The 115,343-nt window shown below is 45.2% G+C and carries 96 protein-coding genes and 2 pseudogenes (1 of these 98 running past the window's edge); 64 read left to right on the forward strand and 34 right to left on the reverse strand.

The window, feature by feature from the left end; translation table 11 throughout:
* Nucleotides 1–379 precede the first annotated feature (379 nt).
* The 6 genes from abiEi (at nucleotide 380) to VRK_RS16370 (ending at nucleotide 5,956) form a co-directional block, all read left to right on the forward strand.
* Nucleotides 380–919: a type IV toxin-antitoxin system AbiEi family antitoxin gene (gene abiEi, locus VRK_RS16345; RefSeq protein ID WP_059122813.1), complete on the forward strand. Its 540-nt coding sequence runs from the start codon at nucleotides 380–382 to the stop codon at nucleotides 917–919.
* Entirely contained in the window at nucleotides 912–1,835 is a 924-nt protein-coding gene (locus tag VRK_RS16350; protein WP_059122354.1) for a nucleotidyl transferase AbiEii/AbiGii toxin family protein, read from the forward strand. Before abiEi ends, VRK_RS16350 begins: the two co-directional genes overlap by 8 nt.
* A 277-nt stretch (nucleotides 1,836–2,112) precedes the next feature.
* A complete protein-coding gene (locus VRK_RS16355) occupies nucleotides 2,113–2,766 on the forward strand; it encodes a P-loop NTPase fold protein (protein ID WP_197413133.1) in 654 nt (217 codons plus the stop codon).
* A 59-nt stretch (nucleotides 2,767–2,825) separates the two neighbouring features.
* Nucleotides 2,826–3,938 (forward strand): hypothetical protein, encoded by a 1,113-nt coding sequence (locus VRK_RS16360; RefSeq protein WP_059122356.1) that lies wholly within the window; start codon nucleotides 2,826–2,828, stop codon nucleotides 3,936–3,938.
* 308 nt (nucleotides 3,939–4,246) lie between these two features.
* The gene (locus VRK_RS16365) at nucleotides 4,247–4,741 is read left to right on the forward strand and encodes a GNAT family N-acetyltransferase (protein WP_059122357.1); all 495 of its coding nucleotides are present in this window, start codon (nucleotides 4,247–4,249) and stop codon (nucleotides 4,739–4,741) included.
* A gap of 645 nt (nucleotides 4,742–5,386) precedes the next feature.
* A complete protein-coding gene (locus tag VRK_RS16370) occupies nucleotides 5,387–5,956 on the forward strand; it encodes a flavodoxin family protein (RefSeq protein WP_059122358.1) in 570 nt (189 codons plus the stop codon).
* A 535-nt stretch (nucleotides 5,957–6,491) separates the two neighbouring features.
* Here the strand turns inward: VRK_RS16370 and VRK_RS16375 are convergent.
* Together VRK_RS16375 and VRK_RS16380 are read right to left on the reverse strand one after the other, a co-directional pair.
* Nucleotides 6,492–7,448 (reverse strand): ABC transporter substrate-binding protein, encoded by a 957-nt coding sequence (locus VRK_RS16375; protein ID WP_059122359.1) that lies wholly within the window; start codon nucleotides 7,446–7,448, stop codon nucleotides 6,492–6,494.
* Between the two features lie 169 nt (nucleotides 7,449–7,617).
* On the reverse strand, nucleotides 7,618–9,240 hold the full coding sequence (locus VRK_RS16380) for a methyl-accepting chemotaxis protein (RefSeq protein ID WP_059122360.1): 1,623 nt from the start codon (nucleotides 9,238–9,240) through the stop codon (nucleotides 7,618–7,620).
* Between the two features lie 712 nt (nucleotides 9,241–9,952).
* Between VRK_RS16380 and VRK_RS16385 the strand changes: the two genes are divergently transcribed.
* From VRK_RS16385 to VRK_RS16475, 19 genes are all read left to right on the forward strand, one after another.
* Nucleotides 9,953–10,486, forward strand: coding sequence for a cysteine hydrolase family protein (locus VRK_RS16385; protein ID WP_059122361.1), 534 nt, complete (start codon nucleotides 9,953–9,955; stop codon nucleotides 10,484–10,486).
* Between the two features lie 325 nt (nucleotides 10,487–10,811).
* Nucleotides 10,812–11,162, forward strand: a complete 351-nt coding sequence (locus VRK_RS16390) for a DMT family protein (RefSeq protein WP_059122362.1) — start codon at nucleotides 10,812–10,814, stop codon at nucleotides 11,160–11,162.
* A gap of 192 nt (nucleotides 11,163–11,354) precedes the next feature.
* Nucleotides 11,355–11,858, forward strand: coding sequence for a GNAT family N-acetyltransferase (locus VRK_RS16395; RefSeq protein ID WP_059122363.1), 504 nt, complete (start codon nucleotides 11,355–11,357; stop codon nucleotides 11,856–11,858).
* A gap of 62 nt (nucleotides 11,859–11,920) precedes the next feature.
* Entirely contained in the window at nucleotides 11,921–12,328 is a 408-nt protein-coding gene (locus VRK_RS16400; protein ID WP_059122364.1) for a GFA family protein, read from the forward strand.
* Between the two features lie 145 nt (nucleotides 12,329–12,473).
* A complete protein-coding gene (locus tag VRK_RS16405) occupies nucleotides 12,474–12,962 on the forward strand; it encodes an ATP-binding protein (RefSeq protein ID WP_059122365.1) in 489 nt (162 codons plus the stop codon).
* Nucleotides 12,963–13,011: 49 nt separating this feature from the next.
* Nucleotides 13,012–13,278 carry a GNAT family N-acetyltransferase gene (locus tag VRK_RS16410; RefSeq protein ID WP_059122366.1) on the forward strand — a complete coding sequence of 89 codons (267 nt, stop codon included), beginning with the start codon at nucleotides 13,012–13,014 and terminating at the stop codon, nucleotides 13,276–13,278.
* Nucleotides 13,279–13,440: 162 nt separating this feature from the next.
* Nucleotides 13,441–13,761 carry a hypothetical protein gene (locus VRK_RS16415; RefSeq protein ID WP_059122367.1) on the forward strand — a complete coding sequence of 107 codons (321 nt, stop codon included), beginning with the start codon at nucleotides 13,441–13,443 and terminating at the stop codon, nucleotides 13,759–13,761.
* Nucleotides 13,762–14,004: 243 nt separating this feature from the next.
* On the forward strand, nucleotides 14,005–14,841 hold the full coding sequence (gene lepB / locus VRK_RS16420; protein WP_059122368.1) for a signal peptidase I: 837 nt from the start codon (nucleotides 14,005–14,007) through the stop codon (nucleotides 14,839–14,841).
* A gap of 118 nt (nucleotides 14,842–14,959) precedes the next feature.
* Complete coding sequence (locus VRK_RS16425; RefSeq protein WP_059122369.1) at nucleotides 14,960–15,769, forward strand: helix-turn-helix transcriptional regulator; 810 nt, start codon at nucleotides 14,960–14,962, stop codon at nucleotides 15,767–15,769.
* Between the two features lie 84 nt (nucleotides 15,770–15,853).
* Nucleotides 15,854–17,098: a Zn-dependent hydrolase gene (locus VRK_RS16430; protein WP_059122370.1), complete on the forward strand. Its 1,245-nt coding sequence runs from the start codon at nucleotides 15,854–15,856 to the stop codon at nucleotides 17,096–17,098.
* A 15-nt stretch (nucleotides 17,099–17,113) separates the two neighbouring features.
* Complete coding sequence (locus VRK_RS16435) at nucleotides 17,114–18,022, forward strand: dimethylarginine dimethylaminohydrolase family protein (RefSeq protein ID WP_059122371.1); 909 nt, start codon at nucleotides 17,114–17,116, stop codon at nucleotides 18,020–18,022.
* Nucleotides 18,023–18,089: 67 nt separating this feature from the next.
* A complete protein-coding gene (locus tag VRK_RS16440; RefSeq protein ID WP_059122372.1) occupies nucleotides 18,090–18,932 on the forward strand; it encodes a sugar phosphate isomerase/epimerase family protein in 843 nt (280 codons plus the stop codon).
* A gap of 62 nt (nucleotides 18,933–18,994) precedes the next feature.
* Nucleotides 18,995–20,065 carry an isopenicillin N synthase family dioxygenase gene (locus VRK_RS16445; protein WP_059122373.1) on the forward strand — a complete coding sequence of 357 codons (1,071 nt, stop codon included), beginning with the start codon at nucleotides 18,995–18,997 and terminating at the stop codon, nucleotides 20,063–20,065.
* Nucleotides 20,066–20,174: 109 nt separating this feature from the next.
* A complete protein-coding gene (locus tag VRK_RS16450) occupies nucleotides 20,175–20,969 on the forward strand; it encodes a transporter substrate-binding domain-containing protein (RefSeq protein WP_059122374.1) in 795 nt (264 codons plus the stop codon).
* 122 nt (nucleotides 20,970–21,091) lie between these two features.
* Nucleotides 21,092–22,621, forward strand: a complete 1,530-nt coding sequence (locus VRK_RS21595; RefSeq protein ID WP_059122375.1) for an amino acid ABC transporter permease/ATP-binding protein — start codon at nucleotides 21,092–21,094, stop codon at nucleotides 22,619–22,621.
* Entirely contained in the window at nucleotides 22,621–23,352 is a 732-nt protein-coding gene (locus tag VRK_RS16460) for a class II aldolase/adducin family protein (RefSeq protein ID WP_059122376.1), read from the forward strand. The genes VRK_RS21595 and VRK_RS16460 overlap by 1 nt, the downstream gene beginning before the upstream one ends.
* 2 nt (nucleotides 23,353–23,354) lie before the next feature.
* Nucleotides 23,355–24,245: a 2-hydroxyacid dehydrogenase gene (locus VRK_RS16465; protein ID WP_059122377.1), complete on the forward strand. Its 891-nt coding sequence runs from the start codon at nucleotides 23,355–23,357 to the stop codon at nucleotides 24,243–24,245.
* 87 nt (nucleotides 24,246–24,332) lie between these two features.
* Complete coding sequence (locus VRK_RS16470) at nucleotides 24,333–25,184, forward strand: aminoglycoside phosphotransferase family protein (protein WP_059122378.1); 852 nt, start codon at nucleotides 24,333–24,335, stop codon at nucleotides 25,182–25,184.
* Between the two features lie 259 nt (nucleotides 25,185–25,443).
* Entirely contained in the window at nucleotides 25,444–25,761 is a 318-nt protein-coding gene (locus VRK_RS16475; protein WP_059122379.1) for a hypothetical protein, read from the forward strand.
* Between the two features lie 173 nt (nucleotides 25,762–25,934).
* On the opposite strand, the gene VRK_RS16480 is transcribed toward VRK_RS16475, so the two are convergent.
* From VRK_RS16480 to ugpB, 5 genes are all read right to left on the reverse strand, one after another.
* A complete protein-coding gene (locus tag VRK_RS16480) occupies nucleotides 25,935–26,744 on the reverse strand; it encodes an HAD-IIB family hydrolase (RefSeq protein ID WP_059122380.1) in 810 nt (269 codons plus the stop codon).
* Nucleotides 26,737–27,843: a sn-glycerol-3-phosphate import ATP-binding protein UgpC gene (locus VRK_RS16485; protein WP_059122381.1), complete on the reverse strand. Its 1,107-nt coding sequence runs from the start codon at nucleotides 27,841–27,843 to the stop codon at nucleotides 26,737–26,739. The genes VRK_RS16480 and VRK_RS16485 overlap by 8 nt, the downstream gene beginning before the upstream one ends.
* A 7-nt stretch (nucleotides 27,844–27,850) precedes the next feature.
* On the reverse strand, nucleotides 27,851–28,699 hold the full coding sequence (ugpE, locus tag VRK_RS16490) for a sn-glycerol-3-phosphate ABC transporter permease UgpE (RefSeq protein WP_059122382.1): 849 nt from the start codon (nucleotides 28,697–28,699) through the stop codon (nucleotides 27,851–27,853).
* Nucleotides 28,699–29,580, reverse strand: a complete 882-nt coding sequence (gene ugpA / locus VRK_RS16495; protein WP_059122383.1) for a sn-glycerol-3-phosphate ABC transporter permease UgpA — start codon at nucleotides 29,578–29,580, stop codon at nucleotides 28,699–28,701. The genes ugpE and ugpA overlap by 1 nt, the downstream gene beginning before the upstream one ends.
* A 70-nt stretch (nucleotides 29,581–29,650) precedes the next feature.
* Complete coding sequence (ugpB, locus tag VRK_RS16500) at nucleotides 29,651–30,958, reverse strand: sn-glycerol-3-phosphate ABC transporter substrate-binding protein UgpB (protein WP_059122384.1); 1,308 nt, start codon at nucleotides 30,956–30,958, stop codon at nucleotides 29,651–29,653.
* Nucleotides 30,959–31,191: 233 nt separating this feature from the next.
* On the opposite strand from ugpB, the gene VRK_RS16505 reads away from it, so the two are divergent.
* Together VRK_RS16505 and VRK_RS16510 are read left to right on the forward strand one after the other, a co-directional pair.
* On the forward strand, nucleotides 31,192–31,935 hold the full coding sequence (locus VRK_RS16505) for a glycerophosphoryl diester phosphodiesterase (protein WP_059122385.1): 744 nt from the start codon (nucleotides 31,192–31,194) through the stop codon (nucleotides 31,933–31,935).
* Between the two features lie 10 nt (nucleotides 31,936–31,945).
* The gene (locus tag VRK_RS16510; RefSeq protein ID WP_059122386.1) at nucleotides 31,946–32,701 is read left to right on the forward strand and encodes a DeoR/GlpR family DNA-binding transcription regulator; all 756 of its coding nucleotides are present in this window, start codon (nucleotides 31,946–31,948) and stop codon (nucleotides 32,699–32,701) included.
* A gap of 56 nt (nucleotides 32,702–32,757) precedes the next feature.
* On the opposite strand, the gene VRK_RS16515 is transcribed toward VRK_RS16510, so the two are convergent.
* A complete protein-coding gene (locus VRK_RS16515) occupies nucleotides 32,758–33,684 on the reverse strand; it encodes a LysR family transcriptional regulator (protein ID WP_059122387.1) in 927 nt (308 codons plus the stop codon).
* 147 nt (nucleotides 33,685–33,831) lie between these two features.
* Between VRK_RS16515 and VRK_RS16520 the strand changes: the two genes are divergently transcribed.
* Nucleotides 33,832–34,704: a prephenate dehydratase gene (locus VRK_RS16520; protein ID WP_059122388.1), complete on the forward strand. Its 873-nt coding sequence runs from the start codon at nucleotides 33,832–33,834 to the stop codon at nucleotides 34,702–34,704.
* Nucleotides 34,705–34,717: 13 nt separating this feature from the next.
* Here the strand turns inward: VRK_RS16520 and VRK_RS16525 are convergent, their stop codons facing one another.
* On the reverse strand, nucleotides 34,718–36,532 hold the full coding sequence (locus tag VRK_RS16525) for a sigma-54-dependent Fis family transcriptional regulator (RefSeq protein WP_059122814.1): 1,815 nt from the start codon (nucleotides 36,530–36,532) through the stop codon (nucleotides 34,718–34,720).
* A 267-nt stretch (nucleotides 36,533–36,799) separates the two neighbouring features.
* On the opposite strand from VRK_RS16525, the gene exaC reads away from it, so the two are divergent.
* From exaC to VRK_RS16540, 3 genes are all read left to right on the forward strand, one after another.
* Entirely contained in the window at nucleotides 36,800–38,320 is a 1,521-nt protein-coding gene (gene exaC, locus VRK_RS16530) for an acetaldehyde dehydrogenase ExaC (protein WP_059122389.1), read from the forward strand.
* A gap of 449 nt (nucleotides 38,321–38,769) precedes the next feature.
* Nucleotides 38,770–39,744 (forward strand): amidoligase family protein, encoded by a 975-nt coding sequence (locus VRK_RS16535; protein ID WP_059122390.1) that lies wholly within the window; start codon nucleotides 38,770–38,772, stop codon nucleotides 39,742–39,744.
* Complete coding sequence (locus tag VRK_RS16540; protein WP_059122391.1) at nucleotides 39,717–40,403, forward strand: gamma-glutamyl-gamma-aminobutyrate hydrolase family protein; 687 nt, start codon at nucleotides 39,717–39,719, stop codon at nucleotides 40,401–40,403. Before VRK_RS16535 ends, VRK_RS16540 begins: the two co-directional genes overlap by 28 nt.
* A gap of 175 nt (nucleotides 40,404–40,578) precedes the next feature.
* Here the strand turns inward: VRK_RS16540 and VRK_RS16545 are convergent, their stop codons facing one another.
* Complete coding sequence (locus VRK_RS16545) at nucleotides 40,579–41,985, reverse strand: glycoside-pentoside-hexuronide (GPH):cation symporter (protein ID WP_059122392.1); 1,407 nt, start codon at nucleotides 41,983–41,985, stop codon at nucleotides 40,579–40,581.
* Nucleotides 41,986–42,778: 793 nt separating this feature from the next.
* On the opposite strand from VRK_RS16545, the gene VRK_RS16550 reads away from it, so the two are divergent.
* The 3 genes from VRK_RS16550 (at nucleotide 42,779) to VRK_RS16560 (ending at nucleotide 46,652) form a co-directional block, all read left to right on the forward strand.
* Nucleotides 42,779–43,033, forward strand: a complete 255-nt coding sequence (locus VRK_RS16550; protein WP_059122393.1) for a hypothetical protein — start codon at nucleotides 42,779–42,781, stop codon at nucleotides 43,031–43,033.
* A gap of 99 nt (nucleotides 43,034–43,132) precedes the next feature.
* Nucleotides 43,133–45,895, forward strand: coding sequence for an immune inhibitor A domain-containing protein (locus VRK_RS16555; protein WP_059122394.1), 2,763 nt, complete (start codon nucleotides 43,133–43,135; stop codon nucleotides 45,893–45,895).
* A 220-nt stretch (nucleotides 45,896–46,115) separates the two neighbouring features.
* Nucleotides 46,116–46,652: a thioesterase family protein gene (locus VRK_RS16560; RefSeq protein WP_059122395.1), complete on the forward strand. Its 537-nt coding sequence runs from the start codon at nucleotides 46,116–46,118 to the stop codon at nucleotides 46,650–46,652.
* 25 nt (nucleotides 46,653–46,677) lie between these two features.
* On the opposite strand, the gene VRK_RS16565 is transcribed toward VRK_RS16560, so the two are convergent.
* The 3 genes from VRK_RS16565 to VRK_RS16575 are packed head-to-tail and all read right to left on the reverse strand — an operon-like array spanning nucleotide 46,678 to nucleotide 49,785.
* Entirely contained in the window at nucleotides 46,678–48,729 is a 2,052-nt protein-coding gene (locus VRK_RS16565; RefSeq protein ID WP_059122396.1) for an FUSC family protein, read from the reverse strand.
* On the reverse strand, nucleotides 48,726–49,580 hold the full coding sequence (locus VRK_RS16570; RefSeq protein WP_059122397.1) for an efflux RND transporter periplasmic adaptor subunit: 855 nt from the start codon (nucleotides 49,578–49,580) through the stop codon (nucleotides 48,726–48,728). The genes VRK_RS16565 and VRK_RS16570 overlap by 4 nt, the downstream gene beginning before the upstream one ends.
* A 4-nt stretch (nucleotides 49,581–49,584) precedes the next feature.
* On the reverse strand, nucleotides 49,585–49,785 hold the full coding sequence (locus VRK_RS16575; RefSeq protein WP_059122398.1) for a DUF1656 domain-containing protein: 201 nt from the start codon (nucleotides 49,783–49,785) through the stop codon (nucleotides 49,585–49,587).
* 479 nt (nucleotides 49,786–50,264) lie between these two features.
* Here VRK_RS16575 and VRK_RS16580 point away from each other — a divergent pair, with 479 nt between their 5' ends.
* The 4 genes from VRK_RS16580 to VRK_RS16595 all read left to right on the forward strand — a co-directional run bounded on the left by VRK_RS16580 (nucleotide 50,265) and on the right by VRK_RS16595 (nucleotide 54,615).
* Complete coding sequence (locus tag VRK_RS16580; protein ID WP_059122399.1) at nucleotides 50,265–51,317, forward strand: UDP-glucose--hexose-1-phosphate uridylyltransferase; 1,053 nt, start codon at nucleotides 50,265–50,267, stop codon at nucleotides 51,315–51,317.
* 11 nt (nucleotides 51,318–51,328) lie between these two features.
* Entirely contained in the window at nucleotides 51,329–52,489 is a 1,161-nt protein-coding gene (galK, locus tag VRK_RS16585; RefSeq protein WP_059122400.1) for a galactokinase, read from the forward strand.
* An 11-nt stretch (nucleotides 52,490–52,500) separates the two neighbouring features.
* Nucleotides 52,501–53,553 carry a galactose-1-epimerase gene (gene galM / locus VRK_RS16590; protein ID WP_059122401.1) on the forward strand — a complete coding sequence of 351 codons (1,053 nt, stop codon included), beginning with the start codon at nucleotides 52,501–52,503 and terminating at the stop codon, nucleotides 53,551–53,553.
* A 348-nt stretch (nucleotides 53,554–53,901) separates the two neighbouring features.
* The gene (locus VRK_RS16595) at nucleotides 53,902–54,615 is read left to right on the forward strand and encodes a substrate-binding periplasmic protein (RefSeq protein WP_082671421.1); all 714 of its coding nucleotides are present in this window, start codon (nucleotides 53,902–53,904) and stop codon (nucleotides 54,613–54,615) included.
* A gap of 126 nt (nucleotides 54,616–54,741) precedes the next feature.
* On the opposite strand, the gene VRK_RS16600 is transcribed toward VRK_RS16595, so the two are convergent.
* Nucleotides 54,742–55,167 carry a VOC family protein gene (locus tag VRK_RS16600; protein WP_059122403.1) on the reverse strand — a complete coding sequence of 142 codons (426 nt, stop codon included), beginning with the start codon at nucleotides 55,165–55,167 and terminating at the stop codon, nucleotides 54,742–54,744.
* A 332-nt stretch (nucleotides 55,168–55,499) separates the two neighbouring features.
* Here VRK_RS16600 and VRK_RS16605 point away from each other — a divergent pair, with 332 nt between their 5' ends.
* Nucleotides 55,500–55,913 (forward strand): GFA family protein, encoded by a 414-nt coding sequence (locus VRK_RS16605; protein ID WP_059122404.1) that lies wholly within the window; start codon nucleotides 55,500–55,502, stop codon nucleotides 55,911–55,913.
* 193 nt (nucleotides 55,914–56,106) lie between these two features.
* Here VRK_RS16605 and VRK_RS16610 read toward each other — a convergent pair whose 3' ends face one another.
* The gene (locus tag VRK_RS16610; RefSeq protein ID WP_059122405.1) at nucleotides 56,107–56,733 is read right to left on the reverse strand and encodes a helix-turn-helix domain-containing protein; all 627 of its coding nucleotides are present in this window, start codon (nucleotides 56,731–56,733) and stop codon (nucleotides 56,107–56,109) included.
* Between the two features lie 315 nt (nucleotides 56,734–57,048).
* On the opposite strand from VRK_RS16610, the gene VRK_RS16615 reads away from it, so the two are divergent.
* A complete protein-coding gene (locus tag VRK_RS16615; protein WP_059122406.1) occupies nucleotides 57,049–57,477 on the forward strand; it encodes a GNAT family N-acetyltransferase in 429 nt (142 codons plus the stop codon).
* Nucleotide 57,478: 1 nt separating this feature from the next.
* On the opposite strand, the gene VRK_RS16620 is transcribed toward VRK_RS16615, so the two are convergent.
* Nucleotides 57,479–58,144: a phage repressor protein CI gene (locus VRK_RS16620; RefSeq protein WP_059122407.1), complete on the reverse strand. Its 666-nt coding sequence runs from the start codon at nucleotides 58,142–58,144 to the stop codon at nucleotides 57,479–57,481.
* Nucleotides 58,145–58,498: 354 nt separating this feature from the next.
* Here VRK_RS16620 and VRK_RS16625 point away from each other — a divergent pair, with 354 nt between their 5' ends.
* The 3 genes from VRK_RS16625 to VRK_RS16635 all read left to right on the forward strand — a co-directional run bounded on the left by VRK_RS16625 (nucleotide 58,499) and on the right by VRK_RS16635 (nucleotide 61,937).
* A complete protein-coding gene (locus VRK_RS16625; protein WP_157371940.1) occupies nucleotides 58,499–59,287 on the forward strand; it encodes a hypothetical protein in 789 nt (262 codons plus the stop codon).
* Between the two features lie 170 nt (nucleotides 59,288–59,457).
* A complete protein-coding gene (locus tag VRK_RS16630) occupies nucleotides 59,458–61,404 on the forward strand; it encodes a sensor domain-containing diguanylate cyclase (RefSeq protein WP_197413134.1) in 1,947 nt (648 codons plus the stop codon).
* Nucleotides 61,405–61,727: 323 nt separating this feature from the next.
* On the forward strand, nucleotides 61,728–61,937 hold the full coding sequence (locus tag VRK_RS16635; RefSeq protein WP_059122410.1) for a hypothetical protein: 210 nt from the start codon (nucleotides 61,728–61,730) through the stop codon (nucleotides 61,935–61,937).
* 73 nt (nucleotides 61,938–62,010) lie between these two features.
* Here VRK_RS16635 and VRK_RS16640 read toward each other — a convergent pair whose 3' ends face one another.
* A complete protein-coding gene (locus tag VRK_RS16640) occupies nucleotides 62,011–63,684 on the reverse strand; it encodes a SulP family inorganic anion transporter (RefSeq protein WP_059122815.1) in 1,674 nt (557 codons plus the stop codon).
* Nucleotides 63,685–63,869: 185 nt separating this feature from the next.
* Between VRK_RS16640 and VRK_RS16645 the strand changes: the two genes are divergently transcribed.
* The gene (locus VRK_RS16645) at nucleotides 63,870–64,859 is read left to right on the forward strand and encodes a 2-hydroxyacid dehydrogenase (protein ID WP_059122411.1); all 990 of its coding nucleotides are present in this window, start codon (nucleotides 63,870–63,872) and stop codon (nucleotides 64,857–64,859) included.
* A 334-nt stretch (nucleotides 64,860–65,193) separates the two neighbouring features.
* Here the strand turns inward: VRK_RS16645 and betA are convergent, their stop codons facing one another.
* Entirely contained in the window at nucleotides 65,194–66,849 is a 1,656-nt protein-coding gene (betA, locus tag VRK_RS16650) for a choline dehydrogenase (protein WP_059122412.1), read from the reverse strand.
* A gap of 95 nt (nucleotides 66,850–66,944) precedes the next feature.
* Entirely contained in the window at nucleotides 66,945–67,685 is a 741-nt protein-coding gene (locus tag VRK_RS16655) for a FadR/GntR family transcriptional regulator (RefSeq protein ID WP_059122413.1), read from the reverse strand.
* Nucleotides 67,686–68,475: 790 nt separating this feature from the next.
* On the opposite strand from VRK_RS16655, the gene VRK_RS16660 reads away from it, so the two are divergent.
* The 3 genes from VRK_RS16660 (at nucleotide 68,476) to VRK_RS16670 (ending at nucleotide 74,803) form a co-directional block, all read left to right on the forward strand.
* Nucleotides 68,476–70,767 (forward strand): two-partner secretion domain-containing protein, encoded by a 2,292-nt coding sequence (locus tag VRK_RS16660; protein ID WP_197413135.1) that lies wholly within the window; start codon nucleotides 68,476–68,478, stop codon nucleotides 70,765–70,767.
* A 69-nt stretch (nucleotides 70,768–70,836) separates the two neighbouring features.
* The gene (locus VRK_RS16665) at nucleotides 70,837–74,430 is read left to right on the forward strand and encodes a DUF637 domain-containing protein (protein WP_059122415.1); all 3,594 of its coding nucleotides are present in this window, start codon (nucleotides 70,837–70,839) and stop codon (nucleotides 74,428–74,430) included.
* 10 nt (nucleotides 74,431–74,440) lie between these two features.
* Nucleotides 74,441–74,803, forward strand: coding sequence for a hypothetical protein (locus VRK_RS16670; RefSeq protein ID WP_059122416.1), 363 nt, complete (start codon nucleotides 74,441–74,443; stop codon nucleotides 74,801–74,803).
* Nucleotides 74,804–74,882: 79 nt separating this feature from the next.
* On the opposite strand, the gene VRK_RS16675 is transcribed toward VRK_RS16670, so the two are convergent.
* The 3 genes from VRK_RS16675 to VRK_RS16685 all read right to left on the reverse strand — a co-directional run bounded on the left by VRK_RS16675 (nucleotide 74,883) and on the right by VRK_RS16685 (nucleotide 77,245).
* The gene (locus tag VRK_RS16675; protein WP_059122417.1) at nucleotides 74,883–76,091 is read right to left on the reverse strand and encodes an IS256 family transposase; all 1,209 of its coding nucleotides are present in this window, start codon (nucleotides 76,089–76,091) and stop codon (nucleotides 74,883–74,885) included.
* Nucleotides 76,092–76,146: 55 nt separating this feature from the next.
* A complete protein-coding gene (locus VRK_RS16680; RefSeq protein ID WP_059122418.1) occupies nucleotides 76,147–76,620 on the reverse strand; it encodes a GNAT family N-acetyltransferase in 474 nt (157 codons plus the stop codon).
* Between the two features lie 196 nt (nucleotides 76,621–76,816).
* Nucleotides 76,817–77,245, reverse strand: a complete 429-nt coding sequence (locus VRK_RS16685) for a GNAT family N-acetyltransferase (protein ID WP_059122419.1) — start codon at nucleotides 77,243–77,245, stop codon at nucleotides 76,817–76,819.
* Nucleotides 77,246–77,477: 232 nt separating this feature from the next.
* On the opposite strand from VRK_RS16685, the gene VRK_RS21600 reads away from it, so the two are divergent.
* Nucleotides 77,478–77,612, forward strand: a complete 135-nt coding sequence (locus VRK_RS21600) for a hypothetical protein (RefSeq protein ID WP_269431947.1) — start codon at nucleotides 77,478–77,480, stop codon at nucleotides 77,610–77,612.
* Between the two features lie 57 nt (nucleotides 77,613–77,669).
* Here the strand turns inward: VRK_RS21600 and VRK_RS16690 are convergent, their stop codons facing one another.
* A complete protein-coding gene (locus tag VRK_RS16690) occupies nucleotides 77,670–78,614 on the reverse strand; it encodes a D-2-hydroxyacid dehydrogenase family protein (RefSeq protein WP_059122420.1) in 945 nt (314 codons plus the stop codon).
* Between the two features lie 332 nt (nucleotides 78,615–78,946).
* Here VRK_RS16690 and VRK_RS16695 point away from each other — a divergent pair, with 332 nt between their 5' ends.
* The 4 genes from VRK_RS16695 (at nucleotide 78,947) to VRK_RS16710 (ending at nucleotide 80,554) form a co-directional block, all read left to right on the forward strand.
* The gene (locus VRK_RS16695) at nucleotides 78,947–79,306 is read left to right on the forward strand and encodes a hypothetical protein (protein ID WP_059122421.1); all 360 of its coding nucleotides are present in this window, start codon (nucleotides 78,947–78,949) and stop codon (nucleotides 79,304–79,306) included.
* Nucleotides 79,296–79,808, forward strand: a complete 513-nt coding sequence (locus VRK_RS16700; protein ID WP_059122422.1) for a hypothetical protein — start codon at nucleotides 79,296–79,298, stop codon at nucleotides 79,806–79,808. The genes VRK_RS16695 and VRK_RS16700 overlap by 11 nt, the downstream gene beginning before the upstream one ends.
* Before the next feature lie 94 nt (nucleotides 79,809–79,902).
* Nucleotides 79,903–80,145 (forward strand): hypothetical protein, encoded by a 243-nt coding sequence (locus VRK_RS16705; protein ID WP_157371942.1) that lies wholly within the window; start codon nucleotides 79,903–79,905, stop codon nucleotides 80,143–80,145.
* Nucleotides 80,135–80,554, forward strand: coding sequence for a hypothetical protein (locus VRK_RS16710; protein ID WP_059122424.1), 420 nt, complete (start codon nucleotides 80,135–80,137; stop codon nucleotides 80,552–80,554). The genes VRK_RS16705 and VRK_RS16710 overlap by 11 nt, the downstream gene beginning before the upstream one ends.
* A 117-nt stretch (nucleotides 80,555–80,671) precedes the next feature.
* Here the strand turns inward: VRK_RS16710 and VRK_RS16715 are convergent, their stop codons facing one another.
* Both VRK_RS16715 and VRK_RS16720 read right to left on the reverse strand, forming a co-directional pair.
* On the reverse strand, nucleotides 80,672–83,716 hold the full coding sequence (locus VRK_RS16715) for an AAA family ATPase (RefSeq protein WP_059122425.1): 3,045 nt from the start codon (nucleotides 83,714–83,716) through the stop codon (nucleotides 80,672–80,674).
* 9 nt (nucleotides 83,717–83,725) lie between these two features.
* Nucleotides 83,726–84,859 carry an exonuclease SbcCD subunit D gene (locus VRK_RS16720; RefSeq protein WP_059122426.1) on the reverse strand — a complete coding sequence of 378 codons (1,134 nt, stop codon included), beginning with the start codon at nucleotides 84,857–84,859 and terminating at the stop codon, nucleotides 83,726–83,728.
* Nucleotides 84,860–85,376: 517 nt separating this feature from the next.
* Here VRK_RS16720 and VRK_RS16725 point away from each other — a divergent pair.
* The 8 genes from VRK_RS16725 (at nucleotide 85,377) to alsE (ending at nucleotide 96,672) form a co-directional block, all read left to right on the forward strand.
* Nucleotides 85,377–87,635 carry a two-partner secretion domain-containing protein gene (locus VRK_RS16725; RefSeq protein ID WP_059122427.1) on the forward strand — a complete coding sequence of 753 codons (2,259 nt, stop codon included), beginning with the start codon at nucleotides 85,377–85,379 and terminating at the stop codon, nucleotides 87,633–87,635.
* Nucleotides 87,636–87,705: 70 nt separating this feature from the next.
* Nucleotides 87,706–90,540, forward strand: coding sequence for a DUF637 domain-containing protein (locus VRK_RS16730; RefSeq protein WP_197413136.1), 2,835 nt, complete (start codon nucleotides 87,706–87,708; stop codon nucleotides 90,538–90,540).
* Between the two features lie 781 nt (nucleotides 90,541–91,321).
* The gene (locus tag VRK_RS16735; protein ID WP_197413137.1) at nucleotides 91,322–92,956 is read left to right on the forward strand and encodes a BglG family transcription antiterminator; all 1,635 of its coding nucleotides are present in this window, start codon (nucleotides 91,322–91,324) and stop codon (nucleotides 92,954–92,956) included.
* A gap of 23 nt (nucleotides 92,957–92,979) precedes the next feature.
* A complete protein-coding gene (locus VRK_RS16740) occupies nucleotides 92,980–93,435 on the forward strand; it encodes a PTS sugar transporter subunit IIA (RefSeq protein WP_059122430.1) in 456 nt (151 codons plus the stop codon).
* A 341-nt stretch (nucleotides 93,436–93,776) separates the two neighbouring features.
* The gene (locus tag VRK_RS16745) at nucleotides 93,777–94,244 is read left to right on the forward strand and encodes a PTS sugar transporter subunit IIA (RefSeq protein WP_059122431.1); all 468 of its coding nucleotides are present in this window, start codon (nucleotides 93,777–93,779) and stop codon (nucleotides 94,242–94,244) included.
* Between the two features lie 68 nt (nucleotides 94,245–94,312).
* Nucleotides 94,313–94,642, forward strand: coding sequence for a PTS fructose transporter subunit IIB (locus VRK_RS16750; RefSeq protein WP_059122432.1), 330 nt, complete (start codon nucleotides 94,313–94,315; stop codon nucleotides 94,640–94,642).
* Between the two features lie 50 nt (nucleotides 94,643–94,692).
* Nucleotides 94,693–95,793, forward strand: a complete 1,101-nt coding sequence (locus tag VRK_RS16755; protein WP_059122433.1) for a PTS fructose transporter subunit IIC — start codon at nucleotides 94,693–94,695, stop codon at nucleotides 95,791–95,793.
* Between the two features lie 186 nt (nucleotides 95,794–95,979).
* Nucleotides 95,980–96,672 carry a D-allulose 6-phosphate 3-epimerase gene (alsE, locus tag VRK_RS16760; RefSeq protein WP_059122434.1) on the forward strand — a complete coding sequence of 231 codons (693 nt, stop codon included), beginning with the start codon at nucleotides 95,980–95,982 and terminating at the stop codon, nucleotides 96,670–96,672.
* A gap of 137 nt (nucleotides 96,673–96,809) precedes the next feature.
* On the opposite strand, the gene VRK_RS16765 is transcribed toward alsE, so the two are convergent.
* The 4 genes from VRK_RS16765 to VRK_RS16785 all read right to left on the reverse strand — a co-directional run bounded on the left by VRK_RS16765 (nucleotide 96,810) and on the right by VRK_RS16785 (nucleotide 101,553).
* Nucleotides 96,810–97,688 carry a HEPN domain-containing protein gene (locus VRK_RS16765; RefSeq protein ID WP_059122435.1) on the reverse strand — a complete coding sequence of 293 codons (879 nt, stop codon included), beginning with the start codon at nucleotides 97,686–97,688 and terminating at the stop codon, nucleotides 96,810–96,812.
* A 563-nt stretch (nucleotides 97,689–98,251) separates the two neighbouring features.
* A complete protein-coding gene (locus VRK_RS16775; RefSeq protein ID WP_059122437.1) occupies nucleotides 98,252–98,590 on the reverse strand; it encodes a hypothetical protein in 339 nt (112 codons plus the stop codon).
* Nucleotides 98,583–98,918 (reverse strand): hypothetical protein, encoded by a 336-nt coding sequence (locus VRK_RS16780; RefSeq protein ID WP_059122438.1) that lies wholly within the window; start codon nucleotides 98,916–98,918, stop codon nucleotides 98,583–98,585. The genes VRK_RS16775 and VRK_RS16780 overlap by 8 nt, the downstream gene beginning before the upstream one ends.
* Before the next feature lie 16 nt (nucleotides 98,919–98,934).
* Nucleotides 98,935–101,553, reverse strand: coding sequence for an MIX and LysM peptidoglycan-binding domain-containing protein (locus tag VRK_RS16785; RefSeq protein ID WP_157371943.1), 2,619 nt, complete (start codon nucleotides 101,551–101,553; stop codon nucleotides 98,935–98,937).
* Nucleotides 101,554–101,833: 280 nt separating this feature from the next.
* Here VRK_RS16785 and VRK_RS16790 point away from each other — a divergent pair, with 280 nt between their 5' ends.
* The 3 genes from VRK_RS16790 (at nucleotide 101,834) to VRK_RS16800 (ending at nucleotide 108,306) form a co-directional block, all read left to right on the forward strand.
* Nucleotides 101,834–103,462: a type I restriction-modification system subunit M gene (locus VRK_RS16790; RefSeq protein WP_059122440.1), complete on the forward strand. Its 1,629-nt coding sequence runs from the start codon at nucleotides 101,834–101,836 to the stop codon at nucleotides 103,460–103,462.
* Nucleotides 103,452–104,942, forward strand: coding sequence for a restriction endonuclease subunit S (locus VRK_RS16795; protein WP_059122441.1), 1,491 nt, complete (start codon nucleotides 103,452–103,454; stop codon nucleotides 104,940–104,942). The genes VRK_RS16790 and VRK_RS16795 overlap by 11 nt, the downstream gene beginning before the upstream one ends.
* Nucleotides 104,943–105,012: 70 nt before the next feature.
* Nucleotides 105,013–108,306, forward strand: coding sequence for a type I restriction endonuclease subunit R (locus tag VRK_RS16800; protein WP_059122442.1), 3,294 nt, complete (start codon nucleotides 105,013–105,015; stop codon nucleotides 108,304–108,306).
* 133 nt (nucleotides 108,307–108,439) lie between these two features.
* Here VRK_RS16800 and VRK_RS16805 read toward each other — a convergent pair whose 3' ends face one another.
* The 5 genes and pseudogenes from VRK_RS16805 to VRK_RS16820 all read right to left on the reverse strand — a co-directional run bounded on the left by VRK_RS16805 (nucleotide 108,440) and on the right by VRK_RS16820 (nucleotide 114,353).
* A complete protein-coding gene (locus VRK_RS16805) occupies nucleotides 108,440–109,318 on the reverse strand; it encodes a HEPN domain-containing protein (RefSeq protein WP_059122443.1) in 879 nt (292 codons plus the stop codon).
* 277 nt (nucleotides 109,319–109,595) lie between these two features.
* Nucleotides 109,596–110,078, reverse strand: coding sequence for a helix-turn-helix transcriptional regulator (locus tag VRK_RS16810; protein WP_059122444.1), 483 nt, complete (start codon nucleotides 110,076–110,078; stop codon nucleotides 109,596–109,598).
* Nucleotides 110,063–111,428: pseudogene (locus VRK_RS16815) on the reverse strand (type II toxin-antitoxin system HipA family toxin). Before VRK_RS16815 ends, VRK_RS16810 begins: the two are co-directional and overlap by 16 nt.
* 273 nt (nucleotides 111,429–111,701) lie before the next feature.
* A pseudogene (locus tag VRK_RS20730) lies at nucleotides 111,702–111,832 on the reverse strand (DDE-type integrase/transposase/recombinase); the annotation flags it as partial.
* A gap of 163 nt (nucleotides 111,833–111,995) precedes the next feature.
* Complete coding sequence (locus VRK_RS16820; RefSeq protein WP_059122445.1) at nucleotides 111,996–114,353, reverse strand: glycoside hydrolase family 3 N-terminal domain-containing protein; 2,358 nt, start codon at nucleotides 114,351–114,353, stop codon at nucleotides 111,996–111,998.
* Nucleotides 114,354–115,221: 868 nt separating this feature from the next.
* On the opposite strand from VRK_RS16820, the gene VRK_RS16825 reads away from it, so the two are divergent.
* Nucleotides 115,222–115,343: the 5' portion of a carbohydrate-binding protein gene (locus VRK_RS16825; protein ID WP_082671423.1), read on the forward strand. 1,054 nt of this gene lie beyond the right edge of the window; 122 of the gene's 1,176 nt are visible here — the first part of the coding sequence; it begins with the start codon at nucleotides 115,222–115,224; the stop codon falls past the right edge of the window.

Consider the following 115,343-nt stretch of genomic DNA (forward strand, 5'->3'; position numbering starts at 1 on the left):
TGCGCAATGTGCTGTTGTATCTGAATAACCTGATTACCACCCATTACGTGCGCTACCATCAAGAGATTGACGGAGAACATTTGGTGTAGTTATTGGTGATTTAGATTTCGAGCCGCAATTGCGGCTCGTTTTAGAAGGGGGTTTGTGGTATTCCGATAATAGACTGGAACTAACTAGGGGTACTCTTCTTAGCTTGATCGCAAAAACAAAGTATATACTTATACTGCCTATAACTGTAATAAGTATTTACTTAAGTATCATTTATAGAAATAAGTCATGGGTTATACTGCCTTTACCTGTAATAACTAACCACTTGTTGATTTTCTGATAAGTAGTGACTTATACTGCCTATAACAGTAATAACTATAGACTTAAAACTATGAGACAAGAATTAGCGATTAGCAGACTTAACGAGCTAGATTCAAAGGGTCGTTATGTCTTTTTGCACCGAGATTTAGCCAAAATTTTTCACGAAGATTCCCCCCGTTCATTGAACGATAGCCTTGCTCGCCTAGTAAAAACAGGATTACTAGAGCGACCAGCGAGAGGGGTCTACGTATACGGCTTATCAAAAAACAAAAACACCTCAAAGACCATTGAGCTTATTGCTACCGCTTTAAGAAGAGGCGAGTACAACTACGTAAGCCTTGAGTCGGCATTGTCTTCTTATGGGGTTATTTCTCAAATCCCAGTAGACAGACTTACCTTGATGACAACAGGGGCCAAGGGAACGTACAAGACAGATTACGGAGTAATCGAGTTCACACATACAAAACGCTCAGTTTCAGATATTTTAAGTCAGGTGATCAACACCGATAGGCCGCTTAGGGTTGCATCAAAGGTTGCCGCATTAAGAGATTTGAAGCGTGTGGGTCGTAATACGCATTTGATTAATATGGATGCAATGACACATGACTAAGACGAAAGAAGATTTTGATGCGCTAGTGGAGATGGCGCTCGCTCAGGGTGGCACAAAGGATATGCGCCCTGTAATTGAGAAGGAACTCCTTCATTACGACATCTTGTTTGCACTAGATGAATCGAAGTTGCTAGATCGGCTAGTTTTTCAAGGCGGTACTTCTTTACGCCTATGTAGAGGCTCCAACCGATATAGTGAAGACTTGGATTTCGCTGGCGGGAAAGATTTCAGTAGCAAAATGTTAATTGAAATGAAGGAGGTAATTGAAAAATACATCGGTGAACGTTACGGGCTTGAGGTTACAGTCAAGGAGCCAAGCTCGCTTAAGAAAGATCCGAAGTATGCTGAGCTGAATATTGATAAATGGCAAATTGCGGTAGTGACTTCACCGGGGCAAAAACACTTAGCTAAACAGAGAATTAAACTAGAGATAGCAAATATCCCTGCCTACACCAAGGAGCCATTACCTCTAGGTAAGAACTATGATTTTCTTCCGGATGGTTACTCATCAACGTTAATTTACACGGAAACCCTTGATGAAGTTATGGCTGATAAAATTATTTCCCTCCCTGCTACACAGAAATATATCAGGTATAGAGATGTTTGGGATCTGGTGTTTTTGAAGCGAAATGGTGCCGCGCTGAATATTGATTTGGTGCGCCAGAAAATCGAAGACTACAAGCTCGAAGGCTTTAAGGACATGCTAGATGCTCGCATCTCTTCACTTAAAGAGATTGTGTACGGTGAAGAGTTTTCAAAAGAGATGGAGCGATTCTTGGCTAGAGAGACCTTTGACAGAACTTTGGCTACTGATAAATTCAAAGATTACATGTTGGCAACTCTGACGAAAATCCTTACCGACACAAGAAAGGAGTTGGAAGGATCTGGCTCAGAAGAGCCAGATTTTCCGATGTAACTGAAATTAAGTGGATAGTAAATACAGTGATACACCATATAACTATCCACTTACCTTATCGACAATTTGAGAGTTTTGCAGTTCGTAACAAGGTTTTGTCCATCAATGTGTCAGCTTGATCTCGGCTTGCAAGAAACTGTCCCCAAAGTTGTTTAGGTTGATGTTGTATGGCCTTTGCCTAATACATCGTTTAAATATAAAAAATAATGAATTCTTCCATTCTTTTAAAGAAGATGTAGTATGAATCTTATTTACTATGTGGTTAAGGGTTAATCTGGTGAAAAAATATACCTCAAGTCAGCAAGTTATAGATTTTCTAAATGATGGAAGTTTCCCCACTATTGTAATACTTACAGGACCATGGGGAAGTGGCAAAACATACTTAACAAAAAATCAATTAATTCCAGAATTAAAAAAAGAAAATAATAATGATGTTCACTATATCTCTGTATATGGTTTAACTAGTTTAGATGATTTTAGAGATAAAATATTATCGCTAAATTATACGCATAATTCTCATAGTTCGGGGTGGGTATCTTCTGTAAAGAATTTAGTAGGTGGTACTACTCGAGCTTTGGGTGATGGTGGTACCATCAATGGGGTCATAAGTGCTCTGGCTAAACCAATAAAGCATAAACTTTTGAGTAAAATTAAAAATGTGAATATTGTTATTGATGATCTCGAAAGAGCATCAAGTCAAAAATTGATATCTGAAGTACTTGGTGAAATTTTAAATCTTGTAGAAAATAATATAAATGTTTGGGTTGTTGTTGTAGCAAATATTGATCAAGTTGGAAGTTTTCAACTATTAGAAAAAACATTTCTAAATAGAGTCTCAATCAATCCTGCCCCTGATGATATCATGATTTTTATTGATAAAAAATATCCAAATCTATTATGTGATGTCTTAAAAAAAGATTTACTAATATAATTGAAGAACTAAAATTAAACAATTTTCGCGTTATTCAACGTATTTTACAAAGATATGCTATGGTACAAAGTGCTGTTAAAAAAATCGATTTAGTAGACCATACGAAAGCTCTTGTAAATTTAATAGATAATATCTCTCGTATTTGTCATGCTCATTATGAGCATGGTTTTTCTGCAAAAATACTGCAAAATCATGTCGAAAATGCTCCAAGTTTAATTGAAAAACAAGTTGTTGAACAAATTCGTAAAAATCAAAATATTGAAACTGAAGAATTGGTTGATGAACGTCAGAAACTACTTGAAAGGATAATGATCACTCCTAATGGACGTATTCCTAAACCCCTCGTGTCTTATGCTCTTGGACTGATTAGATTACCTGAACGTTTTATTGAAGAGTTTAGTATACCTCTTTCCTCAACACCATTAGCACGTATTATTTCTTTTAATTTTAGAGACATGGATGAAAATGATTTTAATGACGCAGTCAAAGATACGGAGAAATTTATTCTTAGTAGTGAGTCGAAGTCATATTTTGATTGGATTAAGGCTCTTGATGCATACCATTACTTGATTGAACACCATTATATAGATAAAGATATTGAACAATTAATCATTCAAGCTAAAAATATCATATCGGAATATGATTTTTTTGAACGTTGGGATAGTTCTGTAGAAAATAGATACTTTGAACGTACAATTAATGAACGATTGTGGAGTGATAAAATTATAAAGTTACATCAAGAGTTGTTTCCTGCTTTTAAACAAAAAGATGAAATATATAAATCATCAATATTTCAAGAGTCGTTCGTTCGCTCATGGTATGAAGTTAGTAATAAAATCTATCAGACATATGATACAAAACCATTTTTAAATAAATTTAATTTAGACGAAGTAGTGTCTGGAATTATAGATAATTGGACTATAAATGAATCTATTATTTTTGGTCAGTATTTATCTTCAAGGTATAATATAAGTAACATTTACCAATTTTTAGAACCTGAATTTGAAATTGTCAAGGATTTACAAAAAAAGATAAAAAAGGAAATTGATGAAATCGATAGTTCAATGAATAAAGGGAAATTAACAGAATTATTAGGTTATATAGACAAAACTGTTATAGACATAATTAATGCAGAAACCAGATCAAAGCTAGCTAGTCAAAATGAAAAGTAGACGAAGAAAAGGATTACTTAGAGTAACGTTGCTACTATTGTAATAACTCAGCTAATAAAAAATTTTACATTTGGCGACCAATTCTAAATGAGTTCTGTCCAAAAGTGTGTTAGTACTGTTACTCACAACATACAATTTATATCTAGGTTGATTTGAATCGCGTTCTCATAACTCTGAAGTGCCCCTTTTGTTTCAGCCCGTTAGAGCGATTCAATGTTCACCTTTTAAGTCTCCATTGTTCATCTATTAAGGTGTTTCACTAGAGCAAAAAAATGAAAGTCTGATAAAAATTCGTTGGTAATGGTCGTATGGAAATTGTTTTCAAGAAAATAGACATTAGTGTTGATTTTGATGCATGCATTGAGGCTAGAAGGGATGCCTATTTCTGCAGTTTTGGTCATTATGACGGGCTCGAAACCTTCCTTAGAGGCTATCGTGAGCGAATGGCTGAAAGATTGAACAATCCAGAATGGTTTTATATACATGTCATTGTAAACGACCAGCTTGTTGGACAGTTGGAGTTTCACACCCATTCTTCTGAGCATAATGCTGGCTATATCAATCTAATTTACTTGAAACCAGGTTTTCGTGGTTGCGGGTTAGCGCCTGAACTTCACAAGTACATCGTTAATAAGCTTACGAAGTCAGGATGTGAGTACGTGATGCTTTCAGTGAGCCGAACTAATTTGCGAGCGATCAATTTTTACAAGAAATATGGTTGGAAGTTTGTGCGTAAAAACCCAAAACACCGTGAAACTGATTTTTATGGACTTCGGCTTAATTCAATTAATGTCCAAAGATGAATTGCCAGTCATATAGAAGTTATTTTAATTACTCGCTATACAGATATTACTCTTGTTACATACTTTGCCTATGGTAATCTTTATGAATTTTGCTAGCATAGCATCGAAAACAATTATTGATTCGATTTTATCTCATACAGCACTAAAGGGGACTTTTATCCCTGCTCATAGACTTCCTGAAGCATAACCAAATAATCAAACGCGTTAAACTCAGCGGTTTTGGTATCAACTATATGGTCGGAAATCCATTTCATGTTGTCTTGGTGCAAAATGGTTTTGAATGGCTGGTTTGGTTGCTGATGTCATTCTGTGTCGTTTTTGGATTTGAGTTTGTTATTAAAATCACCAGCGCTAATAAATCAACCCAGCTAGCCGCTAACGCGCTGACTGATCGAGGCTATGCCTCCTAAGTTCGATAATACAATGAACTCAAAATGTCGTGTGCAGGTTGGTCTCAAGAAGAATATCGTCTAAAAATCAGTTTTTTTAGGGCACGTTTTAGTGCAAAATTAAATTCGGAGTAAATCTGAGAAATAGATTTATTGCTTATCGGCTAGTGCGTTTACGGTAGTTATTTAGGGTATAGCGGGATGTTTGCAGTCACTTGGCTTCGTTATATTTTTTTCGGATAAAAGGAACAAATCTGTGAAAATAGCAGTTATTTATTTCACAAAAACGGATGTTACAGGAAAATTAGCACAAGCGGTTATTAATGGCATTTATGACGAAGATCCGGATGCAACTGTGCTTGAGTATCGAATTGTGGGAAAAGAAATCATCGAAGGTCGATTCATCAATCCGACACTTTTCGAAAGATTACTTGAGTGTGATGCGATCATCATGGGGTCGCCGACATATATGGGTGGCGTTTCAGCTCAGTTTAAAGCGTTTGCTGATGCAAGTAGTGATTATTGGAGTGACCAAATGTGGTCAAATAAAGTTGCCGCTGGTTTTACAAGTGGCAGCGCTCCGAATGGAGATCAAGCGAGTACGTTGAATTATCTGTTTACTTTGGCCAGTCAACACGGCATGTACTGGGTTGGTCTGGATTTAGCGCATGGCTATAGAGATCAAGGTTTAAATCGTTTAGGTTGCCAGCTTGGTGTCGTTGCTCTATCGGTTGATGGTGTCGCAGATGAGGTTGACTTGTTGTCAGCGAAGTATTTAGGTCAGAGAGTTGTGGGCTTGGTTTCTAAGCTTAGCCCCAAAACATAACAAATGATTATGGCGACAAATCATGATGCCTTTTTCTGTTCTGACGTCTCAATCGCACCATTACCATCGATGTTACAGCATAAAAGATGAATTGATGTGAAGTTACTGATGTTTGCAGTGTACGAGATGTTGGCTCCGAGACGGACATACGAATAAGACGGATTATAATACATATATAGCCGGAGATTGTTTTGATTATGCCTTTTGAGGAATATTTTTTGCAAAATGAGAAAATATTTTCATTTTGAAAATTTATTATGAGTCAATATGCTATAAATTGATTTCTTAATAAAAAATAGTCAATAAAAACAATTGCTTAAACTTTATTAAAGAGTTGGCACGTATAGTGCAATACTAAGATTGATCCTTTTTAAGCCGAAGGATCACCTAGCCAACTGACGTTGTTAGTGAACCAAATTTGTTCATATTGATAGCCAATCACGACTTTGTGATTGGCTTTTTTTATGGGGCCGGTTTTACAAGGGGCGATGCAATTGGATTGTTCATCCCCCCCCTGCCAGCAGCCTATGATGAATTATGGCTGTTGTGATGTAGTCGTTGATTCTGTCGAGGTGGGCTGCGGACGAGAGATAAACTCAATTGGTGTGTGTAATTGGCCTTGAACCGTTTTTCCCTGAAGCGCTTCATGAATCAGCCAGACTCCCTGATAGCCCATTTTAAACGGGAGCTGAATCATATAGCCGTACAGTTCTCCCTTCTTGAGGCTTTCAATAATCATTTCTTGTTCATCAAAGCCAATGTGAATGACATGAGATTGATTGGGATAGTTTTCTCGTGCAATCAACACGCCAATCGTTGTGGTATCGTTCGGGGTAAAAATGCCATCGACATGAGAAAATTGTTTCAGTAGTGCGGCTGCCTTTGAACGCGCATCACCCACTTGCGTGCCCAAATAAGCATCGGCAATGATTGTCAGCCCGATCTTTTGGGCTTCATCCGCAAAGCCACGTTCCCTTGCATCTGTCGATGCAACACCTTTCTTGAGGCGGAAAAGCACGACATTTCCCTGATAGCCTAATGCTTCCCCCATTTTTTGAGCGGCCAGCTGTCCCGCAGCGTAGTTATCCGTGGTGACAGAAGCAAGCCGCTCGCCTCCGGTATCCCGATCAATATAAATCACCGGAATGCCTTCTGCTTTTAAGCGAGCCATGTCCTGATTGCGACTGACATCTGATGGTGCTATCACGAGACCGCGACAGTGGAACAGCTTCATCGTATTCTCTAAGACGAATTTTTGCCCGGTAGAATCGGAATCTTCAACAGTTCCTCTGGCGTAGACTTTCAATCCCAATTCTTTGCCTGCTTGGGTCGCGCCCTCTATGACTTTTGACCAAAACGGCCGACTGGTACTACCGGATGTGATCACCGTGACACAATTTTGTCTCTCTTCCGGGGCGGATTGTGCACTCGGGGGAACGACCAGCGTGAGGATAAAACCAGTGATAAAAGCCGACACAATCCTGAAATTCATAGTTTTCCCTCTTCGTTATCGTGACACCATCCCGATTATTATAAGTCTGATTTCATAGCTGTGAGGAAATAAATTCAAACTTGTTGCCAATATCACGCAGCAAACTTTATTCGTGTGCAAGCTAAGGCATTCGTTCATTTCGAGGCCTGTTCATTACGCATGTTAGACGTCAGTTTGTTTTAAACTGATGACTCAGACTCAGCAGTTGCCTTGCACTGTTTTCCAGTTCTGCCGCAGCCCCGGAGACTCGTTCGGTATCATCATAGGCTTGCGTAATTTGAGTGACGGTCAGCTCCATTTCTTGCTGAATATCATTCGCTTGCTGCTGTGTCTGTTGACTGTCTTGCACCCAATGGGTGATTTTTTCCTGCTGATTGAGAATCGTTTTAGCGCAATGTTTTAACTGCGTATAGCCTGACTGGGATGCTTCAGTCAGAGCCGTCATTTCATTCACGGAGTTATCCATCTGATGACATGCATCGCTGATGCTGGTGGTGATCCGGGAAAGGGTTTCCTGAATCAGTCCCAGATTTTTCTCGGTATGTACAGAGAGCGAGCGGACCTCATCTGCGACCACGGCGAACCCGCGTCCCGCTTCTCCGGCCCGGGCTGCTTCGATGGCAGCATTCAGCGCTAACAGATTGGTTTGATCGGCCAATGAATGGATCATATCGAGAATAGAATTAATCTCTTTGGTGTCTTTACTGAGCGCGGTCAACTGTTCTGACAGGGTCAGTTCATTTTTGAGATTACGATTCACGGCTTGATCGAGATTGGAGAAGGTTGCTTCAATATTATTGAGTTCCGCGACAGCGTTACTCAGCTCTGTTGAAAGCTGAGTGCTCTGATCGGCATTGGCTGCCAGTTGATCATACATGGCGTGACTACGATGGTTGGTACTGCCGACTTGTTCCTGACTATGGGTCAAATTACGCCGGATACTTTGTGCATTTTCAGACACTTGGTCAGAGAGCCGCACGTTATGGTTCGCGGCTTCACTGACCTGATTGATACCGGCAGCAAAACGAGTGAATAGCCGATTCATATCCTCACTGATCGCACCGAGTTCATTCTTGATTTTGCTATCAAATTGGTGTGTTAAATCGAGATTTTCTGCAGCCGCAGCCAGTTGAGCGCGAATTCTTTGCAGATGGCGTAGTAAGGGAGTACAGAAAAACCAGAAAGCCATGGTAGATAATACGAAGCCCAGTAAGGCAATTTCAGCGTTGGTAATCAAATAACCATTGAGGGTTTTGTTAATGTGGTCAATCGGTACATCAGCACCCGCGATATATAATTTTCCATTCGGGGAGTGAAAGGGAATAAACACTGACCGGAAATTGCCTTGGTCATCGGCATAGTCTTCGTAGGTAACGCGTGGGGTTTGAAAGACGCTTTGCAGCAGATCGCTCGCATCTTCATATTCGCTCATATAACGCTCGTATGTGCCATCGACAATCGTGGCATCCGGTGCGCTGGTAAAACTCTGAAATATTTTGCCGTTTTTTTCGACCATGGTGTACACGTAAGTCATGTGGGCTCGTTTGGCAAACGCAGAAATCTCTTTCACACGTTGCAGGTATTCATCATCACTGACACTGGTTCTGTCTTGGTAACCGTCCCCGAGAATGGTCGGTAATGCGGTTGCACTGATTGTGAGTTGAGCGTCAATGCTTTTCAGTAAAAGTTCTTTCTCATTGTTGTAAGAGAAGTAAGTAAAAAAACAGCTGATGAGTAAATTGATAAGTACAGCCAATATCAGTAGTTGTGAGCGTAAACTCCGAATATTCATACAAGCTCCATGTGATGCGTGGTCATATTGGCCACTGTCCGTGTAAAATGCGTTGTTATCATGCAGAAATTTGAAATGAATTGGGTATATTTCATTTTATATCAGTATCTTACGATAGTATCTCTGCCAGAGAAAAGTATTTCATTATAATAAGTAATAAAAAACTTAAAAATAATCACAAATGAACATATATAATTATGATTAATCACTATCGAATTATTATAGTTGTTGTTTTGCAACTGGTGGCATTCGGGGGCTAATATGTGTCTCGAAGCGGTGTCGCACGTTCAGTATATGTATTTTGCAAAATGGGAATTAGTTCGTATTTTGCAATTCAGTTATGTCGGTATATGCAATAAAACCCGATACATTGAAATAAAATCCAATTATATCAACAATTTAAAAAATAAATGTAAGTTGGCACGTATTGTGCTTTATATACATCGACCCTTATTAAGCCGAGGGTCACCTAGCCAACTGACGTTGTTAGTGAACCAAATTTGTTCATATTGATAGCCAATCACGACCTTGTGATTGGCTTTTTTTATGCCTGTCAATTCATCGATTGGACATACCGTATTTTTATGGTCGATAAGCGATTGAAAGTAGGAATTACTGTCGCAGTTTGCTATAAATAAATGCCAATTTTATTGGTGTGGATAGTGACGTTTCGGATGCGGAAAGGCGTTAGCCCGCTTACAAAGGAAATTTTATGAAATCGGCAGTACTTGTGATTGATGTGCAGCATGTTTTATTTGACCCAGAGCCTCAACCATTTGAAAGGAATGAGGTTTTAACTCGAATTAATCAAGTCACAGATTGGGCGCGTCAAAAGCATATTCCAGTGATCTTTATCCAACATGAACAAGCGGAAACGCCAATCGAATTTGGCAGTGAAGGCTGGCAATTACAGTCATCATTATGTGTTGCAAACAGTGATCATTTTGTACGCAAAACAACGCCGGATTCGTTTTTACGCACAAACTTGGAGCCGTTGCTACAAGAGCTTTGTGTTGAGCATCTTTATATCTGCGGCTACGCAACAGAATTTTGTGTAGACACAACCGCTCGGCGAGCAGCTGGTCTGGGTTATCCAGTCACTTTGGTTACCAACGCACATACCACTCATGACAAAGCGCACGCGACCAGTGAACAAATTCGGGCTCATCATAATGCGACATTGCCTAGTATATCGAGCTTCGGTGTCAAATTAGAGGCCATAACCGCTGAAATTCTGGTGTCATAGACATGACGTATGAATAAGAAAATCAGCAATCTGTATCATGGATTAACCATCAGACAAAGGTACATACAGTTGGACGCCCTGTTTTCTCTTGTGGGAATAAAAGAGGGGACCCATATGGATTTTACTGAGCCATATAGTCAGTCAACTCAGAAGGTAATTAATTTTTTACTGTGTATATCAGATGTTGAATAGAGAGGATGTATAACCGGACAACAATTAAATGTCATTGATATTTGCTTTGGCACACAAATTTTTCCACAAATTGTTTGTTAATTGTTTAGATAAAAACGCACTCATTTAGGCGTTATGGAAAATAAGAGAAACTATGCATCCAATATTAATCTCAATCGGTTTACTGGTTTGTAGCAATGTATTTATGACATTTGCTTGGTATGCACATCTGAAAGAGCTGAGTAATAAGCCTTGGATAATTGCAGCATTAGTAAGCTGGGGAATTGCACTTTTAGAGTATTTATTTCAGGTGCCTGCAAACCGTATCGGATATAGTGTATTAACCGTCGGTCAACTTAAAATTATTCAAGAGGTCATTACGTTATCAGTGTTTGTTCCTTTTTCAGTTATGTACCTCAAAGAACCGCTCAAACTCGATTATTTATGGGCGGGTCTTTGTCTTGTCGGGGCGGTATATTTTATGTTTCGGAGTAAGTTTGCATAACAAGCCAATGATGCGGTTAACCGTTGACAGTTGCTGCTCAACCAAGAAGTTTTTGGTAAACAAGAAGTCTTGGGTAATAAATCAGCCATACACACAATGTCTCAGGAGGCGTTTGCAGCAGGCAAAACGTTACGCTTATTTGTCGGCCCCTGTACCACTGTGTGTGGCGTTATCTCTCAGAGTGAAAATTAAATGTTGAAATTTGTACCGGCCCAAGATGCTGACTCGAAATTGATCTTGAAATACATTAGAGATTTGGCTATTAGCGAAAAATTTCCTTTTCCAATTTCTGTTACTCTATCGGACATAGAGACGAATCTACTCGGCAAAGATGCTGTCGCAAAAGCCGTTATTTTTTATCTGGATGAGAAACCATGCGGATTTGCTGTTTACTACTTTACATTTTCAACTACAACCGGAAAACGAGGTCTGCATCTGGATGATTTATATGTTGAACCAAAGTACCAAGGACGGGGAATTGGCAAGAAAGCACTCATGTATCTGGCTCAAATAGCTAAAGAAAAAGATTGTGCCCGGTTTGAGTGGTGGGCACTTAAAACAAATGATGCTGCAATTAAGTTTTATTTGAATGTAGGAGCTCAAAAATTAGATGAAATTTCAGTATTTCGGTTAAATCAACCTCAAATTGATAAGTTAGTAGAAGATAACAAACCAATGCACGCGACAGACGTGTGATTGAAGTATTATGTGGCTTCAGAGCTTTGGGCTACCCACGAAAACAAACATGAAGGTTTGAGATGAATAGAGAAATTACGGGCAGTTGCTGCTGCGAAAGTGTTGCTTTTAAAGTTAAAGATGACTTCGGTAAGTTTTTCTTCTGTCACTGTGAGCAGTGTAGAAAACTGACAGGATCGGCTCATGCTTCGAACTTGTTTACGTCTCCGTTGAACATTGAGTGGACGAAAGGTGAAGACAAAATAAAACGTTATGACCACCCTACACGCTCATTTTCGAAGGCATTTTGCACGGAATGTGGTTCTGGTTTACCATTTCTGACTCAAAGTGGGAAGTTCCTAATTGTCCCGGCCGGCTCTTTAAATGAAGAACCATCAAAGGCTCTTGATGCTCAAATCTTCTGTTCAGAGCAGACTGAGTGGCACAAGGCTGGTATACAAGCAGCTAAGGTCGAAGGCTTCCCTAAATAAACATTACAGGCAACTCAAAGGGACAGTAATCTCCGGCACTTTTGGTTCGGCTTGTTTTTGGGGGTCCGGCGGATTAAGTCGAGTAAATGGTCTTGTTTTTACTCCTTAGTCGGGCATGATTTTTATTCATTGACAAGGTGCTTTAATGAGTAGTTTAAATAAAGCTAAAGTTATATTTTTGGTCGGGAAAGTGGCTTGTGGTAAAACAAGTTATGCTAGGAAAATGCAAGATGATGGTATGGGGGTCTTTCTGTCGTTAGATGAACTTCAACTTGATATTTTCGGCAGTGAACCAACGAGACAACAGCTCGATGATTCATATCAAGGGTGTGAAAATTACCTAAAACGAATGGCTTTACAATTTTTGAAAAAGGGCATTACCGTTTACTTAGATTGGGGATTCTGGAAACGCTCAGAACGTCAAAAACATAGACAGTTCTTTGAAAGTGAAGGTTTCTTCGTTGAACAAATTTATTTTAATATTCCTCTGAACATTCGTTTACAGAGAAACCTGTCACGTAATTCAGGTAATGACATTCATTCTTTCAAAATTGAAGAGAAGGATATTTCATTATTTGATGGTTTCTTTGAAGAGCCGGATTTAACTGAGCAATACATTGAAATTACTGACTAAATAAAATTAACAACTCAGATTTAGGTGTTATTAAAGCTTGAGAGGAAAAATGATTGCAGTAGAAAAATATCGTTTCAGTGATTTCAAAGCTTTAGGTATCAGAGCACTTTTAGTCGATCATCATTGCCAAAGTCAGGGCGTCGGAACCAAAGCAATAAACTTATTCTCTGCTTATGTGGCTAAAAATTATCCAGATTTTGAAGTCCTTCAATTAACGGTGAATTGTCGCAATAAAGCGGCTTATCACTGTTACTGTAAATGTGGCTTTGAAGATACTGGGAAGCTGTATCTCAGCGTCCCGCAACATATCATGTAACGTAAAGTCGCTATATAAATTATTTAAGTATGATTTGCTACGCATAATATTTTAGGTTTAAAGTGGGTTTTTGTATTTACAGAGTCATGGGTGAGGTTTGGTGGGCTGTTCTTAGCTGAACTGAGCTCTTTGTTTAATCTAAGTTCTAAGTATGGATAAAAAATGAAAAGTATACTATTTATTATGGCAGCATTGACTTCTTTTTCAGCATGGTCAGATGAATGGGTTGGTCCGTTTAATACGGGAACAATTGAAGTTCATGAATCAGGTGTCTATTTCGTGCAAAAAACACCAATTGTTACAAATGTTTCTTGTAAAAGTTACACTTATGTTAAATTCTCTTCTGAAAATGTAAAACTAGCTGACAGAGCTATGTCAGTTGGTCTTGCAGCATCAATGGCTGGCAAAAAAGTGCAGTTTAAAATTAGTCACTGTGATGGCGCATATTTAGTCGCGAATGCCATTATGCTACCACAAGAATAATAATCGCAGTACAGGCGGAATATAATTGTCTCCTAACCTAGGTTTTCCGACTGTCGAATATTGCATATTCACTCGCCAATCTCAGGGACCAACTTCAACGGTTGTTCAAATAAGAGTTGTTACCAATTGAGGTCAAATTGAATCGAAATAGCTCATCCATCATCGCTTGCGCTATTTCCGTTGAGATCATCGGATAGATATATCACTGCGAGAGGGATTCATTCTCGTATCGAGGAGAACATTTTGGATATTGATTGGAGGCCTAAAACATGGGTTGCAATTCTTTTAGGTGTATTTTTACAGGCGTTTACATTTCTATATTTAAATCGGCCTAAACTCTTTTGGGTTTATTTTCTGCTTTCTGTTCTCGTGTCCATATTAGATTGGCGATATCAAACATCATATGTCGCCATTTTTTCCCTGATCTGCCCGATTCATGCTTATCTGGTGGTAAGACATTTTAATCTCTCTCGTGAACGGGCGTGGTATTCAAAGTGGTGGGGGATTCCGACCATTTATGGCGTGTTTTTCACAAGCGTGTTCCTCGTTCGCGCTTTCTTGTATGAGCCGTTTGTCGTTCCCTCTGTTTCAATGGCGCCGACAATCAATGCGGGAGATTTTGTGCTGGTCAAAAAGTTTGGCTATGGCACATACGGAACCTATGGCATCAAACTCAGCAATGATGACGTTTCGTCTGCTGATTTAATGCAACGAGGGAAGTTATATGCCTTTTATCTACCGGGGAAAGATGTCATTTATGTGAAACGATTAATTGCACTGCCGGGGGATACTCTGGCGATTACCGGTAACCAAGTCATACTCAATGGCTCCGTATTAACAACTGAAAAACTCTCTCAGCAAGAGGGGCATACAGTCTATCAACAAGTGTTAGATGGGGTGACATACACGATCCGACACCTCCGGATGAGAGCATCTGGAGATATGCAAAAAGTCGTCGTGCCGGCAAAGAGTTATTTCTTCATGGGCGATAACCGTGACAACTCAGTGGATAGCCGACATTTGGGTTATATCACCAGTGATAACATCGTCGGTGAGGTGAGCTATATTTTTAAGCCGTGATCTGACAGGCAGTTTAACTGAGTAAATCATACATCTCACTTATAAATCCTAAGACAGCATGTATGATATCTGATACCTTGAACAACATAAAACCAGCAACACAACAGCCGATTGATTCATGTTTTATCATCACTCTGATGCCAATAATGCCACCATTCACGGAATTGCCGATCTGATCCTTGCAATTGGTGAGCCGGAGTTTTTCGACAAACTCACCTATTTGCTGCGTACAGCGGCAAGTTTTGATGATTACGTGATGCTGATTTATCACCCGTCGAAAGCGCCGACCGTGTTGTGCTCTTCATTTGCGGTGGATGAAATTGCGGTGTGGGATAAATACCTGCAAGGGGCATATCTGCTCAGTCCGTTTTACGATTATTGTGCCAACCAAGGCAATGAAGGGTTAGTGACGTTAGATGAGATCGCACCGGACGATTTTTACCACAGTGCCTACTATGAAGAGTATTTTCGCCCTTCACAGCTGATTGATGAAACCTGTTTTTGCGTGCAGGGACGAAACAACAACGTCTATTTGTTATCGCTTGGCCGTACCGAGACGTTAGCCAAGTTTAATCAGCGGGTGTTAACCCGGCTGCGGGCGCTGTATCCGATTTTAAGTTCAACGGTAAAAATGCATGATAATCAGAAAATGCCGCCGGAACGTGACTCGAACATGCAGGTCAAAGAGTACATCTACAATTTTGGCGCCGGGGTGCTGACACCGCGCGAAAACCAAGTGATGCAACTGTTGATTCGCGGCTATTCCAGCAAAGAGGCCGCCCGGCTGCTGGAAATTTCATACGAAACCGAGCGGGTGCACCGCAAAAATATCTACAGCAAGCTCGAAGTCAGCTCTCAACATGAATTGCTGGCCAAGATCTTTGATGACTTAGTCAACCTCGAACCAGCTTCGCACTTCTCTCGTTAAGCGTCTATACCTCAATCGGGTAATAGCATTGCCAAGTCACTTGTCGCTAATCTGTAGTGAATCGATCACAACAGCGACACGCCTATGAATACCTTGTCTCCCAATTCACTGCGTATTAACGCATCCCGATTACTCCAGTTTATCAGTGAGATGGCGCAAATCGGCGCAAGCCCAAATGGCGGTTGTAACCGTCAGGCGCTGACCGACTTAGATCGCCAAGGCCGTGCGCTATTTCTTGATTGGTGTGAAGCCATCGGCGGGCAGCCGCGCCTTGATAGCATGGGTAACCTGTTTGTGCGTTTTCGCGGCGACAATGATGCGCTTGAACCGATTTTGATGGGTTCGCATTTAGACACACAACCTACCGGCGGCAAGTATGACGGTGTTTATGGTGTACTCGCCGCGCTGGAAGTGATGACCACGCTGGCTGACAGCAATATGACCTTGCCGCACCCGGTCGAGATTGTGGTCTGGAGCAATGAAGAGGGTGCACGATTCAGTCCGGCCATGTCTGGATCTGGCGTGTTTGCCGGCAAACTCAAGCAAGCCGATGTCTATCGCTCGTCAGATGACAATGGTGTGAGTTATTTGGATGCGCTTACCCGAAGTCAGCAGCTTGGCGCCATTCCTTGTCAGGCATTTCCATTTAAAGCCGCGCTTGAACTGCATATTGAGCAAGGGCCAATTCTTGAAGCAGAACGAAAAACCATCGGTGTGGTGTCTGGCGTGCAGGGCATGAACTGGTATCAGGTCACGCTTAGCGGTGAGTCGGTTCATGCCGGTCCGACACCGATGCAGATGCGTAAAGACCCCGTGCAAGGTATGACAAGAGTGCTGAGCAAACTGTTTAGCAAAACCGCTGAGTATGGTGAAGCGGCGCGGTTAACCGTGGGCAAAATCGCCACTTATCCGTCATCGCCCAACACAGTGCCGGAACGCGTCACATTTACCTTAGATGTCCGCCATCCGAATCAGGCTGAGTTGGACGCTTTATCTCGAGAAATCTTGGCGCTGTGCCAGAGTGCGGCAAGACCACTTCGTCTGAGCTGTGACATTGAGGTGTTATGGCAATCGCCGGCGGTGGCATTTGATGCTCAGTGTATTGATGCGATTCAGACTGCGGCGGATCAGTTGGCACTCGATTCGATGCCGATTGTTTCCGGTGCCGGGCACGACTCTGTGTATTTATCAGGCATCGGGCCGACCGCAATGATTTTCGTACCGTGCAAAGACGGTATTTCTCACAATGAAAAAGAGCACACCGAGCCTGCGCAATTGGTCGCCGGTGCCAATGTTCTGCTTCATAGTTTAATTCAACTTTCAGCCTAAAAGGATTTATTGAATATGACTTTTCCATTGCGTCGGCGCCAGCTTGAAGGGGGTACGGAGCCGTTATCGGATTGGGGCATTTATTCCGAAACCGGTCGTTTACAAGAGGTGTTGGTAGGGCCGATTGATTTCTATGAGTGGCGCACCGGTAACTCAACGTCACGTCGCCACGTGAATGCGGGCGCACGCTATGACTTAGCGGTTGCTAAAGCCCAATACAATGAGATGCTCGATGTTTATCGTCAGGCTGATGTGAATGTCCATTTTTTGAGTGCCAAAGCGGAGCAACCTTACAGCCTTTTTGCCCGTGACTCTTCGGTGATGACGCCGTGGGGACCGATTATCAGCCAGATGTACAGCCCGTGGCGTCGTAGTGAATGGGTTACAGCGTTGGCGTTTTACCAGCAAGCGGGGATCCCGATTTATGATGTAGTGACTGCCGGTTGTTTTGAAGGTGGCGACTTTATGCTGATTGAACCCGGCGTGGTGCTGTGTGGTTACTCCGGTGAGCGCACCAGTGAAGCAGGACTCGCTCAGGTGAAAAGTTGGTTTGAAAAAGAGGGCTGGGAGTTTTTCGCTGTTCCATTCGATTCTCATTTTTTACATATGGATGTGCAGTGCGTGATGGTTGCCGAAAAACTGGCTGCGGTATGCACCGCTGTGGTACCCGATGAACTACTCGCATGGCTGAAAAGCAAACAGATTGACATCATTGATATTCCGTATAAACAGGCCATGGAGCTTGGCTGCAACATTGTTTCGCTGGGTAATGAGCGGGTGTTGATTCCTGAAGAGAGTCTCACCCTCAAACAGCAGTGTCATGCGCGTGGTCTGACCGTGTTTGACCCGGATATCGCGATGATCACCAAAGGTGGCGGCGGTGTGCACTGTATGTGTCAGGCACTCAAACGCAGCGAAAAATAGTCGCCGTCGTTAAGCAACATTTTTAAGAAAAGGGATAAGCTGAGCAGCAAGCTACAGGGAAATCGAGATGGAACTTGAGTTGTACCGAACATTGTGGGGGGTGAGCGAGCCGTTAAGTGATATTGCCCCCCGACTCAAACAAGCCGGTTTTGATGGCGTCGAAGGGCGAGTGATCCTCGATGACCACAAGCGCGCTGCATTTAAACATCAGCTTGCGCAAACCGGCCTGAGCTACATTGCGATCATCTTTACCGGCGGCGATGTAATTCCGGATCAGAGTAAAACACCCGATGAGCATTTAAACACACTTGAAACTCAGCTTGAGTATGCCAAAGCGCTCAATGCCAGGTTTGTCAATGTGTTGGCCGGTAATGACCGTTGGCCGATGGAGACACAAGTACGATTTTTCAGTCGTGCCATCGACATCGCCAGTCAGGCCGGGATTGTGTGCAGCTTTGAGACCCATCGTGGCTCATCCCTGTATAGCCCTTGGGTGACGCTTGAGCTGATGGCACGCGTGCCGGAGCTGGTTTTTACCATGGATATCAGCCACTGGTTTTTAGTCTGTGAACGTTTGCTGGACCGCCCGGAAGATGACTTAAGCGAGTATTTGCAACGTGTGTTTCACGTACAAGCGCGCGTTGGCTATGACCAAGGCGCACAAGTGCCACACCCCGGTGCACCTGAATATCAAGCTTCTCTGACCTTTCACCAAATCCTGTGGCAGCAAGTTTGGCAACACCATCTGGACAGCGGACGCTCTGTGACCACCATGACTGCTGAATTTGGCCCGGATGGCTATCTTCACCATTTGCCGTTTACCGATGTGCCGGTCGCGGATCTGTGGTCACTCAATGACTGGATTGCTAAGGAAGAACGCGAGCATTTTCAACGTTTTGCAGAACATTAATATTTGATATGACAACCATGTTCTGCACTATGAGAATAAGCGGATTAACAAAGGATTGAATCATGATCGACACAGCCAAATCGTTTACCGAAATTCCTGTGGTTAACGTGCGAGGATTATTTAGCGATGCACTGAGCGAGCGCCGGCGCGTCGCTGCTGAAATGGGCAAAGCTGCGCGCGAAGTGGGTTTTTTATACGTTACCGGGCACGGCATTCCTGCTGAAACCATCACCGGGCTACGCCGGGCGGCAAAACGTTTTTTTGCACAGTCGTTTGAAGACAAAATGCGTTACTACATTGGTCATTCGAAAACTCATAAGGGGTTTGTGCCGGAAGGCGAAGAGATCTACGGCAGTGGTAAACCGGATCACAAAGAAGCTTACGATGTTGGTTTTCCCGCGCCGAAAGACAACCCGTATGTCCTGAATCAGACGCCATTGATTGGTGAAAATGAATGGCCGGAACTAAGCGAATTTCGCGAACCGGTTCTTGATTATTACACCACAGTATTTGCGCTGGGACGCAAACTGTTTTCAGGGTTTGCGCTGGCGCTTGGCCTTCGTGAAGACTACTTCGATGCGATGGTGACTTGCCCGCCCGCCAAACTGCGCCTGATTCATTATCCCTACAATGGTGAAGCTGAGGATCGCCCGGGTATTGGTGCGCACACCGATTACGAGTGCTTCACGATGCTGCTCTCCGATCAACCCGGTTTGGAAGTGATGAACGATCACGGCGACTGGATCGATGCGCCACCCATTCAGGCGGGTGATGAAGAAGCGCTGGTGATCAACATTGGCGATATGTTAGAAGTATTCACTTCAGGCCAGTTTGTTGCGACGTCGCACCGAGTGCGTAAAGTGGCGCATGAACGTTACTCGTTCCCACTGTTTTTTGCCTGTGATTACGACACGTTAGTCAAGCCTTTGCCTCAGTTTGATGATGGCCAAAGCGAGTACAAGGAACTCAGTATCGGTGAGCATATGTATAGTCAGGCGCTGCAAACCTATCGTTATTTGCGCGAAAAAGTCGCCAAAGGCGAACTGAGTTTGCCGCCGCGTGCCACAGGCGTTGCGACGTTTGGCCATCTTAAAAAGCATAAAAGCTCACCGCTTGAAACTCAGCAAGCCTGACGCATAAGCGATAGGCTTTGGGCAGGCCGGGTTATTTGACCGGTCCGGACACCGTTACTAAGCAACACATAAAGCCAGTTTTACATTACAGTCACAAGGAAGATAAATCATGGAAAGAATTAAATCACTGTTGGTTGGCGCTATGTTGGCGACCGCGTTGAGTTCAACAGCGGCGATGGCGGCCAATACCCTGAATGATGGCAAATTTGTCGTCGGAATGGAAATTAGCTACCCACCGTTCGAGTCTTACGATGGCAACAAAGTGGTCGGTTTTGACCCGGAATTAACCGCGCTGTTAGCGGGCAAAATGGGCCTCGGTTACAGTTTTAGCGATAATAAGTTTACCGGGCTCATTTTAGGCCTTAACTCAGATAAATTTGATGCGGTCATTTCAGGTATGTACATCATTCCTGACCGCTTGAAAAAAGCCGATGCAATTCCTTATGCGCGCACTGGTGCGTCAATCATGGTGGTCAAAGGCAGCGATATCTCACCAAAAACAGAAAATGATTTGTGCGGCGTGAAAGTCGGTTTGCAGCAAGGGACAACTTGGGTTAAAGCGCTGAATGAGTTATCCGAATCTTACTGCGAGCCAAAAGGTCTGGAACCGATTCACGTTCAAGAGTTCCCAACGGCGCCGGAAGTCACCCAAGCGCTGATGTCGCGTAACGTTCAGGCACAGCTTGAAATCGCCGGTGCGGCGCAGATGTTTGTTGAACGCACCAAAGGCCGCGTGCAAATCAGTTCAGACGACTTAGTGTTTCCACAAACGCTCGGTATCTATGTCAAGAAAGACAATGCACCGCTGAAAGCGCAGCTTGAGACGGCAATGGCAGAAATTAAGGCCGACGGGTCGTATGGCGATTTGATCAAGAAATACGATCTTACCCCAGTTGAGAATTGAGAAGTAATCCTGTGCGCCTTGGTCGGCTTGCATTATCGTGGTAACGGTAAGCGTCAGGGCGTGAGTATTGCTGATTCATATTCAAGCTTGGCTTGAGAAGCCTGAAAGTCGCCGGAGTTACAATGAGTTTAGATTGGGAATATTTCTTTTCGCTATTTACCATGGCCGCGTTTTACCATGCATGCGTGACCGTCATCGTGTTAAGTACGTTGTCGTGGGCGCTGGGTGCCGTATTGGGGTTTGTGGTTGCGTGCGGTAAATTATCAAATAAAAAATGGTTATCTTTGCCAACCTCGCTGTTTGTATGGTTCTTTCGCAGTGTGCCGCTTTTGGTGGTGTTAGTGTTTGTCTACAACATGCCGCAGTTGTTTCCATCCACCGGTACCTACCTTGGAGTACCGTTTATCGCCGGGCTGGTGAGCATGGTCGTGACCGAAGCTGCCTACATGGCGGAAATTCACCGGAGCGGCTTGCTATCGGTGGCCAAAGGTCAGCGTGAAGCGGGTCATGCGCTCAGCATCGGATTTTTAGGCGTGCAGCGTATGATCGTGATTCCTCAGGCGATTCGTGTGTCGATGCCAGCGATGATCAATGAGTTCGTCACCATCATCAAACTCAGCTCGCTGGTGTCAGCTATCTCACTTCCGGAGCTACTGCAAACCGGTCAGCGCCTCTATTCACAAAACTTTCTGGTGATGGAAACCTTGCTTGCGGTTGCTGCGTATTACGTGGCGATCGTGACCATCTTTGGCTCAGTGCTACACTGGGCTGAGAAGAAAATGGACATTCCATCACGCGCACCGGAAACCCTTTCGACCAAGCAGTGTGACAAACTGCGCAGTCAAGCCATTGCGGTGAACAGCGCAGTGCTGCCAAAAGTCAAAAAAGGCGCCCCGAATGCTATTGAACTACAAGGCATTACCAAATCTTATGGCCGTCATCAGGTATTGAAATCGATTGATCTCAAAGTCAAACCCGGTGAAGTGCTGAGTATCATCGGTCCGTCGGGGTCGGGCAAAACGACCTTGATTCGCACCATTAACGACCTCGAAAAGATCGATGGCGGTGAAATTGTATTGTATGGCGAGGGCTACATCAAAGGCGGAGCCGTCAACAACAAACGCCGTATTCGTGAAGGCATCAAACGCATTGGGATGGTGTTCCAATCGTTTAATTTGTTTCCGCACAAAACTGCGCTGCAAAATGTGATCATGGCGCCGCGCTATCACGCTAAAGCGGCGTCGTATGAAGATGCCAGAAAACAAGCGCTGTTTTTGCTCGACCGGGTCGGTTTGCTTGCTCATGCCAACAAATATCCGCATCAGTTATCGGGAGGTCAGCAGCAGCGCGTAGCGATTGCTCGATCGCTGGCAATGTCGCCTGATATTATGCTGTTTGATGAACCGACTTCGGCGCTCGATCCTGAAATGGTCGGCGAGGTCCTGAAAGTGATTCAAGACTTAGCCAAAGAGGGTATGACCATGATCATCGTTACTCACGAGATGGACTTTGCGCTGTCGGTGTCGGATCGCGTGATTATGATGGAGAACGGCGTGGTGGCGATTGATGCGTCGCCGAGTGACATTTTGAATAAAGAAAATGATAGCCAAGACTTTGAACGCGTTAAAGAATTTATGGGGAGAGCCGCTTGATGGATAGCCGGGAAAGACAATTGCGTCAAGACTTAGCCGCCGCCTATCGCTTGGCAGCGATGCTGGGTTGGGAAGATACCCTTTATACCCATTTTTCGGTGCGTTTACCCGGGGTCGGGGAACCGCGCTTTTTGATCAACCCATTTGGTTTGATGTTTGATGAAGTGACCGCCAGCAATTTGATTGTGGTCGATGCTAACGGCGAAATCATCAGCGGTGATGCCAAATATAATCCGGCAGGTTTTACGATTCACAGTGCTGTGCATATGGCGCGTGAAGACGCGCACTGCGTCATTCACACTCACACACTTGCCGGCATGGCCGTAGCGGCGTGTCATCACGGTTTGCTGAATCTCAACCAAATCAGCGCCGAATTTCACAATCACGTCGGTTATCATGACTACGAAGGTGTGGCATTTAATCTTGAAGAACGCAGTCGTATTCAAGCCTCACTTGGCGACAATATGGCACTGATTCTGCGTAATCATGGCTTACTCAGCGTCGGCGAAACTGTTGCCGATGCGTTTCAGGTGATGTTTTATCTCAACAAAGCGTGTGAAATTCAGCTGGCTGCTGGTCAAATGACGGGGCTTTCCGACATCAACGTGATTCCCGCTAAGCTGGCCGAGCATGTTTGCGGTCAGTTTAAGAACGTTGCTCATGAGCGGCATCTTGTGTGGCAGGCTTGGTTGCGTAAACTTGAACGTTTAGACCCCTCGTATAAGGATTAAGTGTGAAACCTGTGGTACTCGTAGCAACCAACAATCCCCGCTTCAGCAAGGTTTTGCTGGAATGCGCGGCTAAATCTCAAAACGATGTGGACTGGGTACTAAACGACGATCCTCGCGCTGCAACGGCGCAGGTCGCGGCTTGTTGGTATCCAAGCCCGACTTTGACGCATGATTTCCCCACGCTGAAATGCTTGCATTCTCTTGGTGCCGGTGCCGATAATTTGGGGCCATTGCTGACCTCGGGGCTGAAGATTGAACGCATGGTCGATGCTGAACAGAAGCACGGTATGTTTGAATACGTATTGTGGGGCGTCCTTTATTACCAGCGCGATATGGATCGTTACCAAAGCTTTCAGCGTCAGAATCTCTGGCAAGAATTACCGCAACGTGCTGCCAGACAGATCACCATCGGTGTTCTGGGGCTTGGTGAAATTGGCGCGTATGTCGCGACTCATCTGGCGCAGATGGGCTATGTGGTGCGCGGGTGGTCGTGCTCGGAGAAGTCGCTTGAGGGCGTGACCTGTTTCGCAGGCGCTAACGCACTGGCACAGGTGCTTGACGGGCTGGATGTGTTGGTCAACTTGTTGCCACTCAATGCTGAAACTGAAGGGCTGCTCAATGCACAAACACTCGCCAAACTGCCAGATAATGCTGCGCTGATTCACTGCGGCCGCGGCGCGCATTTGGTGGAAGAGGATTTAATTGCAGCGCTTGACAATAAACGTCTGCGCGGCGCTTTGCTTGATGTGTTTGCCACCGAGCCACTGCCTGTGGACAGTAAACTTTGGCAGATGGAGCAGGTCGTTGTCACGCCACATATTGCATCCAGCGCCAGTTTTGAGGCGATGGTGAGGCAGATTTCTGCTGTCGCGGAGCGGTATTCTGCTTGTTGATTTGAGGGGCTGATTGAGACGAGGGCATGCGCATGCGCATGCGTACCGCCGCCGAGCCTGATGTTGGTGACAGAAGAAGGATGAATCATGGAAGAATTAACCGGTGGCAGGGCGTCATCGATCTATCGGAACGGCGATGTTGTTTATCGGCCGCTTCAGCCCTGGAGTGCGACGGTGCATCAATTATTGACGCATCTGGAACGCTTGAATGTTCAGGAGTGCCCCAAAGTGCTTGGTGTTACAGAAGACCAAGAACTTTTAAGTTTTGTTGCCGGTGATACTTACAATTACCCTTTAGTCGGCCCGATTGCTTCAACGGAAGCGCTCATCTCCGCCGCGAAATTACTCCGAAAAATCCATGATGCGACGGTTTCTTTATTGTTTGCAACTAACCAGTCTATAACTGACATTACCTCTGCAACTGACATTATCTCTACAACGAACATCGTCAAACAGCCATGGATGCTTACGCCTAGAGAGCCATTTGAGGTGATCTGCCATGGCGACTTTACGCCCTATAATGTCACTCTTGCAAATTGCACCGTTGTTGGTGTTTTCGACTTCGATACAGCGCATCCTGCGCCAAGAGTATGGGATTTAGCATACTCAGTGTATTGCTGGGCACCGTTTAAAACCAATCGTGCTGATCAGTTAGGGACAATCACAGAACAAATTGCCAGAGCAAAACTCTTTTGTGATAGCTATGGTGCAACAAGCCTCGAAAGAGAGCAGCTTGCTGAGATGATGGTGACGCGTCTGGAGGCTCTGGTTTGTTTTATGCGTCAGGCGGCAAGTGATGGTCACCCATCCTTTGCTGAAAATATCGAGCAAGGGCATCTTCAGGCCTACTTAAATGATATCGAATATATTGAAGTTCATCAGCACAACATTCAGCGCGCATTGTGCGATGTTCTGCCCATCAATACGTCAGAAAAATAGATGTCGTATTCAATCCAGCGGATATTTATTCCTGAATTGATAGTGAATATCTCCTTGCCTTCAGTGTATTTGGCTGTGTGTCAAAGATTACAGCCCCGACTTCCGGTTCGACTGCAAAGCTCACTGTTGAAGTCCCGAAGTAGCTAGAATTTGGCAAACCGATCATAATCGGGCACAACTGTTGGCATCTCAGGTGACGTAAATGAGCTTGGGTTTAGCAGTGATGAATATAATGTTGTTAATATGATGAGAAAAGAAAATGAAAAAATTAATCGTAGGTTTATTGTTATCGTTAACGTCAGTCAGTGTTTGGAGTGCCGAAGTTTATCAAAGTGGTAGTATCAGCAATATTACAGCAACTACCAATGGTATTATGATCATGATGGACAAAGGATTACCCGGAAATTGCAATGGGACACCGTATGGCTGGATGTTGATTAAACAAGAGAATACCGCGTTGACGTCTATGGTGCTTGCCGCTTGGACATCAGGTAGAAAATCAGGCACAGTTTATACGTCCGGGCGAGAAGGAAATAAAGGTTACTGTTTGATTAACCAGTTTGATCCGGCCAACTAAACTTACTCAGCGAATGGCGCCATGTTATCTCAAACAGCAGCTGAATATGGTTTTCCTGTTCTTTTAAGTAACCATATCTCCGTGGCGGGCGGATGAGAGCGTTGTGGTCAAATAACAAAGCTAACGTCCTGAAACCGGGGTTAGCTTTGTTTTTATACGGGGTGATGGCTTCGTCACATCTGCCGTAGTTGCAATAAGTTATCGGCCAACTCAGAGAATCCATAGCCGCCATTGCGTTCGGTGATAAAGCTGGGCTGGTGGGTTAAATCATCCATGACGGCGAGAATATTATTCACGCCAAAAGTCAGAGGCAGCCATGCGAACATACTTTCGTCATTATGTGAATCCCCGACGTAGGTCACGGTTGCCAAATCAATATCATCTTGTGCTGTCATGCTGTGGAGAAACGATTGACCACTGCTTTGTTTGCTATGTTCTCCCACCCACGCATTGATATGGATCGAGCTCAGCATCACATTGACTGGCTCGCCATTGATATTTAATTCACGAATCCGCCGGGTAATTTCCTGAGCAATGGCTTTATTCACCGGAATGCGATCCTGACTCAAATTAATCGCCACGTCGCAGATTCGGTAACCTTGGTCTGCGGCAAAATCGACATCGGGATAATCTGCCAAAATCGTACCGATTTTTTCTCGGAGCTGTTCCTGACGTAAACGCATCGTTTCAAGCGGTTGGGCGTAATGGGTTTGAAAACCGTGGCGATTTTTGATCATCCAGAAGGCGCCATTCTCCCCAATCACCCCATACAGTGGCCAAAGTTTGGCGATATGATCGCACCAGCCGGCACAAGCACCGGTCACGGCAACGACTTTCACACCGGAGCGGTGCAACTGTTCGAGGGATGCGAGCGTCTCCGGCGGAATTCGTCCGCGCCACGTTAAGGTGTCATCCACATCCGTGAGTAACCATTCTATCTTTTTGGCTCGTTCTGCCGTCAGTTGTTTGATCAGACTAACCATGCATTCGCTCGCTCTGTTCAGTGGCGGGGAAGGGGGAGGGCAGGCGTTGTTCACTGGTCGCATCAAACAGATGAAGATGTTCGAGAGCAATTGCCAGACTTAAAGTTTCACCGATGTCAAATTGCCGATCTCCATGCACGCGAATAATCAGCTTTTGGTCTTCACTGCCACGGATGTGACAGTACAGTAATAAGTCTGCGCCCAACGCTTCCATCATCTCGATATTCGCCTCAAACATCGGATGGTCTTCGACGATCTGAATATGCTCCGGACGCATCCCCAGCATGACTGATCCCAGTTCCCACCATGTGGTGTCCATCTTCAATTCATACTGTCCCAGCTCGAGCCCATCGGTCGTGACAAGGCCATTCAAAATGTTCATTGCCGGGGATCCGATAAACGTCGCAACAAATAATGAGGCCGGTTGTTGGTAAATCGCCATCGGTGTGCCGACTTGTTCAATATTGCCTTTGTTGAGCACCACCAGCTTATCGCCTAAAGTCATGGCTTCGACCTGATCGTGGGTGACATAAACCGAGGTGGTCTGCAAACGACGCTGGAGTTTTTTGATCTCCAGACGCATCTGCACGCGGAGCTTGGCATCAAGGTTTGACAGCGGCTCATCAAATAAAAACACCTTGGGTGAGCGCACGATAGCACGTCCCATCGCAACACGCTGGCGTTGTCCGCCGGAAAGCTGTTTGGGTTTGCGTTCCAGCAGATGATCCAGTTCTAACATGGTTGCCGTTTCCGTCACCATCTCGCGTATTTTCTCTTTGGGAACTTTGCGGTTTTTCAGCCCGTAAGCCATATTGTCGAACACCGACATATGTGGATAGAGCGCATAATTCTGGAATACCATCGCGATATCTCGCTGCCCCGGTTCAAGATTGTTGACCGGTTGTTCATCGATCATCAACTGTCCGGCACTGATTTCTTCGAGCCCGGCAATCATTCTGAGCAGGGTCGATTTGCCGCAGCCACTTGGCCCGACTAAAACCACCATTTCCCCATCATCAATCGCTAAATCAACCCCGTGGATTGCCTGAAATCCGTTTGGATAGGATTTTTTAATGTCTGTTAATGTTAACGTTGCCATAATGAATTTATTTCTCCGAATCGACCAAACCCTTCACGAAAGCTTTCTGCATGCCGATGACCACCAGAACCGGTGGCAGCATTGCAATGAGGGTAATCGCCATAATTTTGTTCCATTCCACAAGACCATCATTGACGTTTAATAACTGCTTAATGCCCATCACGATGGTGTAGTATTTGATATCCGTAGTAATCAGTAACGGCCAGAGATACTGGTTCCAGCCGTAGATAAAGGTAATGACAAACAGGGCTGCAATATTGGTGCGTGACAACGGCAGCAGGATGTCAAAGAAAAATCGCCACGGCCCCGCACCATCGATGCGGGCGGCTTCGACCAACTCGTGCGGTACAGTCATGAAAAACTGACGGAATAAAAATGTCGCGGTGGCACTGGCAATCAGCGGAATCGTCAGCCCGTAAAACGAATTCAGCATATGTAAGTCAGTAATCACTTCAAAGGTGGGCATAATACGTACTTCAACCGGCAGCATGAGCGTGAAAAAGATCACCCAGAAGGCCAGCATTCTTCCCGGAAAGCGAAAAAACACCACGGCATAAGCCGACAGAATGGAAATGACCAGCTTGCCGACGGTGATACAGAGCGCCATGATTAAGGAGTTGGTCAGCATCAGCGCAAGCGGAAAGCGGGAACCATTGACTTTGTCGTGTGAGTAAAACAGCGCTTTGAACACATCCAGCCCGAGATGACCGAACCATAACGGTGTGCCGGTTGCAAAATCACTGTTGCTGTGTGTGGTTGCCACAATGGCCAGCCAGACCGGAAATGCTACCGAAGCAATGCCGAGAATCAGCGTCAGGTGACAAAACAATTTGAATAAGGGTCTTTTTTCAACCATTAGTACGTCACCTTTTTCTCGACATATTTAAACTGAACGACGGTGAGCAGGGCAACAATGATCATCAGAATCACCGACTGCGCTGCCGACGAACCCATATCCAGCCCGATAAAGCCATCGTTATACACTTTGTACACCAGCGTTGAGGTGCTGTTGCTCGGGCCACCCTGAGTCATGGCGTGAATGATGGCGAAGGTATCAAAGAAGGCATACACGAAATTCACCACCAAGAGGAAGAAACTGGTCGGGGTAATCAGCGGGAAGCTGATGGTCACAAAGCGTTTAATTGGGCCGCTGCCATCAATGGCAGCCGCTTCATGCAGCGATTTCGGCACCGACTGCAATGCGGCAAGAAAAAACAGAAAGTTATAGCTGACCTGTTTCCAGGTCGCGGCAATCACTACCATGATCAAGGCTTGGGTGCCATTCAGTTTCGGGTTCCAGTCGATACCGAGCTGGCCCAGCCAGTCACTGATAATCCCGATGGTCGGATCGAACAGAAATAACCACAGCGACCCTGCGACCACCGGTGCGACCGCATACGGCCAGATCAGCAGGGTTCGATAGGCCAGCGCCCCACGGACAACATTTTCTGCTACACCTGCTAACATGAGCGCACTGATTAACGCCAGACAGGCGACCGCGCTGCTGAACACGAAAGTGGTTCCGAGTGACTCAAGATAATTACTATCGGCGAATAAACGCAGGAAGTTTTCGGCGCCGACAAATTCGGTGGACATACCAAAGGCATCTTCCAACTGGGTGGACTGGACAATCGCTTGTCCGGCCGGCCAGAGAAAGAACACGAAGGTAATCAACAGTTGAGGTGCGATCAGCATCAGCGGTAACCAACGATGCTTAAACACCACTTGAGATGACATCATAATCAGTAAACTTATTTCAGGTGAAAGCGGATCGAACCGATCCGCTTATGTGCTTATGTGGAACTCGTTATTTTTGCGTGCGTTCAAAGCGGCGTAATTGGGCATTGCCACGTTTGACGGCATTGTTGAGTGCAACTTGGGCAGATTCTTTGCCAGCCCAGACAGCCTCAAGCTCTTCGTTAATGATGTCACGCGTTTGCAGGAAGTTACCGAAACGGATCCCTTTCGAGTTTGCAGTCGGTTTCTTCGACGTCATTTGAATCACCGCCACTTCTGCACCCGGATTTTTCGCGTAGAACCCTTGTTGTTTGGTTAACGCATAGGCTTGCTTGGTGATTGGCAGGTAGCCGGTAAACTGGTGCCAGTCGGCCTGAACTTTGGCACTGGACAGATATTTAAAGAACTTCGCTACCCCTTTGTATTCGGCTTTCGAGTGACCTCTGAGAACCCATAGCGATGCGCCACCGATAATGGTATTTTGCGGTGATTTGATCACGTGCGAGTCGTAAGGAAGCTGTGCAACACCAACATCGATCCCTTTCATGTTTTCTTTAATACCGGCGAGACCGGCAGAAGAGCCCATGCTCATCGCACACTCTTGGGTATAGAACAGTGGCATGGCATCAGACTGACGGCCGCCGTATTTGAATACACCGATCTTCGCCCACTGGGCCATTTGATTGATATGGTTGACGAAAGGTTTGGTATTGAATTCGAATTTAGTGTTCAGACCGCCAAAGCCGTTGTTTTCCGTAGCCATCGGGATGTTATTCCGCGCGGCAAAGTTTTCGATCTGAGTCCAGGATTGCCAGGTTGTCGTGAAACCACATTTTGCGCCCGATTGCAGGAGTTTCTGAGACACTTCACCCATTTCATCCCATGTTTTCGGTGGTGCAGCAATACCGGCTTTTTTAAACATATCTTTGTTGTAATAAAGTACCGGTGTTGAGCTGTTGAACGGCATCGAGAGCATTTTGCCATCATTGGTGGTGTAGTAACCGGTGACTGCAGAAAGATAATCATTGGGGTTAAACGGTTCTTGGGTATCTTTCATCAGTTTGTAAACCGGATAAATCGCTTTCTTTGCGCCCATCATGGTCGCCGTCCCGACTTCGAATACCTGGACAATCGCTGGTTGCTCTTTGGCTCGAAAAGCGGCAATCGCACTGGTCATTGTCTCGGCATACGTTCCTTTGTAAACTGGTTTGATTTCATATTGATCCTGACTCGCATTAAAATCAGCAGCAATCTGGTCAACTTTTGTTCCTAAAGCACCGCCCATTGCGTGCCACCATTGAATTTCGGTTTTGGCAAAGACTGGGGCACTGACCAGTGTCGTTGCGAGCGTCAAACCAACGAATTTTTTAAGCGTCATGCTAATTTTCCCTATCATTCTCATTTAAGATTCAAGCGAACATTCACTGGAGGTGAAAATCACGCTGTTGATGTTCATATGAACGCTACGCAAGCAAAATGACGCTAAAATGACAAGTAAATGAATTTATTTGAACGGCAGGACTGTCATCAGAACGCAATCTTTCCGTCACATTGATTTGAAATTCTTCCGTCATCAATATGAATAAGCAAGCATCCGTGAGGAAGATAATTATGCAAGTCATGGCGCACCGGGGGTATTCGAGTCAGGCCCCGGAAAATACATTAGCTGCATTTAAACAGGCCATTGCGTTTGGCTGTCAGTGGATTGAGTTGGATGTTCAGTTAACCGCTGATCAAATCCCCGTGGTGATTCATGACCAAACATTAGAACGTTGCACCGACGGTGTCGGTAAGATCGCGGAACTGACTTTCAGTGAGCTGACCCAGTATTCGGCTGGTCATTGGTTTGATCAAACATTCAGGGATGAGACGGTGCCAAGTTTAGAAGCGACCTTGCAACTCGCCGAACAGCACCATATCAACCTGAATATTGAGTTAAAGCTTTATCCTGAAGATGACGAAACCTTGCTCTGTCAGCGGGTTGCGGCAGTGATTGATGCGGTCGGGATTGCGAAGGAACAGTTGCTGTTCTCCAGTTTCAGCATAACGGCACTGGCGGTCATGCAACAAGTGATGCCCGAGATTCGGCGCGGACTATTGTGGGAAACCATGCCAGTTGATGCTTTTGAGATTCTAAAGACGTTAGATGCCTTTAGTGTTCACTGCGATTATCGTCATCTGGATGAGCAGCAAGCCGCAGCGATTAAACAGCGGGGTTATGCGCTTTATTGTTATACCCCGAACCAGCCACGGGATGTCGCCGAGCACTGGCAATGGGGCGTTGATATGATGATCACGGATAAACCGCACTGCTATGTTGAGCAAGGTAACAGTGTTGAGCAAGGTAACAGTTGACAGGTGATTGATGGAAAATTTAACCGTCCGGCAAGAGCAAATTTTGGCGCTGGTTCATCGTGATGAATATTGCGCTATTGAGGCGTTGTCCCGACATTTTACAGTCACGACTCAGACGATTCGTCGGGATATCAATGCACTCTGTGCGATGGGGCTGGCAAGGCGACATCATGGCGGGGTCGGTTTGCCGGCGACGCTGTCGAATCGCAGCTATTTAGCGCGTCAGGCAACCGATCAGACCGAAAAGCGTCTGATCGCCGAACAAGTGGCACCGCTGATCCCTGACGGTAGTACTGTTTTTCTGGGCATTGGCACCACGATCGCGTTGATTGCCGAGCGTTTGGTGCACCATCAAGAGCTGCGTGTGGTGACCAATAATTTTGAAGCCGCGCATATCCTTTCTCAACATGAGCAGGTGGAAATCTGGCTTCCGGAGGGACGGATTCGTAGTCATGACGGTGATATCGTCGGTGAAAATGTCAGCCGTTTTTTTAGTCGTTTTTCAGCGGATATCGGTATTATTGGTTGTGCCGCAGTCAGTCGTCTGAACCAACCACCGATGCCCGGCCAGTTTCATCATGAACTGGCGGAATTCGCTATGGAATACGAACTCCGTGAGGCAGCGGTCAGTCAGGCCATTGTGCATCATTCACAACAAAAATGGCTGGTTGCCAGTCAAGCGAAATGGCAAAGAAAAGCCAATGCCAAAGTGATTGCGCTGAACCAGTTTGATCGTATTTTTACTGCGGAATCATCACGCGATTGACCGATAAGCTCATGCTGTCGGTGACGTATGCCCGCACCGCCGGCATGAAGCCATTCTCAATAAAACCGGTGTGTTGTGGTGAGTTGTTGTGTGATCTCATCAATAAACACCCGCACGCGGGCGGGCATGTAATGGGTTTGTGCGTACTGCATGACAATCGCACCGTGATAGCTGCTTTTAATCGTCCAGTCGGGTAATAGTTGGACAATCTCACCATTGACTAATGCTTCCCGAACCACAAAGTCATGAAAAATGCCGATACCCAATCCATGTTTGACGCCATTCAGCCGCATCTGCGAATGATTGACGGCATAGCGTCCGGTGACGGTGACCGTGTGGGTTTCCTGCATGTGCATGAACGTCCAGATATTATCTTTATTATGTTCGGCAAGGTAGAGACAGTCGTGCTGTTTTAAGTCCAATGGATGGTGTGGCTGTCCCCGTTCAGCCAGATAATCCGGGCTGGCACACAGCACTAAATTGGTCTTGCCGATTTCTTTCATCACCAGATTCTCATCCGGCTTGTCGGTTAAACGAATCGCCACATCAATATTGTTTTTAAACAGATCAATGTGTCCGTCTACCGAGCGTAAGCGTAACTGAATATCCGGATACTGTTTGAGGAATGGCACGACCAAAGGTTGCAGGACTGAATTGAGAAAGGCTTCCGGTGCTGCGACCGTCAGCGTTCCCGACGGATGAATATGCTCCGAGGTTGACAGATCAACAGCCTGTTGGGCGGCTTTCATCATCACCAGACATTGGTCATAAATCTGTTGACCCGACTGGGTAATCATCAGTTTGCGGGTAGTTCTTTCCAACAATTTGACATGTAGCGACTGCTCCAGTCTGGTCACTAACTTACTCAGTGCTGACGGGGTGACCCCGAGTTTTGCGGCGGCGGCGGTGAAACTGCCCTCATTGACAATCAGAATGAAGGTTGCCAAATCCGGTAATAAGCTGATTAGTTGGGTCTGAAGCATCGGGATCGATCATCGTGTCAAAAGGTTGCCGCCTATCATACCGGAGAGCCCGTCGGTGCGGATAGCCTGATGAGACGCATCAGTTAATTTTATTTTTATGTTAGACTACGGCTGCTTTTTCGGGCTGGTTATTGGTTAGGGACAGACATGAAAAAAATTGCAACATTAGGGCCGCGGGGAACATTTTCAGAAACGGCGACACTTCGCTACATCACGGAGCAGTCAGCACTGCCCATGGATACACCAATGTTCCCGTACGAATTGGCGTATTTTTCTTCAATCGAACGGGCACTGGATGCGATAGGTTCGGTGTGTGATGTCGGCGTGTTGCCGGTTGAAAACTTCTCTGAGGGGTTTATTCCCTCTGTGCTCGATCAACTGATTCATGCGGATCTCAAAATTATTGGTGAAGTGATTCTCCCTATTCGTTTTGCTTGTGTGAGCACGGTTGCGTTACGTGAGATTCAACAATTATTTGTTCAGTTCGTCGCGAAAGGGCAATGTAGTCGTTTTATTGAATCACTGGGGACATGTCAGATTGTTCTGACCGAGAGTAATACCGAATCACTGGCATTGGCCCGTCAATCCTCACAGCCCTGTGCAGCGATTGTACCGGCTGATAGCGTACAGCAAGAGACGTTTGCCGCAGTGGTTGAGAACGTCAATGACTACGAGAATAATCAGACTCGGTTTTTGGTCTTTGCCGCGCAACATTATCCGGAGACTTATTATGCTGAAGCTGACTATAAAACCAGCCTGATTGTGGTTGATGAGCATGATCATCCCGGTTTCCTCGGGGAGATTCTGACCTCTTTTTCCCGACGAAAAGTCAATCTGACGTCGATTATTTCCCGCCCGACCTGCACGCAATTCGGTAAATATCACTTTTTTATCGATTTGGACGGGCACCACCAAGACCCGGCCGTCGCAGCGGCGCTGACTGAAATCGATGCGATCAGCAAAGTGAAATGCCTCGGTTCCTATTTGAAAGCCCAGGTTCTGGACCGGTCGAGTTTTTGAATGTCTGAACCGATTAGCAACTCAAAATACCGAGCGTTTTGAGTTTGCGATAAATGGTATTACGGCTGACCCCGAGTAACCGTGAGGTCTGGCTGATATTCCCCTGAGTTGCCTGATAGGTTTGCAGTAGGCGACTTTCTACCGTGGTTTTCAAATCGGGCATTCGGTGTGTTTCATTGACTGCGATTAGTGGGGGATCTGCCTGTTGAATCGATGAGACTGTCGGTGCAGATGAGGTCAATGATTTCAGAATATGACCGGGAATATGCGCCAGCTTCAACAGCGGTTCGTCGCTGGTGAGCAGGCAAGTGACTTTCAGCATATTATCCAGCTCGCGAATATTGCCCGGCCAGAGATAAGCTTGCAGAACTTGCAATAATTGCGGACAAATCTGTTGCTGATTAAGACGATATTGGCGATGAATATGCTCAATCAGTTGTGCTTTATCTTGCCGATCCCGCAATGGGGGAAGTTCAAGAACCAGCCCGTTGAGACGATAATAAAGGTCCTGACGGAATCGTCCTGCTGCCACTTCCGCGGTTAAATCCTTATGGGTGGCCGCAATAACCTGAATATCAACCGGTTCACTCTGGCCCGACCCCACCGGAATCACCTCTTTTTCTTGCAAAACATGGAGCAGGCGGCACTGTGCGTCCAGCGGCATATCCGCGATTTCATCAAGAAACAACATGCCCTGATGTGCTTGGCGGATTTTACCCTGATAGCCTTTGGGGCTCGCCCCCGTGAAGGCACCGGCAACGTAACCGAACAGTTCGGATTCAATCAGATCTCTGGGGATTGCACCACAATTAACGATGACTAACGGATGATGTTTCCGTGAGCTGTGCTGATGCAGTGCTTTGACGAATTCATTTTTACCGACTCCGGTTTCTCCCAGAATCAGCAGGGGAATATCTTTATCGATCAGTTTATGAGCCTGTTGCCAGGCTTGCTCAATCCGGTCATCACCGAAATGGAGTTCACAGGAGGTGGTAAATGCGCTGGCCGAGCGAAAGGTGCTGGATTTTTTTCCGGCGGATTGGAGGGGATGTTTTTCAAAAACCAGCGTACGGTCCTGCTGTTGTAACAGGTGCTCGATTGAGAGCCCGATAATGTTGGGGCGTTCAAGTAACTGAAAGGCAATATGGTTATGGGCAAGCACTTTGCCTGATGCGTCAGCAACCAACACACCCTGCCAGCCGCTGTTGAGTAGATTTTTTTCACAGGCTAGATTGATTTTAACCGCACCGTCAGGAATATCGCATAGCAGATGGTTTTCCACCTGTTGAACCATATTCTGAACCAGCATTTGGGTCGAAAGATCATGCTGCTGCTGTTCACTGGTGATATCTAAAACACCGATGAGTTGCCCCTGATGGTTAAAGACCGGACTGGCGGAGCAGCTAATAAACTGGTGTTGATGAACGTAGTGTTGTTTGCCGATGATCGTCAATGGCCGGGCTTCGACAATAGTGGTCCCGATGGCATTGGTGCCTTTGAGATTTTCCTGCCAGCAGACGCCATTATCCAGTGCGATTTGGGTGAGTCGTTCCTTAAAACGCGGTTGCCCCCAGCTCGCCAGAATCACACCATCCCGGTCGGTGAGGATCAGGCGGCTATCACTATGGGCAAACATCTGATTAAACAGCGGCAGCGCATAAGTTTCGACCGCTTGGATCAGCGGGTTAACCGACCATTTTCGCGCTTTGAGTTCGGCACTGGACATGATGATATTTTCAGGCTGCCGACGCTGTTTTAAACCAGCCTGATGACATCGATCCCAGGATGATGTCAGCCAGTCTCCGGCAGAAAATTGAACATGTTGCATCATTGTTTCACTCTTTCACATGGACCGTGTTCCATTTTGTAACACTTGAACAATTTGGAGAGAATCATCGGGTTACCCCGATGCCAACAAGGTGTAATTGTTATTTTTTGTTAATCATAGTGTTACACAAAGGTAACAACAAGTTTTTCAATGCTGGCCTGTGATTTGCGTTACACAGAAAATTACAGGCAAAACATAACGCCTGAACAATGCCAAAACAAACAATGGTATGAATGTGAAAATAAAATAAGCCAGAAGGAACGACATATGATTTATGCGCAACCCGGAACAGCAGATGCAATCATCAACTTTAAATCCCATTACGACAATTATATTGGGGGTCAGTGGGTCAAACCGGTTGATGGCAGATACTTTGACAATATTTCTCCGGTCAACGGTCAACCTTACTGTCAGGTTGCCCGTTCTTCGGAAGCGGATATCAACCTTGCTTTGGACGCAGCCCATGAGATTCGTGCTAAGTGGGCTGCGACACCTGTAGCTGAGCGTGCCAACATTCTCCTCAAAGTTGCTGATCGCATCGAAGCGCATCTGGAAGAGCTGGCGGTTGCTGAGGCATGGGAAAACGGTAAGCCGGTTCGTGAAACACTGGCTGCGGATCTGCCGTTGGTGGTGGATCACTTCCGCTATTTCGCCGGTTGTATTCGTGCGCAGGAAGGTTCGGCGGCAGAACTGGACAGCACCACGGCCAGTTATCATTTCCCTGAACCGATCGGCGTGGTCGGGCAGATCATTCCGTGGAACTTCCCAATGTTGATGGCGGCCTGGAAACTGGCTCCGGCACTGGCTGCCGGTTGTTGTGTGGTATTAAAACCAGCAGAACAGACACCAACGTCTATACTGGTATTAATGGAAAAAATTGGTGACCTGTTGCCACCGGGTGTTATCAATATTGTTAACGGATACGGGGCTGAAGCAGGCCAAGCGCTGGCAGTCAGTAACCGCATTGCCAAACTGGCCTTTACCGGTTCAACCCAAGTGGGTAACCATATCTTGAAATGTGCGGCAGATAACTTGATTCCATCGACTGTGGAGCTGGGCGGTAAGTCACCCAATATCTATTTCTCCGATATTTTCGATTACGAAGATGAGTATTTGGATAAGTGTATCGAAGGTATTTTGCTGGGATTCTTCAACCAAGGTGAAGTTTGTACGTGTCCGTCCCGGGTGTTGGTGCATGAATCGGTCTATGAGCGGTTTATCGAGAAAGTGATTGAGCGGGCGAAAACCATTAAGCAGGGGAATCCGCTTGATACTGAAACGCAGGTCGGTGCGCAGGCGTCACAGGAACAATTCGACAAGATTCTCAGTTATCTTGAAATCGGTCGTAACGAAGGGGCTCAGGTCTTGTTTGGCGGAGAAGCGTCGCAGCAAAGTGGCAGTGTTGAACATGGTTACTACATTCAGCCAACCATGCTGTTCGGTCATAACAAAATGCGGGTGTTTCAGGAAGAGATTTTCGGTCCGGTGATTGCTGTCACGACGTTTAAAGATGAAGCTGAGGCCTTGGCACTTGCCAATGACACTGAGTACGGATTGGGTGCCGGAGTATGGACGCGTGATACCAATCTCGCGTACCGCATGGCAAGAAATATTGAAGCCGGTCGGGTTTGGGTCAACTGTTATCATGCTTACCCGGCACACGCGGCTTTCGGTGGCTACAAAAAATCAGGGATTGGCCGGGAAACGCATAAGATGATGCTCGGCCACTATCAGAATACGAAGAATATATTGGTGAGTTACAGCACTAACCCACTGGGATTCTTCTAGGGTTTTGTCTCCCCGCTTCACAAAAAAGAAGTTGTGAAGCTTATTGTGCTGATCTAAGGAAGGTTTGGCACGCTTACGCAGCGCCTCTGATTTCAGAGGCGCTTTTTTATGGTGTTAGACTTGCTTGTCTACCAGAGTCTGGCAGTGAATGAGGTGGGTCACACGCTTACTGATTTCATCGAAGAAGATGACTAGAAAGGTGGTTATGGTGCCTGTCCCTGTCATGGTCGATAGCTGATATTGAATTGTGCAACTATCGTGACTATCCGATAGAGGACGCCACAGCGTCCTTTTTTTGGCATGGTTGTTCTACAGATTGCTCTCTGTTTGGCATCAACAGATAGTCAGGCATATGTCAGAACCACCCGTTAGACTTCTGGCCATCTTGTAAAAGCCAGAGGTTAATATGCTAGACTGATAAGATAACCTACAAAAATGGTGATTTATCAATGTCATTTAAGATGCCACCTATCACTGCTACCCAAAATGGTGATATCAGAAAGGTAGGATTTGAATTGGAATTTACCGGTTTGACGCTTGAGCAAGCGATTGAGCCCTTGTGTTCGATCTTGGGCGGTAAAGTCGAGCAGCAGTCTGCGGTTGAGTTTGGTGTGCGTACCGACGATTTAGGAACGTTCAATATCGAATTAGACTGGGATTTTCTCAAACGTAAAGCCAAAACGGCCTGGCAGGAAGACGATGGTCATCAACTGGTCGATCTATTACATCAGGCCGCTTTGCCGATTGTGCCACTTGAAATTGTCAGCCCCCCGATCCCTCTGGATCAACTTGAACCCCTCAATCAACTGATTCCGGCCCTACGTAAAGCAGGTGCAAAGGGGACAGAAGACTCCGTGATTGCCGCCTTTGGTGTACATATCAATCCTGAATTACCAGATTTGACTGCCACAACGATCAACAACTATCTCAAAGCGTTTGCTTTACTCCAGTGGTGGCTAGTCGAGGCGCATGACGTCGATCCAACCCGTCGGCTCAGTCCCTATATTGCACTCTATCCTGACGCTTATGTGAAAGTACTGCTCAACGATACTTCGGCTGATTTAGATCATCTGTTTGATGGTTATCTCAAACATAATGCCACGCGTAATCGTGCGCTGGACTTATTACCATTATTGGCCGAAATCGATGCTGACCGTGTTCGTCAGGTCGTCGATGATCCGAAAATCAAAGCGCGCCCCACATTTCACTATCGCCTGCCTGATTGTCGTATTGAAGATGCCAACTGGGATCTGACCAAGAGTTGGGATTTATGGTGTGTTGTCGAAAAACTCGCGGCAGATCCGCAGGCTATCAAGACGCTGACAATGCGTTTTCTGAAATTAGAACGCCCATTGATTGGTGTTGATCGCAAAGTTTGGGTAAAGGAGATTTCACAATGGCTCAACGACCGAGGGTGGGCGTAACGGGCAACGGCAAGCGCTGGTCACCTTCGTGGTGGTGTACACGGATTGCATTATGGCTGGTCGGCGCGCGGGCAATCCGCTTAAGTGTCCGCCATTCATGGTCGGGTGAATCGTTGGATGCTTTGATTATTGGGGGCGGTGACGACATCAGCCCCGAACATTATGGTGGCGATGTCAATCAACAGGTGAGGCTCGACCCCGAACGCGATCAACTGGAAATTGATTGGATCGAATGGGCACTTGAACATCGTAAACCGCTGCTTGGCATATGCCGCGGATTACAATTGATTAATGTGGTCAAAGGTGGCTCTTTATATGCCGATATTCGCGGGCTGCGTCAACAGACGTATAACCGTTCAGGATTACTCCCGACCAAACAGGTCAAGCTCAGTGTGAACTCAAAACTGGCCGCCGTCTGTAGAAAGACACATTTACGCGTGAATAGTTTGCATCATCAGGCCGTCAAAAATGTGGGGCAGGATTTACAGGTGGTTGGGACGGATTTAGACCAGTTTACTCAGGCGGTGGAAAGCATCGATCATGCCCCCATACTCGGTGTGCAGTGGCATCCCGAATACCTCTTTTACTTACCCACGCAACTCGCTATTTTCCGCTGGCTATGTGCTCAGGGGGCTGCCTATCAAACGGATAAAGCATGATTCAGGATTGTTCGCATTTTTTGACTGAAAAATGAAGGAATTATCAATTCTGAGGTAGGGGGTGAGAAGTTAAACACTGTTGGTTGCATGAAGCAACCAACAGTTGATACCAGCCTATCTCACCAAACGTCCTCCCGATTTAACCCGAACATCTCAGTCAAATCAGTACTTTTTTTTATATTAACGCCTCGCGATCTTTCTGGGCCTGAACCGGCTCTGCCGACAGGGGGTCAGACAGTTCAAGCTCAGTCAAGTCAGATTTGATTTGAGCCAGTTTGTGGTTATCAAGTTTATAGAACAGCATAAATATCGCTAATGAGGCAAAAAACAATCCGGGGATCACGGTAAACAGTAAGTTGATCGCATTGATTGCTTCTGGTGTTTGAACTGCTGCGCCACCTTGATATCCAGCCCACGCCAAGATCCAACCGACACCGGCACCACCAATCGCGATACCCAGTTTGATGGCAAACAGATTGGTTGAAAATACCATGCCGCTCAGTGAACGGTTACTGCGGGTTTTTTCGTAGTCAACCACATCGGACATCATGCTCCACAGAATCGGGGTGGTACTCATTTGCACCACACCTAGCAGGACGACTAATGTAAATACCGCAGGGACATTAGTGGGTTCGACGAGGTAGAGTAATGCTGCGAGAATCCCTGAGATCACTGTCAGAATTCGGTATGTGGTTGGTTTGTTATATTTGCCGAATAAAGGCGAAGATAACATCGCCCCGACAATATTCGCCAACATCCCGGAAACCATAAAAATCGTGGCAAGGTCTGCCCGGCCCATCACGACTTTCACATAGTACATCGTGGATGCCCCTTTAAATACGACCCCCGTGAGGAGCACGACGTTTACAATGAATAAGATTCGCCACTGACTATTTTTCATGAGTCGCTTTAAGTCTTGCAGCGCAGATTGCCTCTCTTCTGTTGGGACATAACGCTCTTTGGTATTCGCAAAACTGAAAAAGAATAATGCGATAGCACCAAGCCCCATCACCGCCATTGCGCCCAAATAGCCTTTTTGCGTATTCCCTTGACCAATAACATCCACCAGCGGGAGTGCAACCATGGCGACAATCAGCCCACCCGCTGTACTCAGTGCGAAACGATAGGATTGTAGCGAAGTCCGTTCACTTGAGTCATTAGTAAGGGCATTGGCCATCGCACAGTAAGGGACATTGATCGCTGTATACATGAGTGTTAAGAAAATATAAGACGTGTATGCGTAGATCAGTTTTCCGGTTTCACCAAAATTCGGGGTGAAAAAAGCGAGCATACAAGCAACCCCGAAAGGAATCGCAATCCACAACAGGTAAGGTCTGTAGCGGCCATGCTTTGAATGTGTTCTGTCAACAATTGAACCCATAATCGGGTCTGTTACGGCATCAATAAAACGGACGAGTAAAAACATGGTTCCCATATGTGCGGGAGAGAGCCCATAAATGTCCGTATAAAAGTAAGCTAAAAAAAGCATGACGGTCTGCCAGACAAAGTTACAGCCGGTATCGCCTAAGCCATACGCGATTTTCTCTTTGACCGACAATTTATTGGTAGTTGTCGTAGTCATTTTATTTATTCTCCAGGGTACAGGTTTACCAATATTTATTGTGTTGGGTCGTGGAATATAATCAATGTGTCTAAATTAATAATGGATTTATGATATTTTATTAATGTGACAAATATTACAAAAAAAGTAATTTATCAAATATTAAAAACATTAAAAATCAATAAGTTAAGTTTATTGTTTGGCTGAGTTCTTATGATATTTGCGACGTGAAGCACAATTAAACAATAGGAGGCATCAAGAATAAAAACATAATCGTTGTAAAAATATCAATGACTCGCCTAGTTGTATCATGAAACGATAGATAATTGATCAAATAACATGGTAAGTGAATGTTTAAAGAAATAGATATGGAAAAAACATGATCATACCCATACATCTGATTTTATCATTCTCTATTGTGAAGTAATCGATCCAAATGACGATATAGATATCATGTTGTGCTGAGTGAACAATTTGTGTTGAGTGAACAATGTAACCGTAACCAGATATGATGATTAGGTTTATTTGTGATAATCACCCAAATATATTCCAATATAAATTATTTTATTATCATAATGATAAATGTAAATAATATAGCCGTTTAACTGATTGATGTTATTCTTAAATGATGAATATGCATTCTTGGTATCTTACTATATCTTCTTTTTTATCAATTAATCGTGGTCATCCTATGATTACTGTTCATTATATTTTCAAATCATTGGTTGGATAGTTTAAATTAAAAATTATTTGTTGAAATAATGTAAATATAAATATATTTTGTAAAAAATAATTACAGAAAAACAGACTCAATATGAAAGCAAGGATCGCATTTTTATTGACTTTGGGCTTCTCAGCTCAGGTTTATTCCGGCTCTCCGCCTCAGGATGAAAAATTACTTCAGTCACTGATTCAACGTGGTGTTATCTGTCAAGGTTTACCCTACGAAGAACAGCAAGAAGCACTCCGTATTTATCTGAATAAGAAGGCAAAAATTCATCCGGATAAATCTTCGGAAACATCTGAAACAACTACTTCGAAATCGTGTATTGCACCACCTAAACAATAATCTCACTCGCAACAAACCTGTTCATTTTGATTTTTATCCTTCATCAAAATTCAGGAATAGTTGGCTATTTGTAACATAAAAAATAAAAAGGATTATCCAATGATAAAAATGAGGAAAACCTTGCTTGTAACGGCAGTGATGAGCTGTATTGGTATCAGCAGTTATACGCATGCACATGCCCCGGTCGATATGGGAGTTGTGAATGAAGAAAAACTGATTGAAATGCTGATTCGCAAGGGTGTGATTGATCGTGACGCATCGGAAGCGGTGAAACAGCGTGCGCTCAAAGCCTATTTGGCGAAAAAAATAGATCATGGCTTTAGCGGTGATGATCAGCTCGGTAAGAAAGCACTGCTCAACCGGGCAAAAGTGCTGAAAGCGATGAAAGCAGGGAAAGGGAGCCAACAGCACAATGTCTTTGCACTGGATGTCAGCCAGAAGCGGAATGATAAAATTCTCGCGCTGTTGATTGATTTTCCCGATTTGCCATGGAATGACAACCGACTGACACCAGAACTGACGGATATGTTCTATGCCAGTTATCTTCCCGAACATTATCAGTCGTTATTATTCTCTGATACCGGCTATGACGGCCCCAGCGGGCAAAATCTGATTTCAATGCGTCAATATTATCATCAGGAATCCGGTGATAGTTACGGTGTTTCCGGTAAAGTCATGGGCTGGTATCACGCTCAACATGAAGCCGCTTATTATGGCGGTCATACCGCATCAGGCGGTAATGATATCAACCCGCAACAACTGGTCCGCGAAGCGCTCGATCAGCTTGCCAAAGATCCCAATATCAATCTTGCTGATTATGATATTGAAGATCGCTACGACTACGACAATGATGGCGATTACCGTGAACCGGATGGTGTGATCGATCACCTGATGGTTTTCCACTCATCGGTTGGTGAAGAAGCTGGTGGTGGGGTACTGGGTGATGATGCGATATGGTCACACCGCCATAATTTGGGACAATTTTATGTCCTGAAAGGCACGCAGAGTAATGTGCCGGGTCGGTTCAACGGTCAGTATGCAGCCTATGACTACACCATGCAGCCGATTGATGCAGCCGCGGGAGTTTGTGCGCATGAATATGGGCACGATCTGGGACTACCCGATGAATACGACACTCAGTATACCGGTAAAGGTGAGCCTGTTTCTTATTGGTCAATTATGTCTTCGGGCAGTTGGGCAGGGAAGGTTCCGGGCACAGAACCGACAGCATTTTCGGCTTGGTCGAAACAGTTTTTGCAAGATGGGGTCGGTGGCAAGTGGGTCAACGCAACCCAAGTAACGCTCGATGAGCTGGTACAACATGCCAAAGTGATTAAGCTTCGCCAGACAACCGATACCGAGCAACAAAATCTAGTCAAAATTCCTTTACCTCCGAAACAAGTTGAAGATTTGCCCCCGTATGAAGGCAGTTATGATTTTTATTCTGATAAAGGAGATAGTCTGAAGAATAAAATGCATCGTACTTTAACGGTGCCGAATGCATCTAATGTGACGTTGAAGTTTAAAGCTTGGTATCAAATCGAGAAGGACTATGATTTCGCGCGAGTCACGGTCAATGGCGAGTCGATTGCCGGGAACATCACCACTATGGATGATCCGCAAAACACCGGTTTAGTGCCGGCAATTTCAGGCAAATCAGAAGGATGGGTCGATGCTGAATTTGATCTGTCGAAGTGGGCCGGACAGGAGATTGATTTAGGGTTTGAATACATCACAGACGGTGGTCTGGCAATGGCTGGTCTCTATCTGGATAATCTGCAACTTGAAGCGGATGGAGTGACGACGCTGATAGATGATGCGGAAAGTGCACCGACGTTCACTTTTGATGGTTTCCGTCTCAATAATGGCTTCCACACTGCCAACCATTATTATCTGCTCCAATGGCGAAGTCATGAAGGTGTCGATGCCGGTTTAGGCCACTTACGGCGCTTCAATAGTTTGATGTCATTTGAACCGGGTCTGCTGGTTTGGTATGTGGACGAATCATTGACCGATAACTGGGTCGGCAAGCATCCCGGTCAAGGCTGGCTCGGTGTAGTTGATGCCGACCAAAATGCGCTGGTCTGGGTGAACACGGCTCAAGCGGCACAAACGCGTTTTCAAGTGCGTGACGCAGCATTCTCATTGCAAGATCAGGCACCGTTGCGTCTGGTCAACAATGATGGCGATGTACTGGAAGATAGCAGCTTAATTGCAACCGCTAATTTTGCCGATGATCAGGATTATAGCAATCCCGGCCAACCCGATGCAGGACGGTTATTGACTGAACTGGGGTTACAAATTGATGTGTTAGAGCATGGAGAAAATAATCAATATGGTTTGATTAAGATCTCTCAAGCATCGACACCCAATGCCACGCCCCAAGCTGATTTTGATTTCACAGTGAAAGATCTGACAGTTTCAACCGTCAATCGTAGCCAAGATACCGATGGCAATATTGTGAGTTATCACTGGGACTTCGGTGACGGTCAGACGAGTACCGCTGCTGCACCGACGTGGACGTATCAAAAACAAGGCACTTATCGCGTTTCCTTGACGGTCACCGATGAGCAGGGCGCAACGGATAGTGTCAGTAAATGGGTCATCGCGCTTGAACCGAGTCAGGCACCGATTGCACGCGTCTGGCATTTCAATTTCCTCCGCACAGTGATGATGTGGTCGACAAGCTGGGATGAAGACGGACATATTGTTGATACCAAATGGACCCTTCCCAACGGTGAAGAGAAGCATGGTTTGTCGCTGATATACACGTTTTCCAAACATGGTCAGTATGATGTGTTATTGACGATTACGGATAACGACGGGAACGTCACAACCAAAACAATTAGCGTCAGTCTATAAAGATTCGTTTATCGCGACAGATACGAGTTTTGACTCTGTAAAGTGCAACCTCTGGGTTGCACTTTTTACGTCACAGCCCATGACCTCAAAGCAGATTGCGTCAAAGTGAAGCGGGATGCAATCATGTTGTAACACGTATATTTATTGTGGTATGACCAGTTTTGGATTACGCTGATTTGTATCGAATGAATGGATTCATCCAGAGAGTAAGGGGAAGGTCATGAACCTTTATTTCCGTTTCATGTGGCTTTTGGTTTGGCGGATGCGCTTTTGTCGGCGTCTCGGTTTGTTGGATAACTCCCGATTAGAATTTCGTGCCTGGCCCACAGATTGTGATATTAATTTACATCTGACCAATGCCCGTTATCCGGCACTGATGGATTTAGGCCGAACCTATCTGTTGGCCGAAATGGGGTTGTTGAAACCGTTTCTGAAACGAGGTTGGTTGCCAGTCGTCAATGCTTCTGAATTCACGTTTATACGGGCGATTAAACCCTGGCAAAAATTCTCTATTGACAGCCGGATTCTCGGTTGGGATGAAAAATACTTCTATCTGGAACAACGGTTTACCAGTCAAGCAGGGTTACATGCGATTGCGAATATCCGTGCCTTGTTTGTCTGTAAAGGGCATAAGGTGGCGACGGCTGAATTACTCCGGGTGGCTGACTTCGAATTGCATCATACGCCGGAGTTGCCACAAGATATTCAAAACTGGAAATTCTTGTTGCAAATGAAGAAAGAGCAGAATGCGATTTGAAGCTCGTTAACAATGCAGCCGAGTATCATTCATTGATACTCTTTGCTGTCCTCTTAAACGTTAAACTGATCCGTTGGATCATTCCCTCAACCATCCGAAGTTGTGCTTCGCTAATCCCCGCAGTTTGTAGATCAGCCAATAATTGTCCGGAAGCCATTTGAAATGGCTCGCTATACCGGCCTTGAGCTGCCAATCTATAAGCTTCGGCCAAAGCTGTCTGCCAATGCCGATACGATGAGGTTTGTTGATTCAGTCCGAGCGTGTTTAACATCCGGCTGAACCGCAAAATAATGTGGCCGAGATTGAGTCCCGTCAGAACAACATCCGTCATTCTCTGTCGCTCCGGTGTCGGTTCTCCGGTAATCGAGCGAAGTAATCGATCTGTCATTCGGGCGTTAAAGCGGGTTTCTTCATTTTCCTGATGGCATGAAAGTGACTTCAAATCGTTCACTGTCGCTTTTAAGACGCCTTTTTGAATCAGTTTCAGACTCGGGCCGGTGATGATTTGGAATAGCCAATACAACAGGTAACTGCCGCAGATAATACCCAGCCCGCTACTGAGCGCGAAGTCGATAGAAAACGACAGGCTCATATCCGGGCCGGGGCGAGTTAAAATGGTAAAAGGGATGCAAAAGCCGAGTCCGTAAGGCAGGGTTGGACGGTTTGCCAGTGCCAGCAGACCGAGAAAATAAGGCCCGGCCAGCACGAGCAATAGCAAAATATAATCGGCTGAACTTTGGGCAAGAATATTCAGTGCATAAAAAATGGCGACACAAACGGCGACGATGGCGCTGATCGTCAGTCGTTTCAGAACGATGGTCACGATGTTGAGTGGTAGGCGAGCCATCATCATCGAAAAGATCACCGGCAGAATCATCATCATGATCACCGCCGATGAGCCCGTAAAAATCCAGAGCGTGGAAGATATAGCGAAAACACTCACCGTTCTCAGTGCGACGGAGATCCCAATCCACGGATCCCGGTGAGGTCGGAACTTCGGGGCATGGAGTCGCGTGCCTTCGCGGTGGAAAATCGCCTGATAGGTGGTTAAGACTACGATCAGATCCGCGGCCATCTCCATGGCAACTTTGATCAAGCGTAATTCTATCGGGCTGGCTTGCTCCGTTGACTGCTTGAGTACCAGCAGTTTTTGGCGCAGATTTTTCGCAATTTGATAGCAGACTTGCCGGTCGGTTTCTGCTTTCATTTGGCAGACGGACTGGCGGATATGCTGGACGATATGATTGAGAAACGGACTGTCCAGTTCGGGATGATAACGTTTGACCCGACCAAAGATCTGAATGACTGCCAGCAACGACATAATTTTGTTATTCAGCAGGGAGATTGCCCGGTACATACTGGGTCCTTGCGGACCTTCATACTGAACAGCGCTGGTACTCTCATTGAGTTGTGCCAGCGTCTCTAAAATCGCATCAAGCGCCTGATGTCGTTCCTGATGCGTTTTATTTTCATCCAGTTCATGAACCAGATAATGTAATGTTTGATTAACTACAACACGCGAGAGGTCGTGCAGACTGTCTTTGATATGGGTCGGCCAGAAGAACAGGCTGATCAGCGTAGCGCAGACTGAACCGACAATCAGCTCACTCATGCGAGCCTGAGCAACATCAAATACGGTATGGCTTGAGATGACTGCTGTCGGTTGGGCCATGGTCAACACAACGATGAGAATCGGGGTGACGCCAGCCATGGTGTAGGCATAGATGGCATTGGGATTACGCACCATGGCAGAGAAATATGCCATCGTGCCCAGCCAGAGCCCCAGTGCCGGTAATGCCAGTTCCGGGAATGGCATCAGCCAATTCAGAATCAAAATGCCGATACCGCCCCCGACCAAGGTGCCGCTGATTTGGCTGATCCCTTTTTCAATCACTAGTCCGCTTTCGGGTCTGATTTGCAGAAACACGGCCGACACCAGCGCCCAGTAAGGACGATCTAACTGACAGTACATCGCCACATACAATGACAGTGCCATTGCGATAATCCCTTTGGTGGCAAAAATCACTGCCGAACGCTGCGGGAAAAAAATGGCCTTGGCGAGAACTGATGCACTCACTCAGTCGGTTCCTGTATGTTGATTGAGGCGGTCATACCGGCACTGAGTTGTTGTTGATCGACTTGATCATCGAGCCGGATATTGACCGGAATCCGTTGCGCGAGTCGTACCCAGTTAAAGGTTTGTTGGATTTGTGGCAGCAGTTGACTGTTGGTATTGGTGTTGCTGTTGGCAATCGCGCGACCAATGCTCAACACTTTTCCGGTCAGCGGTGGTTGTCCGTTCATCAATTGGATCGTGGCGGGCTGACCGATCTGAATTTTGGCAATTTTCGTTTCTTCAAAATAACCGGTGATATAAAAAGAATTCTTTTCGACCAATGCCAGCACGGAAGTCCCCTGGCGGACGTAATTGCCGGAACGCAGGCTCAAATTAATCACTGTTCCGTCAAATGGTGCCGTGATCTTGGTTCTTGCAAGGTTGAGCTTCGCCTCGTCTAACTGAGCCTGAGCCAGTTGGTAATTGGCTTTGGCGATATCCATGTTGATGCGGGCGGTTTCCAGATCTTCACTACTGATTGAATCCTGACTCGGTAGATTTTTACGTCGTTCATATTTGTGCTTCGATAACTCCCAAGCCGCAAGACGATTTTGCAGTGTCGCATTGGCCTGAGAGACGGCTATCTCATAACGTTGCGAATCGATCCGGAACAATGTTTGCCCTTGACGGATGACTTGGTTATCACTGACCGCCACATGTGTGACAAAACCGGATACATCCGGAGAGATGGTAATGATATGGGCGTTCACTCTGGCATCTCTGGTCCACGGCGTCAGCATATAATGATGCCAGAGCCAGTAACCGGAGCAGACTGCGATCAGAATCATGATGACGGTTGAAAATTTTTTCATCGCGTTACGCTCCATAGAGTGTGATAGAAAGAGATAAGATACAGACAAACAGGCTGACCAACATCCATGCGGGTTTCCAGATTTTTGTATAAAGGCCCGTGCGAAACAGCACCATCCGGATGAGGTAAGTGATCCCAATCGCGAGCGGGATGTAAACCACCAGCGGGCTAAAGAGAAGCCCCAAAAACGGAATTTCGTGTAACACCTGTGCTCCCTTAATTTAAGCAGTCATGTGTTTCAATGACAGTCATACGATAGATGAGATTAGGACACTGTTTCGAGTCCTCTGAGGCAGAGGCTCGGTCATGATATGGCGTTTATATCACGCGGGAAAAAACAGTATGGGTTGCTGAATGACATCCTGATCAGTGGATCGCGCCAATGCTGTTCTGAAAGCGATTTGGGCTGCATCGATTTATGCTAGCGCATTCCTATTAACAAGAAAAGCATTAAAAATAGTTCGGTTTCATCATCTGAATCGGCTTGATCACCGAGAGAAATGGCAAGTCTTACATGACAAATGCACTGCTGTGTAAACGTTTCCACTGTGTGGTTTTAATCACAGAAACAGAGATAGCGGAGCTGTTAGACTCACATTTTATTCGGGGTGGGTGGCTGGCAGTCTTTACCCCGAGTGGTTAATGAGTTTCCTGTTTTGCATTCATGCATGAAGAGTAAGTGACAATGACAAATCAATTATTTGACCCGAGTGCTCATCCCCATCGTCGTTACAATCCTCTGACCGGGCAATGGGTATTGGTTTCGCCACACCGGGCTAAGCGTCCATGGAGCGGGCTCAACGAACCGCCTGCTCACAGTGACGTTCCCCCTTATGATCAATCTTGCTTTTTGTGTCCGGGCAACACGCGGGTCTCGGGAGAGGTGAATCCTGATTATGCGGGCACGTATGTGTTTGAGAACGACTTTGCAGCCTTGATGCCCGATTCTCCCTCTGCACCTGAAAGCGACAATCCGTTGTTGCAAGTTCAGGGCGTGCAGGGATTAAGCCGGGTGATATGTTTCTCTCCTGATCATAGCAAAACGTTACCGGAGCTTACGCCGCAACAGATCCGTCAGGTGATTGATACATGGAATACACAAATCGAAGCACTGGGACAATCATATGTCTGGGTACAGGCCTTTGAAAACAAAGGTGAGCTGATGGGCTGTTCCCAGCCTCATCCCCATGGTCAGATTTGGGCCAACAGCTTTCTGCCGAATGAAATTGAGCGTAAAGATCAACAGCTGAAAGCGTATTTTGAGCAACACGGCTCCAATTTACTGGTCGATTATGTTCAGACCGAGTTGAATGATGGCTCCCGAACGGTGGTTGAAACCCAACACTGGCTGGCGGTGGTGCCTTTCTGGGCGGTGTGGCCCTACGAAACGCTCTTGCTGCCGAAAACGCATGTGCGTCGCATGAACGAGCTGACGGATGAACAGCGGGATGATCTGGCGCTGGCCATCAAAAAACTAACCTGTCGATATGACAATTTGTTCCAGTGTTCCTTCCCTTATTCGATGGGATGGCACTATGCCCCGTTCTTTAAGGAAGGCACGGATATTGACCACTGGCAGTTGCACGCGTTGTTTTATCCACCGCTACTGCGCAGTGCTTCAATCCGTAAGTTTATGGTGGGCTATGAAATGCTGGCTGAAACGCAACGAGACCTGACCGCCGAACAAGCCGCACAGTATCTGCGCGATGTCAGTGAGATTCATTATAAAGAACAATAAAGAGAAACAAGATGTCGAATCCAACTCAAACTGTAACAACATCATTCTCCGAAATTTTCGGATATCAGCCGAGTCATCTGATTCAGGCCCCCGGCCGTGTCAATCTGATTGGTGAACATACCGATTACAACGATGGGTTTGTTTTGCCCTGTGCGATTAACTATCAGACCGTGGTGGCAGCCGCCAAACGTCAGGATACCCGTATTCGGGTCATCGCTTGTGATTACCAGAATGCGGTCGATGAATTTGATTTGAATGCACCGATCGAATTTCAGGCCGATACCATGTGGGCGAATTATATCCGTGGCGTTGTGAAATGCTTAATTGAGCGCGGTTATTCGCTGTGTGGTCTGGATATGACGGTCAGTGGCAATGTCCCCCAAGGGGCGGGGCTGAGTTCTTCCGCTGCGCTTGAAGTGGCGATTGGACAAACATTTAAAGTGTTACTGAACCTTGATATTAGCCAGCAAGAGATTGCGCTGAACGCACAACAGGCAGAAAATGAGTTTGTCGGCTGTAACTGTGGGATTATGGATCAATTAATCTCATCAGCAGGGCATGCGCATCACGCATTGTTGATTGATTGCCGGGATTTAACGACTCAGGCGGTGCCGATTCCTGCCGAGATGGTTGTCATGATCGTCAATTCGAATAAACAGCGAGGTTTGGTTGACAGTGAATATAATACTCGTCGTGAGCAGTGCGAAGCCGCTGCACGTCAGTTTGGCGTCAAAGCGTTGCGGGATGTGACACTGGAACAGCTAAACGCTCGGTTCAGTGAGCTGGATGAGGTCGTTGCCCGAAGAGCCCGGCATGTGATTACTGAAAATGACCGGACTTGCAAAGCGGCTCAAGCCCTTGCTGTCGGTGATATTCACACGGTTGCCGAACTGATGGCACAGTCCCACATCTCAATGCGGGATGATTTTGAAATAACAGTACCAGAAATCGATATACTGGTTGATTTGATAAAAACGGAGATCGGTGAACAGGGTGGTGTACGGATGACGGGCGGAGGCTTTGGTGGTTGTGTCGTTGCACTGGTGCCGCCGGCATTCGTGGAAAGAGTCCGGACAGCCGTTGAGAGTCAGTATCAAGCCGCGACTGGTTTGCAACCATCTATCTATGTCTGCCAAGCAACACAAGGGGCAGGCCTGATTTCCGAATTATGAGGGAATAAATAATGCAAAATCTATTTGCCGAACAAGCATCGGCAGAGAATCATGCGCGATGGAAAGACTCGATTGTTTTGCAGAACTCGCGAGGAATGCGGGTTGAACTCACCCCGATGGGAGCCACTTGGCTCAGCTGTCAACTGCCAGTCAGTCAGGGTGACATGCGGGAAGTCTTGCTGGGGGTTGATTCCGAACAGACGTTACTGACTCAGACAAGCTATCTGGGAATGACGATCGGGCCTTATGCCAACCGGATTGCCAATGCCAGCTTTACCCTTGACGGCAAGCAATATGTGCTTGATGCCAATGAAAATGGCAATTGCCTGCATAGTGGCAAACAGGCGTTTCATAACCGTCGCTGGGACGTCGCTGAACAGACAGAAAATCAAGTCCGGTTTTCTACCACGTCTCCGGATGGTGAGATGGGGTTCCCCGGTGATTTAGTGGTTTCAGTGACATATACCGTGACAGAGGCCGATCAGGTATTGATTGAATATCATGCCACGACGAACCAACCCACGCCTGTGAGTCTGACCAATCACGCATATTTTAACCTGCATGGTGCAGATCAGGTGGATTCTTGTCTCGATCACTCGCTTTGGCTCGATGCCGATGCGTTTTTGCCGATTAGTGATACAGGGATTCCGCTCGGGGAACTACAGGATGTGACCGGCTCCGGGTTTGATTTTCGCCGGAACAAACCTGTACGCACTGATTTAATGCAGGATCAGCAGCAAATGACCGCACAAGGTTACGATCATGCCTATTTATTCCGGACTGAACGTGATGTGTCGCGCCCTGTGGCCTCATTAACCAGTGTCGATGAGCGGATTCGGATGCATGTCATCACGACGATGCCTGCGATTCAGCTTTATACCGGTAATTGGCTGACAGGTACTCCGGGACGTGGTGATCATATCTACTCTCAATATGCAGGGATTGCTTTAGAAACGCAGTTCTTACCGGATTCCCCCAACCATCCTGAATGGCTGCAACCAAGCTGTATTCTCAAGCCGGAAGAATCATATCATCACACGACTTGTTATCAGTTTGAGTTTTAAAACGTCCCCCAGTCTGATCGGGGAAGCTGATCATGAGATAGCCTGATAAAAAGATCTCTTATCATAGAGATCTTTTTTAAATTCAAAAAGCTAGAATTGAATTCATGATATGACTTTCGGTATTTGTATTAAGATCTTCTGTTAAATGATATGTGATACAAATTGCTTACAGTTTATTTAGTATATTCGGTTTGATTGAAGATGGTATGGCATTATATTTTTATCACCATTCTGGATAATATCGAGTCGACTGTACTATGCTAAATATTATATTAAGTTGTAAGAAAAAATGACTCGTTAGAAGAATCCATACAACTGAATGATGTATATAAATATTTGGACTATTTTATGAGAAAGTGTATCTCAAGTACGGCTGTTTTTATATTGTTCTTGATGAGTTGTGCAAAGCTATATGCAGCAGAAAAAATATTACTTACCACACAAATCTGGCCACCTTATCAGGTATATCACGATCATCTTTTAGAAGGCACTGCGGTGATTGTGGTTAAAAACATACTTGAAAAAATGGAAGTGCCTTATGAAATTCAGGTCTATCCATGGGAAAGAGCGCAGTTCATGGTGAAAACTGGTGCAGCGCAGGGTTTCTTTCTTGCCTCAAGGAATAGTAAACGGGATGTTTATGCAACATTTTCAACAGTGATTTTCCCACAAAAGTGGAATTGGTATCTGCTTCGAAATAACTCGCTCAACCCTGCTGATGAATCATTTAAAGAAAATGCATGTATATTAGTGAGATTTGGTTCCAATATGCAATATTGGCTTAGTGCTAATCGCTATAAAGCCATTGGGAGTTTCAAAAATACCGATGCCTTAATCAAAGCTCTTTTAGCCAAGCGTTGTGATGCGATGCTGGCAAATGAATTAGCCATCAATAATTATTTAGAAAATATGGGATTATCACCAGAGATATTTAAAATTTATCCAAATATGGATAAACCGCTTGGTGTTTATTGGTCAAATGAATATTTATCTGAAAATCCTAAATTTTTAGAAACCTTTAATCACTTCGTTGAACAATATAAAACTGCTGAAGGTCACTGACGTAAAAATATTCATTTAATATTTTCTAATCAATAACCGTTGGTATGTTGCTAATAATGTTGAATTGATTTTTGTGATAATATACCGACCCGTTTGGGCGCGGTATATTATCGGTGATTCAGTGCATTAAATCGTACTATTTCTTTCGCTGACAATGTCACTCATATACTCAACAAATTCAACTTCAAATCCTGCCGGGTCAATAAAGTAGATATTTTTCCGGTGGGGGTGTGCTACGCCATCTTTTGCGATTTCGAATCCGGCACTAGTCAGGCGAGAAATGACTGCGTCAAGATTATTGGTGACATAAGCAAAATGTGCTAACCCAACCTGATGTCCGGTTAAATCACGGTTTTCTCCCTCGCCATTGTCACTGATCGCCAGATATTGATAATCATCGCCAAAGTGGAGCCATGTCCGGGGTTTACCGTACCAGTCCGACACGCCCTGATCTCTGATATGCCAGTGGGGAAAAACTGCCTGATAAAACTTCAGCATGGCAGGAATATCGGCTTCTCGGACTACCAGATTTACGTGCTCTAAATGAATCATCATGAACTCCTTATCTTATTTTGAGAAATAATTGCCAAATCCGATTACTCAGCTTGGCACCAATCTGTCTCATCCTTCATTATTGCTAATCCATGAGGGAATATAAAACCTCAAGCTAACTTGAGGTAAAGTGTTATTTTTAAATTTTTTGATTGAGAGGGCGCTGTTTTTGATATGGAGCACGTGCTCAGTCGGTTTTGATGGATCACATATAATGTGATTGAGTCAAATGTGCAGTTCTGCGATGATGATTCGGGCTGGTTTCGATAACGTCCGGCTTCAATGTGTACGTCTGTACCAAATCATATGAATGAATCGAGGAGCAATTTAAGATGGAATTTCCTATCCATGGCGCCTGTCAGTGTGGTCAGGTGACCTACGAATTACTTGCTGCACCGCAAAAAGTGGTCGCTTGTCATTGTCAAGAATGTCAAAAGCTGTCCAGTGCGCCTTTTAGTGTCACTGTTATGGTGTCTGCTGAAAACATTCGTTTCTCCGGAGAAATGAAAGAATGGTCTCGGATTGCTGAAAGTGGCAATACCAACATTGCTAAATTCTGTCCCGGTTGTGGTGTCCGAATTTATCATGTTAATCCAGCAGTACCGGATGCAATTAAATTGAAACTGAAGCCAACAGGATTAGCTGATGATAGCTTGTTTGCGCCGTCGCTCCACCTGTGGGTGAGTGAAAAGCTGAGTTGGGACACCATTCCGGAAGGGATGCCGACAGTCGAAAAGCAATCTTGAGCGAATCGAAACTTCGCCTCGAAAGACAATCCTGATTCTTGCAGAATACCATGAATTGAAGGCAGCCATTGTTCCGGCTGCCATTGCTGTTGAAATCAGAGGGTTGTGAAATCAGTGGACTGTTCAGTCTGTGTACGTTTACTCATCAACCGTTTAGTCTGATTTGTTGTTCCAACCAACCATGATTGTGAATTTACCCACGGGACATTCGTAGCACGACTTTTCCGGACACTTTCAGCTCATGCTCCCCAATAACTAATGGTGAACCTTTAAAATCAATGGCCAGTTGCTGATCAGGTAATCGCTGAATATCGTTAACTGAATACAGACCGTCAAAATCGATGAGATAACTCCCGGAAACAGCTTGTTGTGCCTCCTGATCGACAATATAGGTACGACCTTCCTCGCGAATAGCAATCACGTTCGTGATGGATAATTCATCTAACAGAAACTGTTCCAGTGTGATCGTCCCATTCTGAGCCAGTTTGCCATTTCTCAGCCAAAAGAGATCAATATCGATCAGCTTTTTGACCTCACTATCTTCTCCCTGATAGGCATGGGTTGCCGCATTCGGATAAGGGGTTCCTTCTCCCAGTAACAGCCACTTTAAAGAAATACCTTTATGCAGATGAGACCGGATAGCTAGATCAAAAGGGCATTTTTTGCGCTGATGCCAAGTGGTAATGGTTGAAGAAGACATCTCTGCATCTTCTGCCAGAGCCCGTACACTCTTGATATCTAAGACTTCTCGGATTCTATCAGTCACTTGTTTACCTACCTGATAGTTGATAGGTGGTAATAAAACTTGTTTTTTACTCATATGCGATCAATAATGAACTCAATTGAGCATGGAGACAGAAGGGCAAGCCTGTTATCCATGCTGAACAAACAGTGAGAATCAGAATACCATTGATTGTAGGAGGGACGTAGTATTGGGTTAAATTTCTTTCATATGCAAATATGTTCTGCGATCAGCGACAAATTTCTTCATCTGGAAGGGGACGATTCGCTTGATTTTTAGTCCTTGATCTTTAGTCAGATAGTGGGATGATACTTTGATGTCTTCTTACGTATGATTGTTGCACGACAGAAGTGTCGGTACGTTGTTATCTGATGTTTTTTCAGGGAGGAAATGATGCAGGGATATTACATCAGCTCAGATAAAAAGGATCTCAATTTTGATGTTATCTATTCCTATTTATCAACAAGTTACTGGGCTGAGGGTATTCCGGAGTCCATACTTCGCAAAGCGATTGAAAATACTTTGTGTTTTGGCGTGTATTTAGATTCCGGAGAGCAAGTTGGTTTTGCCAGAGTGATCACGGACCAAGCCACTTTCGCTTATCTGGCGGATGTATTTATTCTGGAAGCGCATCGCGGTAAAGGGTTGAGTAAATGGCTGATGGCAACGATCCTTGAGGCCCCCGACTTGCAGGGGCTGAGGCGTATACTACTCACAACAAAAGATGCGCATGGCCTTTATGCACAATATGGTTTTGTTCAAGTTGAACATCCCGAAAGGTTAATGCACATCTGGCACCCCAATATATACTCAACCACCTGAATTACACAGCGTCGCCTGTCTCGTGGACCGTCTCAGTCAGTGACTGTCTGCGGGACATAAATAAGACAACTTGTCCGGCTACTTTGACGTCGGATTCGTTAACGGTCAAAGCTGAACCATCAAAGTTCAATGCCAGCTGTTTACCTGGCAGACGTTGTAGAGCGTTAATTGATAACAGGCCATCGACATTGAGCAGATAAGTTCCGCTGACCGCTCGGGTAGCTTCCTGATCAACCAGATAAGTTATATCCCCGTCTCGGACCGCAATGACATTGGAAATCTCCAATTCATCTAAAAAGAACTGATCCAACGTCATCGTACCCCGATGATTGAGTTGTCCATTTTTCAATGCAAACAAATCAATGTGTACCAGACGCTTTGGCTCATCATTCACATGATATTCATGAGCGGCAGCATTCGGATAAGGATCGCCTTCATTGAGCAGTAGCCACTTTAAAGAAATTCCCTTATATAAATGCAGTCTTATTGCCAGCTCATAAGGGCAGACATTTCGTTTATGCCATGTCGCGAAAGTCGATGTCGGGACGTTAAGTTGCTCGGACAGAGCGCGCGTACTTTTGACATTTAGTATGTTGCATAGCTTTTCTGTGACCTGCTTCCCAGCAAGATAGTCAAAAGGCGGCAATGAAACTTGTTTTTTACTCATATGCGATCAATAATATCCTCAAATGAGCATGTTATGTAGAAAGGCAAGCCTGCATTACATGCTGAATAAACAATGACTTAACAGGATAACATGATGGCTTTGCTGCAAATAGCCTTAAATACACTTTTTATGAAGTCACTCCATAATTTACGCATTTGAATCAATAAAATGTTCAATTGCACTTTTCCTATGATGGGAAATCCACACCCGTTTTGTACGAAACTATGCTGAATCGGATGACGGCGGAATTCTTTCGTCTATCCCGGTCGTTGCTTTGCCCTCATTTGAGGGCTTTTTTCTTCAGCCCAGTTTCAGCGATAGATGATTGAATGACATTTTGTATTGGGAATGATGATGATCAATGAATTCGATTTGGATACGGAGACGTCTGCGTATGTAACTAAGAAGTCTCGAAAGAAGTCTCGAAAGCGTCCGATTTACTGGAAACACTCACCGATATATTGGCCTGCACTCTCTTCACAACAAGCAGCACGAGAGATTCCGCTAAAGTACGTCTCCGATAAGGTTGATATCACGATCTTATCTCCGAATGAATGGTGGGAATTTTTATCACTGCTGTATAGCCGAAAGCATCGGCAGCTTGCTGAACATCCCAAGATACCACTTTACGACCCTCTCGCGTTATGTGCGGAATTGGACATCACAGCTTACGTGAGAACTTATAATCACGAAACTTATTTGGTATTGCCAGGGTATCGGAAACATCTCATGACTTTACTCGCTGGTGATTACTTCCGTCATCGACATCCACAGATCTTGACATTAGGATTGGGCGCCTTAAGTATTGAAGCCGATGTTTCTTTGGCAACGCATGTCATCTCATCGGTAGAAATATTAATCGGGGAATCGCTACATATGTTGCAATACCTTATTAACGATGAGCAACTGTTAAGTCAATTAGGGCTTGGGCACGTATCACTTCTGGCTCAGTCGATCACCACTGCCGGAGCATCGCTTTCGCTGGAAGAATCTTTTCCTGTTTCACTCTGCGTTGGTTTAGGGTTAGTGCTGGTCAGTATTGTCTCACCAGTATGGGAAACCGACCGTAAAACGATTTTTGCACAAGCAATGGTTGATAAAATGTCAGAGCTCGTCATCAGTGAGGCCGAATTACCGGAGTAGATTATCCCCGTTGTTACCAGTCTGCCTGACCGAAAAATTAATCAGATATTGTGTTATCGTGATGATGCACCATACTTAGTTTATACTAAAAGCAGTCAATGCTAGATTTTAGGGCTAGGAAATTTATGAATGATGATTCATAAAAATTCATGCTGATGAGAAGCTCTAAAGTGATAAAGATTAAAAAATTTCCCAAATTATTTTTGCTTTATAGCCTATTGGTCGGTTTGTTCTTACTATTGCTATCGACTCTTTATAGAGTCGAGTTATATAAAGTCGATTCGACTCTGATTAGCAATGCAACTAACCAAGTATCCAGTGCTAAAAAAGCGCTCGAAAACGCCCTGAGATGGCGTGTGAGTGATCTGGATTTTTTTGAAAGAACACTCATTCGTGCGGAGTTCGATCAATCCGGGCATCTGAATACTGAAAAACTTGCGTCGTTATGGCGAACATTTATTCAATCCCGGCGAGTCTATACAGAGGTAAAATGGGTTAATTTCTCCGGGCAAGAGCAAATTAAAATAAATTATAAGCAGGGGCGGCTCTTGGTTGCTCGAGGAGACAATTTAACCAATATAAGTCAAGCGTCTTACTTTAAAGATATTATGACATTCCCTCGGAAGAAATTATTTATTTCGTCACTTAGTATTGATATGAAAGAGAGTGTCAATGCGATTGATGATGTGCCTGTTTTAGTATTTGGAGAAAAACTAGAAAAAATGCCGAAAAATACGCATCTGCAAGGAGTATTGATTGTTAGTTATAAAATCGATGATTTGTTAAGTCGTTTATACAATATTAATGAGGACCTTTGGCTTTCAAATCATATTGGTCAATGGTTTAAAATTGCTTCGGATAATTCACTCGAGAAAATATATCAGTTGAAATATCAAATTAAAATGCCAATTGACCATATTCAAGTCTGGAAAAAAATCAGTACAGAAACATCAGGAACATTTGTTGATGATTATGAATTTGGCGTTTTTGATACAGTATTAACAGTGGGGAAGAGTGGCAAAATTCATGGCACGAAATTCTATGTCAGCACTTCAGAACGTCAGTCGCCACATTATCCATGGAAAATTATCTATTACATTGAAAAAAATCATTTAGATCTCTTAAAAAAATCAATCCATCATTATCATATTGTGATGATTGGGGGATTTCTTATTTTCTTCATTTTCTTTGGTTATTATATCTTCGCTATGTATTTCAAATCACAGAAGACGATTAATAAATTGTTGATGGCAAACCAAATTATAGATAATTATGTCATTTATGCTACCGCTGATTTGGATGATCATCTTGAATCTGTGTCTGAAGCTTTTTGTCAAGTATCCGGATATACAGCCGAAGAGTTACAGGGCCAGTCATATTACCGACTTTGTCACCCAGATATATCTGAGGATCTTCCGGTTGATATAAAAGATAGCATTCTGGCAGAGCAGCCTTGGAGCGGGGAGATCAAAAAGCTTAGTAAAACGGGTGAAGTATACTGGGTGCTTGCTTATATTGAACCGACTCACGACGTCAATGCACGTCTGATTGGATATACCACCGTGGAGCAAAATATTACGGATCGCAAGCATCTTGAAGTGCTGTCTGTCACTGATCGACTGACCGGTATGCATAACCGCCTGAAATTGGATGAAACGCTGGAGAAAGAAGTATATCGAGCGGACCGTCGCCAGCATCCTTTATCGATTATTATGTTGGATATCGATGATTTTAAAGTCGTCAACGACACTTTTGGCCATCAGGTCGGTGATGAAGTGTTATGTAAAATTGCCGAGTTATTAAAACATTATGTGAGAAAGACCGATATTCCCGGTAGGTGGGGGGGCGAAGAGTTTCTGATTGTTTGCCCGGAAACCGATCTCCATGGCGTGCAGATTCTGGCAGAAAAAATTCGCCAGTCGTTAATGAACCATGATTTTGACGTTGTGGGGCGCTGTACCTGTAGTTTCGGTGTGGTGAGTCGCATGGATAATGAGAGTATCGAACAGATGATAGAACGTGCTGATATTGCCCTGTATACAGCGAAAGACAGAGGCAAAAACCGAGTCGAGTCAGGGAGTGATCATGTTATTCAAACGCATCAACATGAGAACTGATCACAGTACGTATCGTATGGCAGACTCGTTTATCGCTAATTTTGATGGTGCAATATCGTTATATATCGATTTTCTTGTAATTTAAAGGTCACATATTTGTGAATGACCGTGTCAGAATGAACATGAAGAGGATAAAAAACACATTGTTATCGGTTGACCATTGTGGCTTTAAAATATAAAAATACCTCCATTTGAAAAACGAAACCGCTAGAGTTTTGTATCTTGGCTTATCTTATATGCTTTACGAGTATCGTATTCACATCAATGATTCATTATGAAACTGGCGACATGATCAGTTCACAAAAACGTTGGCAGGTATAAACATGAAAAAAAATTATTCGGAATATTCCGAGCAGGCAGTCAGGAATTTTATGGCTGACCTGTTTGAAACGTTCGATTCGCAACTGAAGGAGAGTCAAGATCCACGCGTTGAGCTGGAATTCTTCGGCGGAACAATAGAAATTCGCTTGCTCTCTTTTGAAGGTGTCTATAAACCTCAGCTTGTCGCGCTCACTGAGCAAGAGTCTTCCTGAGCTTCTTCTCTGTTGAGCTGAGAGACTTCAGGATGGAGTGTCCTGAAGTCTTGTTTCTGCAATATTGAAAACGTTATGCTTTTGTTGATGAACGTGATTCGGATTCAATGATTTGTAATGCGGTTTGTAGTGCTGCCTGAAACTCAGCGAAATAATAATCTTCACCAATCTGTTGGATGATGCCGACTTTTCGTAGTTTATAAGTGACACGGGCGTTGGCACCGGAGATCATCACTCGGATATTCCGGCGTCTGAAATCCTGAACCATCTCTTCCAGTGTCTGTAAGCCAGTCATGTCCATAAACGGTACCCATTTCAGGCGTAAGATCAGAATTTGCGGTTTGTCCGGAATACTGTGCATGACGCGTTCAAAGGCATCGGCCGCCGCAAAGAAAAATGGACCTTCCAGTGCATAAACCGCCAGTTCCTGTGGCAACTGTGTGATGCCCTGACGCACCAGTTCATCAGCCAGTTCAACATTGGTACTGGCTTTGACTTCGACACTTGTTGCCATACGTTTGACAAAGTGCAAAACCGCAATAATGACCCCGATATTGACAGCAACAACCAGATCGGCAAAAACCGTCAGAAAGAAGGTAATCAGCAGGATCAACACATCCGCTCTCGGGGCCCGTTTCAGCAGTTTGATAAAGTGTCGGGCCTCACTCATATTCCACGCGACCACGAACAGGATCGCACTCAATGTTGCCAGTGGAATGTTCACCGCCAGCGGCGCGAGCAGCAGCAGGATAACAATCAGGGTGGCGGTATGTACCAAGCCGGCCAGCGGACTATTGCCACCGTTACGGATATTGGTCGCTGTCCGGGCGATAGCTCCTGTGGCAGCAATCCCACCGAATAGCGGTGATACCATATTGGCAATGCCCTGACCGATCAGCTCCTGATTTGAATTGTGTCTTGTCCCCGTCATACCGTCAGCAACCACGGCAGACAAGAGTGATTCGATCGCCCCCAACATCGCAATCGCAAATGCAGGGCCGATCAACTGGATCAAGTCAGCCAGACTCGCCTGTGGCAGCGTCACTGACGGTAACCCCTGAGGAATGCCGCCAAACGCGGTCCCGATGGTGCGGATACCATCCAGATGTAGGGTGTTCTGTAACAGCGTCACAACCACCAGCGCCAGCAGTGGACCGGGAACTTTAGTCAATTTTGGGATCTTCGGCCCGTAAATGACAATCACCAAAGATAAAAGGGCCAACCCGGTCGTTTGCCAGTTCAGATGAGGTAAAGCGTGATAGATGGACAAGAGTTTCTGATGAAAATGTTCACCATGAATTTGCGGTAAACCGAAGAACTCCTGCCACTGTCCGACCCAGATGATGACACCGATACCGCTGGTAAAGCCAATAATCACCGGATCAGGGATAAACCGAATGATGCTGCCGAGTTTGGTGATGCCCAACAGCAGCAGGAAAACGCCGGCCATCATGGTCGCGATTTGTAAACCATTGACACCATAGTCGTGGACGACACCGGATAACAGCACAATAAAAGCGCCGGTCGGCCCTGCGATTTGAATGCGGGACCCTCCGAATAACGACACGAGTATGCCGGCAATGATTGCCGTATACAGACCTTGTTCCGGTTTGACGCCGGATGCAATGGCAAACGCCATTGCTAAGGGTAAAGCGACCACGCCGACAATCACACCGGCACTGATATTCCGTAACCATTGAGAAGGATGAAAGAGTCCGGCTTTATAGGACTCATAACAGGCAATCATGACAATAACCATTAAAAGAGAAAGGAGAACAGATCTTACAACGATGTTTTACACTGTAAAGAGCAAAACTAGTAATAATTTTATGATTTCGGTATAAAACCAAGGCGGGCAGCAAACGATACTCAACATAAACTCAATACAATAACAACCGCTGCCGTTGATTGTTCAGTCTGAGGAATGAAGTTATGAAAATATCAGTTTTTAGCTCGAAAGCTTATGATCAGGCGTATTTTACCCAAGCCAATCAGGAATATGGATTCGAACTTGAGTTTTACGAAGTCCGGCTAGATCAAAAAACCGCCAAGCTCGCGCATAATAGCCCGGTTGTCTGTGCATTTGTCAATGATGATTTGTCTGAGCCGGTGCTACAGACCTTAGCTGCCAATGGAACCCGATTACTGGCAATGCGTTGTGCCGGTTATAACAATGTCGATCTGGAAGCCGCCAAAAAGTACAACATCACCGTGGTGCGTGTACCGGCATACTCTCCTGAAGCGGTGGCAGAGCATACCGTCGGTTTAATGATGACCCTCAATCGGCGGATTCATAAAGCCTATCAGCGCACCCGTGATGCAAATTTTTCACTCGATGGATTAGTCGGGTTCAATATGCATGGCAAAACCGCCGGTATTATCGGGACCGGAAAAATCGGTATAGCGACCCTGCGGATTCTGAAAGGATTCGGCATGCGGTTATTGGTGAATGACCCTTATGAAAACCCAGCGGCACTGGAGCTCGGGGCAGAATATGTTGATTTAGATACCTTATTGCAAGCGTCGGATGTGATTAGCTTGCACTGTCCGCTATTCAAAGAGAATCACCATATGCTGGATGCTCAGGCCTTTGCCAAAATGAAAAAAGGTGTGATGATCATCAACACCAGCCGGGGCGCATTACTCAATGCTCTGGATGCAATTGAAGCCCTCAAGCAGGGGGTTATCGGTTCTCTGGGGCTGGATGTGTACGAAGAAGAACAAGAGCTGTTCTTTGAAGATAAATCCAACATTGTGATTACCGATGATGTGTTCCGCCGTTTATCGGCTTGCCATAACGTGCTGTTCACCGGCCATCAGGCGTTTCTGACCAAGGAAGCATTACTCTCCATTGCCAACACCACATTCGATAATGTGCATTGCTTCCAGCAAGATGTTCTCAGTGGCAACGAAGTCGAGTAGTTTTGCAAAATAAAAATAGATTTGCATTTTAAGAATAGCATATGAGTTTTACTGTATTGCGAGTAGATTGATATTTATACGAATCATTTAAAATCAAATGGTTAAGTTAAAAATAAAAAACTGGCACGCATACTGCATTAACTAGAGTGACCCTTATTAAGCCGAGGGTCACCTAGCCAACTGACGTTGTTAGTGAACCTAATTTGTTCATATTGATAGCCAATCACAATCTTTGTGGTTGGCTTTTTTTTGTGAAGATCAACGTGAATACAGCCAATCACAAAAGTTGTGATTGGCTGTATTGATAAAACCAATTCGCTATCGCATTGAAACGCTAGGCGGCATGTTCTTCTTTCTGATGTCGGTAAAAGTCAGCGTCTGTCGCGGGCTCCAGCGCATTCCCCAGAATGATATCTGCGGCTTTTTCTGCAACCATAATGGTTGGCGCATACAGGTTACCGTTTGTTATCGCCGGGAAGATGGAAGCATCAACGACACGAAGATTATGCACGCCATGCACTTTGAGTGCAGCGTCTACGACTGCCATCTCGTCATAACCCATTTTACAGGTACAACTTGGGTGATAAGCACTTTCACCTTCACGGGCAACAAAATCCAGAATCTCTTCATCTGTCTGCGCACTGGCACCGGGGGCCAGCTCTTCACCGCGCAGATCATCAAACGCTGGCTGAGCAATAATATTACGGGAAACCCGAATCGCCTCAACCCACTCTTTTCTTTCCTGCTCAGTAGACAGGTAGTTGAAGAAGATTTCCGGTTTTTGCTTTGGATCCTTAGATTTGATTTTCACATGACCGCGTACGTCAGTGTTCATCGGGCCGACATGCAACTGAAAACCGTGTCCGGAACGCGGCGCGCTACCATCATAACGAATCGCCAGCGGGAGGAAATGGAACTGTAAGTTGGGATAGGCCACTTCGTCATTGCTACGGACAAAACCACCGGCTTCAAAATGGTTGGTTGCCGCAGCTCCTTTGCGTTGGAACAACCAGTCAAACCCAATTTTCGGCTGGTTATACCATTTCAGTGCCGGATACAGACTCACCGGCTTTTTACAGGCGTACTGAACATATAACTCGAGGTGATCCTGAAGATTTTCACCGACGCCGGGCAAATGGTGTACCGGGGAAATGCCCAGAGTTTTCAGCTCTTCTTCATGACCAATACCGGACAGTTGCAGTAACTGAGGCGAATTGATCGCACCGCCACAAGAAATAATCTCACCGCCATACACAGTCTTGGTCGAGCCGCGTTTGGTATATTCAACACCAATGGCAGTTTTTCCGTCAAACAGGACCCGGTTTGCGGTTGCACCCGTAATCACCGTTAAGTTTTCCCGGTGCATGACCGGATGCAGGTAAGCTCGTGCAGCACTATAACGACGTCCCCGATAAATATTCTGGTCGAAGATACCAAAACCTTCCTGCTGATAGCCATTTACATCATCAGTCAGTGGATATCCGGCCTGCTGACTCGCTTCAAAAAAAGCATTAAACAGTGGGTTATCGCAATTTGCCGTGGTGACTTTTAGCGGCCCATTTGAACCATGATACTCGTCAGCACCTTGCAAGCGGGTTTCACACTTACGAAAATAAGGTAAACAGTGTTTATAACTCCAGTCTTCCAGACCTTCTGATTTTGCCCATTTTTCGTAATCCATGGCATTACCACGGATATAGATCATACCGTTAATACAACTGCTGCCACCCAGAACTTTCCCTCTCGGCTGAGCAATCTTACGGTTATGCATATATGGTTCAGGCTCTGATTCATACAGCCAGTTATATGTGCCGTCTGTCAGCAAATAAGTCAGTGCTGCCGGCATATGAATGCGGAAATCGAATCGGTGATCCGGACGACCTGCTTCTAAGACTAAAACCTTGTGCTTAGGATTTGCACTCAGCCTGTTTGCCAATACACAACCCGCTGAGCCACCGCCCACGATAATATAATCGTAAGTCTGTGCCATTAAGTATCCTCCATCGCTTTATTTGTTTTTTCCAAGCGCTATCTGCCCGGGCAATATGTGCCCAGAGCGATATGGCTTGGAGTCATATTGATTTCTTAGTTTGAATGCCGATCCAGACATTCCTGCAATAATAAGTAGTGGCGGCTAATCGACGCCTGAAGTTTGAGTGGTTCTCGGTTGATAATCTGCTCTGCGGTATGACGCCAGTTCTCTACCGTCTTACGCAGAAAATCGGGATCGTTGTAGAGGTTGTTATCATAAGAACCAAACCCTTGTTGCATCGCGTGCATGACCCATTCAAAAATGGCGTTATTGGCCATTTCAGCCATGAGTATATTCAGCCTGCGATCGGCTTCTGCCAGTTCACCAAAATCCAGACAAGGCTGGGCGGCGATATTTTCCAGATGCTCGACGCATTCCAGCATTTGTGATTTCTGCTTTTCTGTCGCACGCGATACAGCGAACAGTGCAATACTCTGATCGACACTTTCCCGGAACTCAGCTATCTCATAAGCATCGATATGCTTTTGTTTCAAAAACAGAGCCAAAGACTCACTGATGTTCGAAACATCGACCTGCTTAATAAATGCGCCACCTTTAGGGCCTTTGCGTATTTCTATCAGCCCTTTTTGTTTCAAAGCTCTGATCGCTTCTCTTATCACGCCACGTCCGGTTCCGAACTGGATCTGTAACTCCCGCTCACTAGGAAGAGAATCACCGGGAAGTAAAGTCTCATTCAGAATGGCTGATTCGATCTGAAGCGCGATATCTTCACTTGCCCGCCCAACCTGAGCTGGCGTGAACAAATTGTCTGTTGTCGATCTATCTGCTGCCAAATTTCCACCTGTACTATTTTTTGTTGTCGCGTTTTTATTGGTACGACCAATATGCTAACAATTTTAAGGGTTACTTTGCAAATTGGCTCAATTTAAGTGAAAAAACGCAATTTTGGTACTACCATAAAAATCACGCATATAACCATTTGATTTTCATGGTTAATGTCTCAAGCTATTACCTTCTCTTATGTGTTGTGGCCGAAGAGTCGATACTGTTAAAATTTTTGATATTTATTTTTAAAATCAATGGATTGAAAATATTTTTGATCTGTTTGTCGGTATGATTAAACATTTATTCAATTGAAGTGCTGTTGAGCTGAGTGTTCGAGTGTTAAACATTGTGGATATTACACAAGGCCTTGAAGCTGAGCTGGTGAAGACGCTATCAAAATAGTCTGTGGTATCCCGAATCGATGCATGAGTAACATTCTGTCATCGATGTCTGTCATTGTTGTTGATTCGATAACTTGGGGAATAATTAAAAGATGAATATAAATATTTGGTCATTTGTGAGTTTTGCATCAAATATATAAAAAATATGATTGTTCTACTCAAAAATAATAATAAATATTTGTTTATATTTATATCAATGATATTATTTGCGATCTATATTTGTCATTTTCATGACATTTGTCTGTTTTTTAATCGTTATGGAAAATTGATATAACTTAATATATTCACAATTGATAATGTATTGGTGGTTTCGATTTTTCTGGGTTTATTCAATTCCGGGGTCAGTGCTGGTTATATGTGTTCCTTGCAAAGTGTTCAATTATTTCTCTGTGTACTGTTGCTATCTATTTTTAGACCAGCTTTTGGTCAGGTCGTCGCAGGAAACGAGAAGAGTGGTGCCGAACAAGTATCGGTGAGTCAACGTTCCAATCAATATTATATCCAAATTGCAAAAGCAAACGACTATGGTGTGTCATTGAACTATTTCGATAGCTTTGATACTCAGGGAAAAGATATTGTTCTACTTAATTCTCCTGTCATGAATGTTAAGGTGGCTCAGGCACCGGCACAAACAATTGTATTGATTGTTAATGATAGCCAGCTTGCCAGTATCAAAAATATTCGGGTGGAAGGTCATGCCGCTGATATTGTGCTTGCTGCTCCGAAAGGAATTCGTTGTGACGGTTGTTCAATCGCTAATGCTGAGCGCGTAACACTCGCGACCGGCACAATTAAGTCAGATTACGGTGAACTGGAAACAATTAAGATCACCAATGGCAGTATGGAAATTACCGGGAGTGGATTGACAGCTACCGATTTATCTTTACTCGATATTGCAGCGGGCCGTGTACTGGTGGATGCGCCATTCAGAACCAATATGAAAGGTATCGTCTCGACCCGGAATCATCAGCAGGTCAAAGAAATTGACGTGGCCGGAGAATTAGAAGTTTCGAACGGTGATGTACAAATTATCGTCGGGCAGAATCATTTCCGTTATTCAGACAGGCAATCGGATGCGTATTATAAGAATTTCTCTGTTAAAGAGTATGGTTCGATATATCCACTGGAAATTACCAATAAAGGAAAATTTGCTGTTGGTAACCTTCATCTTGAATCAACTTATGATAACGGTACGGTTTTCGTCGGTGGTCAGATCAAGGCTCAGGGCGCTTGGGCTTATGTCGGGCGATATAATGATCAAAGTATTGTTCCGCTGGAATCGGTAAAAGTCAGATCGAACGGTAGTGTTTATCTTTCCGACCAAATCATTGCTGCCAATCGGGTTGATATTGAGTCAACAGGGCCTATTGAGGTTAAAGCTTTATCAGCGGGAAATAACTATTTATTGGATAGCATTTCTGCCGCTGAGGTGAATATTGCAGCTGTTGGCGCGATGAAAAATGCAGGGGCGATTGTTGCAGAATCAATCTATGTTTCAGCACAAGAAATAACCAATGAAGGCGATATTGAGTCGACACGGGATTTATATCTCAATGGTAAATCTGGAGTGGTAAACCAGTATGGTGGTGTGATTCTTGGTGAAAACATTGAGCTGACATCTGAAAAGGATGTAATGAACGGTCAGCTTTATCCGTTCAAAGCTTCAGAATGGTGTACCTATAGCCAAAGACCAATTATATCGGATCATTCACTAGAAACTGGTGGCAAAGTATCTGTTCCACCGTTTAAAGGATGTGGCAAAGTTGATGTTGATTCTCTTAGTGCTTATATATTGGGACAAAACATTAAGGTTGAAGCTCAAAATTTCACCAATGCCAATCCTTATGAAGTCTCAAGAAATAGTTATACAGATCCTGAACTGAAATTAGATTTTATCAAAAGTTCTCAGGTTGTTATTTCAGCGGAGTCCATTCTGGAGTTTCATCTCAAGGAGCGGCTTTGGAATATGTCAGCGGTTGCAGAGTCTTGGACAGGAAATGTCGTTTTAGATGTGCCGCTGATTGACAATGAACGATACCATATCTGGGCTGATACCTATACAACAAAGTCCCCTCAGGTTACTTGCACAAGAAAAGAAGGTGAACAGGGAAGCCCAATCATGACGTATGAGAGGAAAGAGTTGTGTCTAGTGAATCCCAATATCTTAGTCGATAAAAAAATACAGTACATTAAAGTATTATCCCCACCGGCTCGATTGAATGTCGGCGGTAGCCTTGTATTAAAAAGTAATATGTTTAGCAATGAGCATAGTAGTGTTGAAGTCAGGAAAGATGTTTCTGGATCGGTTCGTAACGTATGGATGGAAGGGTTGAAGCTTCGGGATATTTTTGAACAAACAACAACTCAGTATCACTCGAGAAGGTATTGTTCTAAACGTATTCTCAGACATTGTGTCAGGCATAAGGTAGATGTTTGGAAAACGTCAACTACTCAATTAATTAAAAATGAAGTTACAGCTGAATTTCCGTTTATTTTTTATGTCGATGGGCATATTCATGAGGGTTTTGGCAGTGATTCTTATTCATTGCAGAATGTCACATTCGGTCCTTATGCAACTGCGTACACTCCTCCACCTTTACCACCATCTAAGCCAAGTAAATATGTGCCGATATTTAATGGGGAAATTACTATCTTCATTCCTAATCCCTCTTATCAGGAGGGCCAATGATGACCTATTGTCATTCTGTTTTTGCAAGCATGATTCATTTATGCAGTGGTTTCAAATTCGGTAGATAAGATGATGAAAAATAAAAAAATACCATTATGGCAACGCCTGACTTCTAGCGTTCTTTTGCCAGTGCTTCTTACACATATGGCTTTCCCGGTTTATGCGGCAGTGCAGCAGCATGTTGCTCTGGAATCGATCACCAATTCTGTTGCCGCGTCAGCACGCTATCGACTGCAAGAACAAGTACGGGATTACCTGTATGCAGGGGCGATAGAAAAAGATGAGCTGGCAATTTTTGACGGATTTGAATTCTTTTTTACTCAAATTAAAACCTCCTATCCCGAGATGTTGTCTGCCTACCAAGGGGCAAATACCACTTTAGATGATATTCCGACTCGTTTTGGTACACCTTATGTTGAACGGGGAATCATCAGAGATCAGCTAATTCAACTGTTGAATAAGAGCTGGATTTCAGCGCCCGGCTATTCAAGCTATAACGAACAGACCAAAAAACTGTATGAGAATGCTGTCAGTTACGCAAAATCTGCAGGTAAGAAACTCGGTGAGCCACTGACCGAAGAACAAATTTCCCAGCTTCCTGCGGATATGATCTGGCCTGAAATCCGAGTTGTGAACGGGCATGAATATCTCGTTCCATTTGTGTATTTGGTACCCACAACCATTGAACAGCAGCGGTTGACTGAGTCTACATTGACAGCCGGATCAGCAGATATTCATACCAACTCGTTCGTGGTCAATGGTGCGCATGTTGATATTAAACATGAGGCACTTCTCGATATCACCCGTGATTTTATTAATACCAAAGGAACAATTTCGGGTGGACAACTAACCATTCGTACGGGACGTGATTTACAAAACCTTTCTGGCACTATTACCGGGGATGATGTTTCTCTGATTGCCAACCGACTGGTGAATGACACCTTAGTCACTCGTCTCGATTATGGTCATGGCTATGCAGAAAGTTTTGACCAGATTGGTTCGATTGTTTCACTGGGTGATCTGAATATTCAAACCACGTCTGATGTGGTCAGTCACGGTGGTCAATTCTCTGCGCAGGGCGATTTAGAGATCCGCTCTGAAGGTAACATTATTCTTGTGCCTCAAGTCACTAAAAGTGAGCGTAAAGAATCCGGCCAGCATTGGTCAGAGAGTGAGTCGTCACTGGTTAATCTACAGACTAACCTTTCTGCGATTGATGCATTGTCTCTGATTTCTGACGGACAGATCTATCTTGAAGGGACGGTGCTGGAAAGTCAGGGTCTGCTGGAGGTTCTCGCAGCACATGGCATCACCCTCAAGAGTGCTGCTGATATGCATTCTTTCGATAGCCGTTTTCAAGCTGAAAGCGGTGGTATGTTCGGAACCAAAGAAAGTGAGTCTGAGAGCCGCAATGAAGCTGAGATCGTCAGAACTTTATTGAAAGCCGGGCAGAGCCTGGTGTTACGGACCTTACAGGGTAACATTCTGCTTGAAGCCGTTACGGTTGATAGCCGGGGCATTTCCCAAATTATTGCTGAGCATGGGGAAATTGATTTCGAACTGGCGAAGCTGCTTGAAACCTATAGCTATCAAAAGTCCTACGATGGTGCCTTATCGTTCCGCCATCAGGGACATGGTTATCAGCGTGAAGTTGCTTATTACTCCGAGTTCATTAACTCCGGCGGCATTATGCTCGATGCCTACAATGGTGTTCGGATTCAATATGCCGGAGATAAGCATAATTTAGATTCAACATTGGCAACACTGGCGCAGTCACCAGAGCTCGCATGGATGCAGGACATCCGTAATGACCCTTCATTGAATGTGAACTGGCAGGATGTGCAGTTGGTCATGGAAGAGTGGGATTATGACCAATCCGGGCTAACACCGGCTGCGATGACGATTCTGGCGATTGCGATGGCGATCGCTACCGGGCCTGGAGGATTGGCTGCTTTCAGTGGTCAAGGCGCGATGATCGCTGCAGTGAATGCCGGTGTGTCGACATTGGTGATGCAGGCGTCTGCCAGCTTACTGGCCAATGGATTTGATATCAAAGACACATTGAAGTCGCTGGCTTCTGATGAAAGCCTAAAGTCACTCGCAACCAGCATGGTGACCGCGGGTGTACTGGGTAAGCTTAACGTTGGCGGGCTTTCTAACGGTATCCAATCGCAAGTCACTCAGATGCTGATGCGTTCAGCAGTGAGCTCGGGGATTGCAACGGTTATCAACGGTGGCAGTGTCAATGACTTCAGCGATTCTTTTAAGAGCAGTTTTTCGACTGCTGTCGTGACAACGATTGGAGCTGAGTTAGCGGAAAAAATTGGTGATGCTGCCGGAGCACACGGTGCTACTGAGTCTAACCCAACGGGGACGGCACAGATTGATTTAGCAACCAAGTATATTGCCCACGCTGCATTAGGATGTGGCTTAGGTGGTGCGATGACATCCATCAGCGGCGGTAATCACTCCGATTATCAGAGTGGCTGTTTCTCCGGTGCTGCCGGCGGTGTGATTGGTGAGTATGTTGCAGGAAAGTATCTGGATGAGATCGCGTCAAAGCAACTCAGAGTTGAGCGTGCGGCGGCTGATATTCTCAGTGATACCCAACTGACTGAGGCTCAGCTCAAGCAACATATCGCAGATATGCGAGCGATGGGCGTTGATATTTCCCGCATGGTTGCTGCACTCACTGTTTTTGCGTTCCATGGTAATGTCGATATCGCTGATTATACGGCCGGTAATGCAGCTCAGCATAACGTCTTATTCTTGTTGGTGTTTGCCTTTAACGTCGGAATGGCGGTCTGGACGGCATATGACATCTACAATACTATCGATTCTTTTGTCAAAGCATTAGAAAGCGGCAAGCCACTTGATGAGTTAGTTCAAGGTGCGATTCTTGAGTTAGCGATTAATCTGACTGTTGGTAAATTCGGTAAAGCCGGTCGTGCGATTCTGAAAAGTAAACCAGCCGATGAGCTTTTCAGTATCATCCGTAAAGAGTTAGAACATATTGCACCGAGCCTGACGAAACAATTTGACGAGTTTGTTAAAAACTTCCAACTTTCAAAATCCGGAAAACCTTTAACCGCAGGGCCGGGTAAAGAGCCGGTAGATATTGATGATTATGTTAGCGTTCCGAGTAAGCATCCAATACCGAATATTGGTAAACTATGGCCAGAGAAGACAACCCATCATGTTATCAAAGGTGAGTTTGATGAGCTGAATAAGCTTCTTGGGGGAATGCACACTATAGAAGGGCTTGCTGACTTTATTAAATTAAGAGAATTATCCGGGACCAAATATACATTTAAAGAAGTGGATACGTTTTTATCTCGTAATGATACCTCTGAGATCTGGGTTCAGACATTACCGAATGGGGTCAAAAGGTTGCAACTGCCGCGAGAAGGGTTACATAGAAACGCTTTTGAAAGGGGAAGTGTGAAAATCGATGACATCAGAGTGAAAGGTATTAAGACAATTTTTCCCGAAAACTTTACCCATCAGGATATTGTTGCAGCAAGTCAGAAAATTTTGCAGGATAACTATGACAAGGTGACAGAGAAGGACCTGTATGGTGTCTATAAAGGTATTCATATTCGCTTATCGCGAGATTTAAATACAGGAAGGATTGATACAATCCATCCGACTTGGAATCAATAAGGGGGAACCAATGGATCATTTCGAATGGGAGCTTGAGAAGATATACAGGAATGAATATTTTGATGAAGCCTCCTATGTTAATATCGATAACTTTCTACAAGAGCATCCTTCTTATGTGGATTTATTTGTACAGAAGCTGGCATCAGAGCCGGAGAATATGGAGGTTTTATACCTGATTATTATCCAAATCGTTCCTTTAGACTGCTGTATCAAACATGCCTTAGAGTGTGAAGACTGGACATATGAAGACTTTGTTGAATGTAAATTTAGTTGGTACAAAGACAGAGAAAGCTTTTCACCAATGACGCGTGAAGCGTATGAGCAATGGCTGGCGAAGCAAATGATTAAAGAAGGCCGGGCATCGTTGCAGTAATGTGCAAAAAGCCAATCACAATCTTTGTGGTTGGCTTTTTACGAATGAGACTGTTCATTATTCTGTGTCACGCCCATTTTTATAAATCCAGGTATGGAGTGAGTCGGCCTTCAAAGTGGATACTGAGCTGAGACAGCGTCAGGTTCCAGTTTTGCACCGGATGCGTCCATTTTTCACTGGCTTTCAACATACCTGCATACAACAGCTTGAGCAAGCTGGTTTCATTGGCGAAGCCACCTTTGGTCTTGGTCAGCTTGCGGAACTGCCGATGCACCGCCTCAACCGCATTGGTGGTGTAAATAGCTTTGCGGACCTGCTCAGGATATTTGAAATATACCGATAGGTTCTCCCATTTATTGCGCCATGACTGAATCACCAACGGATATTGTTGCCCCCATTTGACTTCCAGCTCATCAAGTTCGTGCTCGGCAGCCTTGAGCGTCGCAGCTTTATAGACGCACTTTAAATCCGCCATAAAAGCTTTCTGATTTTTGCTGGCGACATATTTCATCGAGTTACGGATTTGATGGATAACACAGAGTTGGACTTCAGTCTGCGGGTAAATGGTTTCAATCGCCTGAGGGAACCCCTTGAGGCCATCGACACAGGCAATACAAATATCTTTGACACCGCGATTTTGTAAGTCGGTCAGGACACTGAGCCAGTAATGCGCACCTTCGGCATCAGAGAGATAAATGCCCAGCAGCTCTTTTTTTCCTTCGATATTGAGAGCCAGGATAGTGTAGATGGCTTTGGAGACAAAGCGGCCGTTTTCCTTGATTTTGTAGTGAACGGCATCGAGCCATACGACCGGATAGACGGGGTCTAAATCCCGCTCTTGCCATGCTCTGAGCTCAGGGATAAGACGGTCGGTGATGGCGTTAATCGTGCCATTGGAAACGCTGATACCATACATATCCAGCAGATATTCCCGGATATGTTGATAGCTGTTGCCAAGGGCAAACAGGGAGAGGACATTGCGTTCCATCTCATCGGTCAGCCGGGTCTGGTGCTTCTTGACAGTTTGCGGGTCAAAAGAGCCATTGCGGTCACGGGGCGTTTCGAGTTCAAATTCCCCGGATGAGGTTTTGATATTTTTCCGGGACTTACCATTTTTTCGATTATCGGGTTCATCAGCAAGGTGCTGGTCAATTTCAGCGCCGAGAGCAGCTTCAGTGATTTGCTTAATCAGCGGCGTGAGCAGGCCATCTTTGCCGTTCAGTCCTTGTCCAGATTGGAGAGCTTTGGCAAAGGCCTGAACATCGATTTCGAATTTATCGTCAGACATAAAGTGTCATTTCCTTTTTGGTTCAGTTTACAGAAATGACACAGAATTTTGAACACTACCTTACGAATTTTTCCACCAGCGCTCGGGTCATAAAACGACTATGCGGATCTTCTTGATAATGAGCAAATGGCCCGCAATAACGGAAACCAAATTTTTCGTATAGCTTTCTGGCCGGGCGAAAGAAGTCATGAAATCCCGTTTCAAGACTGACTTGCTGATATCCTCTGTCAATTGCGATATTGAGTGCATGAATAAGAAGCTTGGTGGCTACACCGGATTGGCGGGCAGACTTCGAGGTTCTCATTGATTTCAACTCAATATGCTCAGGGGTCAGTTGTTTGAAGGCTAGACAACCTTGCAGTTCATCGCCGTGCCAACCGCTAAAGAAGGTAATTTCCGGAGATTTTAGCGCATTCATATCTAAGGCATGTACACTTTCCGGGGGAGAATTACTGTACATATCTGCCAGATGTTCTTCGAGTAATCTGATTACTTCTCCACCGGATAAATCATCGATTTTGATTTCCATATGCTGAATTTTTCCTTATTTGTATGAGGTTAAATAAGGTGAAGGTTTGTCCGAATGCCGTGCTAAAATTTCTTGTTCACCATAAAAATCGTTATATATCAAAATGTCGCACAGAACAAATCTCTTATGTGCTGTTATGTATATTTGATACAAAATCTGGGGTCAGATTCTATCGCTGCTTACGTTTTGTTGCGGTTTAATCGAGTGATTTAAATAAATACTTTGGCGATTCTACATACCCTTGTCGGCCATAAAAGCGGTGTGCATCCACTCGTCTGAAATTGCAATGAACTTCAATGCGATCACAGCCGCGCGCTTTCGCAATATCAACAGCGTGAGACTCAAGCATAGCCCCGACACCCTCACCCCGGGATGCTTCAGAGACACAAAAATAACTAATGCGGCACAAATCCCTGGGCAAAGCGAGCTGTGGAATAAAGTGCAGAGAAATAACACCAATCACCACATTCTCTTTAACAGCGATCAGGAGAACATCGTCGTCATGGGAGATAAGTTGAGTGATTCGGCTTTCAATAAATGGTTCTGTACCGGGGTAACCAAGTGACTCGAGTAGTGCTGCGATGGCTGCTGCATCAGATATCGTTGGCTCTTGAATATCGATCATGAATTGCATCCTTTCTTTAACTATAAGACCTTTTCCAGTGATGGAGGAGTATCAACACAACTGGGTGACGGAATATATTATGATTTAGATTGTTCGGTGATCAATGAACTGACACAATTCGTCCCAATTTTGATCAATGAGAGTTAAATTTGGTCGTGACACTCATTTATGTCTTCACTCATTCAGAACAGAATTAAAAAATAAAAACTAGTCCAATCAAAAGGTGATCGATGTGCTGGATATGATAGCCGAAGAAGGGCACCCCGATTTACAAAATGTGTGTCGATTGGATCTATATCTGGACGACAACGCAAAACTAGTTCGTTATGAAGAAACCGACTTTCTGTTGCTGAATTTCTGCTGGTGAGTTATACGCTAAGACCCACCAGCAGGAAAACTATACGGTGATTCCCGGTCATCGAATTTATACCGTCTCTTTCAAGTACGCCAAAATATTCTCGAAAGCGATTTTGAAATATAGCTCATAACTATTTTTCTCAACATAGCCAATATGAGGGGTTGCGATGACGTTTGGCAGTGAGAGTAACGGTTCGTGATGAATTGACGCAGGTTCAGAATCAAACACATCAATCGCAGCTTGTTTAGTCGGAACCGCACTAAGCTCGTTGTATAGCGCTGATTGTTCAACCAGCTCCGAACGACTCACGTTCAGAAAGAGGGAATCCGGTTTCATTTGTTTTAAATCGTCAGCGGTAACACACGCTCGTGTGGCATCATTGAGACGTAAATGCAGTGAAACAATATCCGCAGTGGAGAAGAATGCTTGCTTTGACGCCGCAGCTTCAAAGCCGTGTGCTTGAGCGAGCGCCCGGGACTGTTCACTGCCCCAGACGACAACGGACATTTCAAATACTTTCGCATATTGAGCGATTTTCTGTCCGATATTCCCGTAGCCCCAAATCCCGAGTTTGAGTCCCTTTAGTGTGCGTCCTAAACCAAGTTCACCGGCACTTTGCCATTGGTTGTTTCTGAGGTTTGCAGCATAGGCCGGGATATGGCGACTGGCAGCCATCAGCAAGGCCCAGCACAATTCAGAGGGGGCTACCGGTGAGCCTCGTCCTTCTAACACAGTAATCCCATATTTCTCGCACAATTGAACATCAATATGCTGGCTCACTTTACCTGTCTGACTAATCACTTTGAGACGGGGAAGCTGAGCAAGCAGTGATTCAGTGATGGTGGTACGCTCTCGAATCAAAACAAGTGCTTCGGTGTCTTTGAGTCTGGCAACCAACTCTGGCTCAGCATAGGTTTCAGTTAAAACGGTCACGTCATGCGCTGACAATAATTTGAAACAATCCAAGGTTTTGACCACATCCTGATAGTCATCCAATACTGTTATTTTCACGAAAAGCTCCTTGTTCTATGCGTGTCAGCTAAGATCGCCCAAATTTGCCCTTTCACTGGGAGGCAATCAACAGCGTCCATCATTGATGAACATCGCTATACAGTCAACTCTGGTAGCAGCGCCTCGCATGATTAGCCTTGTTTGGACAATATGTCTTGTCTGTTTTTGAAAAAGGAGTGAACAGATACACTATTGTATGAAAACTTGTTTAAAGAGGTTAAATATTGGAACCTCTGCTCATATTCTTTTACTCAGTTAATTAACGACTATGCAATCAAGTGCAATTTATTATGATGTATCCATTGTACTTATTTTTGATGATGAGAGGCACGATGCCAGTCGCTCAAATAAAAAGTGATTTTTGCTCTATCAGCGGTTTTGTTCCAACATCGAGAACAGTCGATGCCATTAATGACATGAACGATGTGATTAACATGAGTTCATTATTAGAAAGAATCCTCATGTTTGTTCCCGCATTTCAGATATTTGCGGGGCGGAACACATACACAAGTGTGACGTTAGCTTCTACAGCGAAAAATATAAAAGACTATGATTGGGTGATGTTTGCTCAAGCCCTTCAGTCGGTCGAGGCCGTGAAACGAGAAAGGTTAGAGAAAATCGCTTTTCAAACTGCTATGTTATCAATGGGAAAAGAGAGAACCTTCTGGGAGTGTGTTTACAATGCTTTATAAGCAAGTGCGTTCTAAAATAATGCGTGTTCAAAACTGGCTGATGATAGTGCTGTGTTTTTTCAGTTATTCAGCCAATGCGACATCGATACATGACTATTTACGGCAAAAAATGCTGACAAGTTATGACAATTTGAACGTGAAGATCGAACAATGTCGCCACAAAAGAGCAAAAGTGGCTAAAGATGATATTAAATCGGCTTGGTTGTCTTCACTGTCTCGGGAAAAAAAAGTGATGGTCGTATCTATTTTGAGTGAAATGGCAAACGATCAATGTGTCGCAGAAGAGAAGGCTCGCTATAGCCAAGATTTACTGAACTATGTCGCAGAAACCGGAGATAAAACAAGATTAGATGAGTGGCTAAAAATTCAGAAAACATATCGGCCGCAAGCATTGGAATCGGAGTTCCAGCAACTGGACATGCAGCAGATCGAAAAATTATCGGCGCAACCCCCGTTTAATGCGCCATTTAATCCGCTGCAACTGATGAGCGTGTATCAGTGAGTCGTGGCACTTAACTACGAATTTTTACCGTCGATCCGGTCAGTGAAGGCACGACATCAATCCGCAATGCCATTTGCTCTTTCAGATCTGCAACGTGAGACGAGGTGCAGGCGGAGCACAGTTTCTCGATAATATGACCACCTCGGGCGATGCCCCGGATGATGTGATTGCTGTGAAGGTTGGCTTCAAACTATATCAGGATTACAGCGATTCGTTAGCAACATTGACCTCATCGGAGTTAATGAAACGGTTGGAGCAAGCGAGTTTTTCTGACGCAGCTCGTGACATTCATTTATGTTTTCACCCCCACAGAAAAGAATTAGAAAATGAAAGCTAGTCCAGTCAAAATAATTCGAATGATTCTTTTATTGATATGCATCGGTTTTATCGTTGCTTTTTTCTTTCCGAAACGGATGTTCATTCATTACAACAACCCAGAAAAGCCGATACAGGTTTGGCTATATCAGTATGACGATACATCAGAAATCAAAGATGTTTCACAAGGGCCAGTGATGTTTGTCATTAAACGGCCATGGCTAGCGACTTTTTTCTCACCGGATATTTTGGCCTCAGTCAGTTGGTCTTACAAAAATCAGCGTTCAGTGATTGATGCGCTGGATATGATCGCCGAAGAAGGGCAACCCGATTTACACAATGTGTGTCGATTGGACCTCTATCTTGACGACCATGCAAAACTGCTTCGCTATGAAGAGACCGACTTTCTGTTTTTGAATTTCTGTTGGTGAGTTTTTGGCGGTAAAACGGGAAGTATTGCCCTCTTTCGACCGAAAAATAAAGAACCGTTAGGGCGTGTATCTACCATGCGTATGCAATCATGACTCGGCTGATGTTTCCCCCAGCGCTTAACGATGCACTTTGACGGTTGATCCAGTCAGTGAAGGCACGACATCAATCCGCAATGCCATTTGCTCTTTCAGATCCGCGACGTGGGAGATGATACCGATCATTCGCCCGGTTTGTTGCAGATCAACCAGCGTCTGGATCGCCAGATCAAGCGATTCCGGATCTAAGCTACCAAAGCCTTCATCAATGAATAAGGTTTCCAGCCGGATACCACCACTGTATGACTGAACCACATCAGATAAACCTAAAGCGAGCGCCAGTGCTGCCATAAAAGACTCACCACCGGATAGTGTTGCCACATCGCGGGTTTTGCCGGTGTAACCATCTTCCACCACCAGATCAAGACCACGACCAGCGATGCCTTTGAACCCCTCTGTTTTCCGCACCAGCGTATAGCGGCCTTTACTCATTAAGCTCAGCCGCTGAGAGGCCTGAATCAGAACGTCATCGAGCAAGACCCCCAATACAAAACGATGCAGACTGATCCGGCTCCCCGTTTTGCCGCTGGCGACGTCATAGAGAGTGCCGTAAACCTGATACTCTTTTTCCAGTTTGGCGTTTTGCGCGTGTAGCCGAGCAATATCTTGGCGCACTTTTTCCAATCGTTCGAAGGTTGAGTGGATGGCATCAAGCTGCTGACGAGCGTCGGTATAGGTTTGTTGTGTCTGAGTCTGGGTTATATTCAGCGCTTCCAGATCCGGTCTATGGGCATCTTTCAAGGCTGCGGTTAAGTCAGCCAGTGTCTGTTCCAGACGGGTTTGGGTCTGTTTGAATTCATCCAGCTCTTGCTGCCACTGCTGGATCTCCTGCTCGGTTCTCTGACTGTCGAGGTAGTGTTGTTCATCGTTGAAATGGCTCACCGCCAGTGCTTGGTGCCATTCGGCTTCTGCTACAGTCAAGCGTGTTTTGGCTTGTTGCAGTAACTCCTGATTGGTGGTGATCTGACTGTTGAGGTTCGAATAAGCCAGTGTTGCTTGTTGCAACGCAGTCTGTGTGGTCGTCAATGCTTGATTAAGGGTATCGATCTGTTGCTGTATCGTAGCTATTTCCTGATTAATTTTAGTGACGTTGTCACGATTTGGGTCAATTGATTCGCTGAGCTGGCGCAATTGCTCCTGACTGGCACTCAGCTGGGAATCGTTAACCACGATTTGTTGCTGGAGTTCGGCCAGTTTGTGTTCTCCGGTTTCACAACGTTGATTGAGCTTTGTGACGGCTTGCGTCATGTGTTCCGGATTGAGAGTGGATAAGTATTGCAGGCGGTCATGTTTGGCTTGCAAATCTTGTTGGAGCTGTGCCGGCTGAACTGAAGCTTGCTCACCAAGTTGTGTGGTTAACTCATTCAAGCGCTGCTCGGTCTGGGTGATCAATGCTTGATGTTGGTCGAGCTGAGCGCAAAGCTGATGATAGTGCTGCCATGCCTGCTGCTGTTCAGCACGGGCTTGCCGTATTTGCGCTTTAGTGACTTCGGTATCGGTTAAGACTGCAGGGGAAGGGTGCTCACAACTGCCACAGACCGGACACGCCTCACCGGGATGAAGTTTCCGGGCCAGAATGGCAGCTTGCACGTTGTGCCACTGCATTTCTAACTGGTCAGCTTGTTGTTGCGCTGCTTCAAAGGCTTGTTTTGCTTGTTGGATAGCTGCGGTTTTTTGTGGTGTCTGTTCCACCGCTTGCTGACGCTGTTTTTGAAGGCTTGCAAGCTGATTGAGGTCGGTCGCTAAACGCTGCATACGGGCAATTTCAGCTTCAATTACTGGTTTTTCAGCCATTTCAGTTTGGGCTTTCTCGAATGCCTGTCGGGCTTGCTCGGCTTCGCGGATCAGTTTTTCTTTATAGTCAATATATTGGGTCTGAGTTGCCTCAAGGCGCTGTTTCTGGCTGGTATATTCCGCGATCTTGTTTTCGAGAGCTTGTTTTTCGGCTAGTTTGGTTTTGAGATTTTCTAACTGATAGCCCGTTTTCGTCAGTTCAGGAACCTGCTTGGCTCGTTCTGTTGCTGCATCGAGTGCGGCTTGTTTGTGCTGCTGTTCAGTTTGCGCTGCGTCGCGTGCTTGTTCCTGAGTGGTGATTTTTTGCTGAAACTCGTCTACTTGCTTGGCTGCATTGATCCAATTGACATAAGGCAGTTGGATTTTGGCCGCATTGCGCGCGGTCTCCAGCTGTTGTTGCTTTGCTACCATGTGCATGCTTTGTTCGAGATGAGTGTTCAGTGCCGATTGCGCGTGACTGAAGCGGTCAAAATCCTGATTGAGCGCTTGCGCTTTTTGAATTTCGGATTTGATCTGATTGAGGGCAGACAGGGCGGTTTGCTCTTGATGACGGGCCGCTTCGAGCTGTTGGGCAAATTCGCTTTGTTGTTCATCGAGTGCCGGTTCAGAGGTGACACCGGCCACTTGTAAGGCACCGCGAATCTGGTTATCGAATTCGTTTTTAGCTTGGCTGATATCACTGGCTTTATCTTTGAGTGCAAATTCGATTTTCTTATAGATATCAGTCTGAAACAGTTGACCGAAAATGGCTTCCCGATCTTTGGAGCTGGCCAGTAACAGCTCGCGGAATTGCCCTTGGGGTAGCACCATCACCTGACGAAACTGTGTTTCATTGAGACCAATCAAGGTCGTCACTTCGGTTTTGACCTGCGCGGTTTTGGCAGTGATGAGTTTTTCTGCATCAATATCGGTGATGTCATACAGCGCTGCACTATGCTTGCGGACGGTGGTCCCTTCGCCGCGACTTTTGGGGACTTGCTGTTCCGGGCTGCGGGTGACCCGGTAGACTTTATTGTGCAGGGCAAAAGTCAGGGTGACTTCTGTCGGGGTATCGGCGCTGGCGAGATCACTGCGCATTTGAACGCTCTGACGTTCATTACCGGTAGTTTTGTCATACAGGGCAAAGCAGATTGCATCCAGAATCGAGGTTTTGCCTGAACCGGTCGGGCCATTAATCAGAAACAGCGGGTGACGCCCCAGACGGGTAAAATCAATCTGTTCGGTTTTAGCAAACGGGCCAAAGGCCTGCATGGTCAGTTGTAATGGTGTCATGGATGTCTCTTACTGCCGGGTCAGTTGGTTGATGATGTCGCTGATAGCGCGATCTTGTTCTGCCGATAATTCGTTATCTTGCACTTCAACGAAGAAATCGCGAAACATGTCGATCTCACTGCGGGCCAGTCTGGCCGTTGCCATGGTTTGTTCAACGCCAATCAACATGCCCGGCTTTTCCAAATGCAGCACATTGGGATAGACGGTGCGGAGTTTTTCCATCGGATTGAGAATGGCGTGTTTATCCGTCAGCCGCACCAGCAGATAATCGTGATGCTGTGGATCGGTTTTGCCCTGTTCAAGAATGGTGTTCAGCTCACCCTCAAGGATCCGCATTTCATGCGGTGCGGTGAGTTCGACCCGTTCGGCAGAGACAAAACCGTCCTGATTCAATTCGACCAGTGTGAATCCTTTCTTGTGATGCTGTTCACTGAAGCTGTACTTCATTAAAGAGCCGGAATAGCGAATGTGCGCCGCACCTTTTTGCTGAGGCTGATGCAAATGGCCGAGGGCGACATAGTCGAAATCGATAAAATGTTCATGGCTGACCCGATCCGAGCCCCCGATCGAAAGTGGTCTTTCGGACTCGGACTCAATTGCCCCATCGACAAAACAGTGACTGATCAGCACCTGTTTTTGGGTGGAAGAAGCGTGCTCGCGAACTTTCCGGGTCAGTAACTGATGGGCTTCATCGTGTGTAGAGACTGAAGTATGAAACGCGGCCCGAACGGTTTCAGGATCACTGTAAGGAATGCCATAGAAGGCGACCTCACCGGCAGATTGACTCTCAAGGATAACCGGTTCCAGCATTTGGTCAAAATCACTGATAATGTGCAAGCCGGCATTTTTCATCTGCTCAGCTCCGAAGCCGAGCCGTTCTGCACCGTCGTGATTCCCCGGGATGAGAATCATCGGTGTATTAAGGGTGCCGCAAATCTGGTTGATGACTTGATTCAAGAGTTCGATTGCCACCGTCGGCGGCACGGAACGATCATAAATATCACCGGCAACAATCACTGCATCAACCGGGTTTTCCTCGATAAAAGCGACCAATTGTGCCAACACGGCTCTTTGATCGGCAATCAGTGAAACGCTGTGAAACTGGCGGCCAAGGTGCCAGTCTGAAGTATGGATAAATTTCATCAGTGTTGATTTCTTGAGTCGTGAGCCAGAGCGGCATAGGTAAAGTTCGGAAGACCAAAGACTAGCTTATCCGAGCTGAACTGCAAAGGGAATGGTGTCGGGTCATCGTTGTTGAACTTTGACGCCTGAGTCGTAAAACGCTGTACATGGTGGCCAAAGAATCGGTAAAGCCGTAAGCACTTATCGTCGTTTATATATCATTAAAATAAATGTAATTGGACGATGACAAGTTAGTTTTTGAATATATTAATACTGACGCCGGTTGATTGAATTCTGATAATGCCTGGCGGCTATTTGTGAACAAAATATTATTATAAATGTTCACTTGTTGAATTTTATATCAGTGATATGATTTGCTCACTGAAATTGACATTATCATGACATAAGAAAAGTTAATTCGTTAGGGGTTTATCATGATTTGATAAACGTTTTCATTTAAATGTAAAAATATCTCTGAATCGTAGGTATCACATTGGCTAATATAAATAGGAAACTGAACGTCGGATATGGGGCTTCGGTGAAATACGTATGGCTCATTATTTGTCTCTCTTTGATTTCAATATGTCACTCGGCAGTGGCAGCTATCAATGTAAAAGATGAAGGCAGCCGTGCTGATCAAACATCTGTGCTCAATCAATCCGGTCAATATTATGTCCGGATTGCGAAGGCAAATGAGCAAGGGGTATCGGTAAATTACTTTAAAACGTTTAATGCGCAAGGAAAAAATATTGTCTTGCTCAACTCGTTAGTGATGAACCCGAAAATCGGCAACTCTCCGGCTCAGACGATCGTATTGGTCGTCGATCAAAATCAACAGGCAAATATTCAATCGGTTCGGGTTGAGGGACATGCGGCAGATGTGGTGCTTGTTGCTCCCGGCGGAATTCAGTGTCAAGGCTGTTCTATCGAGAATACCGAGCGGGCAACGCTCGCAACCGGTACCGTGCAGTTGGAGAATGGCGAACTGACGGGGATTGATGTCAGCGGTGGGACGGTCACAATTAACGGTAACGGACTGGCGGCGACCGATTTATCGTTATTAGATATTGCCGCAGGTCGTGTTTTGGTTGATGGCCCGCTCCGTACTAATATGAAAGGCAGCCTTTCAACTCGCAACCATCAGGAAGTGAAAGAAATTGATGCCGGTGGTAATTTAGAAGTCTCGAATGGTGACGTTCAAATTATTGTGGGTAAAAACCACTTCCGTTATACCGACCGTCGGTCTGATGCGCATTATCAACAGTTTAATCGTAAATCTTATCAAAACGCATCAAACGCCTTAGAGATCACCGATAAAGGCCGGATTTCAGTCGGTAACCTTCACCTTGAATCAACTTATGATTTAGGGTCTATTTGGGTCAAAGGGTTAATTAAAACACAGGGCAACTGGACGTATGTCGGCCGATATAATGAACGAAGTATTATTCCTTTAGAGTCGGTTTCGATTAAATCAAATGGCAATATCTACTTGTCTGAGCAAATTATTGCCACCAATAAAGTTGATGTTGAATCCACCCGGGCAATTCATATTGCCGCATTGTCTGCAGGTAATAATTATCTGCTCGATAGTATTCAGGGCGCAGAAATCAAAGTGGTTGCGGTTGGTGACATTAAAAACCTTGGTGCAATTTCCGGGGAGTCTGTTTATTTTACCGGACAGAGTATTGTCAATGAGGGGGATATTGAAGCGACTCGCGACCTTTACTTGAATGGTCAGAGCGGGGTGAAAAACCAATATGGCGGTATTATTCTGGGTGAGAATATTGAGTTAACTTCTCAGCAGGATGTTATCAACGGTCAATATTATCCGTTCAAGCCGGCTGAAATATGTGCAATGCTCCGTGTAGTCAATCGTTCTCCTTCGATTGAAGTGGGTGGGAAATTAGCGGTACCGCCGTTTAAAGGATGTGGCAAAGTTGCCGCAAAATCTCTGAGTGCTTATATCTTAGGTCAGAATATCAAGGTCGTTGCTCAGAATTTTACCAATGCCAACCCTTATGAAGTCTCAAGAAACAGTTATACCGATCCCGAACTCAATTTAGATTTGACTCAGAGTGAGCAAGTGGTCGTTTCTGCCGAATCGATCATGGATATCCGAGTGAGTGAACGGTTCTGGAATATGTCAGCGCTTGTCGAATCCTGGACGGGCAACGTCATTTTACAGGCACCGATTATCGATAATGAACGTTACCATATCTGGGCCGACACGTATGTGAAAGTAGTCGGTGACCCGAACGGGACCCATACCAATCAAAATATTCAGTACCTGAAGGTGCTGTCGCCTCCGGCAAAACTAAATGTCGGTCAGGATCTGATTCTGAACAGTGACATGCTCAATAACGAGCATAGTAGTGTTGAAGTGAAGCGCGACGTTTCCGGTTCGGTCAATAAAATCTGGATGGAAGGGCTGAAAATTCGGGATATTTTTGAACAGACCACCGTCACGCCGCATTCAAAGCGTTACTGTAGTAAGCGTGTATTTGGCCACTGCATCAAACATAAGAGAAAACATTGGACGACGTCCAGCGTTGCACTGACCAAGAATAGTAAGACTGCTGAGTATCCATTTATCTTCCTTGTTGACGGACATATTCATGAAGGCTTCGGCAGTGAATACAGCATGTTGCAGAGTATTACCTTCGGCCCTGAAGCATCTGCTTATGATCCCAAACCGATGCCCCAACCGGTGAAACCCGGAAAACCTGGAAAATTCGTTCCGATTACCGCCAGCGACGTGACCTTCTTTGTCCAAAATCCTGATTATAAAGGGGATTAATCATGGTCTATCGTCATGTATTCGTGAATATAAATGTAATTGAATGACTCAGAATCAGGTAAATCAAACTATGAAAAAAAATCAAATACCATCGTGGCAGCGCCTGACTTCTTCTACGCTGTTGCCGATTATTTTTACGCATCTGTCTTTCCCGGTTTATGCAGCGGTACAGCAGCATATTACGCTGGGATCGATTACCAACGCGGTGTCCAGTTCAGCACGTTATCAACTGAAAGAGCAAGTTCAGGATTATCTGTATGCCGGGGCCATTGAACAAAACGAACTGGCTATTTTTGACGGGTTCGGATTCTTCTTTGAGCAAATTAAAGCCAGCTATCCTGCGATGCTGTCGGCCTATCATGGCGAGAATACAACCTTGAACGACATTCCGGCCCGATTCGGGACGCCTTATGTTGAACGCGGTGTGATCCGTCAACAGATTACCCAGTTGCTGAATAAAAGCTGGATTACGGCTCCCGGTTACTCCAGTTATAACGAACAGACCAAAAAGTTGTATGAGAATGCCGTCAGTTACGCGCAGTCTCATGCGAAGAAACTGGGACAAACTTTAACTGCCGATGAAATTAATCAGATTCCGGCAGATATGGTATGGCCCGAAATCCGAGTCATCAATGGCCGTAGCTACATGGTGCCGTTCGTTTACTTAACACCGACCACGATTACCAACCAGAAAATTTCTGAATCAACACTGGCAGCCGGTTCCGCCAGTATCAAAACCGATACTTTTGTGGTTAATGACGCCAATGTTCGCTTTAAGCATAATGCCTTACTGGATATTACGCATGACTTCATCAATACCAAAGGCAGGGTGTCAGGCGGTGAACTGACGATTCGAACCGGCCGTGAACTTCAGAACTTATCCGGTACGATTACCGGTGATGATGTATCACTGATTGCCAATAAACTGGTGAATGACACACTAGTGACGCGCTTTGACTACGGCCACGGCTATTCTGAGCATTTTGATCAGATTGGTTCTATTGTGTCCCTCGGCGATTTGAATATTCGCACGGCTTCAGATGTGGTCAGCCATGGCGGACAGTTCTCCGCACAGGGAGATTTGCGGATTCAGGCGCAAGGTAACGTCATTCTTGTGCCGCAGAGTGCAAAAAGCGAGCGGGCGCAATCCGGCAGCCACTGGTCTGACAGTGAGTCGTCACTGGTGAACTTACAAACGCATCTTTCGGCTGTGGATACACTGTCGCTAATCTCAGGTGGCGAGGTCTATATTGAAGGCGGTGTGCTGGAAAGTCAGGGGCTGCTGGAAGTTCTGGCTGCGCATGGGATTACGCTGAAAAGTGCCGCAGATATGAAGACCTTTGACCGTCGTTTTGAAGCCGATAGTGGTGGCTTATTCGGCAGCAAGGAGAGTGAATCGGAGAGTAAGACCGAGTCTAAAATTGTTAAAACCCTGCTCAAGGCAGGCCAAAGTATGGTCTTGCATACCATTCAGGGCGATGTGTCGTTAGAAGCGGTTACCGTTGATAGTCAGGGACTGGCTAAAATCATTTCTGATTATGGTGCTGTTGATTTTAAACTGGCTAAACTGCTTGAGAATTATAGTTATGCGAAATCTTATGACGGGGCATTAGCGTTCCGCCATCAAGGCCATGGTTATCAGCGAGAAGTGGCTTACTATTCGGAGTTCATCAATTCCGGTGGCATTATGCTCAATGCGTATCATGGTGTGCGCATTCAGTACGCCGGTGATAAGCATAATCTGGACACAACTCTGGCAACACTGGCACAAACGCCTGAATTATCGTGGATGCTGAATGTACGTAATGATCCGTCGATCAACATTGACTGGCAGCAAGTCCAGTTGGTGATGGAAGATTGGGATTATGACCAGTCTGGCCTGACACCGGCAGCGATGGCGATTATTGCGGTGGCGATGGCGGTTGCGACCAGCGGTGCTGGCATTGCCGTGATTGGGGGCGAAGGGCCGCTGTATACGGCAATTAATGTCGGCTTCAAGTCTTTGATTTCACAGGCAACCAGTGGACTGATGGCGAATAAGTTTGATGTTAAAGCAACATTGAAATCTCTGTCGTCTAAAAAAGCGTTAATTTCATTGGCGACATCGATGGTGACTGCGGGTGTGCTCAAAGGGGTTGATACCCATTTATTCACCGAAGGCACTGACGCTGCAAACGCGATTCAGGATGCGACATCGATTGATATTGTCGGCAACAGTATTGAAGCACAAATTATTCGGTCCGTTGTCCATTCAACCGTGAGTATCGGGATTAATACTGTGGTTCAAGGCGGCGATCTCGGTGATTTCGGGCAGGCATTTTCGACCAGTTTTGCGTCTTCAATGGTATCCATTATCGGTAGCTCTTTGTCTGAGAAAATCAGTGATGCAGCGGGTCATAAAGGGGTCACTGAGACCAACCCGAGTGGTACACCACAGATTAGCGAAGCGGCCAAGTATATTGCCTATGCGTCGTTAGGTTGTGGTATCGGTTCTCTCACTTCTTCTATCGGTGGTGGCCAAGGATCCGATATCGCCATGGGATGTGCGTCGGGTGCGACAGGCAGTGTGATCGGTGAATATGTGACTGATAAATATAGTGACGTAATTCTAAAACGGGAGCGCCAAGTGGAAGGGTGGACCAAAGACCTTTTGGGTAATGGGCTGCTTTGTCCGAAACGGATCAAGAAGCTGGTTAAAACGCTGCGAGAACAAGCGATCAATGTGCCACGCTATGCGGCTTCAGTTGCTGTGTTTGCTTTTGGTGATAAAGGGATTAGTGCCAGTAATGCGGATAATGTTGTGAGACAGAATGCGCTGTATTTGCTGAATTTCGCGTTTGATGAAGATAAAGCGACTGACGATAGTAGCAGTAGTGATGCAGATGACGATTCTTGTCTGATCTAGCCGGAACTATTGTGATTTGGTGAGGTTAAGCCTCCGAATCTTTGACAGTCACATCATATCAACACAGCCGGGATTAACCTCCCGGCTTTTTACTTACTTAACCCACCCCAATACCGCTTTTAACTGCGCCAGTTGCTTGCGCAATGCCTGCTCCTACGAGTTATCTAGAATAAACACAATACAATCCCCGGCGATATTCACAGTGACTTGGTGCCGGTCTCAACTCCGGGCTCGCGCAGTCACTTGCCTTTCAGATGAATATCCTGAGGGCTGGTATCCTCCCGCCATGTACCGATTATCTGTATATACACCATTTCACATGAGTGCCGCTTTAATACCGTTTAGACGTAGTAATTTTATCCCTGCCAGCACTGGCATGTGCTTATCATTCACTTTCAATATTTTTGGGGTCGTAATGATCGGGATGAACGAACAGAAAACATAGGTGTTTCAATGAATATATTCAGCAAGTCATAACCCATAGCGGCCAGATACGATGAACCGAAAAGGCGAACCGATATAATGTTTTGGTAGTTTTTTCGGACGTTGGCTGATGCGCTGCATTTGCTGGGTTATTTATTTTAATCAGCAGTTTATATTGACTGTTATCTCCTTTAGTGTTCATCAATTGTCCTGAGTTATGGACACTATTTAGTATTGTGACCACATCAATATTTTCTTATCTTGAAACTCACCGAGCCTCCACCGCTCCGAAACCGAAGACGAAATACAACAGATTGAACGATGAATCATGGATTGATAACCAAAGGTAAAAATTGAAATGATTACCTCACGACAACATAAATTATTACGTTTTCTGCTCCAACAGCGAGAGTATGTCACCTTATTCAATTTGGCAGAGCAATTTGACGTCTCGAAAAAAACAATCCAGCGTGATCTGAATATGATTGAGGATTACTTAACGGGTTCGAACGTTCAGGTGGATAAAAAAGTCGGGGCAGGGGTTTTGCTGTTGGCCGACAATACCGCAGACCTCTTGCAGCTAGAACTACAACTCAATGGTGAGAGTGAAGATTCAGACAGCATGATGGGACACGCCCGTCGGATAAAAATTGTGTCCTGGTTATTGAGTGAGACCCCCAAAGAAACGTCAATCAATAAGCTGTCAGAACGTTTTTATATCAGCAATGCCTCTGTCGTCAATGATTTAAGAATTATTGAAGACTGGATAACCCCCCTTGGGTTGCAGTTGATTCGCAGTCAAAGCGGTACCCGAATCAAAGGGAATGAAAATCATGTCCGTCAGGCAATGGCCGCTTTGATTAACGGGTTAGTGAACCATCAGGACCTCGGTCTCGTCAACCATTCAAGACTGGACTCGGGGAGCTATAAAGCGCTGGTGCAGTATTTCGGTCACGACGAAGTCGCCTTTGTTCAGGTGCTGTTGCAGGATATGGAACAAGAACTGGCCTACCCATTAGGTGAAGCGTACTACATCAATCTATTTACCCATATTCTGATTATGATGCATCGACGCACCAGAGGAAATTTACTCGATCATCCCGAGCCTGTCTCCCGTCAACCTTTGGCGGACACTGTGTTTCTCGTCGCCGAGACCATGGTAGAAAAAATTGAGCAATACATTGCCTTACCATTACCAAATGATGAAGTGTGGTTTATTTATCAGTACATTATTTCATCAGGTGTATTAGTTGTTGAAAATCATAATAGCAACTTGTTGCATTCAGAATTATTTAGTGATGAAGCGCGTGAGCTTACATCAGATTTAGTGAAGAGCTTTTCACAGCTCATCAATATCGATCTGAGTCAGGATAGTCAATTGTATGATGGCTTGGTCGTGCATATCCGGCCACTGATGAATCGACTGCATTATCAGATTAATATTCGTAACCCCTTGTTGGATGATATTAAAAATGAACTGGTGGATGTCTATCACTTAACCCGGATTGCGATAGAAAATGTCTTGTGCTATCGCCTTAAACAAGACAGCCTTGAACAGAAAAACATTGAACAAGAACACATTGAAAAACAAGCGATTAAACAAGCAACAACGCAACATAAAGTGTCTGATGATGAAGTTGGCTATCTGGCTGTCCATTTTCAGGCAGCGATTGAACGCCAGATCACCCACAAGCGTGTCTTGCTGGTTTGTTCGACAGGAATCGGCACATCCCATTTGCTGAAAAGCCGGATTCTGCGTGCATTTCCCGATTGGGAGATCGTTGCTGCGGTGCCAGCCAGTAATGTTCAAAGTGTGAATCAGCAGATGCGACCCGATCTGATTATTTCTACGATTCATGTGCCAGAGATTGAGACGCCCGTCGTCTATGTCACCGCATTTTTGAATGATGCCGATATCCAACGGATTACTGAAAAGCTCATCACAGAGAAACTACAGCAAGCCAGTGATGCATATACGGTGACTCAAGCTTGATTCAATGTTAACCAAGGTGGTTTATGGATATTTCATCAGTGCTGAAGGCGCAACATATCAAATTAAATATGAGTGCTAGAACCAAGCAGGAAGCCATTGAAGAATTAATCGATTTATTGGTGCAAGATGGCTGTGTGAGCGACAAAGCCCAGTTTCTTCGGGATGTCTGGCAACGTGAGGCGCAAGGGACAACCGGATTTGAAAATCATATCGCTCTGCCGCATGGCACATCTTCGGCGGTCAGCCAAACCGCGTTGGCGATTGGGCGTACCCCGCAGGGCATTGATTGGCAAGTTAAGGATGGCAGCGATATTCGTTGCATTATTTTATATGCAATTTGTTCGGATGCGCACAATACGACTCATGTTCGTTTATTAACACAGGTTTCATATGCATTGGCAGATGAGGACATCATCACGCAATTACTCGCAGAAAATGAACCTCAAAATATCATAGCAATGTTGAATCAACCGTCGTGAGTCACCGATAAAATGAGTCTGTATGCTTTTATTTTCTCATCTTTTCAGTGTTCATTAATTGTCCTGAGTGATGGACACTATTTAGTATTGTGACCCGGGGGGATTTTTCTTATCGTTATTATCATAGATGGTCGGCGAATAATAATGAAAGAGATAGGTTGAGCGGCGAATTCTATTTTATCTGATGATTTATTTGGGGCAGGGCAGGGTGATTCAGTAGGATATTGAGCCTGTTATTAAAGTAAATGCATTAAAAAAAACTCTTATTACAGACAATGGCATCCGGTCAGTGATGCACAAACTGTTTCTCAATTTTTATTCAATATTAACAAGGGTGGTTTATGGATATTTCGACAGTGCTGAAGGCGAAACATATCAAATTAAATATGCTCGCCAGAACTAAAGAAGAGGCCATTGAAGAATTAACCGATTTATTAGTGCAGGATGGCTCTGTCAGCGATAAAGCGCAGTTTCTTCGGGATGTCTGGTTACGTGAAGAACAAAGTTCAACCGGATTTGAAAACCATGTCGCGATCCCGCATGGCAAATCCTCGGCGGTAAGCCATACCACATTGGCTATCGGACGCACTCAGCATGAAATTCCTTGGGAAACCATGGACGGGAGCGATATTCGTTGCGTCATTTTATTTGCTGTGCGTTTAGAGGACCAAGACACGATGCATATTCGGTTATTAACACAAGTTTCAAGCGCATTAGCCGACGAGGAGATTATCGCGCAACTACTGGCAGAAAATGAACCAGAAAATATGATTGAAATTTTTAATACACAACATGAAGTGAATGCTTAAATTGAACGTCCACTAATTTTATTTCTCATCGCAGAAATAAAAAACTGAATGAATTATCGAGGGTGATTATGAATATTGTTGGTATTTCAGCCTGTACCGTAGGGATTGCACATACCTATATTGCACAGAAAAAGATTGAAATCGCAGCCCAGAAAGCGGGCCATCATGCCAAAATTGAAACTCAGGGAACGATTGGGATTGAGAATGCATTAACGGAAGAGGAAATTGCCCAAGCCGATATTGTTTTGCTGGCGGCTGATGTTCAGGTCTCCGGAGAAGAACGATTCGCCGGAAAAAAAGTCGTCAAAGTGCCAACAGAAATGGCGGTGAAGTCACCCAACAAGCTGATAGAAAAATTACAAGAAATAGTATTAAAAAGTAGTACGGAAGAAAAATAGTATTAATTGATTGACCAATTAAATCCAACATGAAATAGAAGGTTATACATATGAGTATGAAAGAAATATGGAAAGCAGCCAATCCTAAAGGTCATCTGCTCACCGCTATATCATTCTTAATTCCCATTGTTTGCGGTGCTGGTTTTATTATTTCCATCGGTTTATCGCTGGGCGGTACCGTTCAAGACACATTGGTTCCCGGGCAATTTGATGTGTGGGGCGTTCTCGCCACCATCGGCGCCAAGGCGCTCGGTCTGTTGCCAGTTGTGATTGCCTGCGGAATTTCTGGCTCCATCGCCGGTAAACCGGGTATCGCTCCGGGTTTTGTCGTCGGCCTTACTGCTAATGCAATTTCTGCGGGGTTCATCGGTGGTATTCTCGGTGGTTATATTTCCGGTTATCTGGCGCTTGCCATCATTAAACATGTCAAGGTGCCCAATTGGGCGAAGGGATTAATGCCGACTTTGATTGTGCCCTTCTTTGCATCGGTGATTAGCGGCCTGATAATGGTCTATATCATCGGTACCCCCGTGGGCGTTTTTACCGAGATGCTGACCTCTTTCTTAAAAAGTATGAGTACGTCATCGAATTTGGTGTTAGGTGCAGTGATTGGTGCATTGTGTATTATTGACTTTGGCGGACCGATTAATAAAACATGTTTTGCATTTGTATTAACGCTCCAGGCTCAGGGGATTAATGAACCGATTACAGCCCTCCAGCTGGTTAATACAGCAACGCCGGTTGGTTTTGGCCTTGCTTATTTTATTGCCAAACTGCTGCGTAAAAATATTTATAACTATGAGGAAATCGAAACCCTCAAATCTGCTGTTCCGATGGGGATTGTCAATATTGTTGAAGGGGCAATACCGGTCGTGATGAATGATATTGCCCGCGGGATTACTGCGGCAGCGATTGGTGGTGCCTGTGGTGGTGCGATTACCCTAGTGTATGGCGCTGATGCGACTGTCCCTTTCGGGGGGATCTTTATGCTGCCCACCATGTCGAACCCGATGGCCGGATTGATGGCATTAGTCGTCAATATTCTCGTGACCGGTACGGTTTATGCGCTGATTAAAAAAGATGTCCCGATGGATGTCATCGCAGATAATGACGAAGAAGATCTCAATTTAGATGATATTAAAATTAACTAGCGATCTCTTTGTAAAATAGCAATGAGTAACATAGCGCTTTAAATAGACTCAGTCTCAAATTTAAATATTTAAATTATCCATATAAATAATGGCGTGAATTATATAACTTTCACCTCGTTATTTAATGGTGAGGGTTTGTTATTGCTATTTGATCTATCTTTTCATCAAAGAACGGAATTTGAAAATATGAGTGAACATATACATATTTCTCCATCGTTAATGACTATGGACCTTGATCAATTTAAAGAGCAGATTACTTTTTTAAACGATCACGTTGATTCATTTCATATTGATATTATGGATGGACATTTTGTCCCGAACTTAAGTTTATCGCCGTGGTTTATTGAACAGACCCGTAAACTGAGCAATAAACCGATGTCCGCCCATTTGATGGTTACTGACCCGACATTCTGGGTGCAGCAACTGATCAATATTCAGTGTGAATTCATCTGTATGCCGGCAGAAAACACCAATGGCACCGCCTTTCGTCTGATTGACCAAATCCATGCTGCCGGGCTCAAGGCCGGTGTGGTGTTAAACCCCGAGACGCCGGTGAGCGCGATTCTGCCGTATATCGATCTGCTTGATAAAGTCACAATCATGACCGTTGACCCGGGATTTGCCGGGCAACGATTCTTGGTCAAGATGCTCGACAAAATTACCGAGTTAAGACAGTTGCGTGACACGCATGACTACCACTATCTGATTGAAATGGATGGCTCAACCAATAAAGAGCACTGGCAAGTGATTCATGATGTCAAACCTGATATTTATGTGATTGGGCGCAGCGGGCTGTTCAATTTGACGGATAATATTGAAAGTTCATGGTTCCAAATGGTGGCTGAGTTTGAACAAGCGACGGGGGAAACGTTTCGTTAGTTTGGTTCAAGTCAGTGGTGGCCGGGCTGTGGGTTGATGAACACACAGCCCGGACCGATTTTTTAAAAGCAGCATATGAATTTATAAAAATCCCCGTTCTCTCAGAGCAAATGGCTAGCCCCTTGTTGCCCTAGCAACTAGGGTGCTATCCTCCCCCGACAAACCCGTTCCGTCATTTCCCGTAATTTATCTACTTCACTTTGTAAATACGTCAGCTCTTCTGCGGTGATTTCGTAATGTTCGGAATAGCGGGCATCAATGTAGGCGCGTTTGAGGCGCTGGAAGCTGCGACGGTGGAACTTGTTTTCCATCGGGAATAGTTCGGCAAAGGCCGGGTCTTGCTGGGCACACATCGAGCGCAGGCTTTCAATATTGTGGGTTTTGGGCAGATAGTTGGTACACACCAATAGGGTGCAGGCGAACAGGCGTTCGGTGGTCTGATGGAGCATGAATGCAGCAACTGCATAATCTTGTCGCCGAGTATAATCGCCGTAGCCTAGAAAATATGACTCTGCACTTTTAAACCAGTGCTGAAAATGTTTGGTTGCAACTGCCACTCGCTCTGACTCACTTAAATTCCCCGGCATGGGGAGTTCCCGTTTATCGGCGCTGAACAGTTCAATGCCCTGTTCTCGAATATCTTTAAAGAAGTAGTGACCTTGCTGAAGTTGCTGATGGACTTCATTGAGTGTGTGGACGATCAAGCCGAGCGGGGCGGAGTTAACCCGACGCGCGATCTGCTCTTCGGCACTGTGCCACACCGCGTACTCTTCGACCAATGCCGAGCGGTTGACGATCACCAGAATATCGTAGTCGCTGATATAACCGTTGGGGCGATCACTGACCCAAGTGCCTTTGGCATGGCTGCCAAACAGGATAATTTTAAGGATCCGAAACTCAGCCTTGCTGCCATTTTTGTTGCGTAAGAAATCATCCAGCGTATCGCGTAATACGGTGGTGATGGTGTGAAGTTCTTGTTGCTTCCGCTCCGGGAGGTGGTCGAGTGCTGTTTTCATCGCGGTTATCCTACTATGAGCCGGGGGGAAAACAAACCGTTACCGCATCGGGCAGCGTTGTTTTTGTTGATGATTTGCGGTTTTGTCACGGTGATACCCGGCTGTGATTTGATGTCGGTATCGTGAGCGATTTTGGGGGTGGTGGCGATATACGCAGGGTCACTTTGCGACACAATTCAGGAAAAATCATACTTTTCTAATGCTTGTGGGGGAGATATTGCGCTGATATTTTGTACAACTACACTACGTAAGACCACGGGAATAAAAAGCATACCCACCAAAGCCAGTGTAGCCACATCATCAGATCCATCTTATAACCGCGCTTTATGGAGCGGTGTACAATAAGTGGGTAGATCATCGTATACATGAAAAATATACCCGCAGCACTCATTCCTGAAATTACGAGAAAACCCCGGTCTTCCAAATACCAACGAGGGTCTTTTGCTAGTTTGCGAACCAATACCTGAATATGCTCCCTATCGCCAAAACTGTAACGCAAACTACAGATAAATATGACGATCATCCATACCATTCCATAGAGGCCGACACAACGCAAAAGAACTTCATACATAACTGGCACGGATCCGAACGAAAATAATAGTGAGCCACCACAACCAGTGCAGCCACTTCATTAACTCCATTTTATAACCACGTCGGATAGAACGATGAACAACAAAAGGGTAAATAATGCAATATATAGAAAACACACCACCAGCACTTATTCCAGAAATCACGATTGATCCTCTGTCTTCTAAAAACCAGCGAGGATTTTTAGCCAGTTTACTGACTAGTGCATTAATATGTTTTCGCTCACCAAAGCTGTAACGAAAAGTACAGAAGACAAAAACAATAGCCCAAAAAAGACCATAAAAACCTATACTGTACAGAAATACGTCACTCATAAAACCTAAAAAATACAAAGCTCATACACCAAAGCCAATGTAACCACATCATAATGTCAATTTTGTACCCTCTTTTAAACGAACGATGGACAACCAAGGGATAAATGAAACTATAAATAACTAAAAATCCACCGGCACTCATTCCTGATATTAATATGGACATAACACCATCATCTTTCAAATACCAGTCAGGATCTTTTGCTAATTTACGAATTAGTGTGTGGACATGCTTTCTATCACCAAAGCTATAACGCATCATACAAATAAAAAATACAATAGCCCAAAAGAAAGAGTAAAAGGCAATGTATCTTAGTAGTTCTTCGCTCATATTCTGAATTTACCGTTTATTGGAAAACATTAGGAATGTCAAAATTATTAAATCTATTCTCATTGATATATTTCTCTACCTCATTTGGAATATCATTTTTGATAGTACTATCAACTTTATTAAAGAAATCACTTAGTTTCATGCGATCATATACATTATCAGCCCATTCCTTACCTTGACCAGCTCCCAATATTCCACCAACCAATGCCGAACTACCAACAACAATCAATATAACTGGAGCTGAAGTGAGACTCAGGGCAGTTACAACAGCCCCACTAATAACCGCACCAGCATAACCACCAGCCCAGCCACCAATTACACCACCAGTTTCAACAGTAGTTGCCCTTGCACAATCACTCAATCCACCGGCTTCACATTGCTGAGTGACTGAATAGGTGGCACTGGCAATGCTCAGTCCGATGGACACTTTGCCTGCGTTTTCTGCGTATTTCACCCATTTTGATGTATTTGCGAGATGTCTGCCAAGCTCCGGTACGCGTCCGCCTTCCAGAATTTCATCCGCATGGTGAATGAGTGATTTGGTTGAGTGAATACCGAGCTTTTCTTTCAATCCGGTATTGACGGGAAGGCTCAGCGTTTTCTGGGTGAGTTTATCCAGTTGTGAGTCGAGCAGGCCGGTTAATGCCTGACGTTGTTGGATAAATGCGTCCCGACCGATATGTTTGCCTAAGAAACGAATATATAAACCATCCAGCTTTTGCAGGGTTGTAGCCACGTTTTCCAGATGTTTCTGCATTGCCGGGGCTAAGGTTCCCGTGGCGGCGCTGCTCCATGCAAAGGCGTCACTCGGTGCGCCTTGCTCGAACGCTTCACAGACTTTGCAATCCAGTGTTTCAAAGTAACGGTGATTCAGTTCGGCCTGTTCATCCGATAGTTCACCAATGGCTTCGCTGGCGATTTTCGCCTCTTCCTGTAATACCTTGAGTTTTTGTTGCGCTTGGTCTGATTGTGGCTCCTGACTGGCGAGTATCACTAGCTCTCCGGGGCGAACCGGGTCATTCAGATGGCCATTCAGTTGTTGCAGCATCGAGCGCACTTGCGGAGCGGTTTCATCCGCAAGTAAATCGTTCCACAAGCTGGCCTGAGACTGACGCTTTTCAACCATAGAAAAGCCCAAATCAAAAGCAACAGGTTCATCGGTAATACGCACCAGCGGAATATCTGCCGTGACCAGACTTTGATCATGAATTGCGATCACCTGAGTGTCGGTGAGATATTTTTCCTGATAGCGATACCAGCTATTGAGCGGTTGATTATAATCCTGCGGGGATTGGGGCGGCATCGCACTGATTCTTTCCGGCACGACGGCGCTTTCCTGCTCGGCTCTGATATTCAGCACATCCCCGATTTTCAATGTCATCGGGTCTGCGTGATAAGCAGGATTCAGATTCAGCAATTCTTTAGCACTGAGTCCGTATTGTTGGGCGATCTCCGGCCACGATTCTCGCTTGTTACTTCCCGGAGCACGCTGCACCGTGTGGGTGGTCGGCTCCTCGGGCTGCACTTGTTTCTGCTCTGCCGACTCCCGGCTCATGACCGGTTGACGGATTGCATCCAGCAGGGCTCTAATATCCAGATGAATCCCATGCTGTGCAATGGTGTCATCCAGATTGTTCAGTTGCTCCAAGGTGATGGGCTGCTTCAGATACACCAGTGACTGATGGTTGATCTCCACTCCGTTTATCTTCCAGAACACCAGTAAAGCCCGATGACTACACGGACAGCCTCTTGCGGTGTTCAGCACCCCTTCACGGGAAAGCGTGGCATAAAACAGACCTTCACCATCTTCCGGCAGATAAAATTCCTGAACCAATTTGTTATCCCGGAAATGATACAGATACCCGGACGCCGGAAAACCAAGCCGTCCGCCGACCTGCACCACAGGCTGGATAGGAATATAGGCATCACGAACCATCGCTGAACCAATGGGTTTTACCCGTACCGGATCAGGCAGACTGACGCCAAGTGGTGCGCTGTCACTGAAAGCATAGAGCCTTTTCTGCTCGTTATAGGCTGCGCGGTACACATAACGAGTGCCGTGTTCCGTCCGGTCTTTCTGTTGTGGCCCGGTTTTCACTTCTGCTTTTTTACCCTGTAGCACAAAGCCATAACGGAGCATCGACAGGCGGGATTCATCCGAGCAGGCGATTTCCAGCATATATTCATATTTTGAAGCAGGAACCTGATCGGCATTATCAGGGATGGTCGGCTCAGGAACATAAGGCGGCATCGGCTGAGCCGGATGCAGGCTCCCTGAATAGCCACTACCGGAACCTCCTCCGGCAACATGACTTCCGGCACCTTTCTCTGATAGCGCAACGCGTTCCAGATAAGCTTTTTGTGCCAGTGGCTCCAGTTGATCGGCCACGAGTGGATTGATTTGCCAGCTCTGGTGGTTCATTTCATCCTGAGCCGGGATCATCAGTGGCTCTGAGGGGGTATCGTGCAGTAAAACCAGCTCACCGCTTTTTAACTCGGCCTGCAATTGTCTGAAACTCATTCCAGCGGGAAGCGCTGTTTTTAAATCGGATTCTCTGAGGGAATCAAAATCTCCTTCGACCTGACCAAATTCATAAGCCATTAGATCGGAAAGACGAACGACGTTGTAACTCATTGTTATTATTTTGTTGGGTTGCAATTAAATGGGGTGCATATATTACAGGAAATAGAGAAAGATGGATCAGGTAATGAATGGTTGAGATTGTTTTTTTGCAAGCTCTCCGTTTTTCTCGGGGCAAGGAAAAACCGTTTATATTTTTGAGCGCCTGATAAGCTGAGGTTGGTCACACACTCATGCACCAACTCGCTTTCTGAAAAGTCTCATTTTCATATATAATCAATCGGAATTATCGTACGGTAAATCGTACGCCTCATAGATAAAAGAATGCAGACTCATGGCAAAAGCACCAACAAAGAAAAGTTCAGCGAAGAAAAAATCAGCCAAAGGCTTTGAAGAAACCTTGTGGGACACCGCCAACCAACTTCGCGGTAGCGTTGAATCCTCCGAATATAAACACGTGGTATTGAGCTTAGTGTTCCTGAAATTTATCAGCGATAAATTTGCAACCAAGCGCGAGCAATTAAAGGCCACAGGGATGGAAGCCTTTGTCGATATGCCGGAGTTTTATCAGCAAGACAACATCTTCTTCCTACCGGAAGTGGCGCGTTGGTCTTACGTGAAAGTGCGCGCTAAACAAGATGATATCGCCGTGGTGATTGATACCGCATTGGCAACCATTGAAAAGAACAACCCGAGCCTCAAAGGCGCGTTGCCGGATAACTACTTCTCGCGCATGAATCTTGAAGTGAAACGCTTGGCGTCGCTGATTGATACTATCGAGAACATCAATACCCTCGCGACCGAATGTAACGAAAACACCAGTGAAGAAGATTTGATTGGTCGCGTATACGAATATTTCCTCGGTCGCTTTGCGGCGAATGAAGGCAAGGGCGGTGGCGAATTCTATACGCCAAAATCCGTTGTAACCCTGCTGGCAGACATGCTCGAACCGTATCAGGGTAAAGTGTACGACCCATGCTGCGGTTCTGGCGGTATGTTTGTGCAGAGTTTGAAATTTGTCGAAAGCCACCAAGGTAAAAGTAAAGACATTGCCATTTACGGCCAAGAGCTTACGACCACCACCTACAAGCTGGCGAAAATGAACTTAGCGATTCGTGGTTTAACCGGTAACTTAGGCGAACGCCCGGCGGATACCTTCCACGATGATCAGCACCAAGATTTAAAAGCCGATTACATCATGGCCAACCCACCGTTTAACCTGAGAAACTGGCGTAACGATGCCGAGCTGACCGATGATGCGCGCTTTGCTGGCTTTACGACGCCACCCACAGGCAATGCCAACTACGCGTGGATTTTGCACATGCTGTCGAAGCTGAGCGAAGATGGGGTCGCCGGTTTTGTGTTAGCCAACGGCTCGATGAGTTCCAACACCAGCGGTGAAGGTGACATTCGCGCCAAGCTGGTTAAAGACGATCGCATTGAATGTATGATTGCGCTGCCGGGGCAACTGTTCTTTACCACGCAAATACCGGTCTGTTTGTGGTTTATGTCGAAGAGCAAAGCCGCCAACCCGAAATTTGGCTATCGCGACCGCACGGGTGAAACCCTGTTTATCGATGCCCGTGACATGGGTACCATGGTTAGCCGGGTCAATAAAGAGCTGACCTTTGATGATATCGCCAAAATCGCCGATACCTTCCACGTGTGGCGCAGTGATGAGGCGGAAATACAACGTCGCCTTGAAGCGAAAGAAATCAGCGTAGCGCAATACGACGATCAAGCGGGCTTCTGCAAAGTCGCAACCATTGCAGATATTGCAGCCAACGACTTTGTGCTCACGCCGGGGCGCTATGTCGGTGCCGCTGATTTAGAAGATGACGGCATTCCGTTTGAAACCAAAATGCTTGAGCTGACCCAAACCTTATATCGCCAACTGGATGAAGCCGAAGCGCTGGATAAAGCAATTCGTGCCAATATGGAGGCATTGGGTTATGGGGAGTGATTGGAATTCTGTATCTATTGATGAGATCAAGTCTCCAGAGAAATATAGCTGTGTAGGTGGACCATTTGGTTCTTCACTTTCTCAAAAGCACTATTCTGATTCTGGTGTTCCTGTTATTCGTGGTGTGAATTTATCTGGGGATATGTTTACCGAATCTGATTTCGTCTTCGTATCTCAAGAAAAAGCAAAAGAATTACATAGAAATATGGCATTTCGAGGAGACATTGTATTTACACAACGAGGAACGTTAGGGCAAGTCGCTATAATTCCAGAAGACTCAAAGTATGAACAATATATTGTGTCCCAAAGTCAAATGAAGCTGACTGTTGACCCCAAAATTGCTGACTCGTACTTCATTTATTCATATTTCAGAACAAGAGAGAGTAAATCTCTCATAGAAAAAAATGCAATTGTTGGTGGTGTTCCCCACATAAATCTAGGAATTTTAAAAGCATTTCAATTAAATTTACCACCTCTTGCTATCCAAAAACGTATTTCTGAAATATCAAAGACGATTGACAACAAAATCACCCTTAACCGCCAAATCAACCAAACGCTAGAACAGATGGCGCAGACGCTATTTAAATCGTGGTTTGTGGATTTCGACCCAGTGATTGATAACGCACTGGATGCGGGCTTTTTTGATCAAGGAAAGGCAATTCCTGATGAACTGCAAGCGCGTGCCGAGCAGCGTCGAGCGCTGCGCCATGCAGCAAATAAGGCAAACCAGCAGCATAGCACCAGCGCAAACCCTGCGGCTGGCGATGGGTTAGCGTCCCCTTATCAACCGCTACCGGATGACATTCGCCAACTGTTCCCCAATGCCTTTGAGGAAAGTGAGTTAGGCTGGGTGCCGAAGGGGTGGGCGGTTAACTCTATTAGCTCGTTAATTAAGTTGATAGGAGGTGGTACACCTAAAACTTCTGAGGAGTCTTATTGGGAGGGAGAAATTCCTTGGTTTTCAGTTGTTGATGCACCAAGTGATAGCGACGTTTTTGTTCTTGATACTGAGAAAAAAGTGACTGAAAAGGGCGTTAATAATTCATCAACTAAAATATTAAGATCGGGAACTACAATTATCAGTGCACGTGGGACTGTAGGAAAATGCGCTTTGGTCTCTACACCTATGGCTATGAATCAGTCATGTTATGGTGTTATTGGTTCTGATGGTGTCCATGATTATTTTGTTTACTATTTGTTGAGACATTTAGTAAAACAGCTTCAACAACGTGGTCACGGATCTGTTTTTAACACAATAACTAGAGATACTTTTAGTTCTCTTAAATTGGCACATGGTGATGTAACTCTTACTCAGTTATTTGGTGATGTTATTACGCCATGGTTCAATAAAATTCTGGCAAATAATCAACAAAAAATATCATTAGAAAGATTGCGCGATACCTTGCTACCTAAACTCATCTCCGGCGAATTGCGCCTTGATGAGGTGGAATCGACCATCGCAGAAACCACAGCAGCGTAACCCATCGGCAGCCTGATTTATCCCGGCTGCTTGGTGATGAACCTAAAAAGAACAATAAGAACATGACGTTATGACGACCACTTTTACAGAAGCTAAGTTGGAACAAGCCATCATCGCGATGCTGGGGCAACACCAAAGTGTCTCGGGCAACACCGTTTATCCGCATTTTATCGGCCGTGATATTCCGCGCGCCAGCGAAGAAGAGGTGTTAATCCTCGATGATTTGCGTGCGTTCCTCGCTGAGCGTTATCAAGCCGATGGCATTACCGATGCTGAAATCGACGCAATGATTCGCCAGTTGCAAACCCTGCCCGCCAGTGATTTGTATCAGAGCAATAAAACCTTCTGTCAGTGGTTAAATAATGGTTTCCTGTTCAAACGTGACGATCGCAAGCAAAAAGATCTCTATATCGAATTGATCGATACCCAAGCCTTGTCGCAGCGGCTCAATGCGATGTTTGTTGCAGGCGATGCCACCATTGGCGATGATCACAACCGTTACCGTTTAGTCAGCCAACTAGAGATTATCGGCACCGATCAGCAAAAACGCATTCCGGATGTCATTTTATATGTCAACGGCCTGCCGCTGGTGGTGTTTGAATTGAAATCGGCCGTGCGTGAAGAAGCGACGACGACTTACCATGCTTGGGACCAGTTGACTAATCGTTATCGCCGCGATATTCCCAAACTGTTTGTCTATAACGCCCTGTGTATCATCAGCGATGGCGTGAATAACAAAATGGGCAACCTGTTCGCTCCGTATGAGTATTTCTATTCATGGCGCAAAATTACCGGCAATGAATCTAATGAGAAGCAGGGCATCGATTCACTCAATGCCATGGTCAACGGATTGTTTCATCCCACTCGTTTATTAGATGTGATCAAAAATTTCGTCTTCTTCCCGGATACCAGTAAAAAAGAACAAAAAATTTGCTGTCGTTACCCGCAGTATTACGCGGCACGTAAGCTGTATTACAACATCAGAAAAGAGCGTAAAGTGCTCGATGCCGGTGGTAATGTCGTGCCGTGTGAAGCGGGTGGCAGCGGTAAGGGGGGCACTTACTTTGGTGCCACGGGCTGCGGCAAAAGTTTTACCATGCAGTTTCTGGCTCGCTTGCTGATGAAAAGCGTCGATTTTGCCAGCCCAACCATTGTGCTGATTACAGATCGTACCGATCTGCATGAACAGCTATCTAAGCAGTTTTGTAATGCCACCACGTATATTGGTGATGAAGTGGTTGAACCGGTTACCAGCCGTCAGGATTTGCGTGACAAATTAGCCGGGCGCGCCAGTGGTGGTGTGTTCCTGACCACCATTCATAAGTTTACCGAAGACATCAAACTGCTGACCAATCGCTGTAATGTGGTGTGTATTTCTGATGAAGCGCACCGCAGCCAAATTAATCTTGATCTAACAATCAAAGTGGATCAGAACAAAGGCACGGTGAAAAAGACCTACGGCTTTGCTAAATACCTGCATGACTCATTACCCAATGCCACATATGTTGGCTTTACCGGGACACCGATCGACGCCACGCTGGATGTGTTTGGTGACCCGGTAGACAGTTACACCATTGCTGAATCTGTCAATGATGAAATCACCGTGCGGATTGTCTATGAAGGCCGTGCGGCTAAAGTGATTTTGGATAACAGCAAGCTTGAAGAGATAGAAAAATATTATCAAGCGTGCGAGCAAGCGGGTGCGAATGAGCATCAGATTGAAGAGAGCAAGAAAGCCACGGCCAATATGAATACTATTCTGGGAGATCCGGATCGCATCCAAATGTTGGCTGAAGACTTTGTCACCCATTACGAGAAACGGGTTGAGGAAGGTGCGACCGTCAAAGGCAAGGCGATGTTTGTCTGTGCCAGTCGTGAGATTGCTTATGGCTTCTACCAAGCGGTGAAAGTTCTGCGTCCTCTTTGGTTTATAGAAAAAGGGTTTGAGACGCAACAAGCCATTGAGGGGATTGCGCTGACCGACAAAGACCAAAAAGAGCTGCTGGCATTACCGATGGTCAATATGGTGATGACGCGTAGCCAAGACGATGTCGCTGAAATGTATGCACTGCTTGGTACTAAGGATTATCGCAAAGAGCTGGATAAGCAGTTTAAAAATCCGCAGTCGAATTTTAAAATCGCCATTGTGGTAGATATGTGGTTAACCGGATTTGATGTGCCGGAGCTTGATACCATCTACATCGATAAGCCACTGCAAAAGCACAACCTGATTCAAACCATTTCGCGGGTCAATCGCAAGTTTGAAGGTAAGGATAAAGGGTTGGTGGTTGATTATATCGGGATTAAATCCCGCATGAATCAGGCGCTTGCGATGTATTCCAAAGTCGATGGAAGCAACTTTGAGGAGACTCAACAATCGTTGATTGAAGTGCGTAACCACTTGCACCTGTTGGCGCAGATGTTCCATCACTTCGATAGTCAGGATTACTTTGCCGAGAATCCGGTCAATCAACTGGCATGTTTGAATCGTGCGGCAGAGTTTGCGCTGCAAACCAAAAAGATTGAATTGCGCTTTATGGGGCTGGTGAAACGCCTGAAAGCCGCTTATGACGTGTGTGTCGGCAGTGACGCGATCACGCAAGCGGAACGTGAGCAGATTCATTTTTATATCGCGGTACGGTCGATTGTGTACAAACTGACTAAAGGGGATGCGCCCGATACCGCGCAAATGAATGCGCGAGTCCGGGAGATGATTGCTGAAGCCATTCGTGCCGATGGGGTTGAGGAAATCTTTACCCTCGGGCAAGACAAAGCGGAAACCATCGATATTTTTGATGATGCCTACATGGATCGCATCAATAAAATCAAACTGCCCAATACCAAAATGCAGTTGCTGCAAAAAATGCTGCAAAAAGCCATCAATGAATTTAAAAAGGTGAACCAACTGCAAGGGATTAATTTCTCGAAACGCTTTCAGGCACTGGTGGACACGTACAATGAGCGCAAAGAAAACGATGCATTGAACGGCGAAGAGTTCGATACCTTTAGCCAAGAGATGACCGATATGATCTACAACATCCGCAGTGAAATGATGTCGTTTGAAGACATTGGTATCGATATGGAAGAGAAAGCTTTTCTCGATATTCTGGAGCATATGTGTACCAAGTATCATTTTACTTACGATAACGACAAGATGTTAGCGCTCGCACAACAGATGAAAGTGGTGGTGGATAACACCGCGCAGTACCCGGACTGGAGCAACCGTGATGACATCAAAGCCAAACTCAAAGTCGATTTAATTCTGCTACTACATCAGTTCGGCTTTCCGCCTATCGCAAACGATGATGTGTATAAAAGCGTGTTAGAGCAGGCGGTGAACTATAAAAAGCATATGAACGCATAAATCGCCTCTGCCTCTCCGATAGCCGGTCTCTCAGCCAGATTGGCTATCCCTTATTGTCCCAAGTCTCTGGACCCGAGCACCTCAGTCCAATTTGAGTTGATCACGATAATTTGAGTTGACTACTACAAAACAACTAGGGTGCTATCCTCCCGCGACAAACCCGTTCCGTCATCTCCCGTAATTTGTCCACTTCACTTTGTAAATACGTCAGCTCTTCGGCGGTGATTTCGTAATGTTCGGAATAGCGGGCATCGATGTAGGCGCGTTTGAGGCGCTGGAAGCTGCGGCGGTGGAACTTGTTTTCCATCGGGAATAACTCGGCAAAGGCCGGGTCTTGCTGGGCACACATCGAGCGCAGGCTTTCAATATTGTGGGTTTTGGGCAGATAGTTGGTACACACCAATAGGGTGCAGGCGAACAGGCGTTCGGTGGCCTGATGAAGCTCAAAAGCAGCGATCGGATAATCTTCGCGTTCAATACAGTGGCCGTAATTGAGGTAAAACGATTCTGCATTAGCAAACCAACGTTTAAAGTGTTTTGCTGCAATCGAACGTGATTCTTCCTCACTTAAATTCCCCGGCATGGGCAGTTCCCGCTTATCGGCGCTGAACAGTTCAATGCCCTGTTCTCGAATATCTTTAAAGAAGTAGTGACCTTGCTGAAGTTGCTGATGGACTTCATTGAGTGTGTGGACGATCAAGCCGAGTGGGGCAGAGGTGACCCGACGCGCAATCTGCTCTTCGGCACTGTGCCACACCGCGTACTCTTCGACCAATGCCGAGCGGTTGACGATCACCAGAATATCGTAGTCGCTGATATAACCGTTGGGGCGGTCGCTGACCCATGAGCCTTTGGCATGGCTGCCAAACAGGATAATTTTAAGGATCCGAAACTCAGCTTTACTGCCATTTTTGTTGCGTAAGAAATCATCCAGCGTATCGCGTAATACGGTGGTAATGGTGTGAAGTTCTTGTTGCTTCCGCTCCGGGAGGTGGTCGAGTGCTGTTTTCATCGCGGTTATCCTACTATGAGCCGGGGGTAAAACAAACCGTTACCGCATCGTTCGGTGTTGTTTTTGTTGATGATTTGCGGTTTTGTCATGGTGATACCCGGCTGTGATTTGATGTCGGTATCGTGAGCGATTTTGTTGGTGGTGGCGATATACGCAGGGGCACTTTGCGACACAATTCAGGAAAAATCATACTTTTCTAATGCTTGTGGGATATATTGCGCTGCCACTTGGAGGCAACCCGGATACCTTGAGCATAAGAAAGCAGATACAGGACATTTTACCCAGCCTCACCATCTATTAATAGCGATTTTAACACATCGGGAGAAGACGGTAGCATTCCGACTTTTAAGCCAAATGGTTTGAATACCTTGTTGAGAATCTCTGTATTGTAGCTGCCCCGATCATTCTCTATATCTGAGAGTGTTTTTCTTGAGACATCGACAAGTCTTGCGAACACATCCTGTTTGAGTCCCAGTATATTAATGCGCAAACTTTTCAACGCTCGGCCTTGTGTTAGCTCTCCAAGCAATAAGTGTTTGATGATTTTGTTTGCCTCGGTTTTGCGTTCTGCTGCACTTACTGCTTTGGTGTTTTTTGAGGTTTTCGATCTAGTCGGAGTATTAAGTTGCGATCGTTCTTTGGTCGAATGAGTTGCATTCGTCCCAGTCTTGGGCTGATGTTGATTTCGGTTTGCTCTTAGACGAGCCACCGTATCTTGTACGGACTCTTTATTGCTTGGCTTATTCATAGTAGCCCCCATTTAGTGAGCTTTTCTGGATATATGAATTAAGTCCAACAGGCTGGCATCTCCAAGATTTGTTCTGGTACTCCTCGTAACGCTAGTCTCTGCTTTAAGTCAATGCATTTACTTGCAGTAACCTCTAGCTCTTGTAATAACACTTCTTTTGGCACGAGATCAGATAAGGTGTCCGCTATTCCGACGAAGTCGTAAGTTCCGCCAACCTCTAGTGGGGCTTTCCATTTTGTTGTTCTTGGAATGCCTTCAGGATCAGCTTTCATTGGTGCGAAGTCGTAAACGGGAGCAAGCTTTATGACTCCATCACCTTTTAAGAATGAAGTGTTTCTGCCATGGTTATCACTATTACCAAACAAGATGTTGAGTAGATCTCTCTTCACCCATTCAATGACGAAAGCCTGGGTATCAAACCTATACCTTTGGTGTTTAACCATATTGCTTTCAGTAATTTTTTCTATGAGAGTTCGGATTGTTGTTTCGTGATCAAGAGTGACCCCAGCGCCTTTGTTCAAAATGGAATACACAGATTCCATGCCAAATCTCTCTATTTGTTGCTCAATTAATTTGAACATCAAATCGAGGAAGCCACAAGGAAGGGTAGTTTAATCCTTCCTCCAAGCGCATACCGTCGGTGGAGATCGTTTCAACTCCCATTTCAGTTAGCTCGTGGTAGAAGTAGAACTCAGCTCTTAGAATATTACAGTCGATGGTGCTTCTTGAGCCTCTAGGGTACTTTACTAAGTAATGTAAGTCGTGGTTGCTATTGTCATCTTGGTATGGATCAATCCATATTTTTTCGCTGCCAGATCCATGATCGAAACCACATCTGAGGATCAGTTTTGGCGCTTCACCTCCAGCCCCAGTTGCACCACCTGCGGCTGCCCCTCTTTGCTGTGCGTAGTCGAGGAAATCACCTGCTCGATTTTTAACATCATCAACAGAGAAGTAGAGGTTGTCTGCTACTTCGTAGCGCTCAGGAAGAGAGTCTTTTATTCTTAAGTTACCAATAGGCGACATCGTGCCAAATTTGAGCAAAACATAGTCTTGTTCATCATAACTAAGATCTTCAATATCTAGGTATTTAACCCAGTACCGTCTACTAGCACCGCTAGGCATAATATCGTCTAGAAACGTTAACCATCCAGGTTTACCCATGTCATCAAAAAAGAATGAGACAGGGTGGTTTAGTGAAACAGCGTGAAAGTCATCTTTATCGTGATGTTCTAGCGCATAGTCGCCGAGGTAGTTGAGTTCAGTCACTCGGAAATTATGTTGGCTACTTTTAGGGAATGAGATGATACCAATATCTATCCATTCACCTCTGATAAAAGCTTGTATGGTTAGTTCTTCCATCGACAACACCTCTACTTATCAATGAGTAAAACTTTACTCTTAAAGTCATTTTTTTTCAAGTAATGAGTAAAAACTTACTCATTAATGCGGAGGGATACTATTTATGAGTAAATTATTACCCATAGGATGCAAATCAAAATTGTTGATGAGCAGAATGGATTGTTTTAGCTATGAAAGCTGCGATAGGGAGTGGGGCGTTAATTGTTTGTGAATAGCCACCGAGTCAGTAGACACTAGTTAGTCTTCTCTCATATTGCTTCTCATACTCTACAGGTGACAATTACCTCGACGGCTCATACTGGCTTCTAGTCCATATTGCTTTAAGAACTCGTTCCAGTCGTGACTTGTATACTGGCTACCTTGATCGGAATGTACAAGACCTTTTGGATTGGAGAACGTCGCCATGACCCATTTGGTTTCCGGCTCCAACTGACGGAGCGCTGTCACCTCTGGCATTTACGTGGAATGGATTATCATCACTAAGAGGGGGCAGCATGTCATGCTGCCCCCTCTTTCTGCTTTCTTCTTTCTGTTTTTTCGGTCAAATGTCCGAAGCCGGAATATGGCTTATTCTACCGTGATATCACAGACCATGTGCCATGCTTGCGACAGCACTTTTTTACCTGAGCAGACCTCGATGGTGTGGCGCGATTCAATCTCTTGTGAGGAACGGCCAATCATCAGCTCAAACTCACCCCCTTCAACGACCCGTTGGTTGGAAGCATCGGTAAAATTCAGCATATCCACCGGTAAATGGAAGGTGACGGTTTTCTGCTCTCCGGCTTTCAGGAAAACCTTTTTAAAACCTTTCAGCTCCTTCACCGGACGAACAACGGAACAGACTTTATCCCGCACGTATAATTGCACAACTTCCGCACCGTCACGCTCACCGCTATTGGTAATCGTGACCGACAGCGCGACCGACTCATCAAAATCATATTCAGTTTTGGCAAGTGTCGCATTGCTGTAATCGAAGTGGGTATAACTGAGCCCAAAGCCGAAGTTGAACTGAGAACCAAAGTGGAATGCGATCGGGGTGCCTGAGCTTTTCAGTTTATGGTTGTAGAAGTAGGGCACTGCACCGATATTTTTCGGGATCGACACCGTCAGGCGGCCGCTTGGGTTGATCACGCCCGTCAGCATATCTGCGATGGCGTCGGCACCGCCTTGTCCCGGCTCCCAGCCGTAAACAATGGCAGCGGCTTCGTCTTCAGCACGTCCCAAATGATATGGCCGACCACCAGTGACGAGGATGACAACGGGTTTACCGCGATCCAAAGCCGCATCAAGCAGTTGTTGCTGGACGCCCGGCAGGTTGAGCGAATCTGCATCCGAGCCTTCACCGATAGTGCCGGTTTGGAACAAACCAGCCAGATCGCCGACACACACAACGGCGACATCTGCATCATCAATGATCGACACAGATGAGGCAATCGCGGATGTATCCAAACTGACGGGTGAAACTTTGTCTTGCGTTACCGCCATATCCACATCACCGGGGAATACCGGTGCGCCGCTTTCGCGTTTGGTGAGAATGTCGCAGCCTTTTTGATAACCAACCAGAGTGACCCGTTCCGCCAACGCTTCTTTAATCGATTTTGCCACACGCTCGGTGGCATTCACTCCGGCAAAAATGAGATGGACGGGGAAGCTATAGCCGGAAAGCAGCGCCAAAGGATCATCGGCCGTCGGCCCGATGAGCGCCACTTTGCTCTGTTTTGACAGGGGCAGATGACCATCGTTTTTCAGCAAGACAATCGATTCCGCCGCAGCTTGGTAAGCCAATTTTTCACTCACTTCATTATGCAGTGCTTCGGTCGGAACCGGGGTGTAAGGGTTTTCAAATAAACCGAGTTCAAATTTGACTGACAAAACGCGTGCAACAATTTCATTAATTTTTGCTTCTGTAATTAAACCGCGTTCGATGGCTTGGGTGAGGTAAATGGCACATGTGTCGTCCGGTAATTCAACATCAAGCCCGGCGTTAAAGGATTGTGCTGCCGCATCGACGCGATCTGTTGCAGTGGCATGGTGTTCGCTCAGCAGCTCAACACCGCCGTAGTCAGCGACGACTAAACCATCAAAGCCCCATTGATGACGCAGTACCTCGGTCAGCAAGTATGTAGAACTATGACAGGGTTCACCGTCGATATCATGATAAGCCGGCATTACAGACCCGGCATTACCGAGTTTTACTGCCATTTCAAACGGCAACAGGAACGTATCATTGAGCGTTTTAAAACCAATATTGACCGGCGCATGATTCCGCGCGCCTTCACTGGCAGAGTGGCCGGCATAGTGTTTCAGCGTGGCGATAAAGTCCCGGTTTTTGCCTTGTAATCCTTTGACATAGCTGGTGGCCATCATGCCGACAAGGTAAGGATCTTCGGCTAATGTCTCTTCGGTACGCCCCCAGCGGACATCGCGAGATACATCCAACACCGGAGATAACCCTTGTTTGGCACCGACAGCTCTTGCCTGACGGCTGATATCTTGCGCGACTTGTTCGATCAATTCCGGGTTCCAGGTGTGACCATAATTGATTGACGCGGGATATAGGGTCGCGTCTTTTGCCATCAGGCCGACGAGGCACTCCTCGTGGGCAATTGCAGGGATTCCCAACCGGGTTTCTTCGACCAGATATTTTTGCAGTTGATTGAGTGCTTTGACGCCAGCCCCGGCATCGACAATATGTGTGCCGAGAGGGCGCGTGATCTGTCCGAGACCATGCATGAGCTTTTCTTTGACGGAACGCGAAACAGTCTGATTCGAGAATTCCAGTTCACGTTCTTGGTGATCGCCCTGTTCGTCGAGTATCAGCCATTGCGCGCCTAACTGCGCGATTTTTTCCTCGATTGTCATCTGTGACAGTAGATCATGAACACGTTCAGACGTTGTGTAGCTCGCATCTTTGTATATTGACATAAACAAGTTCCTATCATTGAAGATTCTGTCCATTTTGACGCAGTCTTGCAAAGCTGCATTTATTCAAATTCACGATCAGGTTACGTTATTTTGTAAATGTGATTCAAATAGAAAAAACTGTAGTAGCACGACATATTTTTGTGAGGCAAATCTCCGCTACTGAATCATGATGATAACGATAAAGGAATGATATTATTTAAATAAAATGTTGATGTAACATGTAAGTCGTGGGGTTTAAAATAGAACAATGCATAATAATAACATTCAATATATGAGATGTTTATCTATTCATCAATGTATTTGTGATTGTTTCTTATTTTTAATGAACATCGCTTGAACGGTTTTTAAAATTACATATTTATTTGTGATTGATTAAATAACAGATGACGAATAACGTTTGATTCTGGCGGTATCGGGAATATTGTTGTGTAGTTTGTTTTCCTCCTGAACCCGCCGCTCAGCAATACTTGTGCTCTCTGTGTTTGTGCAGCGTGTTTGTATAGCGAAGACCAATGCACGATCTTACCTGATAACTTGATGTTCAGATTTTATGCATCTGCTGATTTTTATTCTCTATATCATATCGCTCAGTATATTTAAAAATAATGAAAATAAGTTTTTATATATCGGGTTATAAATGAAAATGACATTGTTATTAATTACATGTCCGGATTCATTTAATTGATAGTTTTAGTTTATTTTTGTGATTATTTTGCGGAGGTATTCATTTAATAAATGTCAAAACTTGATCTGATACGCAAATAAGTGAATATCCGTATTGCTATGCTTCCCTGAGTTTTATTTTAATTATTGTTGTGATGTTTATGTCTGTCTTGGTTTGATGACGATACGTGGATTGAGGATAAAGATGAAAATGAAATTAAATACTGCATTGAGCTTAATTGGGTGTGCTTTGTTTTCACACTCAGCGATGAGTTCGGACTGGCAGCTCGTCTGGCAGGATGAATTTACCAACCGCATTAGCCCTGA

This window comes from Vibrio sp. MEBiC08052, from assembly GCF_001506075.1.
Taxonomy (GTDB): Bacteria; Pseudomonadota; Gammaproteobacteria; order Enterobacterales; family Vibrionaceae; genus Vibrio.

Bases quoted from the DNA above. Each gene is read 5' to 3' on its own strand.
- VRK_RS16795 (WP_059122441.1), top strand. From the start codon at position 103,452: ATGGGGAGTGATTGGAATTCTGTATCTATTGATGAGATCAAGTCTCCA.
- abiEi (WP_059122813.1), top strand. From the start codon at position 380: ATGAGACAAGAATTAGCGATTAGCAGACTTAACGAGCTAGATTCAAAG.
- VRK_RS16435 (WP_059122371.1), top strand. From the start codon at position 17,114: ATGACTTTTCCATTGCGTCGGCGCCAGCTTGAAGGGGGTACGGAGCCG.
- VRK_RS16390 (WP_059122362.1), top strand. From the start codon at position 10,812: ATGCATCCAATATTAATCTCAATCGGTTTACTGGTTTGTAGCAATGTA.
- VRK_RS16730 (WP_197413136.1), top strand. From the start codon at position 87,706: ATGAAAAAAAATCAAATACCATCGTGGCAGCGCCTGACTTCTTCTACG.
- VRK_RS16520 (WP_059122388.1), top strand. From the start codon at position 33,832: ATGAAAAAAATTGCAACATTAGGGCCGCGGGGAACATTTTCAGAAACG.
- VRK_RS16785 (WP_157371943.1), bottom strand. From the start codon at position 101,553: ATGAGTTACAACGTCGTTCGTCTTTCCGATCTAATGGCTTATGAATTT.
- VRK_RS16360 (WP_059122356.1), top strand. From the start codon at position 2,826: ATGGTACAAAGTGCTGTTAAAAAAATCGATTTAGTAGACCATACGAAA.
- VRK_RS16755 (WP_059122433.1), top strand. From the start codon at position 94,693: ATGAGTATGAAAGAAATATGGAAAGCAGCCAATCCTAAAGGTCATCTG.
- VRK_RS16745 (WP_059122431.1), top strand. From the start codon at position 93,777: ATGGATATTTCGACAGTGCTGAAGGCGAAACATATCAAATTAAATATG.
- VRK_RS16510 (WP_059122386.1), top strand. From the start codon at position 31,946: ATGGAAAATTTAACCGTCCGGCAAGAGCAAATTTTGGCGCTGGTTCAT.
- VRK_RS16645 (WP_059122411.1), top strand. From the start codon at position 63,870: ATGAAAATATCAGTTTTTAGCTCGAAAGCTTATGATCAGGCGTATTTT.
- VRK_RS16395 (WP_059122363.1), top strand. From the start codon at position 11,355: ATGTTGAAATTTGTACCGGCCCAAGATGCTGACTCGAAATTGATCTTG.
- VRK_RS16535 (WP_059122390.1), top strand. From the start codon at position 38,770: ATGTCATTTAAGATGCCACCTATCACTGCTACCCAAAATGGTGATATC.
- VRK_RS16640 (WP_059122815.1), bottom strand. From the start codon at position 63,684: ATGATTGCCTGTTATGAGTCCTATAAAGCCGGACTCTTTCATCCTTCT.
- VRK_RS16425 (WP_059122369.1), top strand. From the start codon at position 14,960: ATGTTTTATCATCACTCTGATGCCAATAATGCCACCATTCACGGAATT.
- VRK_RS16450 (WP_059122374.1), top strand. From the start codon at position 20,175: ATGGAAAGAATTAAATCACTGTTGGTTGGCGCTATGTTGGCGACCGCG.
- VRK_RS16600 (WP_059122403.1), bottom strand. From the start codon at position 55,167: ATGATTCATTTAGAGCACGTAAATCTGGTAGTCCGAGAAGCCGATATT.
- VRK_RS16460 (WP_059122376.1), top strand. From the start codon at position 22,621: ATGGATAGCCGGGAAAGACAATTGCGTCAAGACTTAGCCGCCGCCTAT.
- VRK_RS16625 (WP_157371940.1), top strand. From the start codon at position 58,499: ATGATCAATGAATTCGATTTGGATACGGAGACGTCTGCGTATGTAACT.
- exaC (WP_059122389.1), top strand. From the start codon at position 36,800: ATGATTTATGCGCAACCCGGAACAGCAGATGCAATCATCAACTTTAAA.
- VRK_RS16560 (WP_059122395.1), top strand. From the start codon at position 46,116: ATGAACCTTTATTTCCGTTTCATGTGGCTTTTGGTTTGGCGGATGCGC.
- VRK_RS16765 (WP_059122435.1), bottom strand. From the start codon at position 97,688: ATGAAAACAGCACTCGACCACCTCCCGGAGCGGAAGCAACAAGAACTT.
- VRK_RS16735 (WP_197413137.1), top strand. From the start codon at position 91,322: ATGATTACCTCACGACAACATAAATTATTACGTTTTCTGCTCCAACAG.
- alsE (WP_059122434.1), top strand. From the start codon at position 95,980: ATGAGTGAACATATACATATTTCTCCATCGTTAATGACTATGGACCTT.
- VRK_RS16540 (WP_059122391.1), top strand. From the start codon at position 39,717: ATGGCTCAACGACCGAGGGTGGGCGTAACGGGCAACGGCAAGCGCTGG.
- VRK_RS16570 (WP_059122397.1), bottom strand. From the start codon at position 49,580: ATGAAAAAATTTTCAACCGTCATCATGATTCTGATCGCAGTCTGCTCC.
- VRK_RS16380 (WP_059122360.1), bottom strand. From the start codon at position 9,240: ATGAATATTCGGAGTTTACGCTCACAACTACTGATATTGGCTGTACTT.
- VRK_RS16775 (WP_059122437.1), bottom strand. From the start codon at position 98,590: ATGAGTGACGTATTTCTGTACAGTATAGGTTTTTATGGTCTTTTTTGG.
- VRK_RS21595 (WP_059122375.1), top strand. From the start codon at position 21,092: ATGAGTTTAGATTGGGAATATTTCTTTTCGCTATTTACCATGGCCGCG.
- VRK_RS16415 (WP_059122367.1), top strand. From the start codon at position 13,441: ATGAAAAGTATACTATTTATTATGGCAGCATTGACTTCTTTTTCAGCA.
- VRK_RS16430 (WP_059122370.1), top strand. From the start codon at position 15,854: ATGAATACCTTGTCTCCCAATTCACTGCGTATTAACGCATCCCGATTA.
- VRK_RS16820 (WP_059122445.1), bottom strand. From the start codon at position 114,353: ATGTCAATATACAAAGATGCGAGCTACACAACGTCTGAACGTGTTCAT.
- VRK_RS16580 (WP_059122399.1), top strand. From the start codon at position 50,265: ATGACAAATCAATTATTTGACCCGAGTGCTCATCCCCATCGTCGTTAC.
- VRK_RS16605 (WP_059122404.1), top strand. From the start codon at position 55,500: ATGGAATTTCCTATCCATGGCGCCTGTCAGTGTGGTCAGGTGACCTAC.
- ugpE (WP_059122382.1), bottom strand. From the start codon at position 28,699: ATGGTTGAAAAAAGACCCTTATTCAAATTGTTTTGTCACCTGACGCTG.
- VRK_RS16505 (WP_059122385.1), top strand. From the start codon at position 31,192: ATGCAAGTCATGGCGCACCGGGGGTATTCGAGTCAGGCCCCGGAAAAT.
- VRK_RS16555 (WP_059122394.1), top strand. From the start codon at position 43,133: ATGATAAAAATGAGGAAAACCTTGCTTGTAACGGCAGTGATGAGCTGT.
- ugpA (WP_059122383.1), bottom strand. From the start codon at position 29,580: ATGTCATCTCAAGTGGTGTTTAAGCATCGTTGGTTACCGCTGATGCTG.
- VRK_RS16670 (WP_059122416.1), top strand. From the start codon at position 74,441: ATGGATCATTTCGAATGGGAGCTTGAGAAGATATACAGGAATGAATAT.
- VRK_RS16790 (WP_059122440.1), top strand. From the start codon at position 101,834: ATGGCAAAAGCACCAACAAAGAAAAGTTCAGCGAAGAAAAAATCAGCC.
- VRK_RS16485 (WP_059122381.1), bottom strand. From the start codon at position 27,843: ATGGCAACGTTAACATTAACAGACATTAAAAAATCCTATCCAAACGGA.
- VRK_RS16780 (WP_059122438.1), bottom strand. From the start codon at position 98,918: ATGAGCGAAGAACTACTAAGATACATTGCCTTTTACTCTTTCTTTTGG.
- VRK_RS16515 (WP_059122387.1), bottom strand. From the start codon at position 33,684: ATGCTTCAGACCCAACTAATCAGCTTATTACCGGATTTGGCAACCTTC.
- VRK_RS16610 (WP_059122405.1), bottom strand. From the start codon at position 56,733: ATGAGTAAAAAACAAGTTTTATTACCACCTATCAACTATCAGGTAGGT.
- VRK_RS16715 (WP_059122425.1), bottom strand. From the start codon at position 83,716: ATGACACCATTACAACTGACCATGCAGGCCTTTGGCCCGTTTGCTAAA.
- VRK_RS16400 (WP_059122364.1), top strand. From the start codon at position 11,921: ATGAATAGAGAAATTACGGGCAGTTGCTGCTGCGAAAGTGTTGCTTTT.
- VRK_RS16595 (WP_082671421.1), top strand. From the start codon at position 53,902: ATGAGAAAGTGTATCTCAAGTACGGCTGTTTTTATATTGTTCTTGATG.
- VRK_RS16615 (WP_059122406.1), top strand. From the start codon at position 57,049: ATGCAGGGATATTACATCAGCTCAGATAAAAAGGATCTCAATTTTGAT.
- VRK_RS16445 (WP_059122373.1), top strand. From the start codon at position 18,995: ATGATCGACACAGCCAAATCGTTTACCGAAATTCCTGTGGTTAACGTG.
- VRK_RS16545 (WP_059122392.1), bottom strand. From the start codon at position 41,985: ATGACTACGACAACTACCAATAAATTGTCGGTCAAAGAGAAAATCGCG.
- VRK_RS16550 (WP_059122393.1), top strand. From the start codon at position 42,779: ATGAAAGCAAGGATCGCATTTTTATTGACTTTGGGCTTCTCAGCTCAG.
- VRK_RS16720 (WP_059122426.1), bottom strand. From the start codon at position 84,859: ATGAAATTTATCCATACTTCAGACTGGCACCTTGGCCGCCAGTTTCAC.
- VRK_RS16805 (WP_059122443.1), bottom strand. From the start codon at position 109,318: ATGAAAACAGCACTCGACCACCTCCCGGAGCGGAAGCAACAAGAACTT.
- VRK_RS16410 (WP_059122366.1), top strand. From the start codon at position 13,012: ATGATTGCAGTAGAAAAATATCGTTTCAGTGATTTCAAAGCTTTAGGT.
- VRK_RS16620 (WP_059122407.1), bottom strand. From the start codon at position 58,144: ATGAGTAAAAAACAAGTTTCATTGCCGCCTTTTGACTATCTTGCTGGG.
- VRK_RS16365 (WP_059122357.1), top strand. From the start codon at position 4,247: ATGGAAATTGTTTTCAAGAAAATAGACATTAGTGTTGATTTTGATGCA.
- VRK_RS16750 (WP_059122432.1), top strand. From the start codon at position 94,313: ATGAATATTGTTGGTATTTCAGCCTGTACCGTAGGGATTGCACATACC.
- VRK_RS16710 (WP_059122424.1), top strand. From the start codon at position 80,135: ATGAAAGCTAGTCCAGTCAAAATAATTCGAATGATTCTTTTATTGATA.
- VRK_RS16470 (WP_059122378.1), top strand. From the start codon at position 24,333: ATGGAAGAATTAACCGGTGGCAGGGCGTCATCGATCTATCGGAACGGC.
- VRK_RS16525 (WP_059122814.1), bottom strand. From the start codon at position 36,532: ATGCAACATGTTCAATTTTCTGCCGGAGACTGGCTGACATCATCCTGG.
- VRK_RS16350 (WP_059122354.1), top strand. From the start codon at position 912: ATGACTAAGACGAAAGAAGATTTTGATGCGCTAGTGGAGATGGCGCTC.
- galK (WP_059122400.1), top strand. From the start codon at position 51,329: ATGTCGAATCCAACTCAAACTGTAACAACATCATTCTCCGAAATTTTC.
- VRK_RS16700 (WP_059122422.1), top strand. From the start codon at position 79,296: ATGCTTTATAAGCAAGTGCGTTCTAAAATAATGCGTGTTCAAAACTGG.
- VRK_RS16810 (WP_059122444.1), bottom strand. From the start codon at position 110,078: ATGGGGGCTACTATGAATAAGCCAAGCAATAAAGAGTCCGTACAAGAT.
- VRK_RS16440 (WP_059122372.1), top strand. From the start codon at position 18,090: ATGGAACTTGAGTTGTACCGAACATTGTGGGGGGTGAGCGAGCCGTTA.
- VRK_RS16800 (WP_059122442.1), top strand. From the start codon at position 105,013: ATGACGACCACTTTTACAGAAGCTAAGTTGGAACAAGCCATCATCGCG.
- VRK_RS16685 (WP_059122419.1), bottom strand. From the start codon at position 77,245: ATGATCGATATTCAAGAGCCAACGATATCTGATGCAGCAGCCATCGCA.
- VRK_RS16740 (WP_059122430.1), top strand. From the start codon at position 92,980: ATGGATATTTCATCAGTGCTGAAGGCGCAACATATCAAATTAAATATG.
- VRK_RS16665 (WP_059122415.1), top strand. From the start codon at position 70,837: ATGATGAAAAATAAAAAAATACCATTATGGCAACGCCTGACTTCTAGC.
- VRK_RS16680 (WP_059122418.1), bottom strand. From the start codon at position 76,620: ATGGAAATCAAAATCGATGATTTATCCGGTGGAGAAGTAATCAGATTA.
- VRK_RS16480 (WP_059122380.1), bottom strand. From the start codon at position 26,744: ATGGTTAGTCTGATCAAACAACTGACGGCAGAACGAGCCAAAAAGATA.
- VRK_RS16385 (WP_059122361.1), top strand. From the start codon at position 9,953: ATGAAATCGGCAGTACTTGTGATTGATGTGCAGCATGTTTTATTTGAC.
- galM (WP_059122401.1), top strand. From the start codon at position 52,501: ATGCAAAATCTATTTGCCGAACAAGCATCGGCAGAGAATCATGCGCGA.
- VRK_RS16635 (WP_059122410.1), top strand. From the start codon at position 61,728: ATGAAAAAAAATTATTCGGAATATTCCGAGCAGGCAGTCAGGAATTTT.
- VRK_RS16375 (WP_059122359.1), bottom strand. From the start codon at position 7,448: ATGAATTTCAGGATTGTGTCGGCTTTTATCACTGGTTTTATCCTCACG.
- betA (WP_059122412.1), bottom strand. From the start codon at position 66,849: ATGGCACAGACTTACGATTATATTATCGTGGGCGGTGGCTCAGCGGGT.
- VRK_RS16695 (WP_059122421.1), top strand. From the start codon at position 78,947: ATGCCAGTCGCTCAAATAAAAAGTGATTTTTGCTCTATCAGCGGTTTT.
- VRK_RS16475 (WP_059122379.1), top strand. From the start codon at position 25,444: ATGAAAAAATTAATCGTAGGTTTATTGTTATCGTTAACGTCAGTCAGT.
- VRK_RS16675 (WP_059122417.1), bottom strand. From the start codon at position 76,091: ATGTCTGACGATAAATTCGAAATCGATGTTCAGGCCTTTGCCAAAGCT.
- VRK_RS16405 (WP_059122365.1), top strand. From the start codon at position 12,474: ATGAGTAGTTTAAATAAAGCTAAAGTTATATTTTTGGTCGGGAAAGTG.
- ugpB (WP_059122384.1), bottom strand. From the start codon at position 30,958: ATGACGCTTAAAAAATTCGTTGGTTTGACGCTCGCAACGACACTGGTC.